Here is a 114,098-nt window from a genome sequence, read left to right as displayed (position 1 = left end):
AGTTTACATATTGGCGCCAAACCCGGCGATATTGCTGAAAGCATCCTGCTCCCCGGCGATCCCAGAAGAGCGAAGTACATTGCCGACACCTTCTTCGAGAACCCCGTCAAATTCAACGACGTGCGCGGTATGTGGGGCTTCACCGGCACCTACAAGGGCAAGAGAGTCTCCGCCATGGGCACCGGCATGGGCATTCCCTCCATCAGCATCTATGCCAACGAGCTGATCAGAGAGTATGGCGTGAAGAACTTGATCCGCGTGGGCACCTGCGGCGCCATGCAGGATCATGTCGGCCTGAAAGACGTCGTCCTGGGGATGGGCGCCTGCACCGACAACGACTTCAACCACCATGTCTTCAAGGGCATCTATTGCCCCACCGCTGACTTCGAGCTCATCCGCGCTGCCTACTACACCGCCAAAGAGACCGGCGTCGACGTGAAGGTCGGCAACATCTCCTCCGGCGATATGTTCTACGGCGAGCACGACGAGAAGTCCGACCGCTTCACCGAGTACGGCGTTCTGGCCGGCGAGATGGAGGGCGCTGCCCTGTACACCATCGCCGCCCGCGAGCACGTTCGCGCCCTGACCATCCTCACCGTCACCGACCACCCCAGTGGAAACCTGACCCCCGAGGAGCGCGAGCTGACCCTGAACACCATGCTGCAGCTGGCCCTGGACACCGTCATCAAATTCCAGGATTAGTTTTCCGCCTGCCAAGGGGCGCGGCCATCCGGCCGCGCCTCTTTTTTTTGTCTTCTCTCGCTTGCCCTTTCCTCCCTCCGCCCTGTTCTGCTTTCCCCACCCCCCCTCGCCCCGCCGGGGGAGAAGCGGTAGTGCCGGTGGGGAAGGGCACGGGTCGCCCGGTGCAGCACCTCCTCCCCCTGCCGCGTTTTGCCGTCGCCCTGCGGCCGCCTCACTCCCGCCTCCCCCTGCGATTTTTTCGCCCATCTCGCGTTGCCCCGTCCTGCCCTTCACTTTGCTCCCGTTTCGCTTTCGCCCTCTCTCCCCTCGTCTCATCCCGTTTTGGCTCGCTCCGCCGCACGCTGCCCTTGCTTTGTCCCGCTTCCTTCTCTCCGCTCCGCCCAGTCCAGTCCTTCCCTCCCTTTGCCTTTCTTTCGCCCCACCTCCCTTTGCCCTCGCTGTGCCTTCCCCTCGCTTCGCCCCCCTGCCTCGTCCTCGCTCCGCTTTGACTTGCTCCTCCGCGCTCCGCCCTCGCCTCTGCCTCCGCCCGCCCCCTTCTCTTTTGGAGGGCAGCGAGGTATAATAGAGGGCGAAAAAACAGGGCGCGGCAGCGCCGGAAAGGGAGTGGGCGCGGTGTATGTGATCAGCAGCGGCGTGGTGGAGGGGGTCATTGCCGACCGCTTCGGCAAGCGGGGGGAGCAGTTTGGCCCGGGAGAGGTGTCCACCTACTCCCTCCCCCTGCAGATCTGCGAGCCGCCGCAGGGCACCCAGAGCTACGCCCTGGTGCTGGAGGACCGGGACGCCTTCGCGGTGACCCCCGGCTTCTCCTGGATCCACTGGACGGCGGCCAACCTGCAGCGCGATTTTCTCGAGGAGAACGAGAGCGTCTCCGCCCGCGACTTTGTGCAGGGGGTCAACAGTTGGATCAGCGAGGGTCTGCCGCTGGAGGACTGCACCGGCTACGGCGGCATGGCGCCCCCCGACTGTCCCCACCAGTACGAACTGCGCGTCTACGCCCTGGACTGCCTCCTCCCCCTGGAACAGGGCTTTCTCTATGGCGAACTCTACCGGGCGATGGAGGGGCACCTGCTGGACAGCTGTGCCCTCAGGGGCTGGTACCGTGCGTGAGCGGCTGGCCCCGCCCCGGGTGGGGATGCGGATGGTCAAGACCGCGGTGGCGGTCTTTCTCTGTTTTGCGATTGACGCCTTTCGGGGCGGAGGGATCCCCTTTTACTCGGCCATTGCGGCGGTGCTCTGTCTGCAGCCCAGCTGGCAGGGCAGCACCCAAAAGGCCCGGGAGCGAACGGTGGCCACCTTTCTGGGCGGCCTGGCGGGGATGCTGGTGCTGGCGGCGGAGCGCAGCTGGTTCCCGGCCATCCCCGCCCTGGGATGGTACGCCCTGGTGGCGGCCTGTCTCATCCCCCTGCTCTCTCTGACGGTGGTCCTCAAAAAGCCGGGGTCCGCCTATCTCTCCTGTGTGGTGTTTATGAGCGTCACCGTCAGCCACGGCGGGGATGAAAACCCTTACCTCTTTGCCTTCAACCGGATTGTGGACACCCTCATCGGCATTCTGGTGGCGCTGGCGGTGGGCGGCATCCGCCTGCCCCGCCGGGGCGGCGATTGCCTGTTGGCGGCCGATCTGGAAGGGCAGTTGGCGCCGGGAGGGGTGCTTTCCCCCGCGGTGCGGGTGCGGCTGACCCGGCTCTGCGAGAGGGGGATCCCCCTGACTATCTGCACCGCCCTCTCCCCCTCGGTGGCGCTGGGCCGGTTGGCGGGGGTCCCCCTCACCGCCCCCCTGGTCGTACTGGGCGGCGCGGCGGTCTGCACACAGACGGGGGACGACTTTCTGTGGTCGGCCCCCCTCACGCCGGAGGCGGAGCGGGCCGCCAGATTACTCCTGGACGGGGTCGGGGCCGCCGGGTTTTGCTACTTTCTCGACCGGGAGGGACTGCAGATCAGCTATGGCCCCAGCTTGCGGCCGGGAGAGGAGGAGCTGCGCCGGGCGACCCGCGCCCTCCCCCACCGGCACTACCGCTTCTCCCCCGGCGGGGCGAGGGGCGAGGGGGCGGTGCTGGGCTGGCTCGCCCTCCTGCCCGAAAAGCAGGCCGAAGCCGTCCGGCAGGGGGCGGCCGGCGAGGTGAGGGCGGACGACTATCCCAGCGGGGAACCGGGGGAGCGCTGGGTGTGGCTGCACAGCCCGGCGGCGGGCTACGGCTCGGCCCTGGACGAGGTTGTCCGCCGGCTGGGATCGCCCGCCCCTGCCCCCTTCTGGCCCCCCGATGGCCTGACGGGGGAGCGGGCGGTGCGCGCCCTGGAAAAACGGGCCTTTGGCGGCCGCTGACCCTTCCCGAAGGGCGGCCGGCTGTGGTATCATAGAAAAAAAGAGCGGGCGGCATGGCCCGCCTGTGCGCCCGGCCGCAGAGCGCGGGCGCGGGAGAGGAGTGTGCGGCGATGCCCGGATGGGGTTGGGCCCTGCTGGCCTTGGTGGCGGTTGCCATCTTAGTTTTTGCGGCGGTGAAGGGGCTGCAGCGGCTCTGGTGGGGGGTGCGCCACTCGGCGGTCGGCCTGGCTGCCGACGTCATCCGCGCGGCGGTGGGGCAGGAGGGAGAACTCCCCCCGGAGCCCCGCTCCCTGCAAAATGGCGACAGCATCTACGGCCCGCAGATCCAGCGGGATTTCACCGGCTTCAACATCGCCCGCGCCAAGGAACTGGCCGAGGGGGCGGTGCGCCGTGCCTGCCCCGGGGGCACCGTCCGCAAGACGGTCATCAGCGGCTACGACCGGCGGGCGGAGCGGCGGGTCATCACCTTTCAGTGCGGGGTGAAGGACGGCCAGCGGGAGCGCAAGTTTGAGGTGGACTACTGCTACCAGGCCCCGGGCTTTGGGCAGGGCGAGACGCCGGAGGTCTGCCCCCGCTGTGGCGGCCCCATCCCCGCTGTCCACGGGGGCAACTGCCAGTTTTGCGGGGCGAGGTTGGACTCGGCCATGGAGGGCAGCTGGGAATGGACCCCCTGCCGGGAGGTGTAGCGGTGAAGCTGGTCATTTTGACGGGCCCCCACGCGGTGGGAAAGATGACGGTCGGCCAGGCCCTGGAGCGGCGCACCGGCCTGCGCCTCTTTCACAACCATGAGAGCTTGGAGCCGCTGCTCCACCTCTTCCCCGACCGGCCCGACATCTGGGGCCCCTTGAGCAACCAGTTTCGCTGGCAGGTGTTCGACGCCTTCTCCCAGACCGACGCCGCGGGGCTGATCTTCACCTATATGTGGGCCTTTGACGTCCCCGAGGACCGGGCCTATATCGGGCGGCTGCGGGCGCTGTTTGAGGGGCGGGGCGCACCCGTCTATCTGGTGGAGCTGGCGGCGGATCGGGCGGTGCGGTTGGTGCGGAACCGCAGCGAAAACCGGTTGCTGCACAAGCCCTCCAAGCGCGATCTCCGGCAGTCGGAGGCCCTGTTTTGCCAGTTGGAGGGGGCGCACCGGCTGAACTCCCTGCCGGGGGAGATCGACTGGCCGCACTACCTGCGGCTGGACAACACCGACCTCTCCCCCGAAGAGGCGGCCGCCCGCATCTGCGAGACCTTTGCGCTGTGAGGCCGGGGGGAGAAGGGGCCGGCGGAGGGGCGCTGGCGATTCAGCCGGTCACGGCAGAACGCCTGCCCGCGGTGCTCGCCCTGCGGGTGGCCCCCGGGCAGGAGGGGTTTATCGAGACCACCGCCCAGTGCCTGGCCGAGGCGGCGGAGGAGCCCACCTGGCGGCCGGTGGCCCTCTGCGACGGCGGGCAGGTGGTGGGCTTTGCCATGTACGGCCGCTTTCGCAACCGCCGGCGGGTCTGGCTGGATCGGCTGCTCATCGACCGCGCCTATCAGGGCAGGGGCTACGGCCGCGCCTTTTTGGGGCTGCTGTTGGAGCGGCTCTTTGCGGAGTACCGGTGCGACAGCATCTACCTCAGCCTGTTTGACGACAACCGGCGGGCCCTTGCCCTCTACGAGTCCTTTGGCTTTGTGTCCACGGGCGAGCGGGACACCGGGGGCGAAGCGGTGATGCGGCTGCGGCGAACGCCGTGACAAAAACGATCATCTATTTGGAGGAAAAGGCAGTCTTCCCCTGGGGAGGGCTGTCTTTTTGTTGTGGACAGAGATGGGGGGCAAATAGAAAAGTCCGTATATGGAGGACAACTTTGTACAATCTGTGCACAGATTGCCTGGAATGCGGGCAAAATGTGAGGGCTTTTTTAGGGAGAAAGCGGATGGACGGTGGAATCGGCCCACCGTATAATAGGGAACAACCCCCGGGCGGAAGGGCCGCCCGGGACAGAGGGCCGGCCCCGCCATCCCCGCCCCGTCGGGAGCGGGCGGAGCCGCGCACTCCATCACTTTTTAGGAGGGACATCAATGGCAACCAACCGCGTGTACAACTTCAGCGCAGGCCCGTCTATGCTGCCCGAGTGGGTATTGGAGCGGGCTTCTTCAGAGATGCTCTGTTACGGGTCTTCCGGCCAGTCAGTTATGGAGATGTCCCACCGATCTAGTGCCTTTGAGCAGATCATCGGCGACTGCGAGGCCTCTCTGCGCCGCGCGCTCTCCATCCCCGAGGGGTACAAGGTCCTGTTTTTGCAGGGGGGCGCGTCTAGCCAGTTCGCCATGGTGCCCCTAAACCTGCTCACCCGCTCGGGCAAGGCCGACTATGTCATCACCGGCCAGTGGGCCAAAAAGGCCTGGCAACAGGGCCGCGTCTACGGCGAGTGCCGGGTGGTGGCCAGCTCAGAGGACCGCACCTACAGCTATATCCCCCAGGTGGACCCCGCCCAGCTCGACCCGGCGGCCGACTACCTGCACATCTGTTACAACAACACCATCTATGGCACCACCTTTTCCCCCCGCACCCTGCCGGTGTCCGGCAGCGTGCCGCTGGTGGCGGACATGTCCTCCTCCATCCTCAGCGAGCCGGTGGACATCTCCCGATTCGGCCTCATCTACGCCGGCGCCCAGAAGAACATGGGCCCCGCCGGCCTGACGGTGGTCATCATCCGGGAGGACTTGATCGGCCACGCCATGGAAAAGACCCCCATCATGTTTGATTACAAGACCCACGCCGAGGCGGGCTCCATGTACAACACCCCGCCCACCTACGCCATCTACATCTGCAAACTGGTCCTCGACTGGCTGCAGGGCCCCATGGGCGGCCTGGCGCAGATGGCGCAGCGAAACCGCGAGAAGGCGGAGCTGCTCTACGACTACCTCGACCAGAGCCGCCTCTTCTCCCCCACCGTACAGGGGGAGGACCGCTCCCTGATGAACGTGCCCTTTGTCACCGGCGACCCGGCGCTGGACGCCGCCTTTGTGAAGGAGGCGGAGCAGGCCGGACTGGTCAACCTCAAGGGACACCGCTCGGTGGGCGGGATGCGGGCCTCCATCTACAACGCCATGCCGATCGAGGGCGTGGAAAAGTTGGTGGCGTTTATGCAGGCGTTTGAGTCGGATCACCGCTAAATTTGGCAGGGGGTGCTTGGCCGCAGGGCGAAGCGCCCCCTTTTTGTCCCCCGACAGCACCCCACTTCACCCCGCCGCGCCGGCCGCCGGCGCGGCAAACACAGCACCCCAAAATCAGACAGATGAGAGAGGAAGCGCATATTGATGTATATTGTCAAGACCCTCAACCAAATCAGCCCCGCAGGCCTTCGTGCCTTTGACCCCGACCGCTTTGTCCTGGACGACGGCGCCGAGCGGCCTGACGCCCTGCTCTGCCGCTCGGCGGACCTGCACCAGTACCCCTTTGACCCCTGTCTGGCCGCCATCGGCCGGGCGGGCGCGGGGGTGAACAACATCTCGGTGGAGGAGTGCAGCCGCCGGGGGATCGCCGTCTTCAACACCCCCGGCGCCAATGCCGGCGCAGTGAAGGAGATGGTCCTCTGCGCCCTGCTGCTGGCCTCCCGCAAAATTCCCGCCGCTCTCGCCTGGGTGCAGGGGCTCAAGGGGGAGGCGGATCTGCAGAAGCGGGTGGAGGCCGGGAAGAAGGCCTTTATCGGCCCCGAGCTGGGTGGCAAGACCCTGGGCGTCATCGGGATGGGGGCCATCGGCATCCAGGTGGCCAACACCGCCCGCCACCTGGGGATGGAGGTCATCGGCTACGACCCCTACATGTCGGTGGAGGCCGCCTGGAAGGTCTCCCGCCAGATCGCCCACGCCGCCAGCCTGGAGGAGGTCTACCAAAAAAGCGACTACATCACCCTGCACGTCCCCTACACCGCTGACACCAAGGGGATGGTCGATGCCGCCGCCCTGGCGCAGATGAAGGACGGGGTGCGGCTGCTCAACTTCGCCCGGGGCGAACTGGTGGAGACCCCGGCCCTCCTCGCGGCTGTCGAGGGGGGAAAGGTCGCCTGTTACGTGACCGACTTTGCCCAGGAGGAACTGCTGGGGGTCGAGGGGGTCGTCGTCCTCCCCCACCTGGGCGCCTCCACCCCCGAGAGCGAGGACAACTGTGCGGTGATGGCCGCTCGGGAGCTGATGGACTACCTGGAAAACGGGAACATCAAGAACGCGGTCAACCTACCCACCTGCCGGATGGCCCGCTCGGGCCGGGTGCGGGTCTGCGTCATCCACAGAAACATCCCCGCCATGATCACCCAGATCTCCAGCGCCCTCAGCGGGGCGGGACTGAACATCGAAAACCTGGTCAACAAATCCCGCGGCGAGTACGCCTACACCATGCTGGACCTGGCCGACGAGCTGCCGGAGCCGGTAGAGGGGGCGATCCGGGCCATCGAAGGGGTCGTCCGGGTGCGGGTCTTGCCCCGCTGCGAATAGATTGATTGGCGGAAACGACCGCGCAAAAAGGGCCGGAAGGAATGTTTCTTCCGGCCCTTTTGTTGTATTTTCCGTTAACAACTCTGATTATCTCCAAAAAGCCCGGAAATACGGGCATTTCACGGGATATAAGAACTGAATTTACTACCGATTTACTACTTTCGGATTGAGCTTTGACACGCTTCCGCTTCCCGTGAAGCCCACCGCCCAAATAGTGACACATCGAAAATCGAACACGACACCGCAGACGGCGGCGTTCTCTTTTCCCCTTTGGGGAGATCAGGACGCCGCTTTTTTTGCGCCCAAAACCAGAAAGGAGGCGACCGCCTATGTACTTTACTTCCGGCAGTGACCGGGCCTTTGAACAGCTCATGCAGACGAGACCGGGCGCAGATCATTTTGACAGCGGCGAGGCCGGAGCGCCGGAGGACTGCGGTACCTGCCGTTTCTACCGCCCGCACTGGAAGTACCAGTTTTGTGTGTATGAGGAATGTCCCTACCAGCCGGGCAAGCGCACCGCCCTTGACGGCGCGGTGAAATTTCAAGTGAAAGGAGTGGACGACGAGATGGCAGTTTTTCGAGTGGAGAAAAACCGGGGCTACACGGTGATGTCCAACCACCACCTGCGGAACAAGGACTTGTCTCTGAAAGCCAAGGGGCTTCTGTCGCAAATGCTGTCCTTGCCGGAGGATTGGGATTTTACGCTGAAAGGCCTATCCCTTATCAACCGGGAGCAGATCGACGCGATCCGGGCGGCTGTCCGGGAGCTGGAACAGGCGGGCTATATCGTGCGTTCCCGTGAGCGTGACAGCCAAGGCCGCCTGCGCGGGGCGGATTACATCATTTACGAACAGCCCCAGCCTGTGCCGGATTCGCCTACATTGGAAAATCCAACATTGGATAATCCAACGCAGGAAAAGCCTACGCAGGAAAAACCAACGCAATTAAATAAAGATAGATCAAGTAAAGAGAAATCAATTACGGATGGATCAAATACCGATTCCATTCCTATCCTTTCCCCTCCCTCTCCTTTGGGGGACGAAGCGGCTGCGCCGCCGGAACGGAAAGGAACGGGAGCGAAATCACAGAGCGCCGTAGAGATTTATCGGGAGATCATCAAGGACAACATCGAGTATGAACGCCTTTGCCAGTACGCCAAGGGGATTGACCGGGATATGCTGGACGAGATCGTGGACTTGCTGGTGGAAACCGTATGCAGCGCCCGAAAGACTATCCGCATTGCCGGGGACGATTACCCCGCCGAGCTGGTGAAATCCAAGCTGATGAAGCTGAACAGTTCTCACATTGAGTTTGTCTTTGACTGTATCAGCAAAAACACCACGGAAATACGGAACATCAAAAAATACCTGCTGGCGGTTCTGTTCAACGCCCCAAGCACCATCAACGGCTATTACACGGCGCTGGTGGGCCACGACATGAACACAGGCAGTTGGGGAACCCCGCAAAATCGGTGATTTTGTGGGGAGAGGAGAAACAGCGAAATGAGCGAGCTTTTCACGCTTGCGTGGAAACAAGCGATATGGAGCTTGTGACGACGAGAAAGGAGGCCGACCCTATGAAACAGGGTACTTTGATTTTTGATGAGCAGACAGACCGCTACGACATCCGCTTTGACCTTGCGGACTATTACGGCGGCCTGCACTGCGGAGAAACTTTTGATGTGATGGTGGGCGGCAGATGGAGGCCGACCCGCATTGAAATGGCCGAGAACTGGTATCTGGTGGGAATCCATGCCGACGACCTCTCCGGCCTGCGGGTGCGGATTTAAGCCATCCGCCTGCCTGCTGACTTTCCAAAGGAGGGATAGCAGTTGCAGGAAGAAGTAGACCAGAAAACCATAGCGTTAGCGGTTAAGACGGGCAAGCTCACCGCCCAAGTGCTGCAAGCGGCCATCCGAAAATATCTGGCCGCCCGGCAGAAAGGGACGGGCAAGACCCGTCACGGACAGCAGAGCTTACGGCAGCTCAAAAAGGACGGTTCCGCCCTGTCCAACATTGAGATCACCGACGCCAACATTGGCTTATTTAAGCTCTGCGCCAAGAAATACGACATTGATTTTACCCTGCGGAAAGACCTCACTACCCATCCGCCCCGGTATATCGTGATCTTCAAATCCAAGCAGGCGGACAATCTGGAACAGGCGTTTAAGGAGTTTACGGCCAAGAAGCTCAAACAGCAGGAACGCCCCTCCATCCGAAAGACCCTTGCCGTCCTGAAAGAAAAGGCAGCGGCCAGAAGCAGCCAGCAGGCCAAGGAGAAAATCAAGGAAAGGGGGCTGTCACGATGAAGCCGGAAATGAAAAAGCTGATAATTGCCAACCTGCCCTACCTGCTGTTTGTGTACCTGTTCGACAAGTTGGGACAGACCTACCGGCTGGCGGCTGGGGCGGACTTGTCGGAAAAACTGCTGCACCTTGCGGACGGCTTTTCCCTTGCCTTTGAAAGCGCCGCCCCCAGCTTCCACCTGTTCGATCTGGCGGTGGGCGTGGTCGGTGCGGTGACATTGCGGCTGATGGTGTACTGCAAGAGCAAGAACGCCAAGAAATACCGCCGGGGCGTCGAGTATGGCAGCGCCCGTTGGGGCGGGCCGAAAGATATAGCCCCGTACATCGACCCGGTGTTTGACAACAACATCCTCCTGACCCAGACGGAACGCCTCACCATGAACAACCGGCCCAAAGACCCCAAGACCGCCCGGAACAAAAATGTGCTGGTGATCGGCGGTTCCGGCAGCGGCAAGACCCGGTTCTTTGTGAAGCCCAACCTTATGCAGTGCGTATCCAAGGACTACCCGACCTCATTCGTGATTACTGACCCGAAAGGAAGTCTGATCGGCGAGGTGGGCCAGCTCCTTGTGCGGTGCGGCTACCGGGTAAAAGTGCTGAATACCATTAACTTTTCCAAGAGTATGCGCTACAACCCGTTTCGCTACATCCATTCGGAAAAGGACATTTTGAAGCTGGTAAACACGCTGATCTGCAACACCAAGGGCGAGGGCGAAAAAAGCGCCGAGGATTTTTGGATCAAATCGGAACGGCTGCTGTATTCGGCCCTCATTGGCTATATCTGGTACGAAGCGCCGGACGATGAAATGAATTTCACTACGCTGCTTGAAATGATAAACGCCAGCGAAGCCCGCGAGGACGACCCGGAATTTCAATCCCCGGTAGACCAGATGTTTGAACGGCTGGAAGAAAAAGACCCGGAACACTTTGCGGTGCGCCAGTACCGTAAATTCCTGCTGTCGGCGGGCAAGACCCGCAGCTCCATCTTGATAAGCTGCGGAGCCAGATTAGCGCCCTTTGACATCCGGGAGGTGCGGGAGCTGATGGAGGACGACGAACTGGAACTTGACACCATCGGGGATAAAAAAACAGCCCTGTTCCTGATTATGTCGGACACGGACACGACCTTTAATTTCATTCTGGCAATGGTACAAAGCCAGCTCATAAACCTTTTGTGTGACCGGGCCGATGACAAATATGGCGGGCGGCTGCCCGTCCATGTGCGGCTGATTCTGGACGAGTTCGCCAACATCGGCCAGATTCCAAACTTTGACAAGCTGATCGCCACCATCCGAAGCCGGGAAATCTCGGCTTCTATTATTTTACAGAGCCAGTCGCAGCTAAAGGCTATTTACAAGGACGCGGCGGAAATCATTTCCGACAACTGCGACTGTACGCTGTTCCTTAGTGGCCGGGGCAAGAACGCCAAGGAGATCGCGGAGGTGCTGGGCAAGGAAACCATTGACAGCTACAACCAGAGCGAGAACCGGGGCGCGCAGACCTCCCACGGACTGAACTACCAAAAACTCGGAAAGGAGCTGATGAGCCAAGACGAAATTGCAACGATGGACGGAGGCAAGTGTATTTTGCAGGTGCGCGGCGTGAGGCCGTTTTTCAGTGAGAAATACGACATCACCCGCCACCCCCGCTATAAATACCTCTCGGACGCCGACAAAAAGAATACCTTTGATGTGGACAGCTACCTGTCGTCCCTGCGTCGGAAAAAGCGGCGTGTGATAACGGAGGACGAACTCTTTGACCTCTACGACATTGAACTGTCGGATGAAGATTTTGCCGCGGAATAAAGCGGCCATAGAGAAAGGAGCGTGACCGATGGGACACTCGGACGAATGGACATTTGCGGATTATTTCAGGTATGAGAAAGAAATCTACCGGGCGATCATTTCCGCTGCGGTTTTGTGCCAGTGGATCGCAGAACATGATACCCCGCCCACGGATGGGGAAGCCGAAGAACTTGTAAGGGAAATAGACCGCAGACTGTGTGAAGCATGGGGCGAGATTTTTTCGCTGGCTGTGCTGGAATGGCGGGACGGCCAGTAACTCCGGGCCGTCTGCGGATTGTGAGGCTGCCGCTATGTACGGCGGCTTTTTTTGTACCCAAACACCATCACAATCTGAATTTATGGAGGTAAATTTATGGAATTTTTCAATAGTGCAGTTGATACTTTGCAGACCATCGTTGTGGGCCTCGGCGGAGCGCTTTGCGTATGGGGCGGCGTCAATCTTTTGGAGGGATACGGGGCGGACAACCCGGCAAGCAAGTCACAGGGAATCAAGCAGCTTGTCGCCGGAGGTGGCGTTGCCCTCATCGGCATGACCCTTGTTCCGCTGCTGTCCGGGCTGCTGGGATAACCCCATGTGTGTTAGAAAACCCTCCGCGCCCTCTCTGATCTGGGAGGGCGCGGGAAAGGAGGTGTCCCCACATGATCGGTGATTTAATCGGGGAATGGATCAAGGGAATCCTGATCGACGGTATCATGGGCAACCTGTCCGGCCTGTTTAACACGGTCAATACCAAAGTCGGGGAAATCGCGTCGGATGTGGGCAGTACCCCGCAGGACTGGAACGGCGGCATTTTTTCCATGCTGCAAAACCTGTCCGAAACGGTGATCGTCCCCATTGCGGCGGCCATTCTCGCCCTTGTGATGTGCTATGAGCTGATCGACATGATCGTGGAAAAGAACAATATGCACGACTTCGACAGCTCCATGTTCTTCCGCTGGATTTTCAAAAGCGCCTTTGCCATCCTCATTGTGACAAACACATGGAATATCGTCATGGGCGTGTTTGACGCTACCCAGCAAGTCGTCAACCAGAGCGCCGGGGTGATTATCGGAGATACCAGCATTGATTTTGACACGCTGCTGCCCGATCTGGAAAGCCGCCTTGAAGCAATGGACATTGGGCCGCTGCTGGGCCTGTGGTTCCAGACCCTTGTTGTGGGGCTGACGATGAACATTCTTTCCATCTGCATTTTCCTTGTGACCTATGGAAGAATGATTGAAATTTACGCCGTGACCGCATTGGGTCCGATCCCCCTTGCCACGCTGGGCAATGCAGAGTGGCGCGGCATGGGCCAGAACTACTTGAAATCCCTGCTTGCGCTGGGCTTCCAAGCCTTTTTAATCATGGTGGTTGTCGGGATTTATGCGGTGCTGATCCAGCAGATCGGAACCGCCGACGACATATCCGGCGCGATCTGGGGCTGTATGGGCTATACCGTTTTGCTTTGCTTCTGTCTGTTCAAGACGGGAAGTATCAGCAAGGCCGTATTTACTGCTCACTAAAGAAACGAGGTGACTTTTTATGGCTTATGTAACTGTCCCCAAGGATTTAACCAAGGTCAAATCCAAGGTAGTATTCGGGCTGACGAAACGCCAGCTCATTTGTTTTGGCGGTGCGCTGCTGGTAGGCGTCCCGCTTTTCTTTTTGATCCGGGGCCGCGTCCCGACCAGCGCGGCGGCACTCATTATGGTGTTCGCCATGCTGCCGGGCTTTCTGCTGGCGCTTTACGAAAAACACGGCCAGCCCCTTGAAGTGGTGGTACGCCAGATCGTAGAGTGCTGCTTCATTCAGCCAAAGGAGAGGCCCTACCAGACCAACAACGCTTATACCGCCCTTGTGCGGCAATCCCAAATGGAAAAGGAGGTCAACGCTATTGTCCAAAAAGCAAAAGAACGAAACGAGCGCAAAAGCGCCGGTCAAGCTCACCCGCGCCGAAAAGAAAGAGATTCAGGCCGTCATCCGAAAGTATAAGGGCGACGGCAAGCCCCATTCGGCGCAGGCCAGTATTCCCTATGAGGCCATGTATCAGGACGGCGTGTGCCGGGTAACGCCCCGCACCTTTTCCAAGTGCATTGAGTTTACGGACATCAGCTACCAACTGGCGCAGGCGGACACCAAGACCGCCATCTTTGAAAACCTGTGCGACCTCTACAACTATCTGGACGCCTCCATTCATGTGCAGTTTTCCTTTATCAACCGCAAGATCGACCCCAAGCAGTACGCCAAGAGCTTTGAAATCCGGGCGCAGGGGGACGACTTTGACGACATCCGCAGCGAGTATTCCGACATTTTGCAAGACCAGCTTGTGAACGGGAACAACGGCCTGATGAAGCGGAAATTTATGACCTATACCATCGAGGCGGACAGCCTGAAAATGGCCCGCGCCAGACTGCGCCGGATCGAAACCGACCTTTTGGGCTATTTCAAGAGCATGGGGGCCTCTGCGTGGGGACTGGACGCCAAGGAACGGCTGGAAGTCATGCACAGCATTTTCCACCCGGACGGGGAACCGTTCTCCTTTGACTGGAAGTGGCTTGCCCCGTCGGGGCTTTCTACCAAGGACTTTATCGCCCCGTCCTCGTTCCGCTTCGGCAATGCCCGGATGTTCGGGCTGGGCGGCAAATACGGGGCGGTGAGCTTTCTGCAAATCCTCTCCCCGGAGCTGTCGGATGAAATGCTGGCCGACTTTCTCAACACGGAAAACGGCATTGTGGTGAACCTCCATGTGCAGGCCATCGACCAGAGCGACGCCATTAAGACGGTCAAGCGCAAGATCACCGACCTTGACGCCATGAAGATTCAGGAACAGAAACGGGCTGTCCGCAGCGGTTACGACATGGATATACTTCCCAGCGACCTTGCCACCTACGGGCAGGACGCCAAGGAGCTGCTAAAGACCTTGCAGAGCCGGAATGAACGGATGTTCCAGCTTACCTTTTTGGTGCTGAACACCGCAGACACCCGGCAAAAGCTGGAAAACGATGTGTTCTGGGCTGCCGGGATCGCACAGAAATACAACTGTTTCCTTGTGCGGCTGGACTACCAGCAGGAACAGGGGCTTATGAGCAGCCTGCCGCTGGGGGCCAGCCACATCCAGATTGAACGCTCCCTGACGACTTCCAGCGTGGCCGTGTTCGTCCCCTTTGTGACACAGGAGCTTTTTCAGGGCGGCGACGCCATGTATTACGGGATCAACGCCAAGACCGGCAACATGATTATGCTCGACCGCAAACGGGCGAGGTGCCCCAACGGGCTAAAGCTGGGAACACCGGGAAGCGGCAAAAGTATGAGCTGTAAATCCGAGATTGTGAGCGTATTCCTCTGCACCCCGGACGATGTGTATATCTGTGATCCAGAGGCCGAGTATTACCCCCTTGTGAAGCGGCTGCATGGGCAGGTAGTGAAGCTGTCGCCTACCAGCAAAAACTATGTGAACCCGCTGGACATCAACTTGAATTACTCCGAGGACGAAAACCCGCTGGCCTTGAAATCCGACTTTGTGCTGTCGTTCTGTGAGCTTGTCATGGGCGGCAAGAACGGGCTGGAAGCCATTGAAAAGACGGTGATCGACCGGGCGGTACAGGTGATCTACCGGCCTTATCTGGCAGACCCCAAGCCGGAAAATATGCCCATCCTTGCAGACCTGCACAAAGCCCTGTTAGACCAGCATATCCCGGAGGCCGACCGGGTGGCGCAGGCCCTTGACCTGTATGTGTCCGGCAGCTTAAATGTGTTCAACCACAGAACCAACATCGACATCAAAAACCGCATTGTGGCCTTTGACATCAAGGAGCTGGGCAAGCAGCTAAAGAAAATCGGTATGCTCATTGTCCAAGACCAGATTTGGGGGCGCGTCACCCAAAACCGCAGCAAGGGCAAGGCGACATGGTATTTCTGTGATGAGTTCCATCTGCTTTTGCGTGAGGAACAGACGGCGGCCTTTTCCTGCGAGATTTGGAAGCGTTTTCGTAAGTGGGGCGGGATTCCCACAGGTGCGACGCAGAATGTAAAAGACCTGCTTTCCTCCCCGGAAATTGAGAACATTTTGGAAAACAGCGACTTTATCTGCCTGCTCAATCAGGCCAGCGGCGACCGCAAAATCCTTGCGGAACGGCTGAACATTTCGCCCCAGCAATTACGGTATGTGGACAATTCCGAACCCGGCGAGGGGCTTCTCATTTACGAAAATGTGATCCTGCCCTTTAAGAACCCCATCCCGAAAAACACCCAGCTCTACCAGATCATGACGACCCGGTTAGGCGAGGGGGCGACGGTATGAGGCACAAGGAGGTGAAGTCATGGAACCCTTAAAACCCCGTGACAAGGTGACGCAGCACATGACCCGCGACGGCCTGACGCTGGATAACCAGACCACCGGCGAAAGCGTCAATGTGTCCAGCCGGGAGGCCGAGCAGGAATACACCACCCAGCCGGAGGGCGCGGCGGAAAAAATACTGGAACGGGCGGACGAACTGCACGACCGCCATAAGGCAAAAAAAGCGGCCAAGGACGCCGGGGAAACTGTGGCGCAGGCCACCGGCCCTGTTTCCCGGTTGCAGTTTACCGCCGAGGAACGGGCCTCCCCGGAGCTGGCCCCGTATATCAAAAAGGCAGAAAAACGGGCGGATAAGCTGGAAGCGGCCAAAGAAGCCCTGCCGAAAAAGCGTGTCGTCACCAAGGAAACCGTTTATGACGAGGCCAAGGGCAAGGCCAAAAGCAGGCTGTATTTTGACAAGGTGGAGAAAGCACCTCCCCAGCTCAAACCAAACCCGGCCAGCCGCCCCATACAGGAAGCCGGGCTTTACCTCCACGGAAAAATCCATGAGGTAGAACACGAAAATGTGGGCGTGGAGGGCGGCCACAAGGGGGAGGAACTGGCGGAACGGCAGGCGGGCCGCATGATCCGCAGCGGCGTCCACCGCCACAAGCTCAAACCCTACCGGGCCGCCGCCAAGGCCGAGCGAAAGTCTATCGCCGCCAACGCCGAGTTTGTGTATCAAAAATCCCTGCGGGACAACCCGGAGCTGGCGCAGGCGGCAAAGAACCCCGTTTCCCGTTTCTGGCAGAAACAGCACATCAAGCGGGAATATGCCAAGGCAGCAAGGGCGGCGGGTCAGACCGCACAGGGGGCGGCAAGCACCGCCAAGACCACGGCTGCCGCAGCCAAGAAAGCCGCAGAGAAAAGCAGACAGGCCGCGTCCTTTGCCGCCCGGCACTGGAAAGGGGCGCTGATCGTCGGCGGCGTGGGCCTCATGCTCCTGCTGGTGATGGGCGGCCTGCAATCCTGCACCGCCATGTTTGGCAGCACCGGGACGGGCCTTGCCGCCACCTCCTATCTCTCCGAGGACAGCGATATGCTGGGAGCCGAAGCCGCCTATGCCGCGCTGGAAGCAGACTTGCAGCACGAACTTGACAACTACGAAAGCCTGCACCCCGGCTATGACGAATACCGTTTCGATCTGGACGAGATCAAGCATGACCCCTATGTGCTGACCTCCATCCTCTCCGCGCTGCATAACGGCGTGTTCACTTTGGGGGAGGTACAGGGCGACCTTGCCATGCTCTTTGAAAAGCAGTACATCCTGACCCAGACCATCGAAACGGAAACCCGCTACCGCACCGAAACGAGGACGGACAGCGAGGGAAACACCTACACCGTGGAAGTCCCCTACACCTACTATATCTGCAATGTGAAGCTGGAAAACTTTGACCTGTCCCACCTGCCCATCTACATTCTCACCGAGGAACAGATGGGCTTTTATGCTGCCTATATGCAGACTTTGGGCAACCGGCCAGACCTGTTTCCCAACGGCAGCTATCCCCACGCTTCCACCCCGAAAGAGCCGACCTACTATGAAATCCCCCCGGAGGCGCTAAAGGACGAAGCCTTTGCCGCCATGATTGCCGAGGCGGAAAAGTATGTGGGCTATCCCTATGTGTGGGGCGGCAGCTCCCCAAGCACCAGCTTTGATTGTTCCGGCTTCATTAGCTGGGTTATCAATCATTCCGGCTGGAATGTGGGACGCCAGACGGCGCAGGGGCTTTACAACATCTGCACCCCCGTTTCCCCGGAGCAGGCCAAGCCCGGTGACCTTGTATTTTTCGTCGGCACTTATGACACTGCCGGAATGTCCCATGTGGGGCTGTATGTGGGAAATTCGGTCATGCTGCACTGCGGCGACCCCATTTCCTACACAAACCTCAATTCAAGCTACTGGCAACAGCATTTTTATTGTTACGGGCGTTTGCCTTAAACGCCAGAAAGGAGTTTTTGACTATGGCAATGAACAAATTGGAGCGCATTGAAAAGGATATTGAGAAAACCAAGGGCAAGATCGCGGAGCTGCAAAAGCAGCTTCGGGAGTTGGAAGCGGCCAAGACCGAACAGGAAAACTTGCAGATCGTCCAGCTTGTGCGCGGCCTCAACATGACCCCGCAGGAGTTCGCCGCCTTTGTGCGCGGCGGCGCGTTGCAGGCGGCCCCAGCCCCGATCCCGGACTTTGAACAGGAGGACAGCGCCCATGAAGAAATCTAAACTGTTCCGCACTTTGACGCTGGCTGTGGCCGCTGCGCTCTGCATGGCGACCACGACCGTTACCGCCTACGCCGGAGGCGCTGACCCTGACCCTGTGCCGCTGCCGGAAACCACCGAGGCCCCCGCAGAGGTGCCGGAGGAAACCGAAGAACCTACCACCGGCGGCATGGAGCCGGAGGGCGTACCTGTCACCCCGCAGGGCAACGCTGCGCTGGTGGATGATTTTTTCGGGGATAAGCAGCTTATCACCGTTACCACCAAGGCCGGGAATTATTTTTACATCCTGATCGACCGGGCCAACGAGGACAAGGAAACGGCGGTGCATTTCCTCAACCAAGTGGATGACGCCGACCTGCAAGCCTTGTTGGAGGACGGGAAAAAAGAGCCGGAGGTCTGCAACTTTACGGCCAAATGTCAAGCCGGGGCCGTCAATACGGCCTGCCCGGTCTGTAAAAACAACCTGACCGCCTGCAATGGGCCAGAGCCGAAGCCCCAGCCGGAGGAAGAAAAGCCGCAGGAGGAAAAGCCAAGCGGCATGGGCGGCCTTGTGGTGTTCTTTGTGGTGGTGCTGCTGGGCGGCGGCGCAGCCCTCTACTTCCTGAAATTCAAAAAGGAAAAAGCCGACACCACAGGCAATGACGATCTGGCCGAGTATGACTTTGGAGAGGACGAGGACGACGAGGACGAAGCCCCGGAGCCGGACGAGGATATGACAAGTGAAGATGGAAATAAGGAGGACGAAGTATGAGCTATCAGTTAGTAATTGCAGAGAAACCAAGCGTCGCCCGCAGCATTGCGGGCGTGATCGGCGCGGACAAGAAACAGGACGGCTATATGGAGGGGAACGGCTATCTGGTGAGCTGGTGTATCGGCCACCTTGTTTCCCTTGCCGACGCCGGGACTTATGACGAGCGTTTCAAAAAATGGCGCTATGACGACCTGCCGATTCTGCCGCAGCAATGGCAGTACATCATTCCCGACGATAAGAAAAAGCAGTTTGACACCCTGCGTTCTTTGATGGAGCGCCCCGATGTTACCGGCCTTGTGTGCGCCACTGACGCCGGGCGCGAGGGGGAATTGATTTTCCGTTTCGTCTACCAGATGGCGGGCTGCAAGAAACCGTTTCAGCGCCTTTGGATTTCCAGCATGGAGGACGCGGCCATAAAGGACGGTTTTGCCCACCTGAAACCGGGAACCGACTACGATAACCTGTATCGGTCGGCCCTTTGCCGGGCGCAGGCGGACTGGCTGGTGGGGATCAACGCCACCCGGCTGTTCTCCATCCTCTACCACAAGACCCTGACCGTGGGCCGTGTCCAGACGCCGACCCTCAAAATGCTGGTTGACCGGGAGGCCAAGATCAGCAGCTTTCAGAAAGAGAAATACCACATTGTTCAGATCGCGGCGGGCGGCATGGAGGCGGCCAGTGAACGCATGGAAAACGCAGACGACGCCAAGGCCCTGAAAGCCGCCTGTGAAACGGCGCAGGCCGTTTGTGTGTCGGTAACACGGGAGAAAAAGACGGAGCAGCCGCCCCGCCTCTATGACCTCACCACCTTGCAGCGGGAGGCAAACCGCCTGTTTGGATTTACCGCCAAGCAGACCCTTGACTATGCCCAGCAGCTTTATGAAAAGAAGCTGCTGACCTATCCCCGCACCGACAGCCAGTATTTGACCGATGATATGCTGCCAACGGCGGAAAGCCTTGTGTCCGGCCTGTGGCCGCTGCTTCCCTTTGCGGCGGGGCTTGACCTGTCCCCGCAGTTTGGCCGGGTGCTGAACAGCAAAAAGGTGAGCGACCACCACGCCATTGTCCCGACAATGGAATTTGTGCAGAAAGGCTTTGACGGGCTGGCCGAGGGGGAAAAGAAACTGCTGTCCCTTGTGTGCTGCAAGCTGCTGTGCGCCGTGGCCGCGCCCCATGTGTATGAAGCTGTCACCGCTACATTCACCTGTGCTGGGAACACCTTTACCGCCAAGGGAAAAACCATCCTCACTCCCGGCTGGAAAGAGCTTGACCGCCGCTTTAAGGCGTCGTTCAAAACAGACGCCGACGACACCGCACCGGAGCCTGCGCGTGAACTGCCGGAGATCACCGAGGGACAGACCTTTGACAAGGTAACTGCCGCCGTCACCGAGCATTTCACAGCGCCGCCAAAATCCTACACGGAAGATACCCTGCTTTCTGCTATGGAGCGCGCCGGTGCGGGCGATCTGCCGGAGGACGCAGAACGGCAGGGATTGGGAACCCCGGCCACCCGCGCCTCCATCTTAGAAAAGCTGGTGCAGATGGGCTTTGTGGAGCGCAGGGGCAAACAGCTACTTCCCACCAAGGACGGCCACAACCTTGCCTGCGTGCTGCCGGAGGTGCTGACCTCTCCCCAGCTTACGGCACAGTGGGAAACGGAGCTGACGGCCATTGCCAAGGGGCAGGCCGACCCGGAGGACTTCATGGCTGGCATTGCGGAAATGACAAGGGGCCTGATTGCGAACTACTCCCAGATCAGCGAGGACGCGCAGAAGTTGTTTCAAACCGAGCGTGTGGTTATCGGCAAATGTCCGCGCTGCGGGGAAAGCGTCTACGAGGGCAAAAAGAACTACTACTGCGGAAACCGAAGCTGCCAGTTTGTCATGTGGAAGAATGACCGATTTTTTGAGGAACGGGGCAAGGCGTTCACCCCGAAGATCGCCGCCGCGCTGCTCAAAGACGGAAAGGCAAAGGTAAAGGGGCTGCGCTCCTTAAAAACCGGCAAGACCTATGACGGGACGGTGCTTTTGGCCGATACCGGCGGCAAGTATGTGAACTACCGCGTGGAACAGAGGGGCAAAAACTAAAGACAGCAAGCATAGGGAGTGTAGCCACACTCCCGGCAAAATCCCTGACCCGGCGCACCTGCCGGGCCGGGGATTTTCTCTTTGGGGAAGCCCCAAACCCTTATATTATGTGAAAGGAGCGATTCAATGAGCGAAGTGTTTTCTGTACTGCTTCATAACCGACAGCGTTATGAGCAAGGCAAAGAGGGCCTATGGTTTTCTCTGCCGACCACAACCGAAAAACTGCAAGCAGCCCTGCGGGAAATCGGAATCAGCACCGACAATCCACAGGACTTTTTTCTATACGGGTATAGAAGCCCACAGAAGCGACCTATTAAGCTGCCCCGTGATATGGTGCTGTCCGCAGGCATGGATGAGCTGAACTTCCTTGCCGCAAGATTGGAAAAGCTGGACGCCACCGAACTTACGGAGCTGAACGCCGCCCTGACAAGCCCGCAGAGTGATTTTCACAATATCGGCCAGATTATCGACTATCCCGAAAATGTGGACTTTTATGTGCATTTGCCGGATGTCACCGGCACAGGACAGTTGGGCGACTACTATCTAAACCGTTCCGGCATGGTGGATATGCCGGAGGAATGGAAAGCTGGGATTTTCCTGCCCCGTTTTGGCCTGCATATTGCCAACACAGAGCATGGTGTTTTTACCGATTATGGCTATCTGGTAAAAAGCGGCGACGAATGGCAGCGCGTCCATGAGGGCCAGCCAGTGCCGGAACAATACCGGGTGATGGCCTATCCTGTGCCGGAAATTCTGCGGGAGGAAAGCAAGGTGCAGCCGGAGGCTGCAGCGCCTACAAAGGCCCCGCAGCCTGTCACCCCCATTCTCTTAAACGGCCAGAACAGCGCCGAGCGCATGAAAGAGATCACCGACCGGCTGGAAACCGGCATACAGGAGCTTTTCGAGAGTGAACGCTACAAAGCCTATCTCACCACCATGTCCAAGTTCCACAGTTACAGCTTCAACAACACCCTCCTGATCGCCATGCAGGGCGGACAGCTTGTGGCGGGCTACAACAAGTGGCGGGACGATTTTCACCGCAATGTAAAGAAAGGCGAAAAGGCCATCAAGATACTGGCCCCGGCCCCGTTCAAGGCGAAAAAGGAAGTGCAAAAGCTGGACGCACAGGGCAGGCCGGTGATGGGAAAAGACGGAAAGCCTGTTACCGAAGTACAGGAAATACAGGTTCCGGCCTTTAAGATCGTTTCCGTCTTTGATGTGAGCCAGACCGAGGGGGAACCGCTGCCCTCTATCGGCGTGGAAGAACTGACCGGCAGCGTGGAACGCTACGGGGAATTTTTCAAGGCGCTGGAACAGACCTCCCCGGTTCCCATTGGTTTTGAGGACATTCCGGGCGGTTCCCACGGCTACTACCACCTGACGGAAAAGCGGATCGCCATTCAGGAGGGCATGAGCGAATTACAGACCCTAAAGACGGCTATCCACGAGATCGCCCATTCCAAGCTCCACGCCATCGACCCGGAAGCCCCGGCCATAGAGCAGGCCGACCGCCCCGACAGCCGCACCCGCGAGGTGCAGGCTGAAAGCGTGGCCTATGCCGTCTGCCAGCACTACGGGCTGGACACCTCCGACTATTCCTTTGGCTATGTGGCCGGTTGGAGTTCCGGCAAGGACTTGAAAGAGCTGAAAGCCTCCCTTGAAACCATCCGGGCCACCGCCCATGAACTGATTACCACCATTGACGGCCACCTTGCCCAGCTTCAGAAAGAACGGCAGGCCCAGCAGGAGCAGCCGCAGGCCGCGCCGTTAGAACAGGCCGCCGAGCAGCCAGACCCGGACAGCGTATTTTCCAAGCTGTCCCCGGAGCAACAGCAGGAAATGACCGCCAGCGTAAAAGCCATGCTGCAAACCCTGATTGACGCGGATTTGAAATCCACCGGCGAAGTGTCGCAGGGAACCAAGGAGGCGGCGCAGGCGCAGGGCTTTACCATTGTCGGGGACGGAACGCTGGAACAGGCAGAAGCCCCGCAGGAGGCCGCCTACCGTCTGGAAAGCGGCGATTACCTGTATATCCAGACATCGGAAACCGGCTATGATTACACGCTGTACGACCCCGACTACAAGGAACTGGACGGAGGCCAGCTTGATAATCCCGACCTGTCCCTTGCGGAAGCCGGAAAAGAAATCCTTGCCATCCATGAGCTACCGGCTGGGGCAATGGAACCCCTGACCGGCGACAGGCTGGATGATTTTCTGGAAGCCGCTGAACAGGCCAACGCCATTCCCCAGCCGCAGGCGTGGAACGGGATCGACGGCCTTTTGAATGGGAAACCGTTCATGCCGGAGGCGTCCCCGGCTGACCGGGCCGCCGCCCTGATGGAGCTGGCAGAGAAAAACGCCCCGCGTCTGGGCAGCGAGGAACGGCAGTTGATCGTGGCCTATGCCGAGGCCGTGGGCGATACTGACAAGGTGATCGGGCTTATCAACCGCCTGTGTGAACAGGGCTATGAGCTGCAAAAGGGCCAGATGGATTCTTTTGTGAAAAGCGAGATCGAAAGTGAGATTGCCGTTGCCAACGCCCAGCGGCAGATCGCGCAGTATCCGGCAGCGGAGCCGGTTGTCACAATCCTTTGGAGTGAAAGCCCCCATCTGAAAGACGGCCAGCAAATGCCGCTGCATGAAGCCGAGGCCGTTTTCAAGGAGCTGGACAGCGCCAGACGCCATGAACGGGAGCAGCCGGGCTATACGGGCCATTGGTACGACAAGACCAAGTTCCGCATTGACTTTACCATGCAGGGCCAGCCGGACAGCTACGAGGGACGGCAGGACTTTGGCGACGGGGACGGTTCCCTGATCCAACATATCCGGGGCTACCACGAATACTATGCACAGGATGAAAGCTGGAAAAACCATGTGCTGCACCATGAGGGGCCGAAGGCATGGGAGGCGGACAAGGCCCAGCGGGATATGCTGCTGCATGAGTTTGTTCCGTATATGGAGCTGCATTGCAATCTGGCCGCTATGGAGCAGGAGGCCCGGCGTCCCCTGCGATCCGGGGAAACCCTGACGCCGGAACAGACCGCTTATTTCAACGCGGTTTTGGACTATGTAAAGGAGTGCCGCCCGCTTCTCAATCAGGGCCAGTACCACTTGCCGGAGCCGCCGCAGCTTGCCGACTTCGACCAGAGTTTGCAGGACTACAAAAAACAGATCGAGGCAGAGCTGGAACAGGAGGCCGCCGCTTCCGGGCTGACGGTGGAGGAATATGTTGCCTCTGACTATGAGGCCCCGGTGCAGCCCAACTTTTCCATCTACCAAGTGCCGCCCGGCCCGGAGGGGCGCGACTTCCGCTATCGTTCCTATGAGGAATTGCAGGCGGATGGGCTTTCGGTGGACAGGAAGAATTACCAGCTTGTCTACACTGCGCCGCTGGACAAGGACACTACGCTGGACGAGATTTACCGCCGCTTCAACATGGAACATCCCGCCGATTACAAGGGACATTCCCTCTCGATGGGGGATATTGTGGTGTTCCGGCAGGATGGAAAACAGACCGCCTACTATGTGGACGAGGGGGCCGACTACCGGCAGGTGCCGGAGTTTTTTGTCCAGCAGGAAAAGCAGCTCACGCCGGACGAGTGCATGACCGGCGAACAAATCCAGACGCCAAGGGGCCGTTTCTATCTGACCGACAGGAGCCGGGAACAGATGGAGGCCGCCGGGTATGGATTCCACCACCAGTCGGAGGACGGCAGGTATCTTATTATGGCAAACGGCACAAGGGCCTTTGCCATCCCCGTCCAGCAGGAAAGTCATATCAAGACGGTGGAAATGTCCACCGAGCAGAACTACAACATGATTGACGGCATGATGAACAACGCCCCGTCTATGGAGGAACTGGAAGTAAGGGCAAAAGCCGGAGAACAGATTTCTCTTTTGGATGTGGCCGAGGCAGCCAAGGCGGAGGCCAAAAAGCCCAAGCAGACCCGAAAGACGACGCAGAAGCAAAAGAAACCGTCCATCCAGGCGCAGCTTGCCACCGCCAAGGAGGAACAGAAAAAGAGGCCCCCGGCGCGAGAAAAATCAAAAGAAATGGAGGTATGAGGAATGTATTTCACCGTGGGAGAAGAAAACCTGATCTGTCTGTACCACAACGCTGACCGCCGCAGGACGGCGGCAAATCTCCGGGCAGCTTTGCCGGACATGGACAAGGAAATGGCGGCGCTGGCCTGCCAGACCGCCGATAAGCTGGACGCCATGAGCGACGCCGACTTTACGGCGCAGCGGTTCCACTTCACAGACGAGTGATCCAAGTATAGCAAAAGCGCCGGGAGCAGGGACTGTATGGCCTCTGCTCCTGGCGCTTTTATGATTTGACTATTAGCCTATTATATCAAATGAAAGAGTTCCTACTGCTGGATTTATATTATCGTTAATCTCAAAATTGCTTTGAAAGACTATATTACAAAATTGCTTTGCTGTATGTGTATATGAATATAAATTCCCGCCATCTTCAGTAGCTGAACCAATACCAATTCCAGCAAATATTAACCAGCCTGTAGCCAATAGATTCTCTGTTTCAACAGATGTGATCTTTATTTCACCATCACAAATATTATCCCTGAGAAACAAAATATCAGAAAACATTGTGCGATCAACTTGCAACATCATTCTGCGGTATGTTTGATCGTCAATTTCTTCATCCATTTTTGCTTCAAATAATCTAATAAGAATATCAATTTTTGATAGCTCTTCAATTTTATTTAGAACTCCAAGGATAAATACAGAATCTTTATTAAGAGCTTCTTTTCCAACCCTTTTCACATATTTTTCCCGTTTTGAAGCTGGAATTGATACAAGCCCGGCGCAATACCGTTCCATTTTACGCATGAACAATTTGTCGGGAATACTTGCACTTTTACGAATTACTTTTACAACTTTGAGCGCATTTGATAGTTCTGTTCCCAGTTCTTTTATCTCATCCAGTATATCCGAAACTTCATCTGAACTAAAAAAAGTCACAATATCCTCTGCACCCTGTTCAATCCAAGTTGATAGAGAATCTACAATAGAATCCACCTCAACTAATTCTAAATCCGTTTGTCCCTCAATAAAATCTTGATTCATTATAATTTCTCCTTTTAATTGATTATTCATTGTGTGTTGTATTGAGATAGACTGATAAAATAAAATCTGCCATTGCGATTGCAGAATTGACAAAAAGCCGCGTATGATAATCCGCTATACCAATGCGCTTGCTACCAACACCATGCGAATCACTCTCTTTATTTCGCATTTCTGCGATTGCAGAAATTATTTTTTCCAAGCCGGAAAGTAAGGTGTTTATACGCCTATCCAAATCTTTGTGTGCGTGCATATTGTATAGAGATTTTACTTGACCGTAAAGTTTTCCAATATCACCGCTATCTGATGGCACTTCTCCCTTTTGCTCAATGACATAGCAGAATGTTTCTTCAAGTATTGTGCGAGCTTTTGTTATTGCACTATCAAAATTTCCATCATCAATATCTTTGTTAGCTCTTTCAGCCAAATCTTTTATATAAGCGCGGTCTATAACCTTTACTGTTGGTGCAGCAATAGTAATAACCTTACCAATTTGCCCAATTTGATATGACTTGCCAACCACACGGAGTTCATTGCCGCCGAAATATAGAATACTGTTAATCTGCTCTAAGATTTTCTGCACAATAGTACAATACGCTTCCTCAATATCTTCTGGCGATAAACCCTTTAACGATTCAACAAATTTATCTTTGGAAAATATGTAGGCAAGAAAATCGGACATTCTATTTTGCTTAATACAAAAATCCATGACTTGATCGAAATATTGCCAGCGACTTAATGCGCCACCAGACCATGAATAAGTTGAGGGTAGCCCAAAAAGGGAGGAAATTTCGCATATAGCTGGCCCACTAAGATATGGCATGGCAATTTTGATGTTTTTTTCATTGCCGTATTTATCTTCAAAGGTCATATCACCAAATTCCTTATCCCCGTCTAAAATTGCTATTATTTCTTTGGAACGAAGTAAAGAAAATTCATTCTTCTTCATAATTATATCTCCCCAATTAAATTGTGTTTTTATTTATTGTAGCAGAAAACCGCAATATGTGCCACCATATTAAAACGCCGGGCGCGGGGGCTGTCAAAGCCTCTGCGTCCGGCGCTTCTTTTTTGTCCATTTTCCCGCATTTAGAACCCCGTTTTGAGGGGAACAGGATAACTTTATCCACCTGCCTGCCGACCATGCGGAAAAACCCTTGATTTCCGTGGACTTTTACCGCCCTAAATGCGTAGATAGGAGGTATCTTTTCCGCTGGCGTTCCGCCTCTTTCTTCCGGCGCACCTGCACCGCGCAATCCGGGCAGTATTTGGCCCGGTTGGAGTTGGGCGTAAACGCCGCCCCGCAGACGGCGCAGCGTTTGATTTCGTCCCGGCCTTTGGTGATCTCGGCGCACAGTGCCGCGTCCAGCGGCAGGACGGCTACCTTGAACCACCGGCACAGCAGCGAATAGGAAATACTCTGCACACAGACACATTCCTCCCCATCGTCCAGCAGGAGGCAGTTTCTGTTACAGTAGTTGCAGCACGCATGGGTGAGCCTGCGGGCCTTGCGGTATTGGGGGTAACTCATTCTCGGTATGTTCATCGTTCCTGCGTATGCTCCTTTCCCGGCGCTGTCCGCAAAATGCTGTCTACATTCTGTTTGACAATGCCGTATTCTTTCAATTTCTGTTTCGCTTCGCTGTACTGTGCGGACAGCCGTTCTCGTTCTGCGTCCAGCTTTTTATACTCGGTTTTGAGGGCGTACAGGTTGGGAAGCTTTGTGACCCCGGCCTCTTTGAGCGCCTTTGCCGCCGCCTCATACAAGATCAGTTGGCTTTCATGCTGCCGCCGGAACGCGGCCTTGTCTTTGGCGTTTTGCAGTTCCAGCGCCACAGGCCGGAGCTGCTTGTAGGCGGAGAGGTTTTTTATCAGCAGCGCCATATCCCCAAGGCGGCGTTCTGCGTCTTTCAGGGCGGAGGCCGCCGCGTCGTTGGCCGCGCTGATCTCGGCCAGCCTGCTTTCCAAGCCCTCGTAGCTGTCGATCTGGTGTTCTGTGATGAAGTTTAAGGAATTGGCGGCCTGCTTCAAGTTGTGCAGCTTCGCCCACCGCGCATAGCCCGCCGACTGCTGGGCCTTGATACTGTCCTCCAAGGCAATCCGCAGGGAGATTTCCCCGGCGCTTCTTCTGCGCGGTCCCCGGTCAATGGCAATGTCCCTGATCCGCTGGGTGATCCGTTCCTCGGAGTAATCCTCCCCCAAGGTCTTGCAGCGGGTGAAGCGTTCCTGTCCGGGAGCGCGGAATGAAATAAACTTGCCCTGTTTGACTTCATAGCCCTGCGCCTCCATGAGCCGCAGGAAACTGTCAAAATCTCTGGCCTGCGGGATGGCCGCGTCAATGGCGGTTTTCAGCTTTGCTTTCCAGCTCTTGCCCTTGCGCTGGGCGTCCCATTCGGCATAGCTCTTTCCCTTGTCCTTGCCCGGCATCACCACGGACAGGCCGTGTTCCCTGCACAGCCGGTCGCTGGTGCGCCGGATAAAGGCGTAGCTCTGACGGTTGGAAATGTACTTGCGCTGGTTCGCCATATCCACGGCGCAGATAATGATGTGGTTATGCAGGTGGCCCTTGTCAATGTGGGTGGTAATCACATAGGGGTATTTGCCTTGCAGCACTTCATCGGCAAGCTGCCGCCCGATCTCGTGGGCCTGCTCCGCCGTGGTTTCCCCCGGTTCAAAGGCTTGTATCAGGTGATGTGCCAGATTGTTTCCCTTTTGGTACGCCTGATCCAGCAGCATTTGAAATTCTATATCCGCCGTTTCATAGGAACAGCCATAGGAAGAAACGAACAGCTTTTCATCGGTCTTGTCCGGGTTCTCGATGTAGTCCAGCGCCTTTTTCAGCGTTGACTTGATAGGATGGATCTTTGTAACTGCCATATCTGTGCCAGCGCCCCCTTGATGTCCTCCAAGTCCTGCGCGTACACAGTCCCGGTACTGTTGATACGCCTTGCAATCTGGTTGATGTTGACGCCGATTTTTTGCAGCTCTGCGGTCTGCGCCCGGACGGGGCCGGTGTCGATATGGACGATATAGCCGTCGATCAACATTTTCCGGGCGTAGGCAGAAAAGTTCTTTGTGCCAAGCTGGGCCATCTTCTGTTGGATCAGCGCCCGTTCCTCCGGCGTCACTGGGACGCGCAGCACAAATTTCCGTTTTCGGTTTGCCATTGGTTCACCTCCGTTCATTCAGGGGTTTGGGGACTTCCCCAAGATACAAACGGGAAGCCGTTTGCCGGGAGTGTGGCTACACTCCCTATGCTTGCTGTTTTTCTTTTCCTCCACTCCTAATACTCTGAGAAGCCATCAAACTACCCGCAAAATAGCGCTTTGGAAAGAAAAATTTGCAAAAAAATAAGAGGCCCTTGGCCTCCATACAACAAATGATAAACAAATGCCGAATCCGTTTGACGCGTTCGCTTGACGGTCCGTGTCTACAGCACATCGTTAAACTTACCCGTTCTTTTGTTTTACCTTTGCAGAGAATACGGTATAAAAGATTCTGTCATACTACTTTCATACTATCAATTTAGAAGAGGTAAAACACGATGAAACAAAATTACAATGAAATCTTGCGGGAGTACCGCATCTACTTGACCGAACATGAAAAATCTCACGCAACCATACAAAAGTATGTTCGTGAGTTGGTTTGGTTTCTTTCATTTTTACAGGGGGAAGAACCTACAAAAGCAAAGGTGCTGGAATATCGAGAGCAACTGCAACAGAGCCACCATGCCCGCACCGTAAATGCCAAGCTGTCCGCCATTCATTCCTATCTGGACTACCTGGGGCTGGCGGCCTGCAAGGTGAGGTTTTTGAAAATCCAGCATACGGTATTTGTGGATGACAGCCGAGATTTGACCGAAGCGGAATACCACCGCTTGTTAGACGCTGCCAAAAGGAAAAAGGACAGCCGCCTGTATCATGTGATGCTTGCCATTTGCACCACCGGAATCCGGGTCAGTGAGCTTTCCTTTCTGACTGTGGAGGCATTGCACAAAGGAAAAGCGGAAATCCGCATGAAAGGCAAAATCCGCACCATTCTCTTGACAAAAGAGCTGTGCCGGAAATTGAACGCCTATGCCAAAGAAAAAGGCATCCGAACGGGGTATCTGTTCTGCACCCGTACCGGAAAGCCCTTAGATCGAAGCAATATCTGTCATGATATGAAAAAGCTGTGCCGGGCGGCGCGGGTAAATCCTGAAAAGGTCTTTCCCCACAATTTGCGGCACTTGTTTGCAAAATGCTATTATGCCATCAAAAAGAATCTGGCATATCTTGCGGATATTTTAGGACACGCCTCCGTGGACACCACGCGTATCTATGTAGCTATGGGCACACGGGAACATGAGCGAACCTTACAGCGGATGCATCTGATCTCATAGCACCACGGAATAATGATTCTGTGGTTCCATGGCCCCCTTGCTCAGTTACAAGTAGAACTGATTAGCTCTATTATAAGTGTATCAGAGCAGATTTTCAACCATTTATTACATATAGAACAGCAAAATAAATACGAAAAATAGACCTGCACCGCGAAATATGTGCGCAGGTCTGCTTTTTATGCCTGTCAGAACGCCCTTAGTTGATTAAAATAATAATTTTCTTCCTAGAAGCAGTAACGATTACCCCAGAATCATTATTCTGCGGTAATTGAATCGTTCAGAAAAGGAAAGTTTGTGGTTAGGATATTCCCTTTGAAATGGCAGGAGGTGAATAAAGTGGAAGAAAGATGGTCGGTAGAATTGTTGGAGTGCTTGGCCCAGAAGGCCGGATGTGGGTATCTGTCGGATTTGCGGTATCTCAGCCCATGGGAGCAATTCCATCTGTCCAGGGAGCTTTTACATGTTCCTTCGGAAGCCTTTTCGCTAAAAACGTGGAATGACGCCTTGGCTTATCTGACGGGTCTTTCCCAGCAAGCGGATGCATCCGCCGCGAAAGAAACGTTGATGAAGCATCTATCGGAACACTGCAGCGGTTTGCAACGTCATCCGAGCCGAGAATGAATTTGAATAGAAAGGTGGTTAGAATGCTATGCAAATTACTGTTGTAGGCGCAGGTTATGTGGGGTTATCTCTTGCCACTCTGTTAGGCCAAAAGCATGAAGTAATAGTGCTTGATATTGATGAAGAAAAGGTTGCGAAAGTTAATTCCCGTATTTCTCCCGTTCAGGACGTATATCTCGAAAAGTTTTTTGCCGAAAGAAAACTAAATTTGACAGCCACTGTAGATACGGCAATAGCATATAAAGATGCCGAGTATGTAATTATTACAACACCTACTAATTATGAGGATGAAACCAATAGCTTTGATACTCATGCGGTTGATTCCACCATAGAAATTTGTATGGCAAATAATGATCATTGCATTATGATCATCAAAAGTACGGTTCCTGTTGGGTATACAAGGAGTGTGCGAAAAAAATATAACACCAGCCACATTCTATTTTCCCCTGAATTTTTAAGAGAAACGAAAGCCCTATACGACAATTTGTACCCTTCCAGAATTGTTGTTGGTACAGATATTGCAGACCCTGCTATGGTTATCCATGCACAGGTTTTTTCAACCATCTTGCAAGAGTGCGCAAATAAAGAAGATATTCCCGTCTTGATTATAGGGCTTGATGAAGCAGAAGCCGCTAAACTTTTCGCTAATACTTATTTAGCCATGCGTGTTGCGTTCTTTAACGAATTGGATACCTTTGCAGAAATGAATGGGTTAAGTACAAAGAACATCATAGATGCAATTTGTCATGATCCTCGAATTGGTAAGCATTATAACAATCCATCTTTTGGCTATGGCGGATATTGCCTCCCGAAAGATACAAAGCAGTTGAAATCAAGTTTTCATGATATTCCTGAAAATTTGATTACCGCTGTGTGTCAGGCAAACCACACCAAAAAAGGCCATGTCATAAAGGGAATTCTGAATAAACATCCTGGCACAGTTGGTATTTACCGCTTAACGGCAAAGTCTAATTCTGACAATTTCCGTTCAAGTGCTGTTTGGGGTGTTATGGAGGGGCTTTCCAAAGAAAAACAAGAAATTGTAATATATGAACCCTTATTAGGCGATGCCGCAGAGTTTATGGGTTATAAGGTTGTACATTCTTTTGCGGAGTTTAAGCGTTCATGTGATGTTATTGTTGCTAATAGAGTTTCCAGTGAACTCTCGGAAGTTATGTATAAGGTTTATACAAGAGACATCTTTGGAAGAGATTGACCCGGCGAGGCGGTGATTGTAATGTACACATTTTTCTTGATGGTCGAGGATTATATCAAAACTCATAACCTTCACCTCTTTATGTTTTTCTTCGCATTCATTTTCATTCGATGGGGAATAGTATTTTTCCATGCTATTCGATATAAGCCATATGATTATGAAGATAAAGAAATAAATTATTTTACATCGGTGCTGCTCCCAGTCGTTGACGAACCATTAGATCTATTTTATAGTGTTCTGATGAAAATAGCACGCCAGAATCCGTCTGAGATTATAGTTGTCATTAATGGGCCAAAAAACGAGGGGCTTGAAAACCTGTGTGTAGATTTCAACAGGAATTTACCAATTGGCTTTACTCCTGTTCAGCATTATTATACACCTGTTGCCGGTAAGAGAAATGGGATCCGTGTGGCAATGGAGCACATTAATCCGAATTCCGATATAACAGTGCTTGTGGATAGTGATACGGTATGGACAGAGGATACTTTGTCCGAGTTGCTGAAGCCTTTTGCTTGTGATCAAAAAATTGGCGGTGTTACAACCAGACAGAAAATACTTGATCCTGACCGCAAACTCGTAACCATGTTTGCAAATTTGCTTGAAGAGATCAGAGCTGAAGGAACGATGAAAGCAATGAGCGTTACAGGCAAAGTGGGCTGCCTTCCCGGCAGGACAATTGCTTTCCGTACTCAGATTTTGATAGATGTGATGTATGACTTTATGAATGAGACATTCATGGGATTTCACAAAGAAGTATCCGATGACAGAAGCCTCACAAACCTGACGCTCCGAAAGGGGTACAAAACAGTTATGCAAGACACCTCAGTAATTTATACAGATGCGCCCACCGAATGGAAAAAATTTATCAGGCAGCAGTTAAGATGGTCGGAAGGTTCACAGTATAACAATCTGAGAATGACTCCTTGGATGTTAAAAAACGCCAAGCTGATGTGCTTTATTTACTGGTCAGATATGATTAGTCCGATGATGCTGGTTAGCGTTTATGCCAATACTATAATTTGCAAGGTGTTAAATATACTTGGCTGCGCGATTCCAACATTGGCATATACCGCTCCATGGTGGCAGATCATTCTCTTTATTCTTCTTGGTTGTATCATTAGTTTTGGTTCACGAAATATTAAGGTTATGAGAAGTGTGAAGTGGTATTATACATTACTGCTTCCAGTATTCATCCTTGTTTTAACTGTTGTCATGGTTCCTATCCGATTGCTAGGCCTTATGCTCTGCTCTGACGATATGGAATGGGGCACCCGGAAATTGGAGGAGGACAATGATAAAGTGGAAGTTCCTTAATTGCATTTGTATATTCGCGGCTGCTATATTTATATTATGGGTTGGTTGCAACGAACAGCCTGTCGATACCGAGAAGGCCGATGGCTCTGACAGCATTGCGTCTATTGAGGCTCCGAGTAATAGTCAAGCTACACTGGAAGAACCAACTACGGAATCTATTGTAACAGAATCCTCAGTTGTCGAGTCTGAATATTATCCTATTACAGAGGGACAAAGATATTTGGGCGTTTATGTTCAAGGCCCCGAAGAGACTGATGTTTTAGCTGACAGCATCAATACTTTAGCTTGGTTTGATCGTTTTGATCAGACAAGTGATTACAAGATTTCTTTATGTTTAGACGACAATAAATATATAGCGTTTATCACTTTGCAGCCTACCGACTGGGACTTAAAATTGGTTTCTGACGGGTATTATGATGATTTAATTATTGAATATTTTAAGAAACTCTCTTCGGATAACAGAGCCAATACAGAACTTTTTGTTCGATTAGCGCATGAAATGGAAATGAGGCCCTCTTACAAATCTGGTTGGTACAGTTGGCAAACAGATGATGCTCACGCATATGTAAACGCTTGGGTTCACATTGTGAACTTGGGTAGGGAATATGCTCCCAATGTTAAGTGGGTATGGTCTCCCAACAGGGCAGACGAATACACAACGAAATATTATCCAGGTGATGAGTATGTTGATTATGTCGGATTGACATTGAATAACACATTGGATTCCCGTGAGAGTTTTCAGCAATTCTATGAAAATGAAGGTCAAAGAGACTATTTGGAAGCATATAATAAGCCAATTATTTTTGGAGAGATCGCGGAGCATAGCACCAGTGATGAAGTTCGCAATGAATACATACAATCTGTTTTTGATTATCTTGGAACCTACGATAAATGCATCGGTTTTATTTTCTTAAATCAAGATCTAGAAAGTGCAAGACAATACAAGTTTACAGATTGCGAATTGATATTAGATACATTTATTGAGAATGCGAGGGATTACATTTGTGCGAAATAAGAAGTTTACAAAGTATCAGATCATGACGAGAGTTGGAACGATTATCAGCATTTTACTGTTTGTTGTCCTTGGATTTTGTATCGAAGTTATTTTCTAAAAAATGGAGAAAGTGAAAGATGGAACATCAAACCAAAGGAACGTTGCGCAATCAGGCTGTCATTACATCAGCCGGATCGCCCCGAGCAACCACACCGCGGTTCGTAAGGTATTGGATGGGAGCAATTCCCCCTAACGCTGATCCCATTGGCGGTTTCAGGAGGGAGCCGTCATGTGTAGAACGGGATATCGACCAACGGAAATGGGAGTAACACCGTTAAAAAAAACATCCCCCGGCCCGTGGGAAATGTGGCCGGAACCATGAATTTGCGTATGCAATAAAATATCATACTATTTTTTTGTTCGCCCGGAGGGTTTATGCCCTTCCGGGCGAATTTTGTTATTTCCTTCGGCCCGCTCTATCGGTCAAACACTTTTTCAAAATTTTTTTAAAAAAGTGGTGTTTGGCGGGTAGCTGGAGGCCTTTCAACAGTAACTTTGGCGGAAAGGGAGAAAACCACCGAAATCCCCCACAGAAAGGGGGTGAAAAGATGGAAACGATCCCCCGCAATGATTTTATCCTGCGGCACCGCTATGATGCTTTCTGCAAAGCGGTACTCCGCAATGAGGCTAAAAGCTACTGGTCGGAGATGGCGCATCGCCGCGAACGTGAAAAGTCGCTGGATGCTCTGACACAAGAGGAAATGGACAAGCTCTCAGTCGTGGATGATTACCCCAGCGACAGCTACGTTTTTTCGTCGTATGGGTATGACCTGCTGATCGACAACGAGCTTGTAGCCGAGGCGTTCGCCAGCCTGCCGGAACAGGAACAAAGCATTTTGATTTTGCACTGTGTTCTGGATTTGGCAGACGGAGAAATCGGCAGCCTCATGGGAATGTCCCGCAGCGCCGTACAGCGTCACAGGACAAGGACCCTGAAACAGTTGCGTATGAAATTGATGGCGTTCATGCCAGAGGGAGGTAAACGCGGATGAAGGAACCTACATTCAACGGCAGAGAGCTTCTTCCCCTTTCGGTGATGGAAGCTGCCCACGCTGGGGATGCAATGGCTATGGAGCAAGTGCTGCGGTACTATGAGGACTACATAAACAAGCTCTGCATCCGCACCTTGTATGACAGCAACGGCATCCCCTATGTGTGCGTGGACGAGTATATGAAGCACCGTTTGGAAATCAAGCTCATTCATTCCATCATCGTTGCCTTGAAGTAACGACCCGGCCACGGTAACGGAAATGTCTTATTACTCTCTTTCCGCATTTCCGCCGGCTCGGTGGCTGATGTATGTACCTTGACAAATACGCCCGCAGGACAATGGCGGCGCGTCATAGGGCATACGGACACATTCTGTCTACACCGAGCCGGACGGCGGGTGCGCCATGATGCTGGTTTCTACGAAAACAGCGGAGCGACAACCACCCAGCCGCAAAATAAGCGTAGCTGCTTATGGGCGATGACGTGCAGGCAGGACAATGATACTCCCTTACAGCCACAGTCCGAGCGTTAAAAGCGTCACAGGCAATGGGTAGGGCCGTGTGAGAACCACACGGGGGTGAAAAGCCCGTGGAGCTGGGCCGCCAGCCGTCCGTGTTTTGCCCACATTTACAAGGAACCTTTGCTTTGAACAGAAGGAGGCCATATTATGAGTAATAACGATGTGCCTATTTGGGAAAAGTATACGCTTACCATTGAGGAAGCGTCGAAATATTTTCGCATTGGAGAAAACAAACTGCGTCGGCTTGCCGAGGAAAACCCATCCGCTGGCTGGGTGATTTTGAACGGCAACCGCATCCAGATCAAACGGCAAAAATTTGAAAAAATCATTGATTCTCTTGACACAATCTAGTGAAAAAGAGCCTTGACTATGCTATAATACTCTTAAAGCGTGTCAAGGCTCTTTCCGTCATGGAAAGGAGCATGACGAAATGTCAAAAAAAGAACGAGATGAAAAAAGGCGGGACAGCAAAGGCCGCCTTTTGAAATCTGGAGAGAGCCAGCGAACAGACGGAAGATACGCCTACAAATATACGGATACCTTTGGAGAACCGAAGTTTGTGTACTCATGGAAGTTAGTCCCTACGGACAAAATCCCTGCCGGAAAACGCCCGGATATTTCTCTGCGTGAGAAAATCAAGCAGATACAAAAAGACCTTGACGATGGGATTGACACCATCGGTAAGAAAATGACCGTGTGCCAGCTATATGAAAAGTATATCCGGCAGCGGGGCAATGTGAAACGGGGAACCCATAAGAGCCGCCAGCAGTTAATGAAACTTCTGTCCGAGGATAAAATCGGAGGGGTCAGCATCGACAGCGTGAAGCTGTCTGACGCCAAAGAATGGGCCTTGCGTATGCAGGAAAAGGGCGTGGCCTATCATACCATCTGCAACGGCAAGCGTTCCCTGAAAGCCATTTTTCACATGGCCGTACAGGACGATTGCCTCCGCAAGAATCCCTTTGACTTCCAGATCAATGAGGTTATCAACGACGATACCGTACCAAAGGTGCCGCTTACCCCTGCACAGGAAAAGGAGCTTTTGGGCTTCATGCAGAGTGACCCCGTTTATGCCAAGTATTATGACGAGGTATTGATTCTGCTGGAAACCGGACTTCGCGTTTCCGAACTCTGCGGCCTGACGCCTGCCGACCTGAATTTTGACAAGCGGTTTGTGAATGTAGACCACCAGCTTTTGAGAAGCACCGAGGACGGCTACTACATCGAAGCGCCAAAGACAGACAGCGGTTATCGCCAGGTGCCTATGAGCGCAGCGGCCTACAAAGCATTTCAGCGCGTGCTGCACAGGCGAAAGGATGGCAAAGGCGTTGTGGTGGACGGATATAAGGGCTTCCTGTTCTTAAACCGGGATGGACTGCCGAAAGTGGCTGTCCACTATGATGCCATGTTTCAGTGCCTTGCTAAGAAGTTCAACAAGTTCCATAAGGAACCGCTGCCGGAGGTCATGACGCCGCACACCATGCGGCATACATTCTGTACCAGAATGGCAAACGCAGGCATGAACCCAAAGGCATTACAGTACATCATGGGGCATGCCAATATCGTTATGACGTTGAACTATTACGCTCACGCCACGTTCCATTCCGCACAGGAGGAAATGGAACGGCTGCAAGCTCAGGCACAGACCAGCGCAACCGTCAACACGCAGCCAGCGTCAGAGAGCGCCCAGGAAGCCCAAGCCGCATAGAATGCGCAGAATGTACTACTGTTTGTACTACGTTTGAGAGCGAAAACATGAAGGGTAATAAGAACGTTTGTGAGGTTCTTCCGATAGGAAAAGTGCCGGAAAAGCCCGAAGTTACGGGCTATACCGGCATATAAGAAAACCTAAAGAGATAATTGGAAATCTATTAAATGATTATTGTAATTATACAAACAGGAATACTCTATTCCGCAAAGACGCCGGTCAAACCGGTGCGCGCGACCCGCTCGGCGATCTCTCCGCCGTCCACCGAGCCGAGGCCCAATTGCCCCAGCCGCTCCCAGAGGACCGAGCCGGAAAAGGTGTATTTTTTCCGCCGGCCCTCGCCGGTGGCCATCTGCTCTCTCACATAGGCGATCGCCTCCCCCACCGCCAGGGCGCGGGGGAGGACCAGCGGTGGCCGGCCCGCCAACTGGCGGGCGGCGTTGTGCCCCGCCAGGGTGCCGGTGACGATGGCCTCGGTGTGCCCCACCAACAGACCGGCCTTTTCGCCGGCACAGTAGAGGTTCTCCACCCCCTCCACCCGCAGGGCGTCGTCCCGGGGGGCCATGGCGAAAAAGCGGAGGGAGTTCCCCTTTCCCCCGGCGTAGGGGTCCTCGTAGCGGGCGTTTTCAAACCCCGGCACCTGCCGCAGCTTTTCCAGGGGGAAGGTGGGGGTCATCAACTTGGCGTGGCCGGTGTCCAGCAGGACGAGGTTGTCGCGGTAGCTGGCCTGCGCGTACTGCTGGCAGGCCTTTTGGGCGAGGTGGTCCTCCCGCAGCGGCGGGGGCAGGGGGATCACCGCCACCCCGTCCCGCTCCAGCTTCTCCTGCAGCGGCCGACTCAAGGAGCCCTTGTGCAGCTTGCAGGAACCGCTCATGGCGCCGGGCCCGCCGCCCGCCTTCTCCCCCACCCATTCGGCCACCCCGCAGAGGCCGGTGAGGCTGACCCGCCCCCCGAAGCTGGGGCAGCGCAGAACGCACATGGCGCAGCCGTTTCCGTAGCGCTGGCAGTTGGCCATCGGCCCGGCGGTGCCGGTGGCGTCGACAAAGGCGTCGGCGGGAAAGCGGCGGCCGTCGCTGCAGAGCACCGCCTGCAGGCAGTCCCCCTCCCGCTCGACCCCACTCACCCGGGCCTGAAAGACCACCTCCACCCCCAGGGATCGCAGGTGCCGGAGCACCTCTCCCGGAACCAGCCCCACGTCGTAGAGGGTGGCGTGGGCGTGGCCGGGGAAGGAGACGTTTTGGTGCCGGGCGCAGCGGTCGGTGAGGGCGAAGAGCTCCCCCGCCCCCAGAGCCTCCATCTCCAGCGCTGCGGCGAGGCGGCCGTTGTTCTGCATGATCCCCCCCACCAGCCCGGTCCCCAGCAGCATGTCGGTGCGCTCCAACAGCACCGCCCGCGCCCCGGCCCGGCGGGCGCTGCAGGCCGCGGCGCAGCCGCCCCAACCGCCCCCGACAATCACAACTGTCTTTTCCATTTGCAGGCACCTCCCATTCCCCACCAGTATGCGCCGGCGCCCCCGCGCAATTTGCCGAAGGGGCGGTGGCCGATTTGCCCGGTTTGTCTGTGGGGGATTTGTGCCTTGTGCCAAAACTGCCGCGCCGCCGTTGACACCCCCGCAGAGGGGCCGCTATACTTGAAAAAACGGCGGCTTTTCCCCGCGTCCGGCGCGGGGAGGGCCGCCCTGGTCCGGCCCCCCGCCTGAGGGGGCCGGGCCAGAGGAAGGGGAGAGGCGGCAATGAGCCGTTACATCATGGCGCTGGACCAGGGGACCACCAGTTCCCGCTGCATTTTGTTTGACCGCGAGGGGAAGATGGTCTCCCTGGCGCAGAAGGAGTACACCCAGCACTTTCCCCGGGCGGGCTGGGTCGAGCACGACGCCATGGAGATCTGGTCCACCCAGATCGGGGTGGCGCAGGAGGCCATGTACAAAATCGGCGCCACCCACCGGGACGTGGCCGCCATCGGCATCACCAACCAGCGGGAGACCACGGTGGTCTGGGACCGGCGGACCGGCGAACCGGTCTACAACGCCATTGTCTGGCAGTGCCGCCGCACCGCCCCCTTCTGCGACGAGTTGAAGGCCCAGGGGTTGGAGGGGTGGTTTCGCGCCAAGACCGGGCTGCCCATCGACGCCTACTTCTCCGCCACCAAGGTGCGCTGGATCCTCGACACGGTGCCGGGGGCGCGGCAGAAGGCGGACGCCGGCCAGCTGGCCTTTGGCACGGTGGACAGCTGGCTGATCTACAACCTGACCAAGGGGCGCTGCCACCTGACCGATCTCTCCAACGCCTCCCGCACCATGCTCTTTAATATCCACACCCTGGACTGGGACGACGAGATTTTGGAGAAGTTGCAGATCCCCCGCTCCATGCTGCCCCGGGTCTGCCCCTCCAGCGGGGTGTTCGGGTTCACCGACCCCTCCATCTTCGGCGGGGAGATCCCCATCGCCGGGGCGGCGGGGGACCAGCAGGCGGCCCTGTTCGGGCAGACCTGCTTTGCGGCGGGCGAGGCCAAAAACACCTACGGCACCGGCTGCTTCCTCCTCCTCTGCACCGGAGAGAAGCCGGTCTCCTCCAGCCAAGGGCTGATCACCACCATCGCCTGGGGGCTGGGCGACCGGGTGACCTACGCCCTGGAGGGCTCGATCTTTGTGGGGGGTGCGGCGGTCCAGTGGCTGCGCGACGAGATGAAGTTGGTGGAGTCGGCCGGGGATAGCGAGTACATGGCCCAAAAGGTGCCCGACACCGGTGGGGTCTATGTGGTGCCCGCCTTTACCGGCCTGGGGGCCCCCCACTGGGACCCCTATGCCCGGGGCGCAGTCTTCGGGCTTACCAGGGGGTCGAGCAAATACCACTTCATCCGCGCCACATTGGAATCCATCGCCTACCAGGTGACCGATGTGCTGGGGGCCATGAAGGCGGACGCCGGACTGGAGCTACAGGCCCTGCGGGTGGACGGTGGCGCCTGCGCCAACGACTTTTTGATGCAGTTTCAGTCCGACATCATCGGTGCGCCGGTCCACCGGCCCGCCTGCATTGAGGCCACCGCCCTGGGGGCCGCCTATCTGGCCGGTCTGGCGGTGGGCTACTGGAAGAGCCAGGAGGAGATCCGCGGCAACTGGCAGCTGGCCCGCATCTTTGAGCCCGGGATGGACGAGGCTGGCCGGGCGCGCCGGCTGGAGGGCTGGTCCCGGGCGGTGGCGGCCGCGCGGGCGTTTCGGGGGGAGGAGTGAAAAACAGCCGGAGCCAATGGGCTCCGGCTGTTTTTTTACTGGGGCAAACCGCTCTTTTTCCTCTTTTGGCTGCGGTAGAGGAAATACGCAATCAGGGCTGCGGCGGTGCCTCCACTTGTGATGAGGGAGACTACCTGCACGGTGGTCTTTCCGTACCGAACGGTGATGGTGCCTTCGAGATGCTGGGGGTTTTGGACGCGCACAAGGTTGTTGTTGGGCGATCTTTCAACTGTCAGGGGCGTTTTTCCATCCTCTGTTTCAATTGAAGCGCGATACCCCAGATAGTACAGCAGAGGAACGTCAAAATAATCGGATTCGACCTGTTCTTCATTTGAGAAGGAGAGGGTGCACCCGGTCTTTTGACTTTCCGACAGGGAGATGGTCCCCCCAGAGGCAAAGACGGTGTAAGGGGTGTTGAGTGCGTCTATATCTGTTTCGACTGGGAGCCATTCCCCCATGCCGATGCTCAGCGTTCGCTCCGGCGAGGAGAAGTAGTTTCCGGGAATGACCTCCAGGTCCCCCAGCCGGCTGTTGAGGGTGACGATGGAGAACGCGGCGTTGACGGTCAAAACCAAAATCAGGGCGATGGTGCGCTCTCTTCGGCGAAACAGTTGGTGGCAGACGATCCCGCAGCCGATGGACAGGAAGAGGGTGGCAAAGCCCAACAGCCGCCAGGGGAATTGGAGAAGGCTAAAGGGGGTCTCCTCCAACCGACCCCAGGGGAAGAGCCCGGTGCTCATTCCCAGAAGGACGATGCCCGCGATGAAACAGCCGTCCGCAATTTTGAGAGATCGGCTGTTCGAGGGCTTTCGCCGCAGGAACAGGCGCAGAAAGGGGAAGAAGAGAAGGGGAAAGCCGATCCCCTTGTAGTAAAAATCAAATAGGCGGGTGACGGAAAGGGCGGAGGCATTCAAGTAGTTTTCTGTGGTGGAGACGAGAAATTTGCCAGAGGCAAACTGCTCCAGCATGGGAAGCCAGAAAAAGCTGGTGACAGCCAGCACGCAGACGGCCGTGACGGCGAGTTTGAGAAAGTATCCCTTGTTTTTAAAGAGGGTCGGCAGGTGGAAGAGGAGGATGACAAAGGTGATGACCAGCATCGCCGCCAGGGAAATGGAATGGGTGAGCATGAGCCCCGCAAAGCCCAAGCCCAGCAGCCAGGGGCGGTGAAATCCGCAGTAGAGGAGATCGATGATCCCGCAGAGGACGATGGGGAAGAAGATCATCGCCAAAAATTCCCCGGCCGCCCCTCTGGTGTAGATGTTGATGAGACGGTACTGTGCCAACATGTAAAAGGCAGAGGCGACCAGAGCGGCATATCTGCTTTTGCAGATGTATTTGGAGCAGAAGTAGATGGACAGACAGGTCGCGATATTGACCAGGATGAGGAAGAGCTTGTAAGAGGCCATCACGCTAAAGCCGAGAATGCGAAATAGGGCGGGGATATAGAGAAAGAAATTGGGGTAAAAGAGTCCCGCCCCGTACCCGTAGCCGCGCAGGGTGGTCTCGTGGATGTAGACGGGAAACTGGTGGTGGAGAAGGCCGTCTTTGATGGCCTCGATGCGGGTCAGGTGAAAGGTCTGGTCGTGGCAGTAGAGCAGGTCGGACTGCAAAATCGGGTAGAGCGAAAGGGCGATCATTGCGGCCAAAGCAAAGAAAATAAACAACCTGGACGGTCGGATGGTTCGCAAAAGGCGGTTCTTTTTCATTCTCGTACTCCTTTGATGCACCTAGCTGGCATGTCCATTTGACAGGCCAGTATTTTACACGATTTCTATATTACCAGTTTTGGTGCCAAAAATCCACTGTATTTTGGGAGAGCGAGCGGGGAACGCTCCCCCTTTAGAGCCGGCAAATTGTCTGGAAAACATCCTTGCGGGAGGAGGGAGGGAATGGTATCATAAAAGCAAAAAGTTGAAAATTTATTTGCAAAAGGAGTGCTTTCCCTGTGAATATCGTGTTGCTGGAATCCCTGGGCGTCTCTGACGAGACCCTGAACGCCTGCGCCAAACCCCTGGTGGAGGCGGGCCACACCTTTGCCGCCTACCCCAAAGACACCGATCCCGCGGTGATGATCCAGCGGGCCAAGGACGCCGACATCGTCATGATGGCCAACATGCCCCTGCCCGGCGAGGTGATCGCCGCCTGCGACAAGTTGAAGTTCATCGACGTGGCCTTCACCGGCGTCGACCACGTGGATCTGGAGGCCGCCCGCGCCAAGGGGATCGCGGTGAGCAACGCCGCCGGCTACTCCACCCAGGCGGTGGCCGAGCTCTGCGTCTGCATGGCCCTCTCCCTGCTGCGCAACCTGCCCCAGGTGTCCCAGCGGTGCCGGACCGGCGGCACCAAAGACGGCCTGGTGGGCAGCGAGCTGGGCGGCAAGACCGTCGGCATTGTGGGCACGGGGGCCATCGGCCTGCGCACCGCCCAGCTGTTTGCCGCCTTCGGCTGCAAGATCCTGGCCTACGCCCCCCGCCCCAAGGAAAACGCCAAGGGGATCGTGGAGTACGTCTCCCTTGAGACCCTCCTGCGGGAGTCGGACATCGTCTCCCTGCACTGCCCCCTCAACGACTCCTCCCGCGGCCTGATCGACGCCCAGAAACTGGGGCTGATGAAGTCCAGCGCCCTTCTCCTCAACGCCGCCCGCGGCCCGGTGGTGGATTCGCAGGCCCTGGCGGAAGCCCTCGACAGCGGCGCCATCGCCGGCGCGGGGATCGACGTCTTTGAGGTGGAGCCCCCCCTGCCCACCGACCACCCCCTGCTGCACTGCAAAAACATCCTGGTCACCCCCCACGTGGCCTTTGCCTCCCGCGAGTCGATGGAGGCCCGGTGCAAGATCGTCTTTGAAAACATCGAGAAATGGCTGGCCGGAGAGCAGGTCAACACCATTTTATAGCGGCAAAAAAGCGCCGTCCCGTCTGGGGCGGCGCTTTTTTGCGCGGTGGGGGCGAAGGGAGCGCTTTCAAGTCAGGTCGGGCCCTGTCCGGCCCGCTGCCCAAATTTCGGTGGAGAGGGCGCGGTACTCCCCCAGCACCCCCCGGTAGAGGGCCAGCACAGGGGCGCTGCCGACGCGGGCGCTCTCCATGAGCTGGTCGTAGTGGCTGCAGACGAGGGCGGTCACCCGTGGGCAGATGGCCCCGTCCGCCTGCATCTGCCCCAGAATGGCCAGCACCCGCTCCCGGTCAAAGGCCTCCTTGTAGCTGCGCTTGCGCGCCAGGGCGCTGACGATGTCCGCCACCGCCACCACCCGTTCGGGCAGGCTCAACTCCTCCCCCCGCAGCCCCAGCGGGTAGCCGGAACCGTCCAGCTTTTCGTGGTGGCGCACGGCGATGCGGTAGATGTCGTCGCGGACAAACCCACCCAGGATCTCGCCGGTGACCGACGCGTGTGTTTGCATGACGGCCATCTCCTCCTCGGTGAGCCGCCCCGGTTTTTCCAGAATGGAGAGGGGGGTGGACACCTTGCCCAGGTCGTGGAGAAGGGCGCCGTAGTAGATGCGCTGCTGGGCGTCCTCGTCCAACCCCAGCAGCCGGGCGATGGCGAGGCTGATGCTGACGGTGGTGATGGTGTGCAGCACCGTGTACTCGCTGCGAAAATCGATGGAGTAGGCGAGCATCTGCAAAAAGGAGCGCTTCTCCCCCTCGTCAAAGGAGAGGCGGGAGGCAGCCACCCAGAGGGGGGCGCAGAGGGCGCCCTCCCCCTGGTCCAAAAGCTGCCGCTCGCCGTCGGCGCGCAAAAAGAGGTCCACCAGCAGCGGGTCAAAGAGATCGCCCCGCTCCCGCGCCAACAGGGCGGGGATCTCCGCTTTTCGCCCCGCCTGCACCAGCACGTCCACCCGGTCGCACAGGCAGATGAGGGCGGCGCCCATCTGGTGGGGGGTGTCGATCTGGCGCAGCTCCCGGTAGGGGCAGTGGTGGTAGAGGACGGCGTCGGCCACCGCCCCCAGGGGCGAGAAATTTTTGAGGAAGAGGTACCCGTAGACGGCGTGGTTCCAGCCGCCCTCCCGCTCAAAGGAGAGGAGGCCGTCGATCTCGTCGGTCTTGTAGGCCCCCACGTCGTGAAAGAGGGCCGCCAGCACCAAGTCCATCTCCTGGCGGGAGAGCGTCCCTCCCTTTTGGGTGAGGAGGAGCTGTAAAGCCAAGCTGGCGACCCGTTCCCCGTGGCCGGTGAGCCGCCGGTCGACCCGCCCGAGGGTCCGGCAGACGATATCCACCACGTGTTTGCTGCTGATAATCTCCATCTGTCGCCGCCCTTCCCCCGCCAGGCGAGGTGTTCTAAATCTATACTTTAGTTAGTATACAGCTTTCCCCCCAAATTAAAAAGGGGATGCGGGAAGAGGCGGCAGAGTTTTTGCAGGGGACCGCTATACAGCAGGGGGAATGGAGTTCCTGCGCCTGCTGAAGAGAGCGCACCTGGGTGCGCTCTCTTCGACTTTTATTCGTCTAAAATGGCATTGACGGTCTTGACCGCTCCGTTGTCGACAATGACCATCACGGTGCTGTTGCTGCCCTCGTCAAACCAGACGGAGGTGTTGGCGGAGGTGTGCGGCGCAAAGCCCATGATGGCGGTGGCCTCCGCCAGCGTCATCCCCTCTTTGAGCTGTTTTGCGTGCTCTATAAAGAATTTGCCGTAGGCGTATTGGTTTTGGTGCACCGAGGCGGAGGGGGAGTGGTACAGGGTGCCGCCGATGGCAGCGGTGTAGTCGGCCACCTGCTCCTCCGTAAAGGCGCTGTTCAGGCGGATGAGCACATTGCCCTTGACGATTTGGTACTGCAGCAGGTCCAGGGCGTTGAAGGAGTTGAGCTTGTCGGCGCGGGCCTTTGCCGCGGCCTCACTCTTGTAGATCTCCACAGAGCCGCTCTCGGGCTCGCTTTCGTCGTATGCCGTCTCCAGGCGGCTGTCGGCAAAGTTGCCCTTCTCCTTGTAATCGTGCGGCCCCTCGCCGTTGGGGTCGGTCGCGTCGTCATAGACGATGGAATAGGAGATGGGAACGCCCTTTTCCTTTAAATCCGCAATGACCGAGGCGGCGGTCTCCCCATTTTTGCCGCACCCCACGAGGGCGGCACAGACCAAACACAAGGCAATGGCTCCACACAGCAGTTTTTTCATCGCATAGACCTCCCTTTTATGACAGTGTAGCAGAAATTTGTCGAAAAAGGAAGAACGGGATGGTTCTCTCGCATGGGACGGTGATTTTACAGAGCAGTTTTGCCGGGTGGCAGATATAACCGCCGGCAAGGTCGGGGGCGTGGTTCAGTCCCATCAGGGCCTGGCACCGGCGGCGTTTGAGAAAATACAGCGAGATTTCGTTTCACCTGCGCCATCTGCCCTACGGCACTTGAATGGGGAAAGTCCCTTTTATAGAATTTATATCCGACTGCTCTTCTGCCGTTGGCGGCTCGCTTCGCCCGGTGCCTGTAGCGAAGATTTTTTCAGGGCACTTCCACTGACAGGGCCAGCGGTTTTCGCGGACAAAAAAATTACACCACCAGCGCTGTGCTGATGGTGTAAATACATGGTTGCGGAGGCAGGATTTGAACCTACGACCTTCGGGTTATGAGCCCGACGAGCTACCAGACTGCTCCACTCCGCGATATCTATTTCTTAAGTGCAAGATTCATTATACCACAGGACAAAAAAAAGTCAACACCCAAATGCGGGTGTTGACCAAAAACATTTCGACTAATATTTCTCTTCTTCGTCCTCTTCCTCTGTGGGGGCGTCGCTCTCCTCGGCCGGGGTCTCTTCGGCGGCGCATTCGTCGCAGCAGCAGTCCTCGTCCTCTTCGCCACAGCAGCAGCCGCACTCGTCGGCATACTCGTCATCCTCGCCGAACTCGTCGGTGTAGGCGTCCAGGTATTCGCAGCCGTCGTCGTCGCAGCAGCAGACACAGTGTTTTTTGAAGAACTTGTATGCCAGGTAAATGACCCCCGCGGCAGAAGCCAGCACCGCCAAGGTCGAGAGCAGCTTGCTGAATTTCATAGTCGTTCCTCCCTTTCACCTTCAGTAGGTTAAACTCATTATAGTATGTGCAGCCCAAAAAAACAATACCCGCCTGTGTACAGTTTGTTAATTTATACCATAAATTTCGCGCGCATTTTTGGCGGAGATGTCACAGACCTCCTGCGGGTCGAGCCCCTTGACCTGGGCGATCACCTCGACGATGTGGGGCAGCATGGCCGAGTCGCAGAGCTGCCCTTCCAGCACTTTGGGGGGCATGTAGGGGGCGTCGGTCTCAATGAGCAGCCGCTCCATGGGGGTGGCGGCCAACACCTTGAGGGCGGTCTCGTTGTACTCCGGCCAGGTGATGTCGCCGTTGAAGCTCACGTACATCCCCCAGTCTAGCACCTGGCGCAGCCCCTCCACATTGCCGGAAAAGCGGTGGACGATCCCCGGCAGCCTGTACTCCTCCAACACCCGGTAGGTGTCCTCGTGGGCCTCCCTGTCGTGGATGATGACCGGCAGCTTCAGCTGCTGCGCCAGATCCATCTGCCCGCGGAAGATGCGCTCCTGCAGGTCCCGGGGCTCGTCGAAGAAGTAGTCAAACCCCATCTCCCCCAGGGCTACCACCTTGGGCGAGCGGGCCAGCCGCTCCAGCTGGTCCAGGTAGTCCTCCGGCGTCTCCAGCACCCAGTGGGGATGCACCCCCACCGAGCCGTAGACAAAGTCGTACTGCTCGGTCAGCGCCACCACCAGCGGGGCCACCCCCAGGTCGGAACAGCAGTTGAGCACCCACTCGACCCCCTGGTCGGGCAGGCCGGCGAGGATGCGGTGCCGGTCCTCGCCGAACAGGGCGTCCTCGTAGTGGGCGTGCGAGTCAAACAGGTGTTGCAGTTTCACAGGAAAATCTCCTCTCCCGGGCAGCCGGGATCCCCGGTCCACCCAAAAGCGGCCGGGCGGCCCGTCCCCCTGGGGGAACAGCCGCGCCAGCCGCTGACTTGCCAAAATGCCCCTCTCTGAAAAAGGGAAATAGCTGTCTACACTATATCGGAAAAAGGGGAAAGGCGCAACCCAAACCAGGCAATTTGCAAACACTCTGGAACTTTTCACAAAAAAAGCGGTTGTCCTTACCGCATTTTCCCCGGGAAAAAGGTTTCCACACCGTTGCAAAATCGGGCACGACTTGCTAAAATACAACTTAATATGTGGCGCTCTGCGCCGGACAGGAGGGAAAAACAAAACCGGGTTTTGTTCTTCCTTTTCTTTTGTCCGCCGCCTTTCCTTTATAAAGGGCGCCCGACAGGAACGCGAGCGGCTGGTGACGGCCGCCTTTGTTGAGACAGGGCCGGTTTTGTTTGCAAAAGACCTCCGGCCCTGCCGCTGCGCAGAAAGGAAATGCCCATGCTTGCAGGAAGAAACCTCATCTCCCCGTCCGACTTCTCCCCCCGGGAGTTGGACGAGCTCTTTGCCCTGGCCGACGACATCGTCAAAGACCCGGCAGCCTACGCCCACGCCTGTGACGGCAAGCTGCTGGCCACCCTCTTTTTTGAGCCCAGCACCCGCACCCGCCTCAGCTTTGAGGCGGCCATGCTCCGCCTGGGCGGCCGTGTCTTTGGGGTGCAGAGCGCGGCGGCCTCCTCCACCTCCAAGGGGGAGACGGTGGCCGACACCGCCCGCATGGTCAGCTCCTATGCCGACGCGATCGCCATGCGGCACTTTTTAGAGGGGGCGCCCCGGGCGGCCACCCTTTACGCCGGCATTCCCGTCATCAACGCCGGGGACGGCGGGCACCAGCATCCCACCCAGACCCTCACCGACCTCTACACCATCCGCACCGCAAAAGGCCGACTGGATCACCTGACCATCGGCCTCTGCGGCGATTTGAAGTTTGGCAGAACAGTTCACTCCCTCATCGAGGCCATGTGCCGGTACGAAGGCGTCACCTTCTACTGCATCTCGCCTGAAGAACTGTCTTTGCCAAACTATATTATTGCCCAAATGGAGGCGGCGGGGGCGGCTTTCCACCAGGTGCGCACCATCGAGGAGTGCATCGGCCGGCTGGACGTCCTCTACATGACCCGGGTGCAGGGGGAGCGCTTTGCCGACCGGGCCGAGTACGAGCGGCTGCGCGACTGCTACATCCTCGACGCGGCCAAGATGGCCGGGGCGGGGGCCGACACCATCGTCCTGCACCCCCTGCCGCGGGTAAGCGAGATCGCCACCGAGGTGGACGCCGACCCCCGCGCCTGGTACTTCAAGCAGGCCCAGTACGGGATGTTCGCCCGGATGGCCCTTCTCTGCAAGGTGCTGGGGGTCACCGACGGCCACCCGGTCACCGGGGCCAAAAACCACCTGGAGCCCACCCGCACCCCGGCGGGGGACCACCCCGGCCACCGCTGTCAAAACCCCAAGTGCGTGGCCTGTGCCGAGCCCACCCAGCCCCCCCGCTTTGTGGAGGAGGGCGGCCGGCTGCGCTGCTGGTACTGCGACCAACTGGCCGATTGAGAGAGGAGAGACCGATGGACCTGCTGGTGAAAAACGGCGTCCTCTGCGACGCGAACGGGCGGCTGCGCGCCGACCTCTACATCCGCGGCGGCCTGATCGAGGCCGTCGGCCGGGAGCTGGCCGTCCCCGCCGGCTGCCCGGTGCTGGACGCGGGGGGGAAGACGGTGCTGCCCGCCTTTGTGGACCTGCACTGCCACTTCCGCGACCCGGGCTACACCCAGAAGGAGGACATCGCCACCGGCAGCCGGGCCGCCGCCGCCGGGGGATACACCGCCGTCAACTGCATGGCCAACACCGACCCGGTCTGCTCCTCCATGGAGGGGGTCCGCTACGCGGTGGAGCGGGCCCGGGCCATGGGACTGGTGGACCTGCACCAGTGCGTCAGCGTCACCGAGCACTTTGACGGCGAGACCACCGAGCACCTGAAGGCCCTCACCGACGAGGTGCGCTGCATCAGCGAGGACGGCCGGGGGGTCGCCCGCGCCGCGGTGATGGAGCGGGCCATGCGCATTGCCCGGGAAAAGGGGATGGCCGTCCTCTCCCACGCCGAGGAGATGGAGATCTCCCCCTACGACTACCGGCTGGCGGAGAACCTGGCCACCGTGCGGGACATCGCCCTCGCCGCCCACACCGGCGCCCACCTGCACCTGTGCCACGTCAGCACCCGGGAGGCCATGGCCGCCATCGCCGCCGCCAAGGGCGCCGGGGTCTGGGTGACCTGCGAGGTGGCCCCCCACCACCTCTATTTCAAAGACAGCGGCTACCGGGTCAATCCCCCCATCCGCCAGGGGGCCGATGTGGAGGCCCTCATCCAGGCCTGCCTGAAGGGGGAGGTGGACGCCATCGCCACCGACCACGCCCCCCACACCGAGGCGGACAAGGCCGCCGGGTCGCCGGGGATGGTGGGGCTGGAGACTGCCTTTTCGGTCTGCCACACCGTTCTCTGCCGGGAAAACGGGCTGCCGCTGGAGGCGCTCTCCCGGATGATGAGCCAAGCCCCCGCCCGACTGTTGGGGATGAACAAGGGCCTGCTGCGCCCCGGCTTTGACGGGGACCTGGCCCTGGTGGATGAGGCGGCCCCCCACCGGGTCGAGGCGGCCAAGCTGCACAGCAAATCCAAAAACACCCCCTTTGACGGCAAGACCTTCACCGGCCGGGTGGAGTGCACCGTCAAGGCGGGAAGGGTCACCTACACCCGGGACGAGGAATAACAAATTGAAATAAACAGATAAAATACAACGGATTGTAAAACAAGGAGGAACCTGCTGTGAACATCTGTATTGCCGACAAACTGTACGAATCGGTGGCGGCCCGCGGCCCCATCTGTGTCGGGCTGGACACCGATATCTCCTACGTGCCCCAGTGGCTGGCCGCACAGTACCAGACCCCGGGGGAGGCGGTCTTTGCCTTCAACCGGCAGATCATCGACGCCACCGCCGATGTGGCGGGCTGCTTCAAGGTGCAGATCGCCTACTACGAGTCCCTGGGGCTTGACGGGCTGCGCGCCTACAAGGACACCCTGGCCTACCTGCGGGAGCGGGAGCTGGTCGCCATTGCCGACGTCAAGCGGGGCGACATCGCCAAGACCGCCGAGATGTACGCCAAGGCCCACTTCACCGGCGACTTCGAGGCCGACTTCGTCACCCTCAGCCCCTACATGGGGCTCGACAGCGTTACCCCCTACCTCCCCTACGTGGAGAAAAGCGGCAAGGGCCTCTTCATCCTGGTGCGCACCTCCAACCCCGGGCGGGAGGACTTTCAGTACCTGCAGAGCGAGGGGGAGCCCCTCTACGACATCGTCGGCAGAAAGGTGCAGGAGCTGGGCAAGCCCTACATCGGCACCTACGGCTACTCCCCGGTGGGGGCGGTCATCGGCGGCACCTCCTCCCTGGAGGCGGAGACCATCCGCGCCGCCCTGGACTCCACCTTCTTCCTGATCCCCGGCTACGGCGCACAGGGCGGCAAGGCCGAGGACATCGCCCGCTATCTCTGCCGGGGCAACGGCGGGGTGGTCAACTCCTCCCGCGGGGTGCTGCTGGCCTACAAGAAGGACGGGGATGAGAGACAGTTCGCCGAGGCCTCCCGCAAAGAGGTCCTCCGCGCCAGAGAGGAGATCGCCAGTGCCTGCAGCGTATACGGTAAATAAGATCCTGCAAAACGACCGGGTGACCGAGACCATCTACAAGATGAAGGTCGATCTGGGGGGCGGCCCCCAACCGGCCCCCGGCCAGTTCTACATGGTCCGCGGCTGGGAGGGGAACGACCCCCTCCTCTCCCGCCCCATCAGCGTGAACGACGCCGGCGAGGGGACGGTCACCTTCCTCTACGAGGTGCGGGGGCGGGGCACCCACCTCCTCTCCCAGCTGCCGGCGGGGGGACAGGTCTCCCTGCTGGGCCCCGCCGGCACCGGCTTCCCGGTGGGCGAGGTCAGCGGCCGGGTGGCAGTGGTCACCGGCGGCATCGGCCTGGCGCCCATGGTCTACACCGCCAAATCCCTGCAAAACTGCCAGGTGGACTTCTTCTGCGGCTTTCGCGACCAGAGCTATGAGCTGGAGAGCCTGCAGGGCGCGGTGCAGCGGGTGGCGGTGGCCACCGACAGCGGCCGCGAGGGGCAGAAGGGGTTTGTCACCGACCTCTTCTCGGTGGCCGACTACGACTGGGTGCTGACCTGCGGCCCCCAGGTGATGATGGAAAAATTGGGCCGGGCCTGCCTGGACGCCGGGGTCCGCTGCCTGCTCTCCCTGGAGCGGCACATGGCCTGCGGGGTGGGCGCCTGCCTGGGCTGCACCTGCAAGACCGCCCACGGGGCGAAGTGCGTCTGCAAAGAGGGCCCGGTCTTTCGGGCCGAGGAGGTGATCCTGTGAGCGATCTGCGAACCGACCTCTGCGGGGTGGAGCTGAAAAACCCGGTCATCGCCGCCTCGGGGACCTTTGGCTTTGGGCAGGAGTTCGCCCCCTTCTTCGACGTGGGCCGGCTGGGGGGCATCTCCTCCAAGGGGCTCACCATGGGGGGCAAGTACGGCAACGAGGGGCAGCGCATCTGCGAGACCCCCAGCGGGGTCATCAACTCCATCGGCCTGCAAAACCCCGGGGTCGAGGCCTTTCTCCGGGACGACCTCCCCTTCATGCGCCGCTGCGGGGCCGCGGTCATCGCCAACCTGGGCGGCAGCGACCTGCCAAGCTATCTGGACGGGGCCGCCCTCTTGAGCGAGGCGGACATCGACATCCTCGAGCTCAACATCTCCTGCCCCAACGTCAAGGCGGGGGGGATGGCCTTCGGCATCCAGTGCCAGTCGGCCCACCAGGTGGTGTCGGCGGTGCGCAAGGTCTGCAAAAAGCCGCTGATGGTCAAGCTCTCCCCCAACGCCGAGAACATCGTCGAGATGGCCCGGGCCTGCGAGGACGCCGGGGCCGACGCCCTGAGCCTGGTCAATACCTTCCAGGCCATGGCCATCGACGTGGAGCGGCGGCAGCCGGTCTTTGCCAACCTCTTTGCCGGCCTCTCCGGTCCGGCCATCCGCCCCATTGCTCTGCGGATGGTATATCAGGTCTGCGGGGCGGTCAAAATCCCGGTGGTGGGCCTGGGGGGGATCGCCTCCGCCAGCGACGCCCTGGAATTTCTGCTGGCCGGGGCCACCGCCGTGCAGGTGGGGACCGCCAACTTCGTCAAACCCGACATCTGCCTGGACATCATCGACGGCATCGACCGGTATCTGGAGCGCCACGGATTTGCCGCGGTGAGCGAGATCCGCGGCCTGGCCCGCACCGACCGGTAATATACAAATAAGAATACAAACATCGCTTTATACAGGGAGGCATCACATGCAACAGAATGAAACCAAGAGAGCCTGGCTGGTCCTGCAGGACGGCTCGGTCTACCCCGGCGTCTCCTTTGGGGCCGAGGGGACCACGGTGGGCGAGACGGTCTTCAACACCGGCATGACCGGCTATCAGGAGGTGCTCACCGACCCCTCCTACTACGGGCAGATCGTCACCCAGACCTACCCCCTCATCGGCAACTACGGCATCAACAACGACGACATGGAGTCGGGCCGCAGCTGGGTCAAGGGCTACATTGTCAGCGAGTGGTGCGAGACCCCCTCTAACTTCCGGGTGGCCATGGACCTGGACGCCTTTCTCAAATCGCAAAACGTCATCGCCATCGCCGGCATCGACACCCGGGCCCTCACCAAGAAACTGCGGGAGTCCGGGGTGATGAACGGGGCCATCACCACCGAATACGACGAGTCGAAGAAGGACGCCCTCCTCGAGCAGATCCGCGCCTACACCATCGCCGACGCGGTGGCTGCCGTCTCCTGCACCGCGCCCGCCTCCTTCCCCAAGGCCGAGGGGACCGAGGGGGACTACCACGTGGTCCTCTGCGATTACGGCTACAAGCGCAACATCGTCCGCTCCCTGCAAAACCGGGGCTGCCGCGTGACCGTGGTGCCCGGCCACACCTCGGCCGAGGAGATCTTGGCCCTGCGGCCCGACGGCATCATGCTCTCCAACGGCCCCGGCGACCCGGCGGAAAACACCGCCATCATCGCCGAGATCGCCAAGCTTCTGCCCTCTGGGGTGCCCATCTTCGGCATCTGCCTTGGCCACCAGCTCACCGCCCTGGCCACCGGCGCCGCCACCTGCAAGCTGAAATACGGCCACCGCGGCTCCAACCAGCCGGTCAAGGACCGGGATCTGGACCGCACCTTCATCACCTCCCAAAACCACGGCTACGCCGTGGAGGGGGACAGCTTTGACACCAACCTGGGGCGCATCAGCCACGTCAACGCCAACGACGGCACGGTGGAGGGCATTCGCTACGAGCGCTACAACTGCTTCACCGTGCAGTTTCACCCCGAGGCCAGCGCCGGGCCCAAGGACACCGCCTATCTCTTCGACGAATTCATCGACCGCATCAAAGACGCGAAAGGGGACAGATAAGCCATGCCAAAGAGAAGCGACATCAAGCGGGTTTTAGTCATCGGCTCCGGCCCCATCGTCATCGGCCAGGCGGCCGAGTTCGACTACGCCGGCACCCAGGCCTGCCGGGCCCTCAAGGAGGAGGGGCTGGAGGTGATCTTGGTCAACTCCAACCCGGCCACCATCATGACCGACAAGGCCATGGCCGACAAGATCTACATCGAGCCCCTGCGCCCCGAGATCATCAAGAAGATCATCCGCAAGGAGCGGCCCGACTCCATCCTCCCCACCCTGGGGGGGCAGACCGGGCTCAACCTGGCCATGGAGCTGGCCGAAGAGGGCTTTTTGGAGGAGGAGGGCGTCAAGCTGCTGGGCGCCAACCCCGAGACCATCAAAAAGGCCGAGGACCGGCAGGCCTTTAAGGACACCATGCTCTCTATCGGCGAGCCCTGCATCCCCTCCCAGGTGGAGACCACCGTCGAGGGGTCCCTGGCCTTTGCCGCCGAGATCGGCTACCCGGTCATCGTCCGCCCCGCCTACACCCTGGGCGGCTCGGGCGGCGGCATTGCCCAGAACGAGGAGGAGCTGCGGGAGATCGCCGGGAACGGCCTGCGCCTCTCCCCCATCACCCAGGTGCTCATCGAGAAGTGCATCTCCGGCTGGAAGGAGATCGAGTACGAGGTGGTGCGCGACGGCAAGGGCAACGTCATCACCGTCTGCAACATGGAGAACATCGACCCGGTGGGGGTCCACACCGGCGACAGCGTGGTGGTCGCCCCCTCCCAGACCCTGACCGACAAAGAGTACCAGATGCTGCGCTCCTCGGCCATCAACATCATCTCCACCCTGGGTATCGAGGGGGGCTGCAACGTCCAGTACGCCCTCTACCCCAACAGCTTTGAGTACGCGGTCATCGAGGTCAACCCCCGGGTCTCCCGCTCCTCCGCCCTGGCCTCCAAGGCCACCGGCTACCCCATCGCCAAGGTGGCGGCCAAGATCGCCATCGGCTACAGCCTGGACGAGATCCCCAACGCCGTCACCGGCAAGACCTGCGCCTGCTTTGAGCCCACCCTGGACTACTGCGTGGTCAAGTTCCCCCGCTGGCCCTTTGACAAGTTCGTCTACGCCGAAAAGACCCTGGGCACCCAGATGAAGGCCACCGGCGAGGTGATGGCCATCGCCCGCAGCTTTGAGCAGGCCATGATGAAGGCGGTGGTCTCCATCGAGTTGGGGATGGAGACCCTCACCCTCCCCCAGCTGGAGGAGCAAAGCGACGAGGAGATCGTCCGCCTCCTCTCGGTCACCGACGACGAGCGCCTCTTCGTGGTCTACGAGGCCATCAAGCGGGGGGTCTCCTTCGACCAGATTTTTGAGATCACCAAGATCGACAAGTGGTTTTTGGCCAAGTTTGCAAACCTGGCCCGGATGGAGCTGGCCCTGAAGGCCGGCCAGCTGGACGCCGAGAGCTACCGCCGCGCCAAGAAGCTGGGCTTTTTGGACGCGACCATCGCCCGCCTCTCCGGCAAAGAGCTGCCGGAGCAGTGGCTCCCCGGCTACCAGATGGTGGACACCTGCGCCGCCGAGTTCACCGCCGAGACCCCCTATTTCTACTCCTCCTACGGCGACGAGAACGAGGCCGCCGAGCACATTGCCCGGGAGCAGAGCGGCAAGAAGAAGGTGGTGGTCTTCGGCTCGGGGCCCATCCGCATCGGCCAGGGGATCGAGTTTGACTACTGCTGCGTCCACTGCGCCTGGGCCCTGAAGGAGAAGGGGTACGAGGCCATCATTGCCAACAACAACCCCGAGACGGTCTCCACCGACTTCGACACCGGCGACCGGCTCTACTTCGACCCCCTCAACCCCGAGTACGTGAAGGCCCTGCTGCAGACCGAGAAGCCCGACGGGGTGGTGGTGCAGTTCGGCGGGCAGACCGCCATCAAGCTGACCAAATCCCTCAAGGAGATGGGGGTCCCCATCCTCGGCACCTCTCCCGACGCCATCGACGAGGCCGAGGACAGAGAGCGCTTTGACGCCCTGTTGGAGCGCTGCGGCATCCCCCGGCCCCAGGGGCACACCGTCTTCACCACCGAAGAGGCGGTGGCTGCCGCCGGGGAGCTGGGCTACCCGGTGCTGCTGCGCCCCTCCTACGTGCTGGGCGGGCAGAACATGATCATCGCCCACTCCGAGGCCGACGTGGTGGAGTACATGCGCATCATCACCGCCCACGAGCTGGAGAACCCGGTCCTCATCGACAAGTATCTCATGGGGACCGAGACCGAGGTGGACGCCATCTGCGACGGCAGGGACTACCTGATCCCCGGCATCATGCAGCACGTGGAGCGGGCGGGCGTCCACTCGGGCGACTCCATCTCGGTCTACCCCAGCCAGACCCTCTCCCCCTCCATCAAGGAGACCATCGTCGACTACACCGGCCGCCTGGCGCGGGAGCTCGGGGTGGTGGGGCTGATGAACATCCAGTACGTGGTGCACGAGGGACAGGTCTATGTCATCGAGGTAAACCCCCGCTCCTCCCGCACCGTCCCCTACATCAGCAAGGTCACCGGGGTCCCCATGGTCGACCTGGCCACCCGCTGCATGCTGGGCGAGTCCCTGGCGGAGATGGGGTACGGCACCGGCCTCTTCCCCGAAAAGGACTTTGTGGCCGTCAAGGTGCCGGTCTTCAGCTTTGAAAAGCTGCATGACGTGGACACCCAGCTCGGCCCCGAGATGAAGTCCACCGGCGAGGTGCTGGGGGTGGCAAAGACCTACGAGGAGGCCCTCTTCAAGGGGCTCTGCGCCGCCGGTTACCAGTTCAAGCACCACGGCGGGGTGCTCATCACCGTGCGCGACCAGGACAAGCACGAGGTGGTGCCCATCGCCGACCGCTTCAGCCAGATGGGCTTTGACCTCTACGCCACCGGCGGCACCGCCCTGCGGCTGAACAAGAACATGGTCCCCACCACCGCCGTGAAGAAGATCGGCGAGGGCTCGCCCGACGTGCTGGACCTGCTGGAGAGCGGCAAGATCGACTACGTCATCTCCACCTCGGCCAAGGGCCGTACCCCCGAGCGCGACGGGGTGCGCATCCGCCGCAAGGCGGTGGAGCGGCAGATCCCCTGTCTCACCGCCATCGACACCGCCGAGGTCCTCTCCAAGATGCTGGCCAGCGGCCGCACCGTCGAGGGCATCGAGGTGGTGGACATCACCAAGATCTAGCGGGTTTCCCGCAGAAATCAAAAACCAGCCGGGCGGAGGAGTCATTCCTCCGCCCGGCTGGTTTTTTGCCTCTACCGCTCCGCCGGGGGCGAAGCGAGGGACAGGGGGGTCTCGGACCGGTTGCCCAGCCGGTCGGTGAGCACCAGCAGGTAGTCGCCACTGGGCGGGGTCTGCTCCAACACCAGCCGTTCCCCCTCCGGCTGCAGGGGGTAGCGCGCCTCCCCCCGGCAGAGGTAGCAGCCCTCCGCGTCAAGCCCTGCCGGGTCCTCCTCCAGGGCCACCGACAAGTGCCCCTCCTGCAGGGCGGCGCTGCGGGGGACCGGCCCCTCCCGGTCGATGCAGCCCACCGTCACCGCTGCCGAGCAGACCGCCCTTTCACCGGCAAAGGCCGTGAGGGTGTAGCGCCCGTTCTCCCCCACCGGGAGGGTATAGCGCCCGCCTTCCGGCCCGACCATCCAGGCGCTCTCGCCCCCTGGGCCTTCGGCCAACACCCCATCCACCGGCCCTCCGCGGATCACGGCCTCCAACATGGCAGTGCGCGCGGGCGTCTCTCCCGGCGCGACAGCGGTGAGGCCGGGCGCTGCCAGCAGCTGGGCGGCCAACAGGGTGACAGCGGCGGTCAGGGTGGCGCCGCCCCCCACCGCCCAGCCCGATATCCGCCCCTGGACAGGGGCAGGGGGGAGGGCTGCCCGGCTGCCCAGGGTGTGGGCGGCCGTCTGCAGCTGGCGGGGCAGGGCCAACCCCAGCGGCACCACTGCCAACTGGCCCAGCCCCCGGCGCAGCCGGGCCTTTGCCTGCCGCAGTTGGCGCTTGACGGTGGAGAGGGACATCCCCATCTCGGCGGCGATGTCGGCGAGCCGTTCCCCCAGGTAGTAGTGGCGGATGACGATCAGCCGCTGCTCCTCCGGCAGCCGCGCCAGCTCCTGCTGCAGGGCGAGGGCGGTCTCCCGCCGACCCAGCTCCTCCGTGCTGGCGCGCTGGGGCAACTGCTCCAGCGCCTCCTCCCCCACCGGGACCACCCGCCCCGCCTTTCGCTGCAGCCGCCGGCAGCACTGAAAGGTGCAGCGGTTGAGATAGGCCACCACCGCCTGCGGCTTTTCAATGTCCGGCAGGGCGTGGTGCAGGGCCAGGTAGCTCTCCTGCACTGCGTCCATGGCCAGGTGTTCGTCCCGCAACAGGGCGACCGCCTGAAAGTACTGCGCCTCCGCAGTGGCCCGGTAGAGCGCCTCAAAAGCCGCCCTGTCCCCCTCGGCGGCCTGGCGCGCCAGCTCCCCCAGAGAGCGGTGGTCTTGTTTGACCACTGGCATGATCCCCTTTCTCCCCCTCTTTTTTCGACAAAATCTGCTATTCAGTATACCACAAGGCGGGGTAAATGGCGCACTGGAAAAATTTTTTGCGAAGATTTTGAAAAAGTTGACCCCTTTTTCTCTGTTTCGACCTTCTTATTGAGAATCGAGCTGCAAAAGAATGCAAGGGAGCGTGAAATAGAGATGAAACGGGAAAACAGAGGTTGGCGACAGGGGGCGCGCAGGGTGGCGGCCACGGCGCTGGCAGTCTGCCTTGCCACCTCCGCCCTCCCGACGACGGGGCTGGCGGAAGGGCCGGCAAAAGAGGCCAGCGATGTGCTGGTGCAGGGCTTTCACCAAAACATCAGCATGGATAAAATGGCCCAAACATTCGAGGCGTCCGGGAGTGCCCTGTCACCGGTAGGAGGAACGTTTGACCTTATCTCTGGCACAAGGAGTGCCTATGACCAGGACTACCAGGGAAACTATGGGGAAGAGACTTCCGGCAAAGGGTGCTCTGGCAATATCACCTCAAAGTGGAGAGTTCCGCTGACAGCCAGTTGGAAGATGGCCATCTCCTATTCCATCTCACCGATGGCCGCTTTGGACGGCGACAGACTGGATGCGAATAACCTTTTCTACCTGCTGGAGGACCAAACTGGCGCAACACGGCTTTTGGCGCTGGTTTCCACTCACGATGTTAAGCTCAATGGAATTTGGTCAGGTCTTGGCATTACTGCCGTAGGCGGCGATTTGAACTACGGCACCACCGGACCGGGCGTAGCGAGTGGATATGCCTGGCACAATGGTGGGGCGAACGCGTATGGCAGCAATAAAAGCAGTGTCCTTGCCTGGGATGTCCAAAGTCAAGTCATGTCCGCCCAGTTTGCGGGGGAAACAACATCTTCCAGCAATCAAAACAAATCTGCGGACGGATACCCACCTTTGGGACTTGACATCAATCAGCGCTTCAGCATCTTGTTGTCAAACTGGAACTTTACCCGAAAGAGCAAGGTGGATAGCGTTCTTAGCAAGAGTCAGTCGAGCGTCACACTCAACTCCATCGGCTACGACCACTTTGCCCCCGAATTTGTAAAGGTGGAATACCTCGACCCCAAGGACCAGACCCGGATCATCACCGGCGGCATCGGCCGGGGACAGGAGGCGGTGGTCCGGGTCACCCTCAAAAACAGCGATTTGGCCGCCGCCGGCGAGACCATCCCCGCCTTCCTCTCCCTCGGCGACCAGGCGGGCTTTGTCAGCGAGGGGTTCGAGACCACCCAAATCAGCGGCACCAAGAAGATCGCCCTCAACTTTGTGGGCAACGACGAGGTCTCCACCACCTTTAAAATCAAGGTCACCGGCGACCCCGAGACCCAGTTCAAGCTGGGGCTCAAGGTGGAGGACGACCCCTTTGGCAGCTACCGGTCGGCGTATGTCCTGCACGACATCGGCCCTGACATGGTGAAGGGCGGCGTCTTCCCCGGCGATGTCAACTACACCCTCACCGGCACCGCGGGCAACAACAGCTGGTACACCAGCAATGTGGATTTGAACATCCAGACAAACGACTACGACCTGGCCTACTTCGACGGCGTTCTCGCCGACAGGATGGGCAAGACCTTCACCAAAGAGGGCAAAACCACCACCAGCTTCTACGTCCAACAGGACGGCAGCCGCTTCTCTTCCAAGTGGGGGACCACCGGCATCATGAGCGAGAGCGTGGGGATCGACAAAACCGCCCCCACCCTGGCCCTCACCGACCGCTCCACCCTGGCCCTGCGGGCGCAGGACGGGGTCTCGGGCGTCTGGAAGATCCAGGTCAAGCGCCCTGGCGCCACAAGTTGGGAGGACATGACCACCTACACCCTGACCCCGGGGGGGACCAAGCCGGGGGACACCGGCGCCTCCTCCCGCGACTACCAAGCGCTAAACGACTGCGACGCCCTGGGTACCTACCAGTTCCGGGCGGTGGACGCGGCCGGCAACGCCACGCCGGACGACAAGGTGCTCACCGTCACCCGCACCGACGTGGCCCCTGTCATCGTGGCCGACGACAGCCTCGTCTTTTACGGGGAGAAGCTGCCCAGCGGCTTTGTCCCGCGGACGGCCTTTGACATGATCGCGGGGGACGACGCCCCCATCACCCACCTCTCCACAAACGGCGTCAAGACCCCGGCTGTCCACAACGCCCTGCCCCAGTACACCGATTTGAGCGGGCGGCTGCAAGATCGGGTGCAGCTGCCGGACGACCAGATCAGCTGGAAGTTGGAGCGCCTGGGCCTCACCGCCTCCTCCTTCCCGGTGCAGCGCGGCAACCGTTCCACCCAGCCGGTGGCGGTGGAGCTGCCGGCGGGCAGCTACAAGCTGACCTTCTCCCTCAAGGGGGTGGACGACGACGGCAACGCCGCTCTGCCCAAGGAGTGCTTCCTCTACATCCTCCGCGGCGGATCCCCCGACGTGGGCGGCCCCACCCCCTCGGGCGAGGGGGAACCGGGCTATCACCCCGACGTCCCCAACGACCAGCTGCCCGACGAGCAGCCGGACCCCTCCGTTGACGACGAGGGGAAGATGCACCGGGACATCTACGACGAGATCACCGAGCTGATCACCACCCCGGCCGCCGGCGGCGGCAGCTACGGAAAGGCGGAGATGGAGGCCCTCTTTGCCCGCCGGTACCAGGTCACCTCCACCCTGCCCGCTCCGGACGACGCCTTGAGTTGGGGTGAGCTGACCATCTCCAAGGGCGGGGTGCCCACCGACACCATGGACACCGCCCGCCAGGGCACCTATCTGGTGGAGCGCACCGCCACCGACAAAGCGGGGAACACCACCACCATCCATCTGACCTACCACTTTGTCTACGACAGCGGCATCGAGCCGCCGGTGGTGACCCCCGGCGGCGGGGAGGGGAACGGGTTCCCCCCTCTCCCGGATGAGCTGCCCGACGGCACCCTCAAACCCGACGAGACAGACCCCAACCGCCTGCACCGGGACATCTACGACGAGGTGGTGGAGTATGTCCGCCCCAACCCCTCCTTTGGGGGGCTGCTGACAGAGGAGAAGGCGGAGGCCTGGCTGGCACAGCGCTACCAGATCACCTCCTCCCTCCCCTGGCCCGCCGACGCCCTTTCCCGGGGGCCGGTCTCCATGAGCGGTGACCTGCGGGGCGGGTCCTTCCCCACCGGAGAGGTGGGCAGCTGTGTGATCGCCCAAACGGTGACCGACGAGGCGGGGAACACTACCACCATCCACCTGACCTACCGCATCATTGAGGCGGCGCAGCCGCCGGTGGTGATCGTGCCCGACCGCCCGGACGGCGGCTCGGGCGGCGGTTCCGGCGGTGGCTCGGGCGGCCAGGGGGAGAACGGCGGCGACAACTCCTCCGGCGGCGGCCAGGGGGAAAACGGCGGCGAGAATTCCTCCGGCGGCGATCAGGGCGAGAACGGCCGCCCCGCCCCGGACGGGTGGCCCGACACCGACTCCCCCGACGGCGGGGAAGGGGGGCTCTACCCCCTGCCGCCCACCGTTGAGACCGACGAGGAGGGGCTGCGGCACGCCCTCATCCGGGACAAAATCACCGTCCTCATCGGCCAGGAGCCGCCCTATGGCGGCAGTCTTGCCAGCGAAGAGGCCAGGGAGCTGATGGAGGGGCGCTATCAAATCGTCAGCGGCCTGCCGGCGCCCGACGACGGCCTCACCTATTTCCCGGTGGAGATGAGCGACCTCTCGGGCCGCCCCATCGCCGCCATCGACACCGCGCACCCGGGGGATTACCTCATCCGCTGGGGGGCGGCGGACGCCCAGGGGAACACCACCACCATCCTCCTCTGGTACCAACTGGTGGAAGAGGACGAGGGGGACACCCCTGCGCCCCCGCCCTCTCCCACCCCCGGCGAGGGGGAAGGGGGCGACGCCCCCGGCCCGGATGGCGGCGGGCAGACAGTCGACCTGGGAGAGACCACCCAGGCGGGCAGCGCCCCCTACACCGGGGAGCAGTTGCCCTTTGGCGGCGGTGCTCACGCCGGGCATGCGCCCGGCAGCTGCATCGTCCACTGGTTGGCCCTGCTGGGCGCCGCCATCACCGGCGTCTATGTTGCCCTGCGGCTGGTGTGGGAGCGCAGAGAAGAGGAGGAAGAGCATGAAGTGGTGTGACCTGCTGTTTTTCTCCGCTGGGGCCGGCCTGGCCGCCGTCCTCTGGTGGATGCGGGGCTGCCCTCTGGACAGCCTGCTGATCCTGGCCCTCCTGGCGGCCCTGGCCGCCGGCGCCCTCGCCATTGCCCTGCGCGGGCGCAAAAAAGAGCGGGAGAGCGACCGCCCCTAGATTTGAGCGCCCCGCAAAAGCGAACCCCCTGTGCCGCAGATACAGCGGTGCAGGGGGTTCGTGTACTTGAAAGAAAGCGCTTTCGGCAAACGCTTGCGAAATCGTTTTCATCAAAGTGACGGGAATTTTCCTTTTTCTTTGGCCCTTTCGTGCATTTACTTTGTTGGAAGGGGACAGGTATACTGAACTTGTATTTCTTTTATGGGTCAAGAAACCAAAGGAGAAGAAAAAGGAGTGTGTAGCATGAACAAGAAGCCCAAGGTGTATATTGCTGGGCCAGAGTGCTTTTTCCCCAACAGCGAGGAGATTTTTGCCGCCAACAAGGCCATCTGCGAAGAGCTGGGGTTTGAGCCGTCGGTGGCGGCCGACTACGATTTCAGCAGCTGCAAGACCAAGCGGGACACCGCCAAGGTGATTTTTGAAAAGAACATCGAATCCATCAAAAACTGCGACTTGATCGTGGCCGATATGAACAATTTCCGCGGGTGGGAGCCCGATTCCGGCACCTCCTTTGAAATTGGCGCGGGCTATATCTGGGGCAAGAAGATCTATGTCTACCTGGACGACCTGCGCGGCTGCGGCGAGAAGTTCACCGAGGAGACCTACCTCGACGAGCAGGGCCGCCGCCGCGACAAGGACGGCCTCACCCTGGAGGGCGGCCCCCTGAACCTGATGATCTCCGGCCACGCCACCATGGTGGAGGGGACCTTCCGCGACGCACTGCTCCGGGCCAAAGAGGACATGGAAAAGGAGGGCTGCTAGATGTTTATCGACAAAAACGGCGTTGTCCGCCGCCCGGTGGCCTACCTGGCCGGCCCCGACATGTTCTGGCCCAACGGGGATGAGATCGGCGCCCACTATGTGGAGTTGAGCCACAAGTACGGCATCGACGGCATCTTCCCCCCCGACCCCGCCCGGGAGGACGAGTTCAAAGAGTACGAGCCCAAGGACGACAGCTCGGAGGAGATGGAGAAGAAGATATTCATCCACGACATCAACCACGTCCGCCGCTCGGACATGATCATCGCCAACCTCAACGACTTCCGCCGCGGGCAGGAGCCCGATTCCGGCACCTGTGTCGAGTGCGGGGCCGCCTATGCCCTGGGCCAGCGCTGCTACGCCTTCATCGACGACGCCCGCCCCATGATCGAGCGCTTCTCCGGCGCCAAGCACCAGAACGAAGAGGGCAAGTGGGTGGACGAGAACGGCTGCACCATCGAGGACTTCGACTCCCCCCTCAACCTGATGTTCGGGGTGCCCTTCACCATTGTCGAGGGCACTATGGAGGACGCCATGAAGCGCGCTCGGGCCGACTTTGACGCCGAGCTCATCGCCGCCGGCTACGAGCCCTTCCAGGTCGAGGAGTAATTGCACCGGGCCCTTCACTGGGCCCTCTGGAGGGGTCGGTCGACAGCCGGCCCCTTTCCCTCCCCGGCCGGCGCGGCTGCGCGCGGCCGACCGGAAAAACCCCGAAAAAGGAGGCGTGTTTGCCTTGTTTATCGACAAAAACGGCGTTGTCCGCCGCCCGGTGGCCTACCTGGCCGGGCCGGACATGTTCTGGCCCAACGGGGATGAGATCGGCGCCCACTATGTGGAACTGAGCCACAAGTACGGCATCGATGGCATCTACCCCCCCAACCCCGCCCGGGACGACGAGTTCAAGGACTATGTCCCCAAGGACGACTCCCGCGAGGAGAAGGAGAAGCGCGGCTTCATCCACGACATCAACCACGTCCGCCGCTCGGACATGATCATCGCCAACCTCAACGACTTCCGCCGCGGACAGGAGCCCGATTCCGGCACCTGTGTCGAGTGCGGGGCCGCCTACGCCCTAGGCCAGCGCTGCTACGCCTTCATCGACGACGCCCGCCCCATGGTCGAGCGGTTCACCGGCGCCAAGCGCCAGAACGAAGAGGGCAAGTGGGTGGACGAGAACGGCTGCACCATCGAGGATTTTGACTACCCCCTCAACCTGATGTTCAGCGTGCCCTTCACCATCGTCGAGGGCACTATGGAGGACGCCATGAAGCGCGCCCGGGCCGACTTTGACGCCGAGCTCATCGCCGCCGGCTACGAGCCCTTCCAGGTCGAGGAGTGACCGGCGCTGCCCGACCTGCGGGCCCGCTGCGAGACGCACCCAAAAAGGCCGCCGGTTCTTGACCGGCGGCCTTTTGTCGATGGCTGTCAAAAGCGGCCCTGTACCCGCATGAAGTGCACGGTGTCCCGCAGGGTCTCCTCCATGGGGCGGGTGTGGTAGCCCAATTCGTCGGCCGCCTTCTGCCAGGAGAAGACGGCGTTTGTCTCCAGCGTGTAGAGGGAGTAGCGGGTGTAGAGGGGCGGGGCCTTGCGGATCTTGTAGTAGAGTTCCGACAGGGGGGCGGTGGCCCGGGCAAACCAGAGGGGCAGGGTGTGGCGGATGGGCTTGCAGCCGGTGGCCAGGTGGCAGCGCTCCAAAAATTCCGGCACGGTGAAATAGCGGTTGGCGAGGATGTAGCACTCCCCCACCCGCCCTCTGTCGGCGGCGGCGACCACCCCGGCGGCCACGTCCCGCACGTCCACGAAGTCGTAGCCGCCCTCCACGCCGGCCAGCAGCTTGCCCCGGGCGCAGTCGGCCACCAGGGCGTTGAGGTGGCCGTGGCCAAAGTCCCAGGGCCCCACGATCCCCGAGGGCTGCACCACCACCGCCGGCAAGCCGTCCTTGGCGGCTTCCAGCACCAGGGAGGTGGCCTCTGCCTTGGTCTTGGCGTAGAGCCCCTCCACCAAGTCGGGGTCGAAGTGGTCGGTCTCCACCACCACCTGCCCCTCCGGCCGCTCGGGGATGGCGTGGACAGAGCTGACATAGACCATCTTCTCCACCCCGTACTGGCGGCAGAAGGCCAGCAGGTTGGCGGTGCCGCCCACGTTGACGTCCCACACCTTCTGCTGGTATTTGGAGGCGATGCTCACGATCCCCGCCGTGTGGATCACCACCCGGCGGCAGGGGCTCTCGGTCTCAAAGAGGGGGTGGAGGCTGGCCGGGCAACAGACGTCGCCGCGGACGATCTCGACCCCGTCGGGCAGGGGAATAGCCGGGTCGTCCGGCAGGGCCAACCCCCGCACCCACTCGCCCCGTTTGGCCAGCAGCCGCACCACCACGTTGCCCAGGTGGCCATAGGCGCCGGTTACAATGTACAGTGTTTTCATCGCAAGCACCCCTTTCATCTGCTGTTAGTATAGTCCGTCTTTGTGATTAATAGATGGACAATTTGTAAAACGCCCGCCCCTCGGCCGGAGAATCTGGCTGCCGGCTTTTGTGCGTTTTGGCTGTTTTTTTCAGCGTATCTTCTACGCTTCCATCCCCTATACGCGCCCCCGATTCTAAAGTATAATGATTTGGTAAAGCCATATGCCAAGAAATGGAGGAGTCTGCACAATGAGCAAAAAAGTGTTATTTGACTGCGACACCGGCGGAGACGACGCCTGCGCGGTCGCCCTGGCCGTCGCCAGCCCCGAACTGGAGGTGTTGGGCATCACCACCTGCATGGGCAACCAGCCCATCGAAAACACCACCCAGAACACCTTAGAGCTGGTGCGCTACCTGAAAGCCGACATCCCGGTGGCCCGGGGCTCGCAAAACCCCCTGGTCCGCCAGCGCTGGGTCGGCAACCCCGAGGGGCACCGGCTGCCCATCCCCGATTTGAGCGAGGAGGTAGGCCCCCTGCAGGAGAAATCCGCCGTCGAGTTCATGGTGGACGTGCTCCGCTCCAGCGAGGAGAAGGTGACCCTCATCCCCCTGGCCCCCCTCACCAACATCGCCAAGCTGATGCTCCAACACCCCGACTTGGTGCGGGAGAAGGTGGAGGAGATCGTCCTCATGGGCGGCGGCATGTATTTCGGCAACACCACCGGCGCAGCCGAGCTCAACTTCTACGCCGACCCCGAGGCGGCCCAGGCCGTCTTCTCCTTTGGGCTGCCGGTGGCTATGTGCGGGCTGGATGTCTGCACAAATGCCTATATCACCCCCGCCGACAACGACAGCTGGAAGGGCTTTGACAACCCCTGTGCCAAGGCGTTTTACAGCATCACCCACCACTCCCTGAACGACGGCTGGGGTGAGTTCCCCGGCGAGCGCACCCTCATCTTCGACACGGTGCCGGTGATCTACCTGTTAAAGCCCGAGCTCTTCACCGCCGTCAAAGCGGACATCCAGATCGAGTGCGCCTCCGACCTCTGCGACGGGATGAGCGTCTGCGACGCCCGCACCGGGCTGCACCAGAGCGACCGCCCCCACATCCACACCGTGGTGTTGGACGTGGACCGCCAGGGCTATGTGGACGCGGTGCGCGAACTGCTGAAAAACGCCTGAGAAAGGGAGGAGAGAAGAGAATGGAACAGAACAAACGCCCCATTATTCTGGACTGCGACCCGGGCACCGACGACGCCATCTGCCTGTTTATGCTGCTGGGGGACGACCGCTTTGACATCAAGGGGATCACCCCGGTCTGCGGCAACAAGCCCCTGTCCTTCTGCGAGAAAAACGCCCTGCAGCTGTGCGAGCTCACCGGCAGGGAGGACATCCCCGTCCTCAAAGGGGCCAGCCAGTCCCTCTTCTGCGGGGAGCGCACCGCCGGCAACGTCCACGGCGCGGGCGGTTTGGGCTCGGTCACCCTGCCGGAGCCCCACAAGCAGGTGGAGGACCAGTACGCCTGGGACTTCATCTACCAGCAGGCGGTGGCCTGCAAGGGCGAGCTGGAGATCGTGGCCATCGGCCCCCTGACCAACGTGGCCAATGCCCTGTTGAAATACCCCAACTTAAAAGACTATGTCAAGCGCATCTCCATCATGGGCGGGGCCAAGGGCCTGGGCAACTGGACGGCCGCGGCCGAGTTCAACATCTGGGCCGACCCCCACGCCGCCAAGATCGTCTTTGCCAGCGGCATCCCCATGGCGATGATGGGGCTGGACATCTGCTTTAAAGCCTATGTCACCGCCGACGATTTGGCGCGCATCCGCGCCGCCGGCGGCCCGGTGGCAGAGGTGGCGGCCGAGCTCATCGGCGAGCGGGTCGGCTACGCCGAGAAGAACGGTCGCCCCGGCGGCATCCTCTGCGACGCAGTGACCGCAGCCTACGTGATGGACGAATCGGTGGTGCAGACGGTGGATGTCCACGTGGATGTGGAGACCCGCGGCATCCTCACCGAGGGCAAGACGGTCATCACCTACAAGCACACCGAGGACCGCCACTTCCCCCCCAACACCAAGATGGGCGAGGATGTGGACCGCCCCCGCTTCATCGATCTGATCGTCAACAGCCTGGCCAATTTAAACCGCTGACATCGAGGGCGGACCCCGGCATGGCGCCGGGGCCCGCCCTTTTTCTCCCCTTGCAACCCGGGGGGATGTCTGGTATACTCGTACTCGAAGAAACGAAGAAAGGCGAGGTAACCACACCGCGAATGAGACTGTTTTGACCTTTGCGCGCAACCACTGAAAACGGACAAAACGCCCTCTCTCAATAGGGGGGCCGTTTGGTCACCTGCGCGGCAAAGGGGAAAATAGCACGGTGTGCGGTGGACGCAAGTCCCCCTTTTTTCGCGCGCCCTCTGTCTTTTCCCTCCCTTGCAGGTGACCCTGCAAGGGAGGTTTTTCACTTGTCTGAACGAAACGTGCTGGTCTCGATCCGCGGGCTGGTCTATTTTATCGGGGAGCGGCGGCTTCTCGACATCCCCGAACTGACGGTTTTGGCGGGGGACCACATCGGGATCGTGGGGGAGAACGGGTGTGGCAAGACTACCCTCCTCGACCTCATCGCCGGTGTCCGCCAGCCGGAATCCGGCCGGGTGGAGCGGCGGTGCCCCCTGGCCTACTGCCGGCAGTTGGAGGCGGCCGACCCCGCGCAGATGGCCGGCCCGCTGGCCGCCCTGGGGGCGGGGCCCCTGGCCCGCCAGGCAGGCCGCAGCGGCGGCGAGGAGACCCGCGTCAAGCTGGCCGCCGCCCTGGAGGAGGGCGCCCCCCTCCTCCTCTGCGACGAGCCCACCGCCAACCTGGACGAGCGGGGGCAGGCGGAGATCCGCCGCCGGTTGGCAGAGGTGGAGTCGCTGCTGTTGGTCAGCCACGACAGGGCCCTGCTGGACGCCCTCTGCGACACCATTTGGGAGGTTCGGGACGGCCAGGTGAGGGCCTATCCCGGCAACTACGCCGCTTACCGCAGCCAGCGGGCCCGGGAGGAGGAGCGGGCCCAGCAGCAGTGGGAGGAGTACACCGGCGAGCGGGCCCGGCTGCTGGCCGCCGCCCGCCAGGTCTCCCGCCGGGCCGACGGCGTGAGGAAGGCCCCCAGCCGGATGGGCAATTCCGAGGCTCGCCTCCACAAGCGGGAGGCCACCCAGAAGTCGGCCAAGATCGCCCGCCGCAAAAAGGTGTTGGAGGGCCGCATCGAGCGGATGGAGCGGGTGGAGAAGCCCTTTGAGGCGGACGGCATCGCCCTGCGCATCGACCCGGCCCCGCTGCGGGCCCGCACCGCCCTCACCGCCGCGAATTTGGCGGTGGGTCACGCCGGCGTCCCCCTCTTTGAGGGGGCTGCCTTCACCCTTCCGACCGGCAGCAAAACCGCCCTCATCGGCCCCAACGGGGCGGGCAAGACCACCCTGCTGCGCACCCTGGCGGGGGAGATGGCCCCCCTGGCCGGCGAGTACCATCTCTCCCCTCAGGCCAAGCTGGGATTTCTTCGCCAGGGGTTTGAACAGCTGGACGAGGGGCGCACCGTCCTCGAAAACGCCCTTGAGGGGGCCCTCCAGTCCCCCACCCTGGTGCGCACGGTGCTGGGGCGGCTCCTCTTTCGGGGGGAGGCGGTCAACAAGCCCCTGGCGGTGCTCAGTGGCGGGGAGCGGATGAAGGTCGCCCTCTGCAAGCTGTTGGTGGGCGGCTGCAACCTCCTCTTTCTGGACGAGCCCACCAACTACCTGGACCTCCCCGCGGTGGAGGCCCTGCAATCCCTGCTCCAGGGCTACACCGGGACCCTGTTGCTGGTCAGCCACGACGAGGCGTTTGTGGAGAGGGTGGCCGACCGGCTGCTCTATATCGGCGGGGGCGGCCTCACCGCCTTTGCGGGCGGGCTGGCCGACTGGCGCCGTCAGCAGGAGAGGCCCGCCCGCAGGGCAGGGCAGAGCGCCGCCCTGCGCAAAACGGTGCTGGAGATGCGGTTGAGCCAGCTGGCAGTGGAGATTTCCGCCGCGCCGCTGGAGAAAAAAGCCGCCCTGGAAGAGGCCTACCGGGAGGCGGCGGAGGAACTGCGCGCCCTCAGGGAGGGGGATTGACCCCCCCCCTTTTGCAAAAAGCCATCCCCCGGCAGAACATTCTGCCGGGGGATGGCTTGCAGTTTGTCAGGAGAGGGAGAAGACAAAGGGATCGAAGTCTGCGGCGCAGTCTTCAGACAGGATCTGAAGATAGATCTGCAGTGCTCCAGGATCCTTTAGGGCGGGAAAAACCACTACCCTGATGGCGGTGACGCCGGGCAAAATGTCGCCGGGAAGGACCTCGTAGCGGGCCTCGGCGTTGTGTGTTTCGGCGTACTGGGTCCCCCCTGCACCAGATAGCCGTTCCAGTAGGAGATGCTGGCGCCGCCCGTGTTTTGAATGCGCAGGTAGAGCCGCGTCTCCTCTTTTGCAAATTCGACCTTTTCGACGGTGACCGAACAGCCCTCCTGTACCTGGGTGAGGGCGAGGCTGATTTCTTTGAGGGTAGGGCGGAAGGCGTCTTTGTAGGCGGAGTGGGTCAGATCGGCCGCTGCGAGGTGGGGCAGGTCGGTGCCGGTGTTTTTGGTGGACCAAAACTTCCCGTCAACCAGGAGGATGTCCCCCTCCTCTATCTGCAGGGAGGAGTCGGCGGAGTGGACGGCAATGGGGGAGCTGTACCCTTCGGGGATAAAGAGAAAGGACGATTCGCCGGTATGGCGCTCCAGCATGCTGATGGCGCGGCCGACCAGCTTGACGTGTTTCCCCCGGTAGCCGGCCGGGTCGGCATAGACGCGGGGGAGCTCTGCCGTGTCGATATACTCTCTCCCCTCTTCGGGAAAAGAAAAGGCCTCGCTCTTTTCCCCACAGCCGGTCACCAAAAGGGCCAGGGTGAGACACAACAGGGCGATCAGGTGTTTTTTCACAGGGTTTTCTTCTCTCTGACAAGGGCGCTGTCCCGCCGGATCCGGCGGCACCGCGCGGCGCGCTATTTCTGCAAGTTCAGCTCAAAGCGCTCGAAGTACCCCAGCAGCTCCCCCTCCTCGTTTCGCACCGGGTTGATGTAGTAGCGCTGGTTGTCTGGGGTCACCCCCAGGTGGATTTCGTTGCCGTGGTGGCGCAGCTTTTCCACCGCCGCCTCGATGCGCTCCCGCGAGAGCTCCTGGTGGCAGTCAAACAGGGAGCGGCCAATCAGATCCCGGTACCCCCGCACCTGGTAGTAGTGGTATTTGGCGGCCCGGTTCAGGTAGCGGATGACGTGGTCGCAGTCCACAAATACCACCCGGTAGGGGTAGCTGTCGAGAATGGCTTCTAACATTTCCAATTTTTCCATCGTGTGTTCCTCCTTGGATTACAGTGTGGTCACTCCCCGTCCAGCAGTTCCCGCAGCATCCGCTCCGGCGCCTCCAAGAAGGCGCGGGTGACCTGGTAGTGGCTGGTCTCCCGATAGGCCGTGGGGCGGATGGCGCCCCCCTCTTCAAAGGAGAGGACGGCGGCGCCGGGCAGGGCCATCAGGATGGGGGAATGGGTGGCGATGATGAACTGGCTGCCCCCTTCGGCCAGCAGGTGGATCTGCCGCAAGAGGGCCAGCTGCCGGGAGGGGGAGAGGGCTGCCTCCGGCTCGTCGAGGAGGTAGAGCCCGCGCGGGGGAAAGCGCCCCAGCACCAGGGAGAGAAAGGCCTCGCCGTGGGACTGGCTGTGCAGGGAGCGCCCCCCGTAGCTGTCAAAGAGGCCGGGGGCACCGATTCCCTCCAGCCGGTCCACCTCGGAGGCCAGGTTGTAAAAGCTCTCCGCCCGCAGAAAGTAGCTGGTTTGGGGGCGGTAGGGTCCTTTGGTCACCGTCAGGCAGCGGTGCAGGGGGGAGTGGGTCTCCTTAGAGGCAAAGTGAAAGTTGCGCCCGCCCCCTTCCGGGTTGAGGCCCAGGGCCACGGCCAGCCCTTCTAGTAGGGTGGACTTCCCGGTTCCATTCTCCCCCACAAAATAGGTGACCGGGCGGTGAAAGGCCAGCGCCTCCAGCTCCCGCAGGCAGGGCAGGTCGTTCAAATAGCCGCCCGTCTGTCGCAGAGCGGCCCGGTCCAGCGCCACCTCGGTGACAAACAGTTCGTTCACAGCCCTTCCCCCCTTGGGCCCATTATACCCCCTGTCCGCCCTGTTGCGCAATCGCGGCGGGCGGGGCGAAGGGGGTGGAGGGGGTGCAGGCAAAAAAAGAGGGCCCCGTACGGGGCCCTCTTTTCCGATTCGTCCGATTTCAGAAATCAGGCTGCCAAACTTGACCACCCCTTTGGGGGAATGGCCCTGAGCAGTTCCAAACGGCGGTCCTGCTCTTTCTTACGCACACCTGCAAACTCCTTTTTGCATCTGTTGGCAAAGACAAGCTATGGGCGGAGTTTGAAATCAACTGGGGTTGCCTGTCTTTCAGATTTGAGACCTACCCATTGGACAATACCTCCTGTGCGCACTGCACATTTGCCTTGAACGGTGGATAAGGCTCCGTCTTGAAGGGCCTTGGTACACGAATTTCCTCACCTATTATCTGTTTTGGTATACAACCAAAGGAGGTTTGGTACGAAACCCTTTTCTTACCTATAATATATAATTTGACTGCACGAAAATCAATATTTTTATTGAACAATCCTTCTGCCTGTTTTTTGTGCAAAAAGCAAAAGGGCCCCAAAGAGGCCCTTTTACAGCTGTTTTTTCGTCTAGTCGTCGTAGCCGTTGGGGTTTTGGCTCTGCCACCGCCAGGAGTCGACGCACATCCGCTGGATGTCGTACTCCGCCTCCCACCCCAGCTCGGCCTTGGCCTTGGAGGCGTCGGCCCAGCACTCGGCGATGTCGCCGGCCCGGGGCGGGGCGATCTTGTAGGGGACCTTCTGGCCGCTGGCCTTTTCAAAGGCGTCCACCACCTGCAGCACCGAATAGCCGTTGCCGGTGCCCAGGTTGTAGACGTGCACCCCGGCCTTGCCCGCCAGCTTCTCCACCGCCTTGATGTGGCCCTTGGCCAGGTCCACCACGTGGATGTAGTCGCGCACCCCGGTGCCATCCACCGTGGGGTAGTTCTCCCCGTACACGTTCAGGTACTGCAGTTTGCCCACCGCCACCTGGGTGATGTAGGGGATCAGGTTGTTGGGGATGCCCTTGGGGTTCTCCCCGATGCGGCCGCTCTCGTGGGCGCCGATGGGGTTGAAGTAGCGGAGGATCACCAGGGAGAAGCGGGGGTCGGCCCGGTAGAGGTCCCGCAAAATCTCCTCGGTCATCAACTTGGTGGCGCCGTAGGGGTTGGTCACCGAGAGGGGGAAATCCTCAGTGATGGGGACGGTGGCCGGCGAGCCGTACACCGTGGCGGAGGAGGAGAACACCAGGGTAAAGACCTGGTACTTTTTCATCAGCTTGAGCAGGTGCAGGGTGCCGGTCAGGTTGTTGTGGTAGTATTCCAGCGGTTTCTCCACCGACTCCCCCACCGCCTTGAGCCCGGCGAAGTGGATGACCCCGTCGAACTGGTGGGCGCGAAAGACCGCCTCGGTGGCGGCGTAGTCCAACAAGTCGACCTGGCAGAACGTCACCTGTTTGCCGGTGATCTCCTGAATGCGCTCCACCACTTTGGGGCTGGCGTTGCAGAGGTTGTCCAGGATCACCACCTCGTGTCCCGCGTTCAGCAGTTCCACGCAGGTGTGGCTTCCGATGTAACCGGCGCCGCCGGTGATCAGCAGTTTCATAAGATGTCCTTCTTTCCCTTTCATCCGGTTTTGGCAGATGGAAAACTGCCTATATTATAATGGGAGAGCAGCGGTTTGTCCAGCCGCCAAAAATGTGAAGAAACCCTGAATAAACGGGCATCCAGAGGGGAAAGCGGGCCTGTCCTATTGAATTTGAGGGGGGCTTAGAGTATAATTGATAAATAAATTTGCCCTTTTTCGTGTAAAAAGACAGTTTGTGGAGGAAAACCATGACAGACCTGACCGAGCAGAGAGAGACAGGATCTCAGGCAGACCCTGCCATTGAGGTTTCTGTGGTCGTCCCCATCTTAAATGAGGAGGCCTACATCGGCCCCTGCATAGAGTCTATTCTGAAGCAGGACTTCCCCCGTGAGCGGATGGAAGTCTTGTTTGTTGATGGCGACTCGGAGGACAAGACCACCGCCATCATCGCCCAGTACCAGGAGAAGTACCCCTTTATCCACTGCCTGCGCAATCCGGGCAGGACGGTGCAGTTGGCCCTCAACATCGGCATCCGCGCCGCTGTGGGGGAGTATATCGTCCGCCTGGACGCCCACTCGGAATACGCCGACGACTACATCTCCCAGTCCATCGCCACCCTCAAAAAGACCGGCGCCGACAACGTGGGCGGCCCGATGATCGCCTGTGGCAAAAACGCAGTGCAGAAGGTGGTGGCGGCCGCCTACCACTCCCCCTTTGCCCTAGGCGGCGGGAAATTTCACATTGCGGACTACGAGGGCTATGTGGACACCGTCTTTCTCGGCGCCTACAAGCGCCAGACCATCCTCGATTTGGGCCTCTACGACGAGGACTTCCCCCGCAGCGAGGACGACGAGTTCAACATGCGGCTGCACGCCCACGGGGGCAAGGTGTACATGACCCCCTCCATCAAGAGCCGCTACTACCCCCGCGACAGCTACCGCAAGGTCTTCAAGCAGTACTACGAGTACGGTGTCTGGAAGGTGGCGGTCATCAAAAAGCACAAAAAACCCGCCCGTCTCTCCCATCTGGTACCCATCAGCTTTGTGCTGTTTATCGCCCTGTTCGGGCTCCTCTCCCTCTTTTTCTCGCCGGCCCGCTGGGTTTTTGGCGGGGTGATGGGCCTCTATCTGCTGCTGGACATCTACTTTTCCTTCTCCAACAAGCGGGTGAAGGGCTTTGTCAACAAGCTGCGGCTGATGTGGGTGCACTTCATCCTCCACATCTCCTATGGGCTCGGCTTTTTGCAGGGGATCTTTCAGTTCGCCGGCAAGACCTTTCAGCCGGTCTAGAGGAAATTTGAGGCGGCCAATATAGAGAGGAAGGCGAGAGGATGGGCGAAAGCTATACCTTCACCCCGGAAAAATTGCGGGAGCTCCAGCTAAAGGGGCTGGAGATGGCCCTCTACTTCAAAAAGATATGCGATGAAAACGGGCTGCTCTTTTACTTCTGCGGCGGCTGCTGCATTGGGGCGCTGCGCCACCAGGGGTTCATCCCCTGGGACGACGACGTGGACGTCTTTATGCCCCGTCCCGACTACGAGCGGCTCAAGGAGGTCTGGCCCCAGAAGGCCGACACCCGCCGGTACAGCATCTGCTACCCCACCCGGGAGCGGGTGGACGGCAACCTCTTCATCACCATCAAGGACAACGAGACCACCTATATCAAGCCCTACCAAAAGCAGATGGACATCCCCCACGGGGTGGTGCTGGATATCCTTCCCCTGGACGGCTGTCCCGGCGACCCTGGAAAGCGCAAGCGGCAGAAGTTTTGGGCCCTGCTCTACTCCCTCTACTGCGCCCAGCAGGTGCCCACCAACCATGGCAAGAAGGTGGCGGCGCTGGCGAAGATCGCCCTGACCTGCGTCCCCTTTAAAGGACTTCGCTACAAGCTCTGGAAGCTGGCCGAGCGGAAGATGACCCAGTACCCCATCGCCCAGTGTGAAAAGATCACCGAGCTCTGCGCCGGGCCCCACTACATGCAAAACGAGTACCCCCGGGCGGCCTTTGACAGCGCCGTCTACCGGGAGTTTGAGGGGCACCCCATGCCCCTGCCGGTGGGGTATGACCAGTACCTGACGATCGCCTTTGGCGACTACATGCAGCTGCCCCCCAAAGAAAAACAGGTGGCCCACCACGACTGCCTCTTCTGCGATTTGGAGCACGGCTACCAGCAGTACAAGGGAATTTACTACTGCACGGAGGATTGAATCATGATTTTTGGCGCGATTTTGGCCGGCGGCACCGGCTCCCGGATGAACATTGCGGACATGCCCAAGCAGTTTCTCCCCCTGGGGGACAAGCCCATCATCCTGCACACCCTGGAGAAATTCCTCCTCTGTGACAAGATGGATCGGGTCTACGTGGGGGTCCACCCCGACTGGGTGGGCCACATGCAGGACCTGTTGGAGCGCCAGGTGCCCCAGAGAGAGCGGGTCATCCTGGTCCCCGGCGGGGGAGACCGCAACAGCACCATCTTCAACATCGTCGACAAGATCGAGGCGGACTGGGGCGAGTCGGACGATCACCTCATCATCACCCATGACGCTGTGCGCCCCTTTGTCACCCTGCGCATCCTCGAGGAGAACATCGAGGCCGCCCGCGCCTTTGGCGCCTGCGACACGGTGGTCTCTGCGGTGGACACCATCGTCGTCTCCGAAAACGGCGAGACCATCTCCCAGATCCCCGACCGGCGGCTGATGTATCAGGGGCAGACCCCCCAGAGCTTCCGTATCTCCCTGCTCAAAAAGCTCTACCAGAGCCTCGACGAGGAGGAGAAGGCGGTCCTCACCGACGCCTGCAAGATCTGCGTGGTGCGCCAGACCCCGGTGCGGCTGGTGGAGGGGGATGTCTCCAACCTGAAGATCACCACGGTCAGCGACTACAAGATCGCCCAGGCCATGGTGGGGGGACAGGTCGTTGATTAACCACATCTACCAGCTGGTCAGCCCGGGGGTGTTCTCCATCGAGTACGCCTCCACCGACCTGGCGGACAAGGTGATCCTCCGCCCCCAATTCATGGCCCTCTGCCATGCCGATCAGCGGTATTTTCTGGGGCAGCGCAGCCAGGACGTGCTCCGCAAAAAGCTGCCCATGGCCCTGATCCACGAGTGCTGCGGGCGGGTGCTGCAAGACCCCACCGGGACCTTTGCGCCGGGGGCGCGGGTGGTGGCCATCCCCAACAGCCCCCAGAGCCCTGACCCCATCATCTCTGAAAACTACCGGCGGGACAGCCGGTTCCTCTCCAGCGGGTACGACGGCTTTATGCGGGAGTATATCGACCTGCCGGCGGACCGGCTGGTCTCCTGCGACGGGGTGCCCGACCATATTGCCGCCATCACCGAGTTTGTCAGCGTCACCGTCCAGGCGGCCCGCCGGTTTGACCGGCTGGCCCACGCCCGGCGGGACCGCGTCGGCATCTGGGGGGACGGCAGCATGGCCTTTGTGTTGGCCTGTACCCTCCGCTCCATCTTCCCACAAATCGAGCTGCACGTGGTGGGGAAGAACGCCCGCAAACTGTCCATGTTCTCATTCGTGGGGGCCATCCACTTCGCTGACGACCTGCCACAGGGCTTTTCGGTGGATCACGCCTTTGAGTGCGCGGGGGGCGAGGGCAGCTACTACGCCATCGACGACATCATCCGCACCATCGAGCCCCAGGGGTCGGTCATCCTGCTGGGTGTCAGCGAGAACAAGGTGGCCATCAACACCCGGGACGTGCTGGAAAAGGGACTCACTCTGGCCGGCAGCAGCCGCTCCGGGCGGGAGGACTTTGTCGAGGCCATCCGCCTGATGGGCGACCCCGCCGTGCAAAACCGCCTCAACCGCATCATCAGCATCGACGACCCGGTCTGCCAGATGGGAGACATCGAGCGGGTCTTTCGCACCGACCTGAACACCCCCTTCAAAACGGTGTTCGAGTGGAGGATGTAAGAGAAACCCGTCCAGGGGAAAGGAGCGTTTGCCAATGGAAGAGGCCACCCCCACCATCAGCGTTATCGTACCCGTCTACAAGGTGGAGGCCTATTTGGACCGGTGTGTGCAGTCCATTCTCAACCAGACTTTTTCCGACTTTGAACTGATTTTGGTGGATGACGGTTCGCCGGACCGCTGCGGTCAGATGTGTGACGCCTACGCGCAGGGAGACCGGCGGGTGCGGGTGATCCACAAAAAAAATGGCGGCTTGAGCGATGCGCGCAACGCGGGGATCGACGCCGCCCGGGGCGAGTATCTGGGCTTTGTGGACAGCGACGACGAGATTGCCCCGGACATGTACGAGAGCCTTCTGCAAGATCTTGTTCAGGCCAAAGCCGATATGGCGGTCTGTGGTCTCTACGACTGCTATGGAGACGTCAAGGTGCCGCAGGACATTCAGCAAGGGCACTTTCTCTACACGGCGGAGGAGGCGGTGGAATACCTTCTCTCCGGACGGAGTGTAGGGCTTTTTGCCGTCAACAAGCTGTATAAGCGCGCCCTGTTTGGCGAAGTCCGCTATCCGGTTGGGCGACTTTATGAGGACGCCTTTGTCATTGTGGACTTGCTGGTTCGGACAGACAGGGTAGTGGTGGACACCGCCCCAAAGTATCTCTATCAGCGGCGCCAGGACAGCATCACTATCGGCGCCTTTCAGCCAAAGGTATATGATGTGGTTGCCGCACATGAGCACAATCTGCAGTTGATACGGGAGCACTTCCCCGCGCTGGAAGCGGTGGGGCAGTTTCGCCTCTGGTGGGCGAAAAAGCAGGTGCTAGAGCGCATTTCGCAAGTTGACCCTGCGCACTGGGACGACTACCGCCGGGAGGTGGGAGAAATCGCCGGCCAAGTGCGCAAAAATCTCCTTTCCATCCTGAAAAATCCTTACAATTCCCGCAATCAGAAAATCGCCTATTTGATGATTGCCGTCGATCCCCGGCTGTTTTTGCGACAGATTGCAAAGAAACGCCGCCAGACGGCGAGGGGATGAGGAGGCGTGTGTTCTCAAATGAAATCCATCTGCCTGGTAAAAGATGATCTGTCGATCTTCGGCGGGAGGGAAAAAATCCTCTCTGTCATGGCCAACGCCCTCTGCAAGGACTACTGTGTTCATGTGGTGGGACTGTGGAATTCCCTGCAGACGCCCCCCTATTTCCCTTTTGACGAGCGGGTGCGCTGCTTTCAAATTTTGGATCACAATGCCCGTGTGCGGGAGGCGCTGACCAAGACCATCTCCCCCCTGCACCGCTATTTGAAGGAACAAAAAATTGACGTGGCCCTCTCGGTTGGGGTCAATACCAATGCCTATTTGTTGGCAGCAGCGGTGGGGACGAAGGTCAAGACTGTCTGCTGCGAGCACTCCAATTTGCAAAACAGCTATTACGGTTGGTTCGGCCATCTCAACCAGTGGTTGTCGGCGCGCTTTGCCGATAAGATAGTGACCCTCACCAAGCAAGATCAGGCGGCCTATCGCAAAAAGTTTCACCTGGGGGAAGAGCGGGTCGACTACAACTACAACTGTATTGACCCCGCCTGGCTGAAAGGAAAAAAGCCCTATGACATGGCATCGAAGAAGCTTCTCTCTGTGGGGCGATTTGACCCGGTGAAAGGGTACCCTCTGCTCGTAGATGTGGCCAAACGGGTACTGCCTGACCACCCTGACTGGCAGTGGCACATCTATGGCGATGGGGAGGAATTCTCCACTGTACAGGAAAAAATTAGAGATCAGGGGTTGGAGAAGCAGTTGATCTTAAAGGGGTCAGTCAAGTCGATGGAGGAGATCTACTCCCAATATGCCGCCGCCGTTCTCACCTCCTATCACGAGGGCCTGCCCATGGTTTTGCTGGAGGCAAAGGCAAACAGCCTCCCCATTGTCAGCTTCGACTGCGCGACCGGGCCGAGGGAGATCGTGCGCGACGGCGTAGACGGCTACCTGGTCCCAGTGGGGGACGTGGAGGGGATGGCAGAGCGGATCGAGCGCCTGGTTGGAGATGAAGAACTTCGCCGTTCTTTTTCAGAGAACAGTCTGCAGAATATAGCTCCATTTTCTCAGGAAGTCGTGATTGAGAAATGGAAGGATATACTGGAGTCTGTGTAGAAATTCCAGTCGATCCAATTGGGAAGGGGGGATCATTTGAAAAAGTATCTTCAGTACAGCAGCTTTATAGCCTCTCTGGCGGTATTTGGAATTGGCCATGTGATTGACCGCTACAACATCATTTTAGTGGGCGTATTGCTCATGCTGTTGAGCAACCTCATCTACGGATTCGCCAGCGCCAAAAAACGGGTGTTCTTCCTGGTATTCAACTTTACCTTTTTTGTCTTTTTGCTGGGCAGACCGACAGTCTCTATGTTTAGGGGAAATGAATGGTGGTACTTTGAGAGCAGCGCTGTGCACTTTGCCCTCAATGCCTGTTTCCTGTCTCTGATGGCCTTACAGATTGGCACGGCAATGTTTGAAAGGCTGCACAGACCTATTAAAAGGCCGCCCTCCAACCCCCGCTGGGAGGAGAGCAAGAACGAGTCGGTTCAGGTGGTGTCCCTCTGCCTCTTCTATCTGGCAATGTTTTTTTATCTCGTGATGGAGCTGGAGAAGCTCCTCTTTATGCGCGGGAAGGAGTACACAGACTTTTACATTGCGTTTGCCTCGCAGATGCCCTTTTTGGTCCGCTTTTTGTCGGGGCTGATGAAACCGGCCCTCTGCATCTTCCTCAGCACGCTGCCCAAAAAGAGCCGCACAGTGTTCCCCCTGGTCCTGTATGTGCTCTCTGCGGTGCCGATGCTCATCATCGGCGCGAGAAACCCCATTGTCCTCAACCTGCTCTTTGCCCTGCTCTATTACTATATCCGGGATGTGCTGCAAAAGTATCCCCGGGAGAAGTGGATTGGGCGGTTTGAGAAGACGGCCATCGTATTGGCCATCCCCGCGGCCATTATCTTTTTGGCCATGTACAATTTTATCCGGGCCGACGTGCAGGTAGAGCGGATGGGACTGTTTTCCGCCCTGGTCGAACTCATCTACCGGCAAGGGGTGTCCTTTGATGTGCTCTGTATGGCCTTTTTGGCTCTCCCCAATTTGCCGAATGTGGTCCCCAAGTGCTATACTTTTGGCGGGTTTATTGACGAGTTTCAGCATGGCACCATTGCACAGGCCCTATTTGGCGCCACCCCGTTGGGGGAGAGCAACAGTGTCTACAAGGCCGTGTACGGAAACAGTTTTGCCCACAGTATGTCCTATGTGGCCAAAGACACCTATCTAGAGGGCGAGGGTTGGGGCTCCTCTTATATTCTAGAGACCTATGCCGACTTTGGCTACGTTGGAATGTTCTTGTTTGGCATTCTGCTCGGCGTTGCCCTGGGATATCTGGTGTACCTCATCTACCAGGGTGGCTTTCGCTCTGTCTTGGGCTGGATGGCCGCCACAACTTTGTTTTTGGTCCCCCGCGATTCTGCCACGGGCTGGATAGAGTTTATCATCACTCCGCGGTTTTGGGTAGCGGTGGTATTTTGCTATATTGTAGGAAGTTTATGTGCGAAGTCGTATCGCCAGCTGCCATATATGCAGGCAGAGTATTTGACAAATAGGAGGAAAGACACGAGATGTTTGAGAGATTCGGCTTGAAAGATGCGTTTTATACCATCTGGAAGCACAAGCTTCTGATTATTGCGATCGCCCTAGTGACTGGACTGCTGGGCGGCCTGGCCCTATCCGGCAACCCCAAGCGGGTCACGGGGCAGACAGTGCCCGGCCAGTACAACGAGACCATCACCTATTACGTAAAGCTCAGCGATAGGGCCTACCAGAGCAAGGGCTTGTCGACCTCCTCCCTAAGCGCAATGCAATTGGACTATACCAAGAGCTATACTGCCATTCTGACTTCTGATGTCTGTCTTGATTACGTGGTTACCTCTGCCGAGGAAATTGTGGGCAAAGAGAAGATGGAAAAGCAGCTTCGCGCTGTCAACCCCGACGGGGCGGTAGAGAAACACCAGGCCCTGAAAAACCTGGTGAAAGTCGAGCAGGTCAAAGACAGCTATCTGATCACCGTTTCCATCACTTCGGTGGACACCGATTTTGTCAAGGCGGTTTCTCAGGGGTATTACAACTATGTCAACCAGGCGAACAACGACTTTGACTTTGCCCAGCTGCAGCACATCAAAACGGTAAAATCGGATAGCGAGACGCTGCAACTTCGCGAAAAGAGCAACGCCTTTAGCAAGACGGGGTTTGTTAAATATACCGTGGTCTTTGGCATTGCCGGTGCCGCAGTTGCAATCATTGCCGTGATGGGCATCGCCCTGTTCTTCCCGACAATCAACCGCAAAAGCGATTTTCAGATGTATGACGTGCCTGTCTTGGGAGAATTGCCCAAGTTGAAGGGCGACAGAGGAGGGGTTTGAGATGGTACAGAGACGCGTCCGTCTGACCAGAGAGGAAAAACTGGCAGAGAGCAGGCAGTTTGCCGCCAACCAGATTTTGCAGTTTTACCGGGAGAAGGAGGCGCGCTGTCTAGCGGTCACCACCAGCACCCGGCTGCAAAGCGAGAAAGAGCAGGTTTTCCTCGACCTGGGAGAGCGGTTGGAGAGTCAGGGTGTTCGCCTGATTCGATTCACCGACGGGAAGGAGTCGCTGGCTCAACCCGTTCCCGGTGTCGAGCAGATCGCCGATTTGGCGGGATTAAAGCAGTTCTTGGCAGAGAATGCGGAGACCTGCTATCTGTTGGATGTCCCACCCCTCGCCCTCTTTGCCAATGCGGTGGAGGCTGCCCGCCTGACAGACGGGGTCGTCTTCATCGAAAAGTACGGTTCGACCAAGCACGATTCGTTCGAGCGCTGCCTGGCCCTGCTGAAACAGGAAGCCGTTCAGGTGTGTGGAGTCGTCACCTACCGATGACCGTTTTGGTACAGAGAGAAGGCGGTGCAGTGTGAGATCAAAAAATTCATTTGTCAATATTCTTGTCAGTTGCTTTTCCTATGTCTTTTTAATGCTCAACTCATTTCTCACCCGGGCGGTGTTTTCCCGCCAGCTGGGATTGAGCATTGCAGGCATTGAGGGGATGTTTCTAAACGTCGTCTCCATGTTGGGCATTGTCGAAATGGGGATCGGAACCGGCATTGTCTACAAGCTGTACAAACCCATTGCGGAAAAGAACTATTCCCAGATTGCCGTTTTGCTGAAGTTTTATAAAAAGGCATACAGCATCATCGCCTCGGTGGTTTTGGGCTGTGGGTTTGTCGCCGCCTTTATCGTCCCCTTCCTGGTGACCGAGGACTACTCGAAGCCCTGGCTGGGCGCCATGTTCATGATGTACGTTTTTGACGTACTGGCGTCCTATCTCTTCGCTCACAAGCGGGCCATGTTCATTGCCGATCAGAAAAACTATGTCAACACCCTGGCGCACACAGGGGGCCAGCTGGTCTCCTGTATCCTTCAAGTGACCAGTTTGACCCTGTTTCACTCCTATTTCCTCTATCTGATCATTAAGGTGACCTGCACGGCTCTAGAGAACGTCTTCATTGCCCTCTGGTACCGCAAACACTACCCGCACATCGACCTCAAGACCACAGTGGAGATGGATGAGAGAGAGCGCAAAGGGCTTTTCAAAAACATCAAGGCGCTTCTCTTCCACAAAATTGGCGGATTCAGTCTCAACTCCACCTCCAGTATGATCATCATCAATGGCGCCGGCAGTCTTGCCAGCGGCCTGTACAGCAACTACATGATGATTGTCAATGGGCTGTTTCGCATCTCCGATCAGGTGTTCACCGGCATCATCGCCAGCTTTGGCAACCTGATGAATACTACCTCAACAGAAAAGTCCTATAAAAACTTTAAATCCCTCTACTTTATGAATTATCTCATCTACTCCTTCTTCACCGTCTCCTTCTTTACCCTGGCGACTCCCTTTGTCCGCCTTTGGATCGGGGAGAACGGCGTCTTTCCCCTCGACACGTTGGCCCTGCTCACTCTGTATTTTTACATTATGGGAATGCGGCAGTCGGTGCAGATGGTCCGCACCAGTGCGGGGATTTACCGGCCCGATCAGTACCTGCCCCTGGTCGAGGCGGCCATCAACGTCATTATGGGTATCATCCTGGTCAAGCCCTTTGGGGTCAACGGGGTGCTGATGGCAAACCTCATCGAGATGTTCATCATCCCTTTCTGGACTCATCCCTATATCATCTACAAAAATGTCTTTTTCCAAAGTGTCAAGACCTATTATCAGAGATATGTGCTCTATGCGGGCATTACCTTTGGCTCGCTGTTGGCGACACAGGGCCTTTGCTCCCTCCTGCCTGTCATGGGACGATTTGCGACCCTAGTCGTCTATGCAGTTATCTGTCTGCTCGTCCCCAATGTTATCAACCTGGCTTTGTTTTATAGGACAGACGAGTTCCAGTATCTGTTCCGCACGACCACAGGGTTGCTCTCCCAGTTCAAAGAGGCGCTGAAAAAGAGAAAGCAGTCTGCTTAAGAGTGGACTTTCCCCAAAATAAAAAACTGGCCGTCGCCATGGCGACGGCCAGTTTTTTATTTGAAAGGATTTACAGAATGATGCTCTCCCCGGTCATCTCTTCGGGCTGGGGCAGCTCCAAAATCTTTAACATGGTGGGGGCGATGTCCGCCAGGCGGCCGCCCTCCCGCAGCTTGCAGTCGCCGCAGCCGATCACCGCAAAGGGCACCGGGTTGGTGGTGTGGGCGGTGAAGGGGGACCCGTCGGTGTCGTAGAGCTTGTCGGCATTGCCGTGATCGGCAGTCAGCAGCACCGCGCCGCCCTTTTGCAGGATGGCGTCCACCAGCTGGCCCACGCCGTCGTCCACCGCCTCGACCGCCTTGACGGCCGCGTCGAAGACACCGGTGTGGCCGACCATGTCGCAGTTGGCGTAGTTGAGGATGATCACGTCGTACTTGTCCGAGGCGATCCGGGCCAGGGCCTCTTTAGTGACCTCCGGCTCACTCATCTCGGGCTGCAGGTCGTAGGTGGCGACCTTGGGCGAGTTGATCAGGGCCCGGTCCTCCCCTTCACAGACCTTTTCCACTCCACCGTTGAAGAAGAAGGTGACGTGGGCGTACTTCTCGGTCTCGGCGATCCGCAGCTGGGTCAGCCCCTTCTGGGAGATGTACTCGCCAAAGGTGTTGGCCAGAGACTGGGGCTTAAAGGCCACATGGACCCCGGGCATGGTGGCGTCGTACTGGGTCATGCAGACGTAGTAGAGGGGGAAGCAGCCCTTGGCGCGGGCAAAGCCGTCAAATTTCTCGTCCACCAGGGTGCGGGTGATCTCCCGCGCCCGGTCGGGGCGGAAGTTGAAGAAGATCACCGAGTCGCCGGCGTTCATCCCGGTGTAGCCGGTGCAGACGGCGGGCACCACGAACTCGTCGGTCACCTCGTCCTTGTAGGAGTTGGGCATCACTTCCAGGGCGTCGGCAGCGACCCCTTTGGCGTCCACCATGGCCTGGTAGGCCTTCTCCACCCGCTCCCAGCGGTTGTCGCGGTCCATGGCGTAGTAGCGGCCCATGATGGTGGCGATCTTGCCCACGCCGATTTCCCGCAGCTTCTCGTCCAGGGCCTTCACGTAGTCAGCGCCGGAGGAGGGGGGCACGTCCCGCCCGTCCATGAAGCAGTGGACCCAGACCTCTTTGAGGCCCTTCTTCTTGGCCAGCTCGATGATGGCGTAGAGGTGCTCGTTGTGGCTGTGGACCCCGCCGTCCGAGAGCAGCCCCATCACGTGCAGGGCGCTGCCCTTTTGCAGGCAGTTGTCCATGGCGCCCACCAGGGCCTCGTTTTCAAAGAAGTCGCCGTCGGCGATGGACTTGGTGATCCGGGTCAGCTCCTGGTAGACGATCCGCCCGGCGCCGATGTTGGTGTGTCCCACCTCGCTGTTGCCCATCTGCCCGTCCGGCAGGCCCACGTCCATGCCGGAGGCGCCGATCTCGGTGGTGGGGTAAGTGGAGAAGATCTTGTCCAGGTTGGGGGTCTTGGCGGCTTTGATGGCGTTGCCGTAATCGCTGCCGTTGATGCCAAAGCCGTCCATGATGATGAGGGCCAGAGGTTTTTTCATAGTTGCGCTCCTTTTCAATGGATTGCGGCCGCGCCGTCGGCGTGGCCGCAATCCGCGGGTTGTTGCTTTCCCTGTGGGGGATCTATTTGCTGGCGGCCTCCACGATCTGGCTGAAGGCGTCGGCCTTCAGGGAGGCGCCGCCGATCAGGCCGCCGTCCACGTCGGGCTGGGCCAGCAATTCAGCGGCGTTGCCGGCGTTCATCGAGCCGCCGTACTGCACCACCAGGTGGCTGGCGGCCTCTTCGCCGTAGAGCCCGGCCACGGTGGCGCGGATGACGGCGCAGACCTCGCCGGCCTGCTCGGCAGTGGCGGTCTTGCCGGTGCCGATGGCCCAGACCGGCTCGTAGGCGATGATGATGGACCGCAGGCCATCGGCGTCGATCCCCTGCAGGGCGATTTTGGTCTGCAGCGCCACCACCTCGGCGGTGATGCCCTGCTCCCTTTGGGCCAGCAGCTCGCCCACGCAGACGATGGGCTTTAGCCCGGCGGCCAGGGCGGCCTTGGTGCGCAGGTTGACCGTCTCGTCGGTCTCGGCAAAGTACTGGCGGCGCTCGCTGTGACCCAGCACTACGTACTCGACCCCCATCTCGGCGAGCATGTCCGCGGCGATTTCGCCGGTGAAGGCGCCGGACTTCTCAAAGTGGCAGTTCTGGGCGCCCACCTTGACGTTGGTGCCGGCGGTGGCGGCCAGGGCGGTCTCCAAATCGGTGAAGGGCACGCAGACCACCACGCCGCAGTCGGCGCCTTTCACCAGGGGGCAGAGCTCCTCCAACAGGGCCTTGGCCTCGGCGCGGTTTTTGTTCATCTTCCAGTTCCCGGCGATGACCGGGGTGCGCAGGTTCTTATTCATACAGCAAATTCCTTTCTGGCGGTTTTCCTCTGTGAAAATGGCACGAAGGAAACCCCTCGTGCCATCTCTTCGCACAGCACAAGCCGGCCGGTTGGGCCGCGGTGCTCCCCCGCCGCAGCGAGCGGCGGGCTACTCGTCGATTTATTTGTCGTTGAGGCAGGCGATGCCCGGCAGCTCTTTGCCCTCCAGGAACTCGAGGGAGGCGCCGCCGCCGGTGGAGATGTGGCTCATCTTGTCGGCAAAGCCCAACTTGGTGACAGCCGCCACCGAGTCGCCGCCGCCGATGATGGAGATGGCGCCGCTGTCGGCCACGGCCTTGGCGATCTCCAGGGTGCCGTCGGCGAACGGGGCAAACTCAAACACGCCCATGGGCCCGTTCCAAATCACGGTGCCGGCGTCTTTCACGGCGTCGCAGAAGAGGGCGATGCTCTTGGGGCCGATGTCCATGCCCATCCAGCCGTCGGGGATGTTGTCGGAGTCCACCAGCTTCTTGCCGCAGTCCTCGGCAAAGTGGTCGCCCACCTGGTTGTCGATGGGCAGCAGGAACTTGACGCCCTTGGCCTCGGCTTTGGCCATCATCTCTTTGGCCAGCTCGACCTTGTCGTCCTCGCAGAGGGAGTCGCCGATGGTGAAGCCCTTGGCCTTGAAGAAGGTGTAGGCCATGCCGCCGCCCACGATCAGGGTGTCGACCTTTTCGAGGAGGTTGTTGATGACGCCAATCTTGTCAGAGACCTTGGCGCCGCCCAGGATGGCGACCAGCGGGCGCTTGGGGTTCTCCAGGGCGCCGCCCATGAAGTTGATCTCCTTCTGGATCAGGTAGCCGCAGACGGCGGGCAGGTACTCGGCCACGCCGGCGGTGGAGGCGTGGGCCCGGTGGGCCGCGCCGAAGGCGTCGTTGACGTAGACGTCGGCCAGAGAGGCCAGCTCTTTGGCGAAGGCGGGGTCGTTCTTCTTCTCCTCTTTGTGGTAGCGCACGTTTTCAAGCAGCATCACGTCGCCGTCTTTCAGCTCGGAGGCCAGTTTCTTGGCGTCGTCGCCGATGACGTCTTTGGCCATCTTGACCTCTTTGCCCAGCAGCTCGCTGAGGCGGGCGGCCACCGGGGCCAGGGAGAACTCGGGCTCCCAGCCCTCTTTGGGACGGCCCAGATGGGAGCAGAGGATCACCTTGGCGCCCTGGTCCACCAGGTATTTGATGGTGGGGAGCGCGGCGACGATCCGCTTGTCATTGGTGATGACGCCGTCTTTCAGGGGAACGTTGAAGTCGCAGCGGGCGAGAACCTTCTTGCCGGCTACATCGATGTCTTCAATGGTCTTTTTGTTCAGAGAGGTCATGTGTTTGCCACCCTTTCGTCTTTTCTTTTTATTGTGAATAAAAAAACAAACCGAGATACAGGGCTGCCCGCCGGGGCAGGCTGGTCCTTTTCTATTTTACACGATATCAGTGGGCTTTTCAAGGCGGTTTTCCCCTCGAAAGAGGGGCTTTTTTCGGGGATCCCGGGAGCCCGGACTCACCGCTTTTTGGCGCCCTTGACCAGCACTCCTACCACCTTGGGCCCCGCGTTGATGGCGATGCTGGCCCCGGCCTTGTAGCGGCCGGAGCAGCTGTAGCGGAATTTCTTCTCCAACTGCTCGGTCAGCTCGTCCCCGGGGGCGTCCAGCTCCCCGCTGATGACCACAAAGGGGCTGCGCTCGGCCATCCGCTTCTCGGCCCAGCGGCAGAGGCCGGGGATGATGTTGGCGTCCCCCCGCACCTTCTCCACGATGTTCATCTCCCCCTGGGAGATCTGGAGGATGGGCCGCAGCCCCAGCAGCTCGCCCACAAAGGCGGCCGCGCAGCTGATGCGCCCCGACTTTTTGGCAAATTGGAGGGTGTAGACCGAAAAGTAGACCTCGGCGGTGTCAAACCAGTCCAACAGGTAGTCCCGCACCGCGGCGTAGCCCACCCCTTTTTGCACCATCCGCGCCGCCTCGGTCACCGGGAAGCCGTAGCCCAGGGAGTAGGTCTTGGAGTCGATGACCTTGATCTTCATCTGCGGCGCGTCGGGCTCCTCTTTGAACATGGCCTTGGCCTGCAGGGCCGCCTGGTACATGTTCGAGCCCTTGGAGTTGATGGTCACGTGGATCACGTGGGTGTACCCCTCCTGGGCGGCCCGCTCGTACTCTTCCAAAAACTGGTGGGCGGGGATGTGGCTGGTGGTGGGGATCTTGACGCAGCGGTCGAGCACGCCGTAGAACTCCTCCTTGGTGAAGTCCACTCCCTCCAAATACCCCATCCCGTCCACCTCGAGGGGGATGGGGAGGATGCGGATGCCCAGCTCCTCGGCAGTCTCCTGGGGGATGTCGCAAGCGGTGTCGGTGAGGATCAGCAGTTTTTCCATTTGGCACAACCTTTCGCAATCGGTTCTTGTGGTGAGGAGGGGGCCTAGCGGGCGTCCTCCCAGTTGTAGCGGGTCAGCTTTCCCTGCGAGTGCAGGGTGGGATAGCCCCACTGGCGCAGGACTTCGTACACCCCGATGGCCACCGTGTTTGACAGGTTCAGGCTCCGCGCCGCCGCCAGCATCGGCAGCCGGACGCAGGTGTCGGGGTGGGCGAAGAGCAGCTCTTCGGGCAGCCCGGCGTCCTCCCGGCCAAAGACCAGGTAGCAGCCGTCCGGGTAGGCCACGTCGCTGTGGACGGCCTGCCCCTTGGTGGTGAAGTAGTAAAAGGGGCCCTCGTTCTGGGCGGCGAAGTCCGCCCAGCCGTCGTAGTGGCGGATGTCCAGCAGATGCCAATAGTCCAACCCTGCCCGCTTGAGTTTTTTGTCGTCGATCTGAAAGCCCAGCGGCCCCACCAGGTGGAGCCGGGCGTTGGTCGCCGCGCAGGTGCGGGCGATGTTTCCGGTGTTTTGTGGGATCTGCGGTTCCACCAGCACGATGTTCAGCTCAGCCATGGCCGGCCCTCCTCTCCTCTCGGCAAATCAGTCGCCCGTCTTCCCCAGCCGTTCAAAGATGCCGGCCTTTTTGAGGATGGGCTCCAGCAGCGAGTAGAGCAGCAGCGAGACCACCACCGCGATGATCGCGTTGACCCCCGAGGTGAGGGCCTTGGTCCCCGCGGCCACCAGCACTGAGTCGAGCATCTTGCCCTGGAGCAGGGTCCCCATGAGGATATTTTTGACGGTGTAGAGGACCACGTACAGCCCGGCGCCGACAACGGCCCCGGCGGCGCGGCTGCCCTTGCCGCCCCGCTTGGCGATGGCGCCGCAGGTGGCGCCCATGGCGAATTTCATCAAAAAGGTGATGGGCGACTCGGCGATGTAGGCCGGGTCGAACAGGTCGTAGACCGCCGAGCCCAAGCCGGCCGAGAGGCCGCCCTTCAGGGGGCCGAGGATCATCCCCGACAGCAGGCACATCACGTTGCCCAGGTGGATCATGGTCTTGCCCAGCGGGGTGGGGATGTCGATGTGCAAAAAGGTGGCCACAAAGCACATGGCCCCCATCAGCCCCACCAGGGTCACGGTGTAGATCGAACTCTTGCGCTTCATTTTTACTCCTTCTTTTCGTGCAGAGATAGGGTTTGGCCGCCCCGCGGCCGGGAATGCTAAAAGGGTTCGGCCCGAGAGGGGCCCAGCGGCTCCAGCAGCTTGGGGAGGGCGGCTTCCACCAGCACCCCGTGCCGGGGGTCGGTGCCCGCGGCGGCGGTGAGGGAGATGGCCTCCTCCACAAACTGGGTGGCCCGCTGGGCGGCCTCGGCCAGGCTCTGCCCCGCCAGCAGCCCGCCGGTGAGCACGGCGGTGAAGATGTCGCCGGTGCCCGGGTAGGAGCCGGAGGCATACCGCCCGCGGATGCGGAAAAAAGTCTCCCCGTCAAAGAGCAGGTTGTAGCGGCCGCCGTCCATCTCGGCGCTGGTGATCACCGCCCGGCCCGCCCCCTGGGCGCAGAGGGTGCGCAGCCACTTCTTGGCGCTGAGGGGGGTGAAGCGGACCGGCCGGGTAAAGTCCATCCCCAGCAGCATGGCCGCCTCGGTGGCGTTGGGGGTGATCACGTCCCCCGCCCGGGCCAAACTCTTCATCTTGGCCCGCAGCGGCGGGGTGCAGGTGCGGTAGGGCTTTTGGTGGTCCCCCATCACCGGGTCCACCACCTTGAGCGCCTTGGGGTAGGCGTCAAAAAAGGCCTTGCAGCACTCGATCTGGCGGCTGTCCCCCAGAAAGCCCGAGTAGATGCAGTCGAAGTCCAGCCCCAGGGACTGGTAGTGGCGCAGGGCCGGCAGCAGGGAGTCGGTCAGGTCGGTGATGACCGGGTCCCCCAGCCCCCCTGTGTGGGTCGAGAGGATGGCGGTCGGCACCGGGCAGACCTGTACCCCCATCACCGAGAGCACCGGGGTGATGGCGGTCAGAGAACAGCGCCCAAACCCCGACAAATCGTGAATGGCCAGCACCCGCTTGGGCGGGGAAACCAGGTGTTCCATAGGGCGCCTCCTTCCTTTTGTTCCAAAATTTACCTGCCCTTGACGGGCGGCGAGACTCTTTCATACACAGCCAGTATATCACAAAAGGGGTGGGCAATACTAGTTGTATCTCGACCTCGGCCGGCTCCGCCGGCGCGGGGCCGCAGGTACAAATGAAGGAACGTGGGGAGGCATTTTCTATGAAACACAGCGGACACACCGCCCGCAACGTGGCCATCGGTATGGCGCTGGGCGCCGTGGCGGCCACCGTTGGCACCGAGCTGATGCACACCAACAAGCGGCAGCTGAAAAAAACGGCCGGTCGCGCCATGAAGACCATGGGCAACGTGGTGGGGGAAATCTCCACCATGATGCGGTAGCTACACTGCCGAGAGACGGGCGAGGGAGAGGGGCGGGTGACATGACACCCGGCCCTCTTTTTTTGCTAAGGCGAAAAGGCCCGCGCCGGTCAGCCCTCCAGCGCTTCTCTCAAGGGGCGGTAGGCGGCGATCAGCCGCTCCAGGGTGAAGCGGGCGTTGGCAGGACTGGTGGAGGGGAGGGGGATGTCCTCCACCCCGGTCTGGGGCAGGCAGTGGCGCTGGTAGAGGGCGTGCGCCTTGGCCCCGGTGGTGAAGACGGTGCGCACCCGGGTCTTTTGGAGCAGTCCGGCGATGTCGTTGGCCCGGGGGCGGCGGATGGTGGCGTCCGCCGCCCCTTCTATCTCGCAGGCGGCCAGCACGTCCCAGAGGGCGATGTGCCGGCGCAGGCAGAGCTGCTCCTTCGCCGCGTTCCCCTTGGGGACGGGCTCCCCCAGCACCCCGGCCACCACCCGCCAAAAGCGATTTTGGGGGTGGCCGTAGTAAAAGCTGTTTTCCCTCGATTTGGGCGAGGGGATGGTCCCCAGGATCAGCACCTCGCTCTCGGGTGACCAGACCGGCAAAAAGGTGTGTTCCACCAACTGTCCCACAAAAAAACCTCCCTCTGCCGGGGCTGTCTATTCGCCCCGGCCCTCACATAGAAGTAGTATACCCCCCTTTCTGTCCCCGCGCAATCGGCGCAGGGCGATTGTGCAAACCGTCTCGCCGGGGTATAATGGGGAAAACGCCATGGGAGGGGATCGGATGAGCGAGCACAATGAGAGAGACGGGGTCGAGCGGCTGCGCCGCTGGGTCGACAGCTGTGACAACATCGTCTTTTTTGGGGGAGCGGGGGTCTCGACCGAGAGCGGCATCCCCGATTTTCGCAGCGAGGACGGCCTCTACCGCCAGCACTATGACTGGCCCCCCGAGACCATCCTCAGCGCCGGGTTCTTCGCCGCCCACCCGGAGGAGTTCTACCGCTTTTACCGGGAGAAGATGCTGGTCACCGGCGCCCAGCCCGGCCCGGCCCACCTGGCGCTGGCCGAGTTGGAGCGGTGGGGCAAGCTGCGGGCGGTGATCACCCAGAACATCGACGGGCTGCACCAAAAGGCCGGCAGCCGCCGGGTGTACGAGCTGCACGGCACCATCTACCAAAACCGCTGTCTCTCCTGCGGGGCCCTCTGCGGGCCGGAGGGGCTGGGGGAGAGCGGCCTGCCCCGCTGCCGCTGCGGGGGCCTCATCAAACCGGAGGTGGTCCTCTACGGCGAGTCGCTGGACGGGGCGACCCTGCAGGGGGCGGTGGACGCCATCTCCCGCTGTGAGATGCTGATCGTGGGGGGTACCTCCCTGGCGGTCTACCCGGCGGCGGGGCTGCTGCAGTACTACCGGGGTCGCCGGCTGGTGCTCATCAACAGGAGCCCCACCCCCCAGGACGGGCGGGCAGACCTGCTCCTGCGGGGCTCCATCGGCCCGATCCTCACCGAGGCCATCCGCCCCCTGGGCGGGGAGGCGGCCCTGTGAGCGGGCAGCGCCGGGCCGACATCCGCGTCGGGGCCCTGGTGGACATCGTCCTCAAAAAGGACCAGCGCACCGGCCGCCTGACCAGGGGACACGTCAAGCGGATATTGACGGGCAGCGCCACCCACCCCCACGGCATCAAGGTGATGCTGCGGGAGGGCGACCAGGTGGGCCGGGTGCAGGCGATTTTGGAGGAGAGCGATGAATAAGCTGCAGGGATTTTACAGGTTGCGCCAGGGCGGGCTGCCCGCCGTGCCCTGGCAGACCTTCTCCCCCGACACCCGGCTGGAGGAGGGCATCCTCTGGACGGTGCGCAGCGCCGTCGAGCGGGGGGACGACCAGAACCTGCCCCGGCTGGTGGGGGCCCCCGCCGCCGAGGCGGAGGCCTTTGCCCAGGGGCTCTTGGGGGAGTTGGGCCCCGGCGGGCTGGTGGTCTACTACCCCTATTTTGTGGCGGAGAAGAGCGGGGTGATCGAGCTCTCCCCCTTTCGCACCGTCATCGAGGCGGTGCGGGGCGATCTCTGGAACCTGGCCACCGGCGGGGAGCACGACGAGACGGTGGTCATCACCGACGAGGACGTGGAGGTGATGGGGGACGAGGGCTTTCTCTCCCCCGCCGAACTCGACGAGTTGGCCGACTGCGCCCTGCGGGCCCGCCGCCGCTTTCGGGGGGAGCTGGGTCGGGCCAGCGCCCTTTATCTGGAGTGGAGTTACGCCTGCAAGAGCGACCTGCAGAAGCGGCCTGCCGGACCAGCCCAGCTGGTTTTTTACGAGTTGCGGGCGGTCTGACCCCGCCGCTTTGGGAAAGTGTCTGTCAAATTTCTGACAAAGGTTTGTCGAAAGCGGGAATATTGTTGCGAAAAAGCCCTTCCTTGTGTATAATAGGGGTATTCTGAAGCGGGTTTGGCGGCGATCGCCCCCGCTTTGGGGAAAAGGAGGTCGATTTTTTGACTTGCCCGAATTGCGGCGTCGACAACGCCGAAAACAGCGCCTTTTGCAAGGCCTGCGGCGCCTCCCTCACCGGGGAGCAGCCCGCATCGCAGGCGGCATGCCAGGGCGAGGCGATGCCCTCTCCCTACCAGCCGCCGGTCTACTCGATGTACGCCCCCTACCTGCCCGCCCCCCGGCGGGAGTACACCTGGAAAGACATCTGCACCATTGTCGGGTTCATCAGCTCCATTGCGGGGCTGTTCACCTTCTGGGTGGTGCTCTGCCCCATGGGGCTGCTCACCAGCTGCCTGGGGTACCGGGGCAACCGCACCAGGGGTCTGGCTGTGGCGGGCATCATCATCTCGCTGCTGGCCATCGCCATCAAGATCGGCTTTATCCTCTACCACCTGGACGTTCTCCCCTCCTGGCTCACCGACGGAGCTCTGTAGGGGGATTGACTGTCAGACACCCGCCGCCAATGGGGCGGTGGCTTTTGAAAGGAGAAAATGCAGATGAAATGTAACAAATGCGGCAGTGAGCTGGAGAGCGGCGCCAAGTTCTGCGCCGTCTGCGGCGAACCGGTCCCCCAGGCCCCCGAGGGCGACGGCGCGGCCCAGCAGCCCTACCAGAGTGCCCCCCAGCAGCAGCCCACCTACAACTACGGCGCCCCCCAGCAGGACGCGAGCTACAGCTACGGCGCGGCCCAGCCCCAGGCATCCCCGGTCTACGCCAACGTCCCGCCGGTCAGCGGCACCGCCTACCTGGTGTGGTCCATCATCGTGACCATCTTCTGCTGCCTGCCCCTGGGCATCCCCGGCATCGTCTTCGCCTCGAAGATCGACAAGCTGGCCGCCATGGGCGACCTGGCCGGCGCGCAGGACGCGGCCAAGAAGTCTAAGATGTTCTCCATCATCGGCGCCGTCGTGGGCGCGGTGGTCATCATCGTCTCGATCATCTTCTACGTGGCCGTCATCAGCGCTGCGGTCAGCGGCAGCTATTACTACTACTAAACACCCGGGGCCGTCGGGCCCCTCGGCAGGTGCCGCGGTGGCTTTCCGCCGCGGCATTTTTGCGCCCGTTTGCCCCTGGAGGGGTGGGGCGGTTGCCAAAACGGCGCACTTTCGGGTATACTAACACGGTATGTTCTTTGGCCCGGCAGCCGGTTTTGCCGGGCGGAAAGGGAGTGTTTGCAGTGACAGGAGAGACTGCGCGGCTGCGGCTGCGCCCCCTGACCGAGTCGGATGCCGACGCGGTGTTCTCTCTGACCAACGACGCCGAGGTGGCCCGCTTCATGCGCTTTTCGAGACAGCGGGAGCGGGGCGAGGCGGTCCAGCTCATCCGGGGCTACCTCTCCTCGGGCGGCTGGGCCTTCGCCATCGAGCGAAAGGCGGACGGGCGGTTTGTGGGGGTCTACGCCGTCCGCCCCAGCGAGGGCGACCCCGCCCGCTGGGACATGAGCACCTTCACCGCCAAGGACTGCTGGAACCAGGGCTATTCCAGCGAGGTGCTGGGCGAGATCGTCCGCCTGGCAAGGGAGGAGCTGCCGGGGATCACCCTGGTGGGCCACGTGGTGGCCGAAAACCGGGGGTCGCGCCGGGTACTTGAAAAAAACGGTTTCTCCCACATCGAGACCCTCCATTTCCCCGACATGGAGGGGGAGGGGCTCTGCATCTACCAGCTCGCCCTCTGACCCCCGCCCGAACCATCTTGCAAAGGAGTTTTCTATGAGCGCCTTCTTCGCCTTTTTTGACGCCGTCTCCCAGGCCTTTCGCAGCTTCCTGGGGGCTGCCAACGACTTTTTGTACAGCTTTATCCTGATTTTCTTGCTGGTCATCGCCGGGCTCTACTTCACCGTTCGCACCCGGTTTGCCCAGTTTCGGCTGCTGCCCGACGCCATACGCTCCATGACCGAGCGCCGGGAGAAGGGGACGGTCTCCTCCTTTCAGGCGCTGATGATCTCCACCGCCTCTCGGGTGGGCACCGGCAACATCGCCGGGGTGGCCACCGCCATCGCCCTGGGGGGTGCGGGGGCCGTCTTCTGGATGTGGGTCATGGCCCTGGTGGGGGCCGCCTCCGCCTTTGCCGAGAGCACCCTCGCCCAGATCTACAAGGTGCGGCGGGACGGCGAGTACCGGGGCGGCCCGGCCTACTACATCCAAAAGGCCCTGGGCAAGCGCTGGCTGGGGGTCCTGTTTGCCGTCCTCCTCATCGCCTGCTTTGCCTTTGGCTTCAACGGGCTGCAATCCTACACCATCACCTCGGCCTTCGCCCCCTACTTCGGGGCCTCGCTGGCCCCCTACGCCCCGGCTATCATCGGCCTGGTGCTGGCGGCGGGCACCGCCCTGGTCATCTTCGGCGGCACCCAGCGCATCGGCTTCATCACCTCCTTCATCGTCCCGGTGATGGCCATCATCTACATGGCCCTGGGCTTTGTCATCATCGGCCTGAACATCCAAAAGCTGCCCCAGGTCCTCTCCCTCATCCTCTCCCAGGCCTTTGACCTGCGGGCCATCGCCGGCGGTTTTGCCGGCTCGGCCATCGTCATCGGCATCAAGCGGGGGCTCTTCTCCAACGAGGCGGGGATGGGCAGCGCCCCCAACGCCGCCGCCACCGCCCAGGTCTCCCACCCGGTGAAACAGGGCACGGTGCAGGTTTTGAGCGTCTTTATCGACACCCTGCTCATCTGCACCACCACCGCCTTCATCCTCCTCTTCTCCGGGGTGCAGGGGTCGGAGAGTCTCAACGCCCTCCCCTTCGTGCAGGCGGCGGTGGGCAGCCAGGTGGGGCAGTGGGGCGTCGGCTTCATCGCCTTTTCGGTGCTGGCCTTTGCCTTTAGCTCCATTGTGGGCAACTACTGCTATGCGGAGGGGAACCTCCTCTTCATCCGGGACAACAAGGCCCTCCTCACCGCCTTTCGCTGGGTGGCGGTGGCCGCCGTCTTCTTCGGCGCCCAGGCCGACTTTGCCACTGTCTGGGACCTGGCCGACGTCCTCATGGGACTGATGGCCATCGTCAACATCGTCTCCCTCTTCGCCCTGTCGAAGACCGTCTCCCTGGCCGAGCGGGACTACACCCGCCAGAAGAGGGAGGGCAAGGGCAAAGACCCGGTCTTTCGCCCCGCCCAGATCGGCATCACCGGCGCCGACTGCTGGGAGGATGGCACTCAGCAATGACCCGCTTTGCAAAAAAAGGGGGGCCGCTCATCGCGAGCGGCCCCTCTCTTTTTGTTTTAGGCGTGGCGGATTCCTGCGTGGCGGGCGATCTCCTCGTCCAGGGTGCAGAGGTCGTCGACCGACAGCTCGTCCACCCGGCGGTGGCCGCAGATGCGGCAGAAGGTCTTGATCTCCTCGCAGCTGCCCCGCAAAAACCGCTCCACCCGCCGGGTGCCCTCCTCCCCATCCAGCCGCTTGCGGAGGACGGGGTCCTGGGTAGCGATCCCCATGGGGCAGCAGCCGCTGCCGCAGATGCGGTACTGGCGGCACCCCAGGGCCATCAGCGCCGAGGAGGCGATGGCCACCGCGTCGGCCCCCATGGCCAGGGCCTTGGCGAAGTCGGGGCCGGTCCGCAGCCCCCCGGTGATCACCAGCTCCATCTCCAGCCGGTGGATGTCCAAAAACCGGCGGGCCCGGTGCAGGGCGTAGATGGTGGGCAGGCTGGTGCTGTCCCGCAGAAAGCGGGGGCTGGCGCCGGTGGCCCCGCCCCGGCCGTCAATGGTGATGAAATCCGCCCCCGACTGGGCGATGAAGGCCAGGTCCTCCTCCAGGTGGCCGGCGGCGATCTTCACCCCGATGGGCCGCCCCTGCGAGCGGTCGCGCAGCCGGCTCACCAGGGCCCGCAGGTCGCCGGGGGTCTCGATGCCGGGGAAGCGGGAGGGGCTGTGGATGTCCTCCCCCACGGGCTTGCCCCGCAGGGCGGCGATCTCGGCGGTCACCTTCTCCCCCGGCAGGTGGCCCCCCATCCCCGGCTTGGTCCCCTGGCCGATCTTGATTTCGATGGCGGCGGCCCGGCGCAGGTTCTCGTCGATGGCGCTGTACCCGTTGGGGGGGTACTCGTAGAGGTAGGTGGCGGCGGCCGCCTGCTCCTCGGGCAGGATGCCCCCCTCCCCCGAACAGGCGGCGGTGCCGGCGGCAGTGGCCCCCTTGGCCAGGGCGACCTTGGCCTCCCGCGACAGGGCGCCGAAGGACATGTGGGAGATGTAGAGGGGCATGGAGAGGGCCATCGGCTTTTGGGCGTGCCGCCCGATCACCGTCTCGGTCGCCACCGGCTCCTCGTCGAGCAGGGGCAGCCGCGCCAGCTGCCCGCCCAGGAAGAGGATGTCCTCCCACCGGGGCAGGGGCAGGGTGGTGGCCATGGCCGCCGTCTCGCTCACCCCGGTGCGGGCCAGGCGGTCGATTTCCGCCAGGTGGGGGTCGGCGTCGGGGCTCCCCGGCGCCGACCCCTCCTCTCCGCCCGCCGGCGGGGGCGCTTCCTCCACCCGCTCAAACAGCGCCTTGGGGGCGGTGCAGCGGGGGCAGCGCCACCCCTCCTCCAGCTGGACAAAGGGGCGGCCCTCCTCCCCCTCGTCATAGATATATCCGCAGACGGAACACCGGTATTTGGCCATGGGGACATCCCTCCTTTTGTCCATTGTACCCCGCCCCCGCCCAAAGCGCCAGGGCGCCGGCCGCACCTTGTGGAGAAGGGCGAAAAGCGCCCCCTCTTTTTGGGCAGAACGCGCTGATTGGGCGTTTGTCCCCTTTTTTTGCAAAGGCCGATTGCGCCCCGGCGTTTTTCCGTGCTATCATAGAACCGGCAATACCCCAACCGGAAAAAAGGACAGGAGGAAATAGGCAGAAATGAGCACCCTCTACATTGTCGCCGGGCTGCCCGGAACCGGCAAGACCACCCTTTCCGAGTACCTGCAAAGGGAGCTGGGCGTCCCCCTCTTTTGCAAGGACAAGATGAAGGAGATCCTCTTTGACGTGGTGGGCTTTCAGTCCCCCCAGGGCAAGGAGCAGCTGGACCGCGCCAGCACCGAGATCCTCTACTACGACGCCCGCCGCTGCCTGGAAGCCGGGGGCGACGCCATGATCGAGAGCAACTTCAAGGCCTGCGATCTCCCCGACGTGGAGAAGTTGGCCGCCGAGTTTGGCTGCCGCTGCGTCACCCTCTACCTCACCGGCGACCTGCGGGTCATCTTTGACCGGCTCTGCGCCCGCAACCACGCCCCCGACCGCCACCCGGCCCACGCCATCGACGACCACTACCCCCTCCTCCCCGGCGAGAGCGACCCCGCCACCATCTTGGAGGACTGGGACGAGTTTGAGGCCATGGTGACGAGCTGGGAGGTGGAGAAATTCCACCTGGGCCCGGTGGTCACGGTGGACACCACCGACTTTTCCAAAGTCGACTTCCCGTCCGTGCTGGCAGAGCTGCGGGCCTGCCTGCAATAACCGCACAGAGAAAAAGGAGGAACCAGACCAATGGCAATCAACTACCGCCCCTTCCCCAAGGACTTCATGTGGGGGGCCTCCACCAGCGCCTACCAGGTGGAGGGCGCCGCCGAGGAGGACGGCAAGGCCCTCTCCCAGCAGGACGTCATCAACCGCCGCCCCGGCGTGGCCGACGCCTCCCTGGCCAGCGACCACTACCACCGCTTTAAGGAGGACGTGGCCCTGATGAAAGAGCTGGGGATGACCTCCTACCGCTTCTCCATCTCCTGGTCGCGGGTCTTCCCCCAGGGAAATGGGGAGCCCAACCCCAAAGGGGTGCAGTTCTACCGCGACCTCATCGACGAGCTGCTGGCAAACGGCATCACCCCCATCCCCACCCTCTACCACTACGACATGCCCCTGGCCCTGGTCGAAAAGTACGACGGCTGGATCAGCAGGGAGAGCGTGAAGGACTTTGCCCACTACGCCCGCTTCATCATCAACGAGTTCAAGGACAAGGTCAAGTACTGGACCACCATCAACGAGCAGAGCATCATCGTTCAGTTCTGGACCCAGAAGTGCCTGATCCCCGAGAAGTACCTGGACGACCCCCAGATCCGCTACCAGATCAACCACCACCTCAACCTGGCCCACGCCACCGCCTGCAAGCTGGTGCACGAGCTGGTCCCCGGCGGCATGGTGGGCGCGGCCATCAACACCGCCCCCATCTACGCCCTGACCTCCAAGCCCGAGGACGCGCTGGGGATGCTCAACGCGGTGGACTTCCGCACCCTCTTCTACTTAGACGTCTACTTCAAGGGGGAGTACAGCAAGGCCTCCATGATCTACCTGGAGGAGCACAACATGGCCCCGGTGATCGAGGAGGGGGATCTGGACCTCTTTAAAGAGGGGTACTCCGACTTCCTGGCCTTCAACTACTATTCCAGCGACTGCGCCCGCAGCGCCGGCGATGCCACCGAGCGCACCGAGCAGGGGGTCAACTGGACCGGCAAGAAGGGGGAGATCGAGTCCTACGAGACCGAGCCCGACTTCTTCCAGATCGTCCGAAACCCCGCCTGCGACACCACCGATTGGGATTGGGCCATCGACCCCGTCGGCCTGGAGTTCATCCTCCGTGACATCTACGCCCGCTACGGCAAGCCGCTGATGATCACCGAAAACGGGATGGGCGCCTACGACACCCTCACCGACGACAAAAAGGTGCACGACAGCTACCGCATCGACTACCTGCGCGCCCACATCCAGGCCATCCAGCGGGCCATGCACTACGGCGTCGAGGTGCTGGCCTACAACCCCTGGTCGTTCATGGACCTGCTCTCCACCTCCAACGGCTACAAAAAGCGCTACGGCTTTGTCTATGTGGACCGGGACGAGGAGGGCGGCAGCTGCGAGCGCATCAAGAAAGACAGCTACTACTGGTACCAAAAGGTTATCGCCACCAACGGCGCCGACCTGGACTAAAAGCCCCGCCCCTGGCGGCGGGGCCGAGAGAGGAGGGGACAGCTGTGCCCAAGCGCTGCGTCATCTGGGACTGGAACGGCACCCTCTTTGACGACCTGGACGTCTGTATCCAGGTGGAAAATGAGCTGTTGGCGGAGCGGGGGCTCCCCCCAATCCCCAGCCGGGAGGCCTACCTGCAGGTGTTCACCTTTCCGGTGCGGGACTACTATCAGCGGCTGGGGTTTGATTTTTCCGCCGAACCCTACGAGGCGGTGGCGGCCGACTACATCCGCCGCTACGAGGCCGCCTGTTCCGCCTGCGCCCTCTGCCCGGGGGCGGAGGAGGCGCTGGCCGCCTTAGAGGAGCGGGGGCTCTGCCAGGTGCTGATCTCCGCCTCCGGGCGGCGGAGTCTGGCCCACCAGATGGCTCCCTTCTCCATCGCCTCCCGCTTTTCGGCCATCCTCGGGGTGGAGCACGACCTGGCCCACGGCAAGCGCGGCCTGGCGGAGGGCTGGCTGGCCCAGAGCGGTTTTTCGCCCGACCAGCTGGTGGCTGTGGGGGACACCCTTCACGACCTGGAGGTGGCCCGCGCCCTGGGCTGCGACTGCATCCTGGTAGAGGGCGGCCACCAGAGCCCCGCGGCGCTGCGGGCCTCGGGGGCGCCGGTCATCCCCACCCTCGCCCAGCTGCCCGTTCTGATCGACAGCCTGGGAAAATAGCGGCCCTTTGCCCAAAAATAAAGAGAGAGCCGGCGGTCAAACGACCGCCGGCTCTCCTATTGCAGCGTTCGCGCCCCGCTTCTCCGTTTTTGTCGGGGGAGACAAATGGCCTTGGCACACGGGTTGCGTGAAGGGGAGGGCGCCGAAGGCGCAAAGAAGGAAACTCTTTGGGCTGGGGCGGCGCGAACCGCGCTCCCGGATCGCTGGGCTGCCGGTGTCAGCGGGTGCAGCGCGCTCCCGAAATTTCGGTGCCCCTTGCGGCGCAGAGGCGGTACGAGCCCCTTTTGAACTCGTGCCGGCCAGCCGTTTTACCGGCGACTTTGTTTTTTGCAGACAAAAACCTCTTCACTCCACCCGGATTTCGATGCGGGTCAGGTAGCGCTCGGGGTCCCTGGTCGAGTCCGCCGACAGCAGCCGCGACTCGTAGCTGCCGCTGGTGATTTGCAGCCCCTTCCGGGCGATGTAGGACAGCAGCAGGCCGTAGCTCTCCCAGGCCGAGTCGTAGTACCCCCGGTGGTGGATGATGGCCCAGCGACCCGCCGGTTCCAGGTGCTCCTTCTCGTCGCCGGTGGGGGCGGGGTGCTCCATGGCGTAGTAGCTGGCGCTGAAATAGTCCCCCGCCTCCAGCCGCTCCCGCGAGACCCCGGCCCCCGACGAGTTGCCCTGCCCGTACTGGTGGGCCCGGCAGTAGCGGGAGAGGACGGCGGCGGTCTGGGCGTAGCTGGCCGGGGTGATGGGGGCGGAAAAGGGCTCCAGCAAAAAATGGCGCGGTCCCCGCCGCTCCACCCAGGGGGAGAAGGGCGGGTGGCTCTGGGCCAAGAGGGCCAGCTGTCGCTTCCGCCGCACCGATTCCCGCAGGTACTCCAGCCGCGCGATCTCCCGGTCCAGGTGGCGCTCCTCCTCTTCCAGCAGGGGGAGGAGACCGCCCTCCTCCCCCTCCAGCAGGCGGCTGCGGATCTCCGCCAGGGGGGCCCCCAGGTCCCACATGGTGAGGATGGTCTCCAGCTCGTCGTACTGCAGGTGGGAGTAGTAGCGGTAGCCGTTTTCGCCCACCACCTGGGGGGAGAAGATGCCCTCTCTGTCGTAATAGATCAAAGTTTGGCGGGAGACCCCGCACATCTGGGCGAACTGGCTGACGGTAAAGAGGGAGCGCCTGCCTTTTTCCACAAAATCCCCTCCGATTCTTTGTGCAAAAAATATTCGCAAATCCGATTGACTGTATAGTTCCTATATAGTTTATCATACATTCAGGGAAAGAAAAAGGAGGATGCTCGATGAAATCGATTCCCGCCGTTTTGTTGGTGGACACTGGGGTGGACGACGCCTTTGCCATCGCCCTGGCGGCCCGCAGCCCGCAGATCGACCTGCTGGGGCTGGTGGCCTCGTTTGGCAACAGCAAGCTGGAAAACACCCTGCAAAACACCCTCTGGCTCACCCAGCTGCTGGGGGTGCAGACGCCGGTCTGCAAGGGGTCGGCCCACGCCTTTTGCGAGCCCGACTGGGTGCCGGAGGAGGGGGTCGTCAACTGCCACGGCGACCGGGGACTGGGCCCGGTGGTGGCCCCCGCCACCCTTGCCGCCACCCCCGCCAGCGAGGACGCGGTGGCCTTTTTGGCCGGTATCCTGGAGAGGAGCGAGGAGCCGGTGGCCCTCATCCCGGTGGGCCCCCTCACCGACGTGGCCCGCTTTGTGGTGGCCCGCCCCGACCTCATCCCCAAGATCCGGGTGATCTCCCTCATGGGGGGCGCGGGCCGGGGCGGCAACGTCACCCCCTTTGTCGAGGCCAACATCTCCAGTGATCCGGAGGCGGCCGCCACCGTCTTTGGCTGCGGGGCACCCATCGTCATGTGCGGCCTCGACTGCACCCGGGACTGCGTGGTCACCGCCGCCATGGTCGAGGAGCTGCGTGCCGAAGGCGAGGGCGAACTGGCCCAGGTCCTCTGCGACAGCGGGGCCTTCTACCTCTCCATCGACGAACTGCTCCACGACCCCCTGGCCGTGGCCTGCCTCATCGACGAGGGGGTGCTGCGGACGGAGGAGCACTACGTGGACATCTGCCTGACCCCCGGCGAGCACCGGGGTCAGACGGTGGTGGACTGGGAGGACCGGCTGGGCCGCCCTGCCAACGTGCAGGTGGGGGTCGCCGCCGACCCCCAGCGCTTTTGGCAGCTGGTCTCGGCCGCGGTCAAGGGCACCCTCTAGACGGGCGCACCGCCTGTTTTGCGGCGGGCAGCCGCCGGAAAGGAATGTGAAAAGATGAAACCGATCCCCGTTATTTTGGACGTGGACACCGGGGTGGACGACGCCGTCGCCATCACCCTGGCCGCCCGCTGCCGATCCATCAAGCTGCTGGGGCTGGTGGCCTCCTTCGGCAACCGCCCCCTGCACTACACCCTGCGCAATACCCTCTGGCTCAAGGAGCTATTGGCCCTGGATGTGCCGGTCTGCAAGGGGGCGGCTGTCCCCCTCTGCCAGCCCGACCGCCCCGAACTCGAGGACAGCGAGCACATCTTCCACGGCAAGGAGGGGATGGGGAACGCCGTTCCCCCGCCGTCCCTCGCCGCCGCCCCCGACAGCGACGACCCGGTGGCCTTTCTGGCCGACTTGCTGGAAAAAAGCGAGGAGCCGGTGGCCCTGGTGCCGGTGGGCCCCCTCACCAACCTGGCCCGCCTGGTCACCGCCCGCCCCGACTTGATCGAGAAGATCCGGGTGATCTCCCTCATGGGGGGCGCGGCCAAGGGGGGCAACGTCACCCCCTATTCCGAGGTCAACATCTACAACGATCCCGAGGCGGCCGCCACCGTCTTTGCCTGCGGGGCCCCCATCATCATGTGCGGGTTGGATTGCACCAGAGACTGTTACCTCACCGACGGGGAGCGGGCGCAGCTGCGCCAGGCCCACCGGGACCCCCTCTCCCAGGTCCTCTGCGACGGGCTGGAGTGGTACGCCGCCTCCAACGCCCGCTTTGGCGAGAACTGCGTCATCCACGACGCCCTGGCGGTGGGCTGCCTGGCCTACCCCGAACTGCTGCACACCAGCCCTTACTATGTGGACATCTGCCTGACCCCCGGCGAGCACCGGGGCCAGACGGTGGTCGACTGGGAGGGCGCCACCGGCCGGGCGGCCAACGTCCAGGTGGGTCTGCGGGCCGACCGCGACCTCTTCGTCCAGCTGGTGCAAAAGAGCTTTGAAGGCGCCTTCTAGCGCCCTTCAAATACACAATCACCTCTCCCATATCAGGGGGCGGGGCCTGCCAGCCCCGCCCCCTCTCGCGTTTGCTGAAAAAGGGACAAAAAAGGGGGGCGCGACAGCAGTTGTCGCGCCCCCCTTTACAGGTGGCAATTTGACCGGTGGCTTACTTGCCGGCGGCCTGGTCCATCTCGTAGAGCTTTTTGATGGTCTCGCAGCCCATCAGGGACAGGGTCTTGATGTTGTCCTCGCTGTGGTCGAGGGCCTGCTCGGGCTCGTACTCGCCCTCGTCCTCCTGGGAGTCGATGATGTTGTCCAGGGTCACGGCCATGGCGCCGCCGCGCAGCCCCCAGATGCGGGTGAGCACCAGCACGATGCTGGTCTCCATCTCGCCGCCCATGACGTTGAGTCTCTTCAGGTCGGGGTAGAAGTTCTCCCAGCGGGACTGCCAGAAGCCGTTAAAGGCGCTGCCCGGCTTCGGGTAGTTGGCGTAGAAGGTGTCCTGGGTGCGGGTGGTGCCCACGTGGTAGGGCAGGCCCAGCTCCTTGGCGGCCCGGACGGCGGCCTCGACGGTATCGTGGTCGGCCACGGCGGGGAAGGGGCCGGGGGCGTAGTGGTAGGAAGTTCCGTCGTAGCGGCAGGCGGAGTCAAAAATCTGCATGTCGCCCTTCTTCACGTAGTCCTGGAAGGTGCCGCAGGTGCCGATGCGGATGAAGTTCTTCACCCCGCAGCGGGCCAGCTCTTCCATGGCGATGGCGGTGGAGGGGCAGCCCATACCGGTGCTGGTGCAGGAGATGGGGACGCCCTTGTAGACGCCGGTGTAGGTCACGTGCTCCCGGTTGTCGGCCACGAAGTGGGCCTCATCCCAGTAGCTGGCGACGATGGGCACCCGCTTGGGGTCGCCGGGCAGCAGCACGTAAGGGGCCACATCTCCCTCTTTGATTTTCAGGTGGTATTGAAGAGACATTGAATCTTCCTCCTAGACGTTTTATTCCAGGCGGTCGCCCGCCCGTTTTACAAAGTGAGACGCCATCTTCGCAAGCGTTTTCTCCACCTCCATCATAGCCGGAGAAGGGGCGTTTGTAAAGACGAAAAAAGAGACTTTTTGTTTTTGAAGGGAGAATTTGCCGGGCCGTCTAGGCCTCGGCTCCCGCCTCTTCGGGGGCCTCTTCCCCGCTGTCGGAGACAATGGCCTTCTCCTTCCAGCCGCCCTGGAAATACCGCCAGAAGGCGATGATCACCTCGGTGAGGGAACCGAGGGCGATGGAGAACCAGATGGCGGCAAAGCCCACCTTGGGGGCCAGGGCGAAGACGCAGATGGTGCGCAGCACCATCCCCGTGAGGGTGCAAAAGACCAGCAAATTCATATCTCCCGCGCCCTTGAGCATCCCCTCGCCGGTGAACATCAGCCCCTGGATGAAGAGGATGAAGGCCATGTGCACCAGGTGATAGGTGCCCCAGTTGATGACCTCGGCGGCGCCCTCCACCTCGCGGTTGACGAAGATGCCCACCAGGTTGGGCCCGAAGAGGAGCAGCAGCACACAGGAGGCGGCGGCGAAGATCAGCACCATGATGAGGGCGCTCTTGAAGCCCTTTTTCACCCGCTCCATCTTCCCAGCGCCGATGTTCTGCGCCACAAAGGTGGAGACGGCCATCCCCAGGTTCATGATGGGCATGCCAGCGATGGACTCGATCTTGTTGGCAGCGGTGTAGCCGCTCACCAGCATCGGCCCAAAGCCGTTGATCACCGTCTGGCAGAGGACCGAGCTGATGGAGACCGAGAGCTGCTGCAGCATGGAGGGGATGGCCAGCCGCACGATGGTGCGCAGCATCTCGGTGCTGAAGACCCGGTGGTCCGCCCGCTTTTCAAACTGCCCCAAGCGGTTCATCAGGTGGATAAAGGAGAAGACCGCGCAGATGCCCTGGGCGATCATGGTGGCCCAGGCCACCCCGGCGACCCCCATCCCGAACTGGATGACAAAGAGCAGGTCCAGCCCGATGTTCAGGAAGGAGGAGAGGATCAGGTAGTACAGCGGGGTCTTGGAGTCCCCCAGCGCCCGAAAGGTGCCGGCGATGGTGTTGTACATGAACATGAAGGTCAGGCCGAGAAAGTAGATGAACAGGTACTCGGTGGCCATGTCGATGGTCTCGGGGGAGGTGCGCATCCATTTGAGCACCGTCCCCGAGGCGGCCATCCCCAAAATCGAGAGGGCGATGGAGACCACCAGGTTGAAGATCAGCGAGGTGGTCACCGACATCCGCACCGAGCCGTAGTCCTTGGCCCCCAGGTATTGGCTGGTGACCACCGAACAGCCCATCCCCAGGCCGCTGGCCACCGCGATGGCCACAAAGACGATGGGGAAGGTGCAGCCCACGGCCCCCAGGGCGCTGGGGCCCACAAAGTTGCCCACCACGATGGAGTCGACCATGTTGTACAGCTGCTGGAACAGGTTGCCCAGGAACATGGGCAGGGTAAAGAAAAACAGGGTTTTGGCAATCGGCCCCTTGGTCATGTCGGTATGCCGTTTTTTGGGCCGGGCAATCGCTTCTGCCATTTCACATCCTCCTCTTTTTTCCGCCTGTCGGCGCACAGACCGCCCTTCCCCAAAGGGGTCTTTCCACAAAAAGGGGGCGGGCGCCCGGGCGCAGCTGCGCCAGATGCCCGCCACCATACCGTCTGCGATCGCGCCGCCCTCTGCGGGCGGAAATTGCGTTGTTTTTACGTTCTCTTCTATGATATCAAGTTGGACAAACCCTGTCAACGGCAAAACCCCAGACTTGTGCTTTCGCCAAAAACTGGTACAATGATTTTATCCAACTGTACAAAAAATTGCCCTGCTTAAAAGAGGGGAGAGGGGGAAGAGCGCCGTGAGGAGAAGGGGGGAGCGCGCCCGGCTGCTGTGCGAGGGGGCCCGCCGCCGCTACCAGCTGGTGGGGGCGGCGCTGTTGGGCTACGCCCTCCTCCCCCTGGCGCTGGGGTTCCTCTCCCTCCTCGGCTGGGAGATCACCTCCCTCCTGGGGGGGAACACGGCCCCCGGCGACCCCAGTCCCACCTGGCAGGGGGCGGCCGGGCTGCTCTCGGCCCTCCTTTCGGGCGCATTGCCCTTTTGGTGGCTGCGCCGGCAGTTGGGGCTGGCCCCCGTCTGGCGCCGGACCCCACTGCCGGCGGGGACGTGGCGGTGCTTTGGGGGGCGCTGTCTGGTGCTCTTGGGGCTCAACACCCTCGCCACCGCTGCGGCCGAGGCGCTGGCCGGGCTGCTTCGGGGGTGGGGACTGGCCCCCGTCAGCCCCGACTTCTCCCTCACCGGGGGTGCGCCCGCCCTCTTTTTGCTGCTGACGGCGGTGGCGGCGGCCCCCCTGGTGGAGGAGTACGCCTTTCGCGGGGTGCTGCTGCGGGCCCTCGCCCCCTGCGGCCGCCGCTTTGCCATTGTCGTCTCCGCCCTCCTCTTCGCCCTGGCTCACGGCAACCTGCCCCAGGGACTGCCCGCCTTTGTCATCGGGCTCTATCTGGGGTATCTGGCCGACCAGACCGGCTCCCCCCTCTACACCGCCGCCCTCCACCTGCTCAACAACGCCGTGGCCCTGGCCCTCCCCCTGCTGGAGGGGGGCTGGGCCCTCCTCTATCTGTTGGTCACGGCCGGGGCGGCGGCGGTGGCAGCCGTCCTCTACGGCGGCAGGCTCTTCTGCCGGGAGGTCGCCCTCCCCCCAAACGACCCCGCTGTCCCGCGGGAGTGGCGGTGGCCCGCCCTGCTGCGCAGCCCGGCGATCTGGCTGGCCCTGGGCTACTACCTGCTGGGCTTCATCCTCTCCACCCTGCCGTGAGAGAAAGACAAAAAAGGGGGACGCCTGCAGGCGCCCCCCTTTTTTGTCGTTTTTTTCTCTATTCCGGCATCTCCGGCACCTTGCCGGCGGCAAATTCCTTGACCATGATCCCCTTGATCAGCTCGGTGGCGCGCTCTTTTTTGCAGGAGCAGAGGTAGCGCACCCCCTGCAACAGGTACATCAGCCGGGTGTCCGGGTCGTCGGGGAAGTAGGTGCGGCTGTCGCGGTAGGCGGCCATCAGCCGGTGGCAGTTGGGGTCGCCCATGCCGATGTCCTCGATGGACATGATGACCATCCGCTTGAAGAAGTACTCCTCAAAGTCCCGCCCGGAGAGGAAGCCGTCGCAGGCCACCATCAGGGCCTCGTGCTCCATGGCCCGGCGGATGCACTTTTGGAAGGCGGCCAGGATCAGGTCGGCGGAGACCCCGCTGCGGGCGTTGAAGTGCTCCCAGGCAATGTAGCCGGGGGCCTTGTACTTTTCGCCGTGGCCGTATTCGGGGGTCAGGATCTCCCGCAGCCGGGCGATGTAGGGCTCGGCCACCCCCTCCAGGGCGGGCACCACCTTGGAGCCGCCGTCGGGGTCGAGGAAGTCCAGCGGGGTGCGACCCCACTCCACCCCCAGACGGGTGTGGTGGTCGTAGCAGAAGTCGGGGATCACCGGCTGCGCGCCCCCGTCCAGGGCGCCGCGGATCTCTTTCGCCACCGCCTCCAGCGAGTCGTCCCGCCCGCAGGCGCAGAGGTAGCGGATGGCCTGCACAAAGCAGAGGCAGTGCATCCCGCCGCCGGCGGGGTTGTAGATCTCGGTGGTCTCCTTGATTTTGCGCAGGCTGTGCACCTGCTCCACCGCGTAGGGGTCTGCCAGCCCCACCTCCCGCAGGGCGATCTGCATCAGCTCGTCCCAGATGCGGCCCTCCCAGTCCTCGCTGGTGCGGTACATGTCAAAGGCCACGTCGCAGGCGCGATCCACATCCCCCGCCACCACGTAGTGGCGCAGGGCTTGCAGGGCCTTGGGGCCGGGGATGCCGGCGCGCGTCAGGGTGTGGGCGAGCATATCGTAGGCTTTTACAGGCATAGGGGTTCCCTCCGTTTCAAAATCGGTGCGGCGGGCGCAAAAAAAGGGCGCCTCTGGCGCCGGTCGATCCCACTTCGCACCGCGCGGCGGCGCCCGCAAAATTGCCCGGCAGGGGGCCAGATGGGCAGCGCGCAGTCGCACTGTGTCACCTGCATGGTAACACGTCTGTTTCCCCAGCACAACCGCTCCCCCCCATTTTCAGCGCTTTGGCCGGGGCGGGAGCAGGGGTTTTGTGCAATTTGTGCAAACGTTTTTACAAAGGAGAAGCCCCCTAAAAGTGGGGCGAGTACCCCCGCAGCAGTGCCTCGGTCTGGGGATTTTGGGGGTCGAGGTGGCGCACCAGGGCCCAAAACCGCTCCCCGTGGTCGGGGTAGAGAAAGTGGGCGTACTCGTGTACCAGCACCCCACAGAGGCATTGGCGGGGCAGGTGGAGGAGAAATTTGTTGAGGGTGATCTGCCCCTTTTGGGTGTGGCAGGTGCCCCAGCGGGCGGTCATCCGCCGCCCTCGCACCTCGGCCCGGGGCACCCCCAGGGGGGCAAAGAGGGGGGCCACCTGGTCGTTGGCGTCGGCAAAGACCCGGGCGCTGCAACAGTCCACAAAGCGGGCGAAGGCGGCCTTGCGGCTCTCCTCCCGCGCGGGGTCCTCCACCTTTAAAAAGAGGATGCCCTCCCAGGCGAGGCCGGGCCCGTCGGGCTCGCTCGCCACCGGGGGCAGGGCCTGGCAGATGCGCAGGGTGTAGGGCTTGCCCAGCAGTTCCACCCGCTCGCCAGTCTGCACGTGCCGGGGCTGTTGGGCCTGGGCGGCGCGGCGGGCCATCCGCTCCTGGGCGCGGGCGATCCAGCGGGACTTCTGGCGCAAAAACGCCTCCACCGCCGACAGGGGGCAGCCCGCCGGGTAGGAGACCAGCACCTGCCCCTCCCGGTCGATGCGCACGTTGATGTTTTTGACCCGCTTGCGCTCGCAGCGGTAGCGGAGGATCCCGCTCTCGGTCTCCAGGCTGCGCTCCATCGGCGGTTCCCCCTTTCCCATTTGGCGGCCTCTGCGGGCCGCGGCAAAAACAGACTGGGTCTATTGTATAGCAAAAGCCGGTTTGACACAATATGGAATCAGAGAAACCGGCGGGAAAGGGGCGGTACAGGTGAACAAGCAGCGGCAGCAGGGGAGGGGCGGGCCCTGGGCGATCGGCGCGGCCTACGGCTTTTACTACATGGCCTACACCGCCTCTTTCTCCTTTATGGCGGTCTTTTTGAAAAGCCGCTCCATCACCGACGCCCAGGTGGGCGTCGTCTACTCGCTGATGGCGGCGGTCAGCCTGGTGGCGCAGCCCCTCTTGGGCTACCTGGCCGACAGCAAGATCCCCGTCAAGTGGATCGTCCTCGCCCTCATGGGCGGGGCCATCCCGGTGGGGTTTCTGGTGCCCCTGGCCGCCTCGTCGTTCCCCCTGGCGGCAGCGGCGGTGCTGGCGCTGGCCTTTTTCGACCAGTCCCTGGTGACCCTGCTGGACTCCTGGACCACCCAGGCGGCCGAGAAGAACGCCCGCATCGTCTACAGCGTGGCCCGGGGGATCGGGGCATTTACCTGCGCGGTGTCCGGCTTTTTGGTGGGCAGGGCCATCTCCGCCTGGGGGGAGGGGACCATCTTCTGGCTGCACGCGGCCTTTATGGCCCCGGCCCTGGTGGCGGCCTCCCTCTTTGCCTCGGTGCCCTGCAAAAACCGCGCCGGTCAGCGGCGGGGGGAGGGGCACTACACCTTTTGGCAGGCGGGCAAGGCCCTCCTCAAAAATCGGGCTTTCGCCCTGCTGCTGGGGGGGCTGCTCCTGCTCAACATCGGCAACCGGGCGGTGGTCACCTACCTGCCCATGCTCATCGGCCAGTTCGGGGGCACGGCCGGCGACCAGGGGATGGCCGTCACCATGATGTCGGTGGGGGTCTTCCCCTTCATGCTCCTCTACCCCAAACTGGAAAAGCGGTTTTCCAACAAGAAGGTGCTCTTCTTCGCCTGCGTGCTGGTGGTGGGGCGCAGCCTCTCCTTCGCCCTGGCGAACTCCCTGCAGGTGGCCATCTACATGCAGCTGTTGGAGGCGGCGGCCCTGGGGCTCTACAACCCCGCCCTCATCCGCTACACCGCCTCGGTCACCCCCCAGCGGCTGCGCTCCTCGGCCATCGCCCTCTCGGCGGCGGTGCAGGTGGCCGTCTGCGGCATTGTGGGCAACGCCCTGGCCAGCCTCTTTCTGGCCTACGCCAGTCTGCGGATCATGTTCATCGTCTACACCGCCCTGGCGGCGGCGGGGCTCTGCCTGGTGGGCTTCAGCCTGCGCCAGAAGCCGGCGTCCGACCCCGGCGAGCGCCCCGCGGGGGCTTGAAAACGGGGGCCGCAGGCGCTACAATGACCAGTGAAGGCCCGCCCCGGGCCGGGAAAGGAGCCCGCCCCAAGATGGAGAGAGAAAAAATCGAGCGGATCAACGAGTTGGCCCACCTGGCCAAAGAGCGCCCCCTCACCGCGGAGGAGAGCGCCGAGCGCCAGGCCCTGCGCCAGGAGTACCTGGCCTACTGCCGCGAAAACCTGCGCAGCCAGCTCGACCGGGTCGTCCTGGTGGACGCCCAGGGAAACCAGACCCCTTTGAAAAAGAAGGGCGAGTAAAATCGCAACACCCAAGAGGGGGCGCTGTCACAAGACAGCGCCCCCTCTTTTTGTCGCCTGCGGCCTAATGGCCCATCTCCTCGCACACCAGCTGGGCAAAGCGCCGGGCCACCGGGTCCTGCGCCCGCTCCCGCCGGCAGAGCAGGGCCATCTCGCAGCCGGCCCCCGGCAGTTCCCGGCTCACCAGGCGGTACCCCTCCAGCTGGCTGGGGTGCAGGGGGATCCCCACCAGGTACCCCACCTGTTCGGCGGCCAGCCGCAGCCGCACCTCCCGGTCCTCCACCTCGATGCGGCGGGCGGTCGCCAGGCAACAGCGGTAATCGGCGGGGAAGTACCCCTCCAACTGGCCCAGGCCGCCGTAGAGGATGCAGGGGTATTCCAGCAGCCGTTCGGGGGTCAGCGGCCCCTCTGCCAGGGGGTGTTCCCGGGCGACGGTCAGGGCGAAGGGCTGTCTTCCCAGGGGGGTGCGGGCGATCTGCCGCCGCTCCAGCAGGGCGGCCTGCCCGGCGGCGCTGTCCCTGGGGGGACAGAGGACCACCGCCGTGTCCACGGCGCCCCGTCCCAGCTGCTCCACCGCTTCGCCCCACCCGCCCCGCTTCAGCTGCAGCAGGAGGGGGTGCCGCTCCCGGCACTCCTCGCACAGGCGGGCGAAGGCCCGCTCGGCGCGCAGGCTGGCCGGCGCCATCACCGACAGACGGCAGGGCTCCTCCCCGCCGGCCAGGGCGGCGATGGCCCCGGCCTCCTCCAAAATCACCTGGCCCCGGCGCAGCAGTTCCTCCCCCCTTGCGGTCACGGCGATGCCCTGGTTGCTGCGGGCAAAGACGGCAAAGCCCACCTCCTCTTCCAGCGCGCGGATCTGCTGGCTGACGTGGGGCTGCGAGAGATAGAGCTCCCGCGCCGCCTTGGAGATGGAGCGGTTTTTGGCCACTGCCGCCGCAATGATGAGCTGTTGTGTATTCATCTGGACCCCTCCTCTGCCGGCCCGCCCCCAATGGGGGGATAAAACATCCGTATGCCCCGCCCGGCCGCGGCGGTGGTATACTTCTCCTACACCCATCGTACCACACTTTTCCCCCAAAGGGAAAGGACCAGACAGAAAGGAAGAGAGAGATGGATCTGGCACAGCAAAAACAGCGGGCCCTGGCCGCCCTTGACCTCCGCGCCCCCCAACTGGCCGCCCAGGGCGACGCCATCTGGGACCGGCCCGAAACTTCGTTTGAAGAGCACTTTGCCGCCCGCACCCTGGCCGCGGCGCTGGAGGAGGCCGGCTTTGCCCTCACCTGGGGGCTGGGGGGACTGGAGACCGCCTTCTCCGCCGCCTTTGGAGCGGGCGGGCCGGTCATCGGCATCCTGGGCGAGTACGACGCCCTCTCGGGGATGAGCCAGCGCGCCGGGGCCCTTGCCCCCGACCCCCTTGTCCCCGGCGGGGGGGGGGGGGGGGGGGGGGGGGGGGGGGGGGGGGGGGGGGGGGGGGGGGGGGGGGGGGGGGGGGGGGGGG

106 protein-coding genes, 1 tRNA gene and 2 pseudogenes (1 of these 109 running past the window's edge) are annotated in these 114,098 nt (G+C 60.7%); 76 read left to right on the top strand and 33 right to left on the bottom strand.

The genetic code is table 11. From position 1 onward, the window contains the following. The 23 genes from deoD to ACTNAU_RS03205 all read left to right on the top strand — a co-directional run. Window positions 1–702 carry the 3' portion of a purine-nucleoside phosphorylase gene (gene deoD / locus ACTNAU_RS03315; RefSeq protein WP_185915404.1) on the top strand. It extends 3 nt beyond the left edge of the window, so the window shows 702 of its 705 coding nt (coding positions 4–705); its start codon lies beyond the left edge, outside the window; its stop codon occupies window positions 700–702. A 612-nt stretch (window positions 703–1,314) separates the two neighbouring features. Then, window positions 1,315–1,809, top strand: coding sequence for a YbhB/YbcL family Raf kinase inhibitor-like protein (locus ACTNAU_RS03310; RefSeq protein WP_441097532.1), 495 nt, complete (start codon window positions 1,315–1,317; stop codon window positions 1,807–1,809). Then, window positions 1,802–3,022, top strand: coding sequence for an FUSC family protein (locus ACTNAU_RS03305; RefSeq protein ID WP_441097531.1), 1,221 nt, complete (start codon window positions 1,802–1,804; stop codon window positions 3,020–3,022). The genes ACTNAU_RS03310 and ACTNAU_RS03305 overlap by 8 nt, the downstream gene beginning before the upstream one ends. 110 nt (window positions 3,023–3,132) lie before the next feature. After that, the gene (locus tag ACTNAU_RS03300) at window positions 3,133–3,708 is read left to right on the top strand and encodes a hypothetical protein (protein WP_185915407.1); all 576 of its coding nucleotides are present in this window, start codon (window positions 3,133–3,135) and stop codon (window positions 3,706–3,708) included. A gap of 2 nt (window positions 3,709–3,710) precedes the next feature. Continuing rightward, window positions 3,711–4,271 carry a shikimate kinase gene (locus ACTNAU_RS03295; protein ID WP_441097530.1) on the top strand — a complete coding sequence of 187 codons (561 nt, stop codon included), beginning with the start codon at window positions 3,711–3,713 and terminating at the stop codon, window positions 4,269–4,271. Then, window positions 4,268–4,744, top strand: a complete 477-nt coding sequence (locus tag ACTNAU_RS03290; RefSeq protein WP_441097529.1) for an N-acetyltransferase family protein — start codon at window positions 4,268–4,270, stop codon at window positions 4,742–4,744. The genes ACTNAU_RS03295 and ACTNAU_RS03290 overlap by 4 nt, the downstream gene beginning before the upstream one ends. A gap of 327 nt (window positions 4,745–5,071) precedes the next feature. After that, complete coding sequence (serC, locus tag ACTNAU_RS03285) at window positions 5,072–6,169, top strand: 3-phosphoserine/phosphohydroxythreonine transaminase (RefSeq protein WP_441097528.1); 1,098 nt, start codon at window positions 5,072–5,074, stop codon at window positions 6,167–6,169. 144 nt (window positions 6,170–6,313) lie between these two features. Beyond that, the gene (locus ACTNAU_RS03280) at window positions 6,314–7,486 is read left to right on the top strand and encodes a phosphoglycerate dehydrogenase (RefSeq protein WP_441097527.1); all 1,173 of its coding nucleotides are present in this window, start codon (window positions 6,314–6,316) and stop codon (window positions 7,484–7,486) included. 329 nt (window positions 7,487–7,815) lie between these two features. Next, window positions 7,816–8,961: a DUF6017 domain-containing protein gene (locus ACTNAU_RS03275; protein WP_441097526.1), complete on the top strand. Its 1,146-nt coding sequence runs from the start codon at window positions 7,816–7,818 to the stop codon at window positions 8,959–8,961. Between the two features lie 101 nt (window positions 8,962–9,062). Next, window positions 9,063–9,275 carry a DUF5348 domain-containing protein gene (locus ACTNAU_RS03270; RefSeq protein WP_055081499.1) on the top strand — a complete coding sequence of 71 codons (213 nt, stop codon included), beginning with the start codon at window positions 9,063–9,065 and terminating at the stop codon, window positions 9,273–9,275. A 42-nt stretch (window positions 9,276–9,317) separates the two neighbouring features. Beyond that, window positions 9,318–9,794 (top strand): PcfB family protein, encoded by a 477-nt coding sequence (locus ACTNAU_RS03265; RefSeq protein WP_441097525.1) that lies wholly within the window; start codon window positions 9,318–9,320, stop codon window positions 9,792–9,794. Next, entirely contained in the window at window positions 9,791–11,596 is a 1,806-nt protein-coding gene (locus ACTNAU_RS03260) for a VirD4-like conjugal transfer protein, CD1115 family (protein ID WP_055081497.1), read from the top strand. The genes ACTNAU_RS03265 and ACTNAU_RS03260 overlap by 4 nt, the downstream gene beginning before the upstream one ends. 28 nt (window positions 11,597–11,624) lie before the next feature. Beyond that, window positions 11,625–11,852 (top strand): hypothetical protein, encoded by a 228-nt coding sequence (locus ACTNAU_RS03255; RefSeq protein ID WP_009324606.1) that lies wholly within the window; start codon window positions 11,625–11,627, stop codon window positions 11,850–11,852. Window positions 11,853–11,948: 96 nt separating this feature from the next. Next, window positions 11,949–12,164: a Maff2 family mobile element protein gene (locus ACTNAU_RS03250; protein WP_002566673.1), complete on the top strand. Its 216-nt coding sequence runs from the start codon at window positions 11,949–11,951 to the stop codon at window positions 12,162–12,164. Window positions 12,165–12,235: 71 nt separating this feature from the next. After that, a complete protein-coding gene (locus ACTNAU_RS03245) occupies window positions 12,236–13,099 on the top strand; it encodes a VirB6/TrbL-like conjugal transfer protein, CD1112 family (RefSeq protein WP_005946756.1) in 864 nt (287 codons plus the stop codon). A gap of 19 nt (window positions 13,100–13,118) precedes the next feature. Beyond that, window positions 13,119–13,568, top strand: coding sequence for a PrgI family protein (locus ACTNAU_RS03240; RefSeq protein ID WP_003509300.1), 450 nt, complete (start codon window positions 13,119–13,121; stop codon window positions 13,566–13,568). Then, window positions 13,471–15,876, top strand: a complete 2,406-nt coding sequence (locus ACTNAU_RS03235; protein ID WP_009324602.1) for a VirB4-like conjugal transfer ATPase, CD1110 family — start codon at window positions 13,471–13,473, stop codon at window positions 15,874–15,876. The genes ACTNAU_RS03240 and ACTNAU_RS03235 overlap by 98 nt, the downstream gene beginning before the upstream one ends. Before the next feature lie 19 nt (window positions 15,877–15,895). Then, a complete protein-coding gene (locus ACTNAU_RS03230; protein WP_009324601.1) occupies window positions 15,896–17,851 on the top strand; it encodes a C40 family peptidase in 1,956 nt (651 codons plus the stop codon). A 23-nt stretch (window positions 17,852–17,874) separates the two neighbouring features. Beyond that, window positions 17,875–18,132 carry a DUF4315 family protein gene (locus tag ACTNAU_RS03225; protein ID WP_003509287.1) on the top strand — a complete coding sequence of 86 codons (258 nt, stop codon included), beginning with the start codon at window positions 17,875–17,877 and terminating at the stop codon, window positions 18,130–18,132. Next, window positions 18,119–18,880, top strand: a complete 762-nt coding sequence (locus tag ACTNAU_RS03220; protein ID WP_009324600.1) for a DUF4366 domain-containing protein — start codon at window positions 18,119–18,121, stop codon at window positions 18,878–18,880. Before ACTNAU_RS03225 ends, ACTNAU_RS03220 begins: the two co-directional genes overlap by 14 nt. After that, the gene (locus ACTNAU_RS03215; RefSeq protein ID WP_161275042.1) at window positions 18,877–20,967 is read left to right on the top strand and encodes a DNA topoisomerase 3; all 2,091 of its coding nucleotides are present in this window, start codon (window positions 18,877–18,879) and stop codon (window positions 20,965–20,967) included. The genes ACTNAU_RS03220 and ACTNAU_RS03215 overlap by 4 nt, the downstream gene beginning before the upstream one ends. 126 nt (window positions 20,968–21,093) lie before the next feature. Then, a complete protein-coding gene (locus ACTNAU_RS03210; RefSeq protein WP_002573996.1) occupies window positions 21,094–25,032 on the top strand; it encodes an LPD25 domain-containing protein in 3,939 nt (1,312 codons plus the stop codon). A 3-nt stretch (window positions 25,033–25,035) separates the two neighbouring features. Beyond that, complete coding sequence (locus tag ACTNAU_RS03205; protein WP_002573995.1) at window positions 25,036–25,236, top strand: transposon-transfer assisting family protein; 201 nt, start codon at window positions 25,036–25,038, stop codon at window positions 25,234–25,236. Between the two features lie 72 nt (window positions 25,237–25,308). On the opposite strand, the gene ACTNAU_RS03200 is transcribed toward ACTNAU_RS03205, so the two are convergent. The 5 genes from ACTNAU_RS03200 to ACTNAU_RS03180 all read right to left on the bottom strand — a co-directional run bounded on the left by ACTNAU_RS03200 (window position 25,309) and on the right by ACTNAU_RS03180 (window position 29,219). Then, window positions 25,309–26,085, bottom strand: coding sequence for a hypothetical protein (locus tag ACTNAU_RS03200; protein WP_441097524.1), 777 nt, complete (start codon window positions 26,083–26,085; stop codon window positions 25,309–25,311). Then, complete coding sequence (locus ACTNAU_RS03195) at window positions 26,078–27,001, bottom strand: abortive infection family protein (protein ID WP_002573993.1); 924 nt, start codon at window positions 26,999–27,001, stop codon at window positions 26,078–26,080. Before ACTNAU_RS03195 ends, ACTNAU_RS03200 begins: the two co-directional genes overlap by 8 nt. A 225-nt stretch (window positions 27,002–27,226) precedes the next feature. After that, the gene (locus ACTNAU_RS03190; protein WP_009324596.1) at window positions 27,227–27,598 is read right to left on the bottom strand and encodes a cysteine-rich VLP domain-containing protein; all 372 of its coding nucleotides are present in this window, start codon (window positions 27,596–27,598) and stop codon (window positions 27,227–27,229) included. Next, a complete protein-coding gene (locus tag ACTNAU_RS03185) occupies window positions 27,595–28,929 on the bottom strand; it encodes a relaxase/mobilization nuclease domain-containing protein (RefSeq protein ID WP_441097522.1) in 1,335 nt (444 codons plus the stop codon). The genes ACTNAU_RS03190 and ACTNAU_RS03185 overlap by 4 nt, the downstream gene beginning before the upstream one ends. After that, window positions 28,890–29,219 (bottom strand): plasmid mobilization protein, encoded by a 330-nt coding sequence (locus tag ACTNAU_RS03180; RefSeq protein WP_002566656.1) that lies wholly within the window; start codon window positions 29,217–29,219, stop codon window positions 28,890–28,892. The genes ACTNAU_RS03185 and ACTNAU_RS03180 overlap by 40 nt, the downstream gene beginning before the upstream one ends. A gap of 377 nt (window positions 29,220–29,596) precedes the next feature. On the opposite strand from ACTNAU_RS03180, the gene ACTNAU_RS03175 reads away from it, so the two are divergent. The 9 genes from ACTNAU_RS03175 to ACTNAU_RS03135 all read left to right on the top strand — a co-directional run bounded on the left by ACTNAU_RS03175 (window position 29,597) and on the right by ACTNAU_RS03135 (window position 37,856). Next, window positions 29,597–30,433, top strand: coding sequence for a tyrosine-type recombinase/integrase (locus tag ACTNAU_RS03175; protein WP_002573990.1), 837 nt, complete (start codon window positions 29,597–29,599; stop codon window positions 30,431–30,433). 336 nt (window positions 30,434–30,769) lie between these two features. Further along, window positions 30,770–31,054 carry a hypothetical protein gene (locus ACTNAU_RS03170; RefSeq protein ID WP_018595755.1) on the top strand — a complete coding sequence of 95 codons (285 nt, stop codon included), beginning with the start codon at window positions 30,770–30,772 and terminating at the stop codon, window positions 31,052–31,054. 28 nt (window positions 31,055–31,082) lie between these two features. Beyond that, complete coding sequence (locus ACTNAU_RS03165) at window positions 31,083–32,270, top strand: nucleotide sugar dehydrogenase (RefSeq protein ID WP_002566654.1); 1,188 nt, start codon at window positions 31,083–31,085, stop codon at window positions 32,268–32,270. A gap of 21 nt (window positions 32,271–32,291) precedes the next feature. Further along, entirely contained in the window at window positions 32,292–33,584 is a 1,293-nt protein-coding gene (locus tag ACTNAU_RS03160; protein WP_003509271.1) for a glycosyltransferase family 2 protein, read from the top strand. After that, window positions 33,562–34,599 (top strand): glycosyl hydrolase, encoded by a 1,038-nt coding sequence (locus ACTNAU_RS03155; protein ID WP_002573989.1) that lies wholly within the window; start codon window positions 33,562–33,564, stop codon window positions 34,597–34,599. Before ACTNAU_RS03160 ends, ACTNAU_RS03155 begins: the two co-directional genes overlap by 23 nt. Window positions 34,600–35,186: 587 nt before the next feature. Then, window positions 35,187–35,630, top strand: coding sequence for an RNA polymerase sigma factor (locus ACTNAU_RS03150; RefSeq protein WP_002566650.1), 444 nt, complete (start codon window positions 35,187–35,189; stop codon window positions 35,628–35,630). Further along, entirely contained in the window at window positions 35,627–35,866 is a 240-nt protein-coding gene (locus tag ACTNAU_RS03145) for a helix-turn-helix domain-containing protein (protein WP_002566649.1), read from the top strand. The genes ACTNAU_RS03150 and ACTNAU_RS03145 overlap by 4 nt, the downstream gene beginning before the upstream one ends. Window positions 35,867–36,295: 429 nt before the next feature. Next, complete coding sequence (locus ACTNAU_RS03140) at window positions 36,296–36,499, top strand: excisionase (protein ID WP_002566648.1); 204 nt, start codon at window positions 36,296–36,298, stop codon at window positions 36,497–36,499. 79 nt (window positions 36,500–36,578) lie between these two features. Continuing rightward, on the top strand, window positions 36,579–37,856 hold the full coding sequence (locus ACTNAU_RS03135) for a site-specific integrase (RefSeq protein WP_009324594.1): 1,278 nt from the start codon (window positions 36,579–36,581) through the stop codon (window positions 37,854–37,856). 199 nt (window positions 37,857–38,055) lie between these two features. On the opposite strand, the gene ACTNAU_RS03130 is transcribed toward ACTNAU_RS03135, so the two are convergent. Then, window positions 38,056–39,327 (bottom strand): FAD-dependent oxidoreductase, encoded by a 1,272-nt coding sequence (locus ACTNAU_RS03130; RefSeq protein ID WP_441097521.1) that lies wholly within the window; start codon window positions 39,325–39,327, stop codon window positions 38,056–38,058. A 261-nt stretch (window positions 39,328–39,588) separates the two neighbouring features. Between ACTNAU_RS03130 and glpK the strand changes: the two genes are divergently transcribed. Beyond that, a complete protein-coding gene (gene glpK / locus ACTNAU_RS03125; RefSeq protein ID WP_441097520.1) occupies window positions 39,589–41,085 on the top strand; it encodes a glycerol kinase GlpK in 1,497 nt (498 codons plus the stop codon). Between the two features lie 35 nt (window positions 41,086–41,120). Here glpK and ACTNAU_RS03120 read toward each other — a convergent pair whose 3' ends face one another. Continuing rightward, window positions 41,121–42,722, bottom strand: a complete 1,602-nt coding sequence (locus ACTNAU_RS03120; RefSeq protein ID WP_441097581.1) for a 6-pyruvoyl-tetrahydropterin synthase-related protein — start codon at window positions 42,720–42,722, stop codon at window positions 41,121–41,123. A 308-nt stretch (window positions 42,723–43,030) separates the two neighbouring features. On the opposite strand from ACTNAU_RS03120, the gene ACTNAU_RS03115 reads away from it, so the two are divergent. Continuing rightward, window positions 43,031–43,978 (top strand): 2-hydroxyacid dehydrogenase, encoded by a 948-nt coding sequence (locus tag ACTNAU_RS03115; RefSeq protein ID WP_441097519.1) that lies wholly within the window; start codon window positions 43,031–43,033, stop codon window positions 43,976–43,978. A gap of 66 nt (window positions 43,979–44,044) precedes the next feature. Here ACTNAU_RS03115 and ACTNAU_RS03110 read toward each other — a convergent pair whose 3' ends face one another. The 5 genes from ACTNAU_RS03110 to ACTNAU_RS03090 form a co-directional block, all read right to left on the bottom strand. Then, window positions 44,045–45,322, bottom strand: a complete 1,278-nt coding sequence (locus ACTNAU_RS03110) for an HD-GYP domain-containing protein (protein WP_441097518.1) — start codon at window positions 45,320–45,322, stop codon at window positions 44,045–44,047. Window positions 45,323–45,516: 194 nt separating this feature from the next. Next, on the bottom strand, window positions 45,517–46,191 hold the full coding sequence (locus ACTNAU_RS03105) for a hypothetical protein (RefSeq protein WP_441097517.1): 675 nt from the start codon (window positions 46,189–46,191) through the stop codon (window positions 45,517–45,519). A gap of 407 nt (window positions 46,192–46,598) precedes the next feature. After that, window positions 46,599–46,675 (bottom strand) — tRNA-Met (locus ACTNAU_RS03100). Between the two features lie 89 nt (window positions 46,676–46,764). After that, a complete protein-coding gene (locus tag ACTNAU_RS03095) occupies window positions 46,765–47,064 on the bottom strand; it encodes a hypothetical protein (RefSeq protein ID WP_185915417.1) in 300 nt (99 codons plus the stop codon). A gap of 87 nt (window positions 47,065–47,151) precedes the next feature. Further along, window positions 47,152–47,922, bottom strand: coding sequence for a TatD family hydrolase (locus ACTNAU_RS03090; protein ID WP_441097516.1), 771 nt, complete (start codon window positions 47,920–47,922; stop codon window positions 47,152–47,154). A gap of 501 nt (window positions 47,923–48,423) precedes the next feature. On the opposite strand from ACTNAU_RS03090, the pseudogene pyrB reads away from it, so the two are divergent. From pyrB to carB, 7 genes and pseudogenes are all read left to right on the top strand, one after another. Next, window positions 48,424–49,338 (top strand): annotated as a pseudogene (pyrB, locus tag ACTNAU_RS03085) (aspartate carbamoyltransferase); the annotation flags it as partial. 209 nt (window positions 49,339–49,547) lie between these two features. Further along, window positions 49,548–50,738 carry a dihydroorotase gene (locus ACTNAU_RS03080; RefSeq protein WP_441097580.1) on the top strand — a complete coding sequence of 397 codons (1,191 nt, stop codon included), beginning with the start codon at window positions 49,548–49,550 and terminating at the stop codon, window positions 50,736–50,738. Between the two features lie 56 nt (window positions 50,739–50,794). Continuing rightward, window positions 50,795–51,673, top strand: coding sequence for an orotidine-5'-phosphate decarboxylase (gene pyrF / locus ACTNAU_RS03075; protein WP_438820885.1), 879 nt, complete (start codon window positions 50,795–50,797; stop codon window positions 51,671–51,673). Continuing rightward, window positions 51,648–52,391, top strand: a complete 744-nt coding sequence (locus ACTNAU_RS03070) for a dihydroorotate dehydrogenase electron transfer subunit (RefSeq protein ID WP_441097514.1) — start codon at window positions 51,648–51,650, stop codon at window positions 52,389–52,391. The genes pyrF and ACTNAU_RS03070 overlap by 26 nt, the downstream gene beginning before the upstream one ends. A 5-nt stretch (window positions 52,392–52,396) precedes the next feature. Continuing rightward, window positions 52,397–53,302: a dihydroorotate dehydrogenase gene (locus ACTNAU_RS03065; RefSeq protein ID WP_216400902.1), complete on the top strand. Its 906-nt coding sequence runs from the start codon at window positions 52,397–52,399 to the stop codon at window positions 53,300–53,302. A gap of 46 nt (window positions 53,303–53,348) precedes the next feature. Continuing rightward, window positions 53,349–54,467 (top strand): carbamoyl phosphate synthase small subunit, encoded by a 1,119-nt coding sequence (locus tag ACTNAU_RS03060; protein ID WP_256135357.1) that lies wholly within the window; start codon window positions 53,349–53,351, stop codon window positions 54,465–54,467. Between the two features lie 3 nt (window positions 54,468–54,470). Further along, window positions 54,471–57,662: a carbamoyl-phosphate synthase large subunit gene (gene carB, locus ACTNAU_RS03055; RefSeq protein ID WP_441097513.1), complete on the top strand. Its 3,192-nt coding sequence runs from the start codon at window positions 54,471–54,473 to the stop codon at window positions 57,660–57,662. A gap of 71 nt (window positions 57,663–57,733) precedes the next feature. Here carB and ACTNAU_RS03050 read toward each other — a convergent pair whose 3' ends face one another. After that, window positions 57,734–58,969, bottom strand: a complete 1,236-nt coding sequence (locus ACTNAU_RS03050) for an RNA polymerase sigma factor (RefSeq protein ID WP_441097512.1) — start codon at window positions 58,967–58,969, stop codon at window positions 57,734–57,736. A 993-nt stretch (window positions 58,970–59,962) separates the two neighbouring features. Between ACTNAU_RS03050 and ACTNAU_RS03045 the strand changes: the two genes are divergently transcribed. From ACTNAU_RS03045 to ACTNAU_RS03025, 5 genes are all read left to right on the top strand, one after another. After that, window positions 59,963–63,103 (top strand): hypothetical protein, encoded by a 3,141-nt coding sequence (locus ACTNAU_RS03045; protein WP_441097511.1) that lies wholly within the window; start codon window positions 59,963–59,965, stop codon window positions 63,101–63,103. Then, complete coding sequence (locus ACTNAU_RS03040; RefSeq protein WP_185915425.1) at window positions 63,090–63,272, top strand: hypothetical protein; 183 nt, start codon at window positions 63,090–63,092, stop codon at window positions 63,270–63,272. The genes ACTNAU_RS03045 and ACTNAU_RS03040 overlap by 14 nt, the downstream gene beginning before the upstream one ends. Window positions 63,273–63,515: 243 nt before the next feature. Beyond that, window positions 63,516–64,034 carry a nucleoside 2-deoxyribosyltransferase gene (locus tag ACTNAU_RS03035; protein WP_185915426.1) on the top strand — a complete coding sequence of 173 codons (519 nt, stop codon included), beginning with the start codon at window positions 63,516–63,518 and terminating at the stop codon, window positions 64,032–64,034. Then, window positions 64,035–64,640 carry a nucleoside 2-deoxyribosyltransferase gene (locus tag ACTNAU_RS03030; RefSeq protein ID WP_216400699.1) on the top strand — a complete coding sequence of 202 codons (606 nt, stop codon included), beginning with the start codon at window positions 64,035–64,037 and terminating at the stop codon, window positions 64,638–64,640. Window positions 64,641–64,764: 124 nt separating this feature from the next. Then, entirely contained in the window at window positions 64,765–65,370 is a 606-nt protein-coding gene (locus ACTNAU_RS03025; RefSeq protein WP_185915428.1) for a nucleoside 2-deoxyribosyltransferase, read from the top strand. Window positions 65,371–65,456: 86 nt separating this feature from the next. Here ACTNAU_RS03025 and ACTNAU_RS03020 read toward each other — a convergent pair whose 3' ends face one another. Then, the gene (locus ACTNAU_RS03020) at window positions 65,457–66,455 is read right to left on the bottom strand and encodes an NAD-dependent epimerase/dehydratase family protein (RefSeq protein ID WP_185915429.1); all 999 of its coding nucleotides are present in this window, start codon (window positions 66,453–66,455) and stop codon (window positions 65,457–65,459) included. A gap of 229 nt (window positions 66,456–66,684) precedes the next feature. Here ACTNAU_RS03020 and ACTNAU_RS03015 point away from each other — a divergent pair, with 229 nt between their 5' ends. From ACTNAU_RS03015 to abc-f, 3 genes are all read left to right on the top strand, one after another. Then, entirely contained in the window at window positions 66,685–67,617 is a 933-nt protein-coding gene (locus tag ACTNAU_RS03015; RefSeq protein ID WP_185915430.1) for a nucleoside hydrolase, read from the top strand. Between the two features lie 20 nt (window positions 67,618–67,637). After that, complete coding sequence (locus tag ACTNAU_RS03010) at window positions 67,638–68,585, top strand: nucleoside hydrolase (RefSeq protein WP_216400703.1); 948 nt, start codon at window positions 67,638–67,640, stop codon at window positions 68,583–68,585. Window positions 68,586–68,902: 317 nt separating this feature from the next. Continuing rightward, window positions 68,903–70,564, top strand: coding sequence for a ribosomal protection-like ABC-F family protein (gene abc-f, locus ACTNAU_RS03005; protein WP_441097510.1), 1,662 nt, complete (start codon window positions 68,903–68,905; stop codon window positions 70,562–70,564). Between the two features lie 173 nt (window positions 70,565–70,737). Here abc-f and ACTNAU_RS03000 read toward each other — a convergent pair whose 3' ends face one another. The 4 genes from ACTNAU_RS03000 to galE all read right to left on the bottom strand — a co-directional run bounded on the left by ACTNAU_RS03000 (window position 70,738) and on the right by galE (window position 74,196). Then, on the bottom strand, window positions 70,738–71,406 hold the full coding sequence (locus ACTNAU_RS03000; RefSeq protein WP_441097509.1) for a hypothetical protein: 669 nt from the start codon (window positions 71,404–71,406) through the stop codon (window positions 70,738–70,740). Window positions 71,407–71,468: 62 nt separating this feature from the next. Then, on the bottom strand, window positions 71,469–71,813 hold the full coding sequence (locus tag ACTNAU_RS02995) for a PAS domain-containing protein (RefSeq protein WP_441097508.1): 345 nt from the start codon (window positions 71,811–71,813) through the stop codon (window positions 71,469–71,471). Between the two features lie 29 nt (window positions 71,814–71,842). Next, the gene (locus tag ACTNAU_RS02990; RefSeq protein ID WP_441097579.1) at window positions 71,843–72,580 is read right to left on the bottom strand and encodes an AAA family ATPase; all 738 of its coding nucleotides are present in this window, start codon (window positions 72,578–72,580) and stop codon (window positions 71,843–71,845) included. A 602-nt stretch (window positions 72,581–73,182) separates the two neighbouring features. Next, window positions 73,183–74,196, bottom strand: coding sequence for a UDP-glucose 4-epimerase GalE (gene galE, locus ACTNAU_RS02985; RefSeq protein WP_185915435.1), 1,014 nt, complete (start codon window positions 74,194–74,196; stop codon window positions 73,183–73,185). Window positions 74,197–74,426: 230 nt separating this feature from the next. On the opposite strand from galE, the gene ACTNAU_RS02980 reads away from it, so the two are divergent. From ACTNAU_RS02980 to ACTNAU_RS02935, 10 genes are all read left to right on the top strand, one after another. Next, a complete protein-coding gene (locus ACTNAU_RS02980; protein WP_441097507.1) occupies window positions 74,427–75,467 on the top strand; it encodes a glycosyltransferase family 2 protein in 1,041 nt (346 codons plus the stop codon). Window positions 75,468–75,508: 41 nt separating this feature from the next. Then, complete coding sequence (locus ACTNAU_RS02975) at window positions 75,509–76,384, top strand: LicD family protein (RefSeq protein WP_441097506.1); 876 nt, start codon at window positions 75,509–75,511, stop codon at window positions 76,382–76,384. Between the two features lie 3 nt (window positions 76,385–76,387). Continuing rightward, window positions 76,388–77,101, top strand: coding sequence for an IspD/TarI family cytidylyltransferase (locus ACTNAU_RS02970; RefSeq protein ID WP_441097505.1), 714 nt, complete (start codon window positions 76,388–76,390; stop codon window positions 77,099–77,101). Beyond that, window positions 77,094–78,107 (top strand): alcohol dehydrogenase catalytic domain-containing protein, encoded by a 1,014-nt coding sequence (locus tag ACTNAU_RS02965; protein WP_441097504.1) that lies wholly within the window; start codon window positions 77,094–77,096, stop codon window positions 78,105–78,107. The genes ACTNAU_RS02970 and ACTNAU_RS02965 overlap by 8 nt, the downstream gene beginning before the upstream one ends. 34 nt (window positions 78,108–78,141) lie before the next feature. Then, window positions 78,142–79,137 (top strand): glycosyltransferase family 2 protein, encoded by a 996-nt coding sequence (locus tag ACTNAU_RS02960; protein WP_185915440.1) that lies wholly within the window; start codon window positions 78,142–78,144, stop codon window positions 79,135–79,137. 18 nt (window positions 79,138–79,155) lie between these two features. Next, complete coding sequence (locus tag ACTNAU_RS02955; RefSeq protein WP_185915441.1) at window positions 79,156–80,244, top strand: glycosyltransferase family 4 protein; 1,089 nt, start codon at window positions 79,156–79,158, stop codon at window positions 80,242–80,244. Window positions 80,245–80,280: 36 nt separating this feature from the next. Then, complete coding sequence (locus ACTNAU_RS02950; RefSeq protein WP_185915442.1) at window positions 80,281–81,768, top strand: O-antigen polysaccharide polymerase Wzy family protein; 1,488 nt, start codon at window positions 80,281–80,283, stop codon at window positions 81,766–81,768. Further along, on the top strand, window positions 81,747–82,547 hold the full coding sequence (locus ACTNAU_RS02945; RefSeq protein WP_185915443.1) for a hypothetical protein: 801 nt from the start codon (window positions 81,747–81,749) through the stop codon (window positions 82,545–82,547). Before ACTNAU_RS02950 ends, ACTNAU_RS02945 begins: the two co-directional genes overlap by 22 nt. 1 nt (window position 82,548) lies before the next feature. After that, window positions 82,549–83,040, top strand: coding sequence for a hypothetical protein (locus ACTNAU_RS02940; protein WP_185915444.1), 492 nt, complete (start codon window positions 82,549–82,551; stop codon window positions 83,038–83,040). Window positions 83,041–83,131: 91 nt separating this feature from the next. Continuing rightward, on the top strand, window positions 83,132–84,622 hold the full coding sequence (locus ACTNAU_RS02935) for a lipopolysaccharide biosynthesis protein (protein ID WP_441097503.1): 1,491 nt from the start codon (window positions 83,132–83,134) through the stop codon (window positions 84,620–84,622). 70 nt (window positions 84,623–84,692) lie between these two features. On the opposite strand, the gene gpmI is transcribed toward ACTNAU_RS02935, so the two are convergent. The 7 genes from gpmI to ACTNAU_RS02900 all read right to left on the bottom strand — a co-directional run bounded on the left by gpmI (window position 84,693) and on the right by ACTNAU_RS02900 (window position 91,500). Continuing rightward, window positions 84,693–86,207 carry a 2,3-bisphosphoglycerate-independent phosphoglycerate mutase gene (gene gpmI, locus ACTNAU_RS02930; RefSeq protein ID WP_441097502.1) on the bottom strand — a complete coding sequence of 505 codons (1,515 nt, stop codon included), beginning with the start codon at window positions 86,205–86,207 and terminating at the stop codon, window positions 84,693–84,695. An 82-nt stretch (window positions 86,208–86,289) separates the two neighbouring features. Then, the gene (gene tpiA, locus ACTNAU_RS02925; RefSeq protein WP_441097501.1) at window positions 86,290–87,057 is read right to left on the bottom strand and encodes a triose-phosphate isomerase; all 768 of its coding nucleotides are present in this window, start codon (window positions 87,055–87,057) and stop codon (window positions 86,290–86,292) included. Window positions 87,058–87,198: 141 nt separating this feature from the next. Continuing rightward, entirely contained in the window at window positions 87,199–88,389 is a 1,191-nt protein-coding gene (locus ACTNAU_RS02920; RefSeq protein ID WP_279287183.1) for a phosphoglycerate kinase, read from the bottom strand. Between the two features lie 176 nt (window positions 88,390–88,565). After that, window positions 88,566–89,435 (bottom strand): DegV family protein, encoded by an 870-nt coding sequence (locus ACTNAU_RS02915; RefSeq protein WP_185915448.1) that lies wholly within the window; start codon window positions 89,433–89,435, stop codon window positions 88,566–88,568. 44 nt (window positions 89,436–89,479) lie between these two features. Then, a complete protein-coding gene (locus ACTNAU_RS02910; RefSeq protein ID WP_441097500.1) occupies window positions 89,480–89,986 on the bottom strand; it encodes a tRNA (cytidine(34)-2'-O)-methyltransferase in 507 nt (168 codons plus the stop codon). Window positions 89,987–90,013: 27 nt separating this feature from the next. Then, window positions 90,014–90,577, bottom strand: a complete 564-nt coding sequence (locus ACTNAU_RS02905; protein WP_021660573.1) for an ECF transporter S component — start codon at window positions 90,575–90,577, stop codon at window positions 90,014–90,016. 56 nt (window positions 90,578–90,633) lie between these two features. After that, a complete protein-coding gene (locus tag ACTNAU_RS02900) occupies window positions 90,634–91,500 on the bottom strand; it encodes a pyridoxamine kinase (protein ID WP_185915450.1) in 867 nt (288 codons plus the stop codon). A 179-nt stretch (window positions 91,501–91,679) separates the two neighbouring features. Here ACTNAU_RS02900 and ACTNAU_RS02895 point away from each other — a divergent pair, with 179 nt between their 5' ends. After that, the gene (locus ACTNAU_RS02895; RefSeq protein WP_185915451.1) at window positions 91,680–91,859 is read left to right on the top strand and encodes a hypothetical protein; all 180 of its coding nucleotides are present in this window, start codon (window positions 91,680–91,682) and stop codon (window positions 91,857–91,859) included. Window positions 91,860–91,948: 89 nt separating this feature from the next. Here ACTNAU_RS02895 and ACTNAU_RS02890 read toward each other — a convergent pair whose 3' ends face one another. Continuing rightward, complete coding sequence (locus ACTNAU_RS02890; protein WP_441097499.1) at window positions 91,949–92,446, bottom strand: DNA-deoxyinosine glycosylase; 498 nt, start codon at window positions 92,444–92,446, stop codon at window positions 91,949–91,951. 154 nt (window positions 92,447–92,600) lie between these two features. On the opposite strand from ACTNAU_RS02890, the gene ACTNAU_RS02885 reads away from it, so the two are divergent. The 7 genes from ACTNAU_RS02885 (at window position 92,601) to ACTNAU_RS02855 (ending at window position 97,459) form a co-directional block, all read left to right on the top strand. Further along, window positions 92,601–93,359: an NAD-dependent protein deacylase gene (locus ACTNAU_RS02885; protein ID WP_441097498.1), complete on the top strand. Its 759-nt coding sequence runs from the start codon at window positions 92,601–92,603 to the stop codon at window positions 93,357–93,359. Then, complete coding sequence (locus ACTNAU_RS02880; RefSeq protein ID WP_441097497.1) at window positions 93,356–93,565, top strand: YwbE family protein; 210 nt, start codon at window positions 93,356–93,358, stop codon at window positions 93,563–93,565. Before ACTNAU_RS02885 ends, ACTNAU_RS02880 begins: the two co-directional genes overlap by 4 nt. Continuing rightward, window positions 93,558–94,145, top strand: coding sequence for a hypothetical protein (locus ACTNAU_RS02875; protein WP_441097496.1), 588 nt, complete (start codon window positions 93,558–93,560; stop codon window positions 94,143–94,145). Before ACTNAU_RS02880 ends, ACTNAU_RS02875 begins: the two co-directional genes overlap by 8 nt. 158 nt (window positions 94,146–94,303) lie before the next feature. Further along, entirely contained in the window at window positions 94,304–94,735 is a 432-nt protein-coding gene (locus tag ACTNAU_RS02870; protein WP_216400724.1) for a zinc-ribbon domain-containing protein, read from the top strand. A 63-nt stretch (window positions 94,736–94,798) separates the two neighbouring features. Then, window positions 94,799–95,296: a CD225/dispanin family protein gene (locus tag ACTNAU_RS02865; protein WP_185915457.1), complete on the top strand. Its 498-nt coding sequence runs from the start codon at window positions 94,799–94,801 to the stop codon at window positions 95,294–95,296. Window positions 95,297–95,478: 182 nt separating this feature from the next. Further along, window positions 95,479–95,976 carry a GNAT family N-acetyltransferase gene (locus tag ACTNAU_RS02860; protein ID WP_441097495.1) on the top strand — a complete coding sequence of 166 codons (498 nt, stop codon included), beginning with the start codon at window positions 95,479–95,481 and terminating at the stop codon, window positions 95,974–95,976. A gap of 34 nt (window positions 95,977–96,010) precedes the next feature. Continuing rightward, complete coding sequence (locus ACTNAU_RS02855; RefSeq protein WP_185915459.1) at window positions 96,011–97,459, top strand: alanine/glycine:cation symporter family protein; 1,449 nt, start codon at window positions 96,011–96,013, stop codon at window positions 97,457–97,459. Between the two features lie 56 nt (window positions 97,460–97,515). Here ACTNAU_RS02855 and ACTNAU_RS02850 read toward each other — a convergent pair whose 3' ends face one another. Then, window positions 97,516–98,889 (bottom strand): glutamate synthase-related protein, encoded by a 1,374-nt coding sequence (locus ACTNAU_RS02850; protein ID WP_441097494.1) that lies wholly within the window; start codon window positions 98,887–98,889, stop codon window positions 97,516–97,518. A 232-nt stretch (window positions 98,890–99,121) separates the two neighbouring features. On the opposite strand from ACTNAU_RS02850, the gene ACTNAU_RS02845 reads away from it, so the two are divergent. Genes ACTNAU_RS02845 through ACTNAU_RS02835 form a run of 3 tightly spaced genes read left to right on the top strand, consistent with a single transcriptional unit; the run spans window position 99,122 to window position 101,877 of the window. Then, window positions 99,122–99,718, top strand: coding sequence for an AAA family ATPase (locus ACTNAU_RS02845; RefSeq protein ID WP_441097493.1), 597 nt, complete (start codon window positions 99,122–99,124; stop codon window positions 99,716–99,718). 30 nt (window positions 99,719–99,748) lie between these two features. Further along, entirely contained in the window at window positions 99,749–101,179 is a 1,431-nt protein-coding gene (locus ACTNAU_RS02840; protein WP_441097492.1) for a glycoside hydrolase family 1 protein, read from the top strand. 44 nt (window positions 101,180–101,223) lie between these two features. After that, the gene (locus ACTNAU_RS02835) at window positions 101,224–101,877 is read left to right on the top strand and encodes an HAD family hydrolase (protein ID WP_441097491.1); all 654 of its coding nucleotides are present in this window, start codon (window positions 101,224–101,226) and stop codon (window positions 101,875–101,877) included. Between the two features lie 345 nt (window positions 101,878–102,222). Here ACTNAU_RS02835 and ACTNAU_RS02830 read toward each other — a convergent pair whose 3' ends face one another. Further along, the gene (locus ACTNAU_RS02830; RefSeq protein WP_441097490.1) at window positions 102,223–103,044 is read right to left on the bottom strand and encodes a MerR family transcriptional regulator; all 822 of its coding nucleotides are present in this window, start codon (window positions 103,042–103,044) and stop codon (window positions 102,223–102,225) included. Between the two features lie 107 nt (window positions 103,045–103,151). Here ACTNAU_RS02830 and ACTNAU_RS02825 point away from each other — a divergent pair, with 107 nt between their 5' ends. Both ACTNAU_RS02825 and ACTNAU_RS02820 read left to right on the top strand, forming a co-directional pair. Further along, window positions 103,152–104,078, top strand: a complete 927-nt coding sequence (locus ACTNAU_RS02825; protein WP_441097489.1) for a nucleoside hydrolase — start codon at window positions 103,152–103,154, stop codon at window positions 104,076–104,078. Window positions 104,079–104,132: 54 nt separating this feature from the next. Beyond that, on the top strand, window positions 104,133–105,080 hold the full coding sequence (locus ACTNAU_RS02820; protein WP_441097488.1) for a nucleoside hydrolase: 948 nt from the start codon (window positions 104,133–104,135) through the stop codon (window positions 105,078–105,080). A 151-nt stretch (window positions 105,081–105,231) separates the two neighbouring features. Here ACTNAU_RS02820 and ACTNAU_RS02815 read toward each other — a convergent pair whose 3' ends face one another. Both ACTNAU_RS02815 and ACTNAU_RS02810 read right to left on the bottom strand, forming a co-directional pair. Further along, window positions 105,232–106,032 carry a nucleoside phosphorylase gene (locus tag ACTNAU_RS02815; RefSeq protein WP_185915467.1) on the bottom strand — a complete coding sequence of 267 codons (801 nt, stop codon included), beginning with the start codon at window positions 106,030–106,032 and terminating at the stop codon, window positions 105,232–105,234. A gap of 169 nt (window positions 106,033–106,201) precedes the next feature. Further along, window positions 106,202–107,620 carry an MATE family efflux transporter gene (locus ACTNAU_RS02810; protein ID WP_185915468.1) on the bottom strand — a complete coding sequence of 473 codons (1,419 nt, stop codon included), beginning with the start codon at window positions 107,618–107,620 and terminating at the stop codon, window positions 106,202–106,204. A gap of 313 nt (window positions 107,621–107,933) precedes the next feature. Here ACTNAU_RS02810 and ACTNAU_RS02805 point away from each other — a divergent pair, with 313 nt between their 5' ends. After that, window positions 107,934–108,887 (top strand): lysostaphin resistance A-like protein, encoded by a 954-nt coding sequence (locus ACTNAU_RS02805; protein ID WP_441097487.1) that lies wholly within the window; start codon window positions 107,934–107,936, stop codon window positions 108,885–108,887. Between the two features lie 58 nt (window positions 108,888–108,945). On the opposite strand, the gene ACTNAU_RS02800 is transcribed toward ACTNAU_RS02805, so the two are convergent. Both ACTNAU_RS02800 and ACTNAU_RS02795 read right to left on the bottom strand, forming a co-directional pair. Further along, window positions 108,946–109,959 (bottom strand): hypothetical protein, encoded by a 1,014-nt coding sequence (locus ACTNAU_RS02800; protein WP_441097486.1) that lies wholly within the window; start codon window positions 109,957–109,959, stop codon window positions 108,946–108,948. A 271-nt stretch (window positions 109,960–110,230) separates the two neighbouring features. Further along, window positions 110,231–110,968, bottom strand: a complete 738-nt coding sequence (locus tag ACTNAU_RS02795) for a M48 family metallopeptidase (RefSeq protein WP_216400736.1) — start codon at window positions 110,966–110,968, stop codon at window positions 110,231–110,233. Window positions 110,969–111,098: 130 nt separating this feature from the next. Between ACTNAU_RS02795 and ACTNAU_RS02790 the strand changes: the two genes are divergently transcribed. Next, entirely contained in the window at window positions 111,099–112,322 is a 1,224-nt protein-coding gene (locus ACTNAU_RS02790; RefSeq protein ID WP_441097485.1) for an MFS transporter, read from the top strand. 71 nt (window positions 112,323–112,393) lie between these two features. Further along, window positions 112,394–112,600, top strand: coding sequence for a DUF896 domain-containing protein (locus tag ACTNAU_RS02785; RefSeq protein WP_185915472.1), 207 nt, complete (start codon window positions 112,394–112,396; stop codon window positions 112,598–112,600). A gap of 64 nt (window positions 112,601–112,664) precedes the next feature. On the opposite strand, the gene ACTNAU_RS02780 is transcribed toward ACTNAU_RS02785, so the two are convergent. Beyond that, entirely contained in the window at window positions 112,665–113,561 is an 897-nt protein-coding gene (locus ACTNAU_RS02780) for a LysR family transcriptional regulator (RefSeq protein ID WP_441097484.1), read from the bottom strand. Between the two features lie 149 nt (window positions 113,562–113,710). Between ACTNAU_RS02780 and ACTNAU_RS02775 the strand changes: the two are divergent. Then, window positions 113,711–114,098 (top strand): annotated as a pseudogene (locus ACTNAU_RS02775) (amidohydrolase); the annotation flags it as partial.

This window comes from Bittarella sp. HCP28S3_D9 (genome assembly GCF_052065655.1).
In the GTDB taxonomy this organism is placed as follows: Bacteria; Bacillota; Clostridia; order Oscillospirales; family Ruminococcaceae; genus Bittarella; species Bittarella massiliensis.
Note: the sequence above shows the minus strand (reverse complement) of the source record. Positions and strands in the feature narration are given on the sequence as shown.

Coding starts and splice junctions, on each gene's coding strand:
- ACTNAU_RS03300 (WP_185915407.1), top strand. CDS start 3,133: ATGCCCGGATGGGGTTGGGCCCTGCTGGCCTTGGTGGCGGTTGCCATC.
- serC (WP_441097528.1), top strand. CDS start 5,072: ATGGCAACCAACCGCGTGTACAACTTCAGCGCAGGCCCGTCTATGCTG.
- ACTNAU_RS03280 (WP_441097527.1), top strand. CDS start 6,314: ATGTATATTGTCAAGACCCTCAACCAAATCAGCCCCGCAGGCCTTCGT.
- ACTNAU_RS03275 (WP_441097526.1), top strand. CDS start 7,816: ATGTACTTTACTTCCGGCAGTGACCGGGCCTTTGAACAGCTCATGCAG.
- ACTNAU_RS03270 (WP_055081499.1), top strand. CDS start 9,063: ATGAAACAGGGTACTTTGATTTTTGATGAGCAGACAGACCGCTACGAC.
- ACTNAU_RS03260 (WP_055081497.1), top strand. CDS start 9,791: ATGAAGCCGGAAATGAAAAAGCTGATAATTGCCAACCTGCCCTACCTG.
- ACTNAU_RS03255 (WP_009324606.1), top strand. CDS start 11,625: ATGGGACACTCGGACGAATGGACATTTGCGGATTATTTCAGGTATGAG.
- ACTNAU_RS03250 (WP_002566673.1), top strand. CDS start 11,949: ATGGAATTTTTCAATAGTGCAGTTGATACTTTGCAGACCATCGTTGTG.
- ACTNAU_RS03245 (WP_005946756.1), top strand. CDS start 12,236: ATGATCGGTGATTTAATCGGGGAATGGATCAAGGGAATCCTGATCGAC.
- ACTNAU_RS03240 (WP_003509300.1), top strand. CDS start 13,119: ATGGCTTATGTAACTGTCCCCAAGGATTTAACCAAGGTCAAATCCAAG.
- ACTNAU_RS03230 (WP_009324601.1), top strand. CDS start 15,896: ATGGAACCCTTAAAACCCCGTGACAAGGTGACGCAGCACATGACCCGC.
- ACTNAU_RS03225 (WP_003509287.1), top strand. CDS start 17,875: ATGGCAATGAACAAATTGGAGCGCATTGAAAAGGATATTGAGAAAACC.
- ACTNAU_RS03220 (WP_009324600.1), top strand. CDS start 18,119: ATGAAGAAATCTAAACTGTTCCGCACTTTGACGCTGGCTGTGGCCGCT.
- ACTNAU_RS03215 (WP_161275042.1), top strand. CDS start 18,877: ATGAGCTATCAGTTAGTAATTGCAGAGAAACCAAGCGTCGCCCGCAGC.
- ACTNAU_RS03210 (WP_002573996.1), top strand. CDS start 21,094: ATGAGCGAAGTGTTTTCTGTACTGCTTCATAACCGACAGCGTTATGAG.
- ACTNAU_RS03205 (WP_002573995.1), top strand. CDS start 25,036: ATGTATTTCACCGTGGGAGAAGAAAACCTGATCTGTCTGTACCACAAC.
- ACTNAU_RS03200 (WP_441097524.1), bottom strand. CDS start 26,085: ATGAATAATCAATTAAAAGGAGAAATTATAATGAATCAAGATTTTATT.
- ACTNAU_RS03195 (WP_002573993.1), bottom strand. CDS start 27,001: ATGAAGAAGAATGAATTTTCTTTACTTCGTTCCAAAGAAATAATAGCA.
- ACTNAU_RS03190 (WP_009324596.1), bottom strand. CDS start 27,598: ATGAACATACCGAGAATGAGTTACCCCCAATACCGCAAGGCCCGCAGG.
- ACTNAU_RS03185 (WP_441097522.1), bottom strand. CDS start 28,929: ATGGCAGTTACAAAGATCCATCCTATCAAGTCAACGCTGAAAAAGGCG.
- ACTNAU_RS03180 (WP_002566656.1), bottom strand. CDS start 29,219: ATGGCAAACCGAAAACGGAAATTTGTGCTGCGCGTCCCAGTGACGCCG.
- ACTNAU_RS03175 (WP_002573990.1), top strand. CDS start 29,597: ATGAAACAAAATTACAATGAAATCTTGCGGGAGTACCGCATCTACTTG.
- ACTNAU_RS03165 (WP_002566654.1), top strand. CDS start 31,083: ATGCAAATTACTGTTGTAGGCGCAGGTTATGTGGGGTTATCTCTTGCC.
- ACTNAU_RS03160 (WP_003509271.1), top strand. CDS start 32,292: ATGTACACATTTTTCTTGATGGTCGAGGATTATATCAAAACTCATAAC.
- ACTNAU_RS03155 (WP_002573989.1), top strand. CDS start 33,562: ATGATAAAGTGGAAGTTCCTTAATTGCATTTGTATATTCGCGGCTGCT.
- ACTNAU_RS03150 (WP_002566650.1), top strand. CDS start 35,187: ATGGAAACGATCCCCCGCAATGATTTTATCCTGCGGCACCGCTATGAT.
- ACTNAU_RS03145 (WP_002566649.1), top strand. CDS start 35,627: ATGAAGGAACCTACATTCAACGGCAGAGAGCTTCTTCCCCTTTCGGTG.
- ACTNAU_RS03140 (WP_002566648.1), top strand. CDS start 36,296: ATGAGTAATAACGATGTGCCTATTTGGGAAAAGTATACGCTTACCATT.
- ACTNAU_RS03135 (WP_009324594.1), top strand. CDS start 36,579: ATGTCAAAAAAAGAACGAGATGAAAAAAGGCGGGACAGCAAAGGCCGC.
- ACTNAU_RS03130 (WP_441097521.1), bottom strand. CDS start 39,327: ATGGAAAAGACAGTTGTGATTGTCGGGGGCGGTTGGGGCGGCTGCGCC.
- glpK (WP_441097520.1), top strand. CDS start 39,589: ATGAGCCGTTACATCATGGCGCTGGACCAGGGGACCACCAGTTCCCGC.
- ACTNAU_RS03120 (WP_441097581.1), bottom strand. CDS start 42,722: ATGATCGCCCTTTCGCTCTACCCGATTTTGCAGTCCGACCTGCTCTAC.
- ACTNAU_RS03110 (WP_441097518.1), bottom strand. CDS start 45,322: ATGGAGATTATCAGCAGCAAACACGTGGTGGATATCGTCTGCCGGACC.
- ACTNAU_RS03105 (WP_441097517.1), bottom strand. CDS start 46,191: ATGAAAAAACTGCTGTGTGGAGCCATTGCCTTGTGTTTGGTCTGTGCC.
- ACTNAU_RS03095 (WP_185915417.1), bottom strand. CDS start 47,064: ATGAAATTCAGCAAGCTGCTCTCGACCTTGGCGGTGCTGGCTTCTGCC.
- ACTNAU_RS03060 (WP_256135357.1), top strand. CDS start 53,349: ATGCAACAGAATGAAACCAAGAGAGCCTGGCTGGTCCTGCAGGACGGC.
- carB (WP_441097513.1), top strand. CDS start 54,471: ATGCCAAAGAGAAGCGACATCAAGCGGGTTTTAGTCATCGGCTCCGGC.
- ACTNAU_RS03050 (WP_441097512.1), bottom strand. CDS start 58,969: ATGCCAGTGGTCAAACAAGACCACCGCTCTCTGGGGGAGCTGGCGCGC.
- ACTNAU_RS03040 (WP_185915425.1), top strand. CDS start 63,090: ATGAAGTGGTGTGACCTGCTGTTTTTCTCCGCTGGGGCCGGCCTGGCC.
- ACTNAU_RS03035 (WP_185915426.1), top strand. CDS start 63,516: ATGAACAAGAAGCCCAAGGTGTATATTGCTGGGCCAGAGTGCTTTTTC.
- ACTNAU_RS03030 (WP_216400699.1), top strand. CDS start 64,035: ATGTTTATCGACAAAAACGGCGTTGTCCGCCGCCCGGTGGCCTACCTG.
- ACTNAU_RS03020 (WP_185915429.1), bottom strand. CDS start 66,455: ATGAAAACACTGTACATTGTAACCGGCGCCTATGGCCACCTGGGCAAC.
- ACTNAU_RS03015 (WP_185915430.1), top strand. CDS start 66,685: ATGAGCAAAAAAGTGTTATTTGACTGCGACACCGGCGGAGACGACGCC.
- ACTNAU_RS03010 (WP_216400703.1), top strand. CDS start 67,638: ATGGAACAGAACAAACGCCCCATTATTCTGGACTGCGACCCGGGCACC.
- ACTNAU_RS02995 (WP_441097508.1), bottom strand. CDS start 71,813: ATGGAAAAATTGGAAATGTTAGAAGCCATTCTCGACAGCTACCCCTAC.
- galE (WP_185915435.1), bottom strand. CDS start 74,196: ATGAAACTGCTGATCACCGGCGGCGCCGGTTACATCGGAAGCCACACC.
- ACTNAU_RS02980 (WP_441097507.1), top strand. CDS start 74,427: ATGACAGACCTGACCGAGCAGAGAGAGACAGGATCTCAGGCAGACCCT.
- ACTNAU_RS02975 (WP_441097506.1), top strand. CDS start 75,509: ATGGGCGAAAGCTATACCTTCACCCCGGAAAAATTGCGGGAGCTCCAG.
- ACTNAU_RS02970 (WP_441097505.1), top strand. CDS start 76,388: ATGATTTTTGGCGCGATTTTGGCCGGCGGCACCGGCTCCCGGATGAAC.
- ACTNAU_RS02960 (WP_185915440.1), top strand. CDS start 78,142: ATGGAAGAGGCCACCCCCACCATCAGCGTTATCGTACCCGTCTACAAG.
- ACTNAU_RS02955 (WP_185915441.1), top strand. CDS start 79,156: ATGAAATCCATCTGCCTGGTAAAAGATGATCTGTCGATCTTCGGCGGG.
- ACTNAU_RS02945 (WP_185915443.1), top strand. CDS start 81,747: ATGTTTGAGAGATTCGGCTTGAAAGATGCGTTTTATACCATCTGGAAG.
- ACTNAU_RS02940 (WP_185915444.1), top strand. CDS start 82,549: ATGGTACAGAGACGCGTCCGTCTGACCAGAGAGGAAAAACTGGCAGAG.
- ACTNAU_RS02935 (WP_441097503.1), top strand. CDS start 83,132: ATGCTCAACTCATTTCTCACCCGGGCGGTGTTTTCCCGCCAGCTGGGA.
- gpmI (WP_441097502.1), bottom strand. CDS start 86,207: ATGAAAAAACCTCTGGCCCTCATCATCATGGACGGCTTTGGCATCAAC.
- tpiA (WP_441097501.1), bottom strand. CDS start 87,057: ATGAATAAGAACCTGCGCACCCCGGTCATCGCCGGGAACTGGAAGATG.
- ACTNAU_RS02920 (WP_279287183.1), bottom strand. CDS start 88,389: ATGACCTCTCTGAACAAAAAGACCATTGAAGACATCGATGTAGCCGGC.
- ACTNAU_RS02915 (WP_185915448.1), bottom strand. CDS start 89,435: ATGGAAAAACTGCTGATCCTCACCGACACCGCTTGCGACATCCCCCAG.
- ACTNAU_RS02910 (WP_441097500.1), bottom strand. CDS start 89,986: ATGGCTGAGCTGAACATCGTGCTGGTGGAACCGCAGATCCCACAAAAC.
- ACTNAU_RS02905 (WP_021660573.1), bottom strand. CDS start 90,577: ATGAAGCGCAAGAGTTCGATCTACACCGTGACCCTGGTGGGGCTGATG.
- ACTNAU_RS02900 (WP_185915450.1), bottom strand. CDS start 91,500: ATGGAACACCTGGTTTCCCCGCCCAAGCGGGTGCTGGCCATTCACGAT.
- ACTNAU_RS02895 (WP_185915451.1), top strand. CDS start 91,680: ATGAAACACAGCGGACACACCGCCCGCAACGTGGCCATCGGTATGGCG.
- ACTNAU_RS02885 (WP_441097498.1), top strand. CDS start 92,601: ATGAGCGAGCACAATGAGAGAGACGGGGTCGAGCGGCTGCGCCGCTGG.
- ACTNAU_RS02875 (WP_441097496.1), top strand. CDS start 93,558: ATGAATAAGCTGCAGGGATTTTACAGGTTGCGCCAGGGCGGGCTGCCC.
- ACTNAU_RS02865 (WP_185915457.1), top strand. CDS start 94,799: ATGAAATGTAACAAATGCGGCAGTGAGCTGGAGAGCGGCGCCAAGTTC.
- ACTNAU_RS02855 (WP_185915459.1), top strand. CDS start 96,011: ATGAGCGCCTTCTTCGCCTTTTTTGACGCCGTCTCCCAGGCCTTTCGC.
- ACTNAU_RS02850 (WP_441097494.1), bottom strand. CDS start 98,889: ATGGCCAAATACCGGTGTTCCGTCTGCGGATATATCTATGACGAGGGG.
- ACTNAU_RS02845 (WP_441097493.1), top strand. CDS start 99,122: ATGAGCACCCTCTACATTGTCGCCGGGCTGCCCGGAACCGGCAAGACC.
- ACTNAU_RS02840 (WP_441097492.1), top strand. CDS start 99,749: ATGGCAATCAACTACCGCCCCTTCCCCAAGGACTTCATGTGGGGGGCC.
- ACTNAU_RS02825 (WP_441097489.1), top strand. CDS start 103,152: ATGAAATCGATTCCCGCCGTTTTGTTGGTGGACACTGGGGTGGACGAC.
- ACTNAU_RS02820 (WP_441097488.1), top strand. CDS start 104,133: ATGAAACCGATCCCCGTTATTTTGGACGTGGACACCGGGGTGGACGAC.
- ACTNAU_RS02815 (WP_185915467.1), bottom strand. CDS start 106,032: ATGTCTCTTCAATACCACCTGAAAATCAAAGAGGGAGATGTGGCCCCT.
- ACTNAU_RS02810 (WP_185915468.1), bottom strand. CDS start 107,620: ATGGCAGAAGCGATTGCCCGGCCCAAAAAACGGCATACCGACATGACC.
- ACTNAU_RS02800 (WP_441097486.1), bottom strand. CDS start 109,959: ATGCCTGTAAAAGCCTACGATATGCTCGCCCACACCCTGACGCGCGCC.
- ACTNAU_RS02795 (WP_216400736.1), bottom strand. CDS start 110,968: ATGGAGCGCAGCCTGGAGACCGAGAGCGGGATCCTCCGCTACCGCTGC.
- ACTNAU_RS02785 (WP_185915472.1), top strand. CDS start 112,394: ATGGAGAGAGAAAAAATCGAGCGGATCAACGAGTTGGCCCACCTGGCC.
- ACTNAU_RS02780 (WP_441097484.1), bottom strand. CDS start 113,561: ATGAATACACAACAGCTCATCATTGCGGCGGCAGTGGCCAAAAACCGC.